Below are 111,338 nucleotides of genomic sequence, written 5' to 3'. Positions count from 1 at the left end.
CGCCCATCAGCTTGTCGGCCCCCACGGCGCCGCGATGGTCCAGGTTTTCCAGGATCTTGAGCGCCTGCTGCACGATGGCGTGGCTCTTCTGCCCCTGGATGTGCGCCACGAACCCCACGCCGCAGGCGTCGTGCTCGTTGCCGGACTGGTACAGGCCGTGTTCTTGGAGGTGCTGGATTTCGGCAGGCGTGGCCATAGGGGTTTCCTTGGAGACTTTCGCGGACCGCGGAGGATAGTGCAGGCTCACACCCACTTCAAGCGAAATAAATAGGGGTCAGACACCGCTTCAAACCCGAAGGAGAAGACCCGGCCCTAAATTGGGGACAGATCAACCCACCGTGGTGCGTGGACGCCCCGGCTGGCCGCGGACCAGGGGCCGCGGGCTGCGCGCCTGCAGCGCCTGCAGGAAGGCCTCGTCGCCGAGGACCCAGCCGTACAGCGCCGAGTCGAGCAGCGCCTGCTCCTTCTGCGCAGGCAAACCGGCCTCCACCCGCTGGGCATAGGCCATCTCCCGCGCGAACGGGGTGTTGCCGAGCTGCCACCACAAGGAATGCGGGCTCACGAGCCGGTCGCTGCGCTGGCCCACGTAGTGACCGTGGCTGGACCACGGCCACTCGGCCGGCGACGGCGCCAGCCCGGCCCGGACCGGCAGGCGATCCAGGAGACTCATGGCGTCCAGGAGATAGGCCTGCGCCTGCAGGGCGGCGCCCCGGTAGCGTCCTTCCCACAGCGCGCCGCTGCGGCCGCTGCGTGCATTGAGGAAGCGCGCATAGCGCCGGCCGACCCCCTGCATGAGCCGGCCCAGCGACTCGGCCGTGCCCGGCGTGGCCAGCAGGTGCATCGCGGTGGGCAGGAGCACGTAGGCATGCACGGCCACGCCGTGCAGCCGCGCTTCTTCCACCAGCGCAGCGTGCATGGCCTCGAAGTCGGGCGCCGCCAGGAAGACGGGCTGGCCGCCGGCCGCACGCTGGATGAGATGGTGCGGATGGCCGGGCAGGGTCAATCGAGGAAGTCTGGCCATGGCGGGCGGGCGGATCAGGTTGCCCGATTGTCGAGGAGCGCGATGTTCTCCGACGCCCGGGTGCGGGCTTGGAGGACAGCGGGCGCATACATCGGGAAACACACTTCCCGAGCTGAGAGCCCTCGAGAGACCACCATGTTCTCCGCCTGGATGATCGCGTTCCTGTTGCTGATGACGGCCATCATCTGGGTGGCCGTTGTCCTGGGCCTACCGCAGCCCGTGCTCGGTCTGGCCGTGTTCGCCCTGGTCGCCGTCGGCATCGGCGCCGCCGTGATCGCCTGGCGCCGCGCCCGTCCCCCCCACCGTTGAGGACGGCGGCGGCAGCCGCGCGAAGCGCAGGGGCGCCAGGGCGTCGAGCCCGAACTCCGACAGCAGCGCCAACAGGCGTGCGGCCGCGCTGCGCTTGCGCTGCCCCGTCCAGCGCGCCTGGATCAGCTCGTTCTTGAGGCTGTGCTCCCAGCCCACCAGCTCGGTGACCGTGACCTGGTAGCCGCAGGCTTCCAGGTACAGGCAGCGCAGCACGTTGGTGAGCTGGCTCCCCATCTCGCGCGTGTGCAACGGATGGCGCCACAGCTCGGCCAGTGGCGTGCGCGACAGGGACAGCGCCTTGGACTGGCGCAAGTGCCCCGCCACCTCCGCCTGGCAGCAAGGCACCAGCACCATGAAGCGTGCGCGTCGCGCCAGGCCGAAGTCGATGGCCTCGTCGGTCGCCGTGTCGCAGGCGTGCAGGGCCGTGACCATGTCCACCTCGGCCGGCATCGCGTCCGATTGCGTGGCCTCGGCCGCGCTCAGGTGAAGGAAGTGCATGCGCTCGAAGCCGAGCCGCCCGGCCAGGGCGCGCGAGCGCTCGACCAGCTCCGCCCGCGTCTCCACGCCCCAGACTTGACCGACACCGCGCGGCTTGAAGATGAGGTCGTAGAGGATGAACCCCAGGTAGGACTTGCCGGCGCCATGGTCCACCAGCACCGGACGCCCCTCGCCCTGCGGTGCGTCGGCCAGCAGCTTCTCGATGAACTGCACGAGGTGGTACACCTGCTTGAGCTTGCGCCGGGAGTCCTGGTTGAGCTTGCCCTCGCGGGTCAGGATGTGCAGCTGCTGGAGCAGCTCCACCGACTGCCCGGGCCGCAGCTCCGTGCTGCTGTCGGCGCGCGTCATGGGGTCCCCGCCAGGACCTGCGCCCAGCCGTCCGGCCCGAGCCGGCGCAGGGTGGCCATATTGGCTTCGTAGATGTCGGCCGCGTCCGGGAAGGCCCGCACGGCGCGCTCGATGCTCGCCTCGCGCAGCAGGTGCAGCGTGGGCCAGGGCGAGCGGTTGGTGCTGTTGGTGATGTCCTCGGGATCGACTCCCGCGAACTGGAAGGCGGGATGGAAGCTCGCGAGCTGGAGGATTCCCGACCAGCCGTTGTTGGCCAAAAGCCGCTCGCCCTGCGCGACCAGGCCGGCGAACTCCACGAAGTCGGCCGGTGCATGCGGCGCGACGAGCAGCGTGGTGTCGCGCTCGGCAGGGTCCCTTGCCAGCAGCTCGGCGGCCTCTCGCACCAGCGCCTCGCACACGCCGCCCCAGTCCTGCGCCGGGGTGAGGGCGAAGTGCACCTGCCCCTTGGCCAGCACCGCCTTGGCGAAGGGACACAGGTTCAGTCCGATCACGGCGCGTTCGAGCCAGAGGCGGGTCGGCTCCAGCGCCAGCGCGGGGTCGGCGATCATGGGCGTCGGGGATGCGGAGGGCGGCAAGGGGCGCGATTCTATGCCGCCGCCGCGAGTCGCCGCCAATGCCGGCCGATGCCGTGTGCCAGCCCCAGGCCCAGCAGGGCGCAGCTTGCGGTCACCAGGCCGCTGAAGTGCCAGCCGCCACTGAGGCTGGCCACCCAGGCGACCAGGGGCGGCCCGGCGAACTGGCCGAAGGCGGACCATTGCTGCATCCAGCCCACGGTGGTCGAGACCGTGTCCACGCCGGGCGCGAAGCGCACCGAGAGGAAGAACAGCGTTCCCGGGACCAGGCCGCCGACGGCCGAGAAGCACAGTACCGCAACGTAGGCCAGGACGGCCGGCAGGGGGCCGCCGGGCAACACCCTGTCGAGCGGCGAGAAGGCCAGCACGCCGCCGACGGCCATGGTGGCGAAGCCGATGCGAAGCAGCTGCTGCGGCGCCCATCCGCGCCGCAGCAGGCGGCCCGAGGCCAGGTTGCCGGTGAGGTTCATGGCCGCGACCACGGCGGTGGCCACGCCGGCGGTGCCCGGCGCCAGCCCGGCCTGCGCATACACCGTGGGCAGGAATCCGATCACGGCCAGCCACTGGCCCGAATAGACGCCGAAGCCCAGCGCGATGAGCCACGGGCCGGGCGAACGCAGCGTGACGGCCAGGCGCGGCACCCAGCCCGAAGCCGTGCGCGGCGCTACGGCGGCCGGCGGATCCGGCGGCACCCTGGCCAGCACGGCGACGGCGACCCCCGTGGACAGGGCCGCCGCGAGCCACCACCAGCTGGGCCAGCCCCAGTGCGCGATCCACGCCGGGCCGACCAACAGCGCGAGGGCCGCGCCGCTGGGCATGGCGGCGCCCCAGAACCCGAGCCGCACCGACAGCCGCTCGGCCGGCACGAGCCGGCGCACCAGCCCCGGCGCGGGCGTGTACACGAGGAGAAATCCGAGCCCTTCGGCCGCGCGCAGGGCGAGCAGCAGCGCTGGCTCGCGCACCAAGCCACCGGCCGCGCTCGCCACGGACACGATGCACAGGCCGGCCAGCAGGGTGCGCCGCAGGCCCAGGCCGTCCGTCGCCAGGCCGATCGCCAGGCCCAGGCTCATGCCGGCCAACTGCACCAGCGAGATCAGGAAGCCGGCCTGCACCAGCGAGATGCCCAGCACCTCGCGCAGCACCGGCAGCGCCGGCGGCAGCTTGCCCACGTGGAAGGCCGCGGCCATGCCCGCCGCGACGACCAGCAGCGACGGATCCAGCCGCGCCTTCATCCGGCCAGCACACGCTGCCCGGTGAGCCGCTCGTGCTCGCGCAGCGCGAAGCGATCGGTCATGCCCGCGATGTAGTCGGCCACCGCCCGCGGCAGGTCGTCGGCACGGGCATAGGCCTCGGGCATCTCGGAGGGCGACTGCACATAGACGCCGAAGAGATCGCGCACCACCCGGCGAGCCCGGCCGGTCATGTCCTGCACCTGCGGATGGCGATAGAGCTGGTGCAGCAGGAACTGCTTGAGCGCGGCGCTGCGCTGCCGCATCGGTTCGCTGAAGCCCACGAGCGTGGCGGCGCGGCGAACGTCCTCGGCGCTTGCGACCCGGGCTTCCTGCAGGGCCTGTGCGGTGGAGTCGATGACGTCGTGCACCTGGGCGCTGAGCATGAGCCGGATGGACTCGTACAGCAGCCGCCGTCCGGCGAGCTGCGGATGCGCGCGCAAGGCGCTCTGCCGGAAGTGCTCGAAGAGGTCCACCGCTTCGAGTTGTTCGAGCGTGAGCAGGCCGGAGCGCACGCCGTCATCGATGTCGTGCGCGTTGTAGGCGATCTCGTCGGCCAGGTTGCACAGCTGCGCCTCCAGGCCGGGCTGGGTGCGGTCCAGGAAGCGCCGCCCCACCCCGCCCGGTTCGCCCGCTTCGAGGCGCTCGGCGTTCGCACGCGAGCAGTGCTTGAGGATGCCCTCACGCGTCTCGAAGCACAGGTTGAGGCCGTCATAGCGCGGGTAACGCTCCTCCAGCTTGTCCACGACGCGCAGGCTCTGCAGGTTGTGCTCGAAGCCGCCATGGTCCGCCATGCACTCGTTCAAGGCGTCCTGGCCGGCATGCCCGAAGGGCGTGTGGCCCAGGTCGTGCGCGAGCGCGATGGCCTCCACCAGGTCCTCGCACAGGCCCAGGGGACGCGCGATGGACCGACCGAGTTGCGCCACTTCGATGGAGTGCGTCAGGCGCGTGCGGAACAGGTCGCCTTCGTGGTTCAGGAAGACCTGCGTCTTGTAGACCAGGCGCCGGAAAGCCGTGGAATGAACGATGCGGTCGCGGTCGCGCTGGAAGGCACTGCGGTGCGGCGTGGCCGGCTCCGGATGGCGGCGGCCGCGCGTGCGCGCCGGGTCACTGGCGTAGGGCGCGAGGGTCATGCCCGAGATCCGCAGGACGATGCGTTCAGGCGCAGCAGCGCTCGATCACGCGCGCGACCAGCGCGTCGGGCGCGGCGCGCAGTTCGGCCCGGCCCGGTGCGGCGACGACGATGAAGCGGATCTCGCCGGCCTCGGACTTCTTGTCCAGGCGCATCAGCTCCAGGTAGCGCGACGCGCCCAGCCGGGGGCCGCGCGTGGGCAGACCGGCACGCTCGATGAGCGCGGTGCAGCGACGCACGAAGGCGGAATCGACCAGGCCGAGTTCCTCCGACAGCGCCAGCGCCATGACCATGCCGCAGCCCACGGCCTCGCCGTGCAGCCAACGGCCGTAGCCCAGGCCCGCCTCGATCGCGTGGCCGAAGGTGTGCCCGAAATTGAGGATGGCACGCAGGCCCGATTCGCGTTCGTCCTGGCCCACCACTTCGGCCTTGATCTCGCAGCTGCGCTTGACCGCATGGGCCAGGGCCCGCGGCTCGCGGGCGCGCAGCGCGTCGATGTTCGTCTCGATCCAGTCGAAGAAGGCCATGTCGTGGATGGGCCCGTACTTGATCACCTCCGCCAACCCGGCGCTCAGCTCGCGCTCGGGCAGGGTGTTCAGGGTCGCGAGGTCGCACACCACCAGCTGCGGCTGGTAGAAGGCGCCGATCATGTTCTTGCCGCGTGGGTGGTTGATGGCGGTCTTGCCGCCCACGGATGAATCCACCTGCGCCAGCAGCGTCGTGGGCACCTGCACGAAGGGCACGCCGCGCATGAAGCAGGCCGCGGCAAAGCCGGTGATGTCGCCCACCACGCCGCCGCCCAGCGCGTACAGCACGGTCTTGCGGTCGCTGCCCTGCTCCAGCAGCACGTCAAAGATGCGCTGCAGGGTCTCCCAGGTCTTGTGCTCCTCGCCATCGGGCAGGGCCAGCGTGTTCACGCGGCCGTGGCGGCGCACGAGCGCCTCGCGCAGCGTCCTGGCATACAGCGGCTCGACGGTGGTGTTGGTCACGATGAGCGCCGAGGAGCCGCGCGGCAGCGGCAGCTCGTCGAGCTGCGCCATCAGGCCCTGGCCGATCAGGATGGGATAGCTGCGCTCGCCCAGGTCGATGCGGACCTGCTCGCGCGGAGGGATGGGGGACATGCGGGCGAGTTTACGTCGCCGCCCTGCCCGCCCTTCAAGCGCCAGGCGTGGCTGGACCGAGCTGGCTCAGGATGGCCTCGACCACGGGCTGCACGCGTTCGCGCCCGGCCTCCACGGTCACCTCGGCCACTTCCTCGTACAGCGGCGCGCGCTGGGCATGCAGGCTGCGCAGCCGCTCCAGGGGATCGGCCACCTGCAAGAGCGGCCGCTTGCGGTCGTGCCGAAGGCGCTGGAACAGGTCCTCGGGCGAGGCCCGGAGATAGACGACCCGGCACTGCCGGCGCAGGACCTCGCGGTTCTGCGGCAGCAGCACGATGCCGCCGCCGGTGGACAGCACGCTGGGCCCCTCCCCCGCGAGCCGCGCCAGGGTGCTGGACTCCACTTCCCGGAAGGCCGCTTCACCTTGCGCCTCGAAGTAGGCCCGGATCGAGCAGCCGAGTTCCTGCTCGATCCGCGTGTCCAGATCGACAAACGGCAAGCCCAGGCGCCGCGCCAGGTGCTTGCCGATGGTGGTCTTGCCGGAGCCGGGGAGGCCGACGAGGGCGAGAGGGGTCAAAGGAAAAGAGAGCGGTTCGGGGCCTTGCGCTCGCTACAGGGCGTCGGTACAAGACGCACTCGTGCCGTACGGGCTGACCACGAATGCCGGCGTGCCGTCACTGGTGACATCGGAAGCTGCGGCGCCAAGCGTATGCGGCATGCTACTGATCGACTCCGTTCCGCCGACAACAGCCCTGGCAGAGATGGAAGTCATCAGCCAAAGTGCGTAGTTCTCACCGTAGCGGAGATAAAAGGTGGCAAAGCCCTGCTCATCGGTCACGACGTTTGCGGGCGCGACGACGATGGGCAGACCGGGCGTCAGCGCACCATCTCCGTTTCTGTCCTCCGCCGGCGTACTTCCAGTCGCGGGGTCCAAGAGACCGTTCCGATTGCGATCCTCGTTGGCACAAGCGGCAGTAATGGTCTGCTGCCAGCCGGCTCCTTTCGACATGCGCCCCTTCATGTAGTCGGTGGGCCAAACTGAAAGCTGGACCTCCTTGTTCTTGACGGCGACGCCGTTCGCATCAGTAACTGCGACCGAAAACTGCCGCTCGTAAGTTGTCGGGTCATAGTTCCCAATTTCGTTTCCAACCCCAATGGCGATGAAAAGCGCCTGTCCGCTCACCGTTAGTTGCGTCGAACCCGATACTGCAGTCCCGACCACAGTCGCAGCGACAGAGACTCCGTTCGAGGCGGTAGTAAGCGCGCCCGGCACAAATTGCGCACTCGCGACACCGTACGCATCAGTGGTGACAACGCCGGGTGAGATGGAACCCGCGCTTGCGTCCGCCAGCGCAGAGAAAGCGACGTTCCGCCCAGCCACAGGGTTGCCGACGGCATCGCGGACCACCGCAATCAGCGTGCTTTGGTTGCCAGTCGACCCCGCGCTGTTCGGCGGGACCGCGCTCGGGTTGGCCTGCAATACCAGGCTCGCTGGAGCAGTCGCGGCGAAGGAAACGGGCAGGGACACCTGGGCACCACCGGCAGCCTGGACGGTGATCAGGCCCGGGCCCGCGGTCGTCGCGCTCAGCGTAGCGGTAGCCAGTCCGGACGCGTCCGTTGAAACGCTGGCGGGGGTGATCGTCCCGCGGGTCGTGTTGAAGGTGACGGTTGTGCCCACCTGGGGAGCCCCGCCAGAAAACAAGCGCACCTGGACCGGCTGGCTGGCGCCGACGGGCACGGTGGCGTTGGTGCTCGGCTGCACGAAGCTGAAATCGACGCTGCTCACCGCCACCGACGCAGTGGCGCTGCTGCCCAGGCCAGCGACCGTGATCGTGTCCGCACCCGTCTTGGTGCCGGTCAGGTTGAACGTCGCCACGCCCTGCGCGTTGGTGGTCGCCGTGCTTGCCGACAGCGCATTTGCCTGCGCGGAAGTCATCGTTACCGGCGCACCGCTCAAGGCCCGACCGGCGGAGTCAGCCGCCTTGACAGTGAACGCCGCCGTCGATCCGACCAGCATGGACGGGCTGCCCGATACCGACAGCGTGGTCCCCACGACGGGAATTTCGATGCTCTTGGTCGCCCCACCGGACTTCAGGGTAACGGTGATGGTGCGATTGCTCGGGTCCACGCCTGGCTGCAGGCGAACGGTCTTGATCGGCTCACCAGCTTCACCCGTGACGGGAACCGGCATCGCACCGACGAGATTGCCGGAAGTTGCCGAGAACTCGACGGGTTGCGAAGGCATCGCGCGGTTGTCCGCGTCCTTTGCAATCACGGTGAACGTCACCGAGGAATCAGGGGCCGAATTCAGCTGCGCGGCGGAGGCATAAACCTCAATGGTTTTCGCCTGGGCTGCGGTGGTCCCACCACCGCCCGTGCTACCGCCCCCTCCAGTGCTGCCACCACCTGAGCTGCCACCGCCTGCGACCGTGCCTGGACTGCCGCCGCCGCCGCCGCACGCGGCCATGGCTCCTATCAGAACCAAAGCGAGCACGCGCCTGATACCCACCACCATTTAGTTTCCCCTCAAAGTGCAGCCGACGTCGGCTGTGAAATTGATTGTTCTTCCTGAGGCACTTACCGCGCAGCCGCCCGGTCCGTGATCATCTTCGGCGTGATGAACACCAGCATCTCCTGCTTGTTGGCGGTGCGCTGGCGGTTGCGGAACAAGTTGCCGACGGCGGGCAGTTCGCCCAGCACCGGCACCCGCGCCTCGTTCTCGGTCTCGGTCAGCTCGAAGATGCCGCCGATCACCACCGTGCCGCCGTTCTCCACCAGCACCTGGGTCTTGATGTGCTTGGTGTTGATGGCGATGCCGGCCGTGGTGGTCTCGCCGCGGCTGTCCTTGTTGATGTCCAGGTCCAGGATGATGTTGCCCTCGGGCGTGATCTGGGGCGTGACCTCCAGCTTCAGCGTGGCGCGGCGGAAGGCGATGGAGGTGGCGCCGCTGGAGGTGGCCTGCTGGTAGGGGAACTCGGTGCCCTGTTCGATCAGCGCCTTGGTCTGGTCGGCCGTGACGATGCGCGGGCTGGACACGAGCTTGCCCTTACCGTCGGCTTCCAGGGCCGACAGCTCCAGGTTCAGGAAGCGGTTGGCCGCCGAGCTGAACAGCGAGATGGCGAAGCTGGAGGGTACGAAGCCGCCGATGCCCACCGCCGGCAGGTTCACGAAGGAGGTGTTCGCCGTGTCGAGGGTGATGGCGCCCTCGCCGGTGGTGGTGGACACGGCGTCGTAGCTGCCGCCGAAAGCGACGCGGTTGCTGCCTGTGATGGAGTAGCCGGGATCACCACCGCGCACGCCGCGCAGGTCGCTGCCGCCCAGGCGCACGCCCAGCGACTTGCCAAAGGTGTCGGCCGCCTCGACGATGCGCGCCTCGATCAGCACCTGGCGCACCGCGATGTCCAGCTTGCCGATGAGGCCCTGCACCTGTTCCAGGCGGGAGGCGATGTCGGTGACGAAGAGCTGGTTGGTGCGCGGCTCGGCGATCACGCTGCCGCGCGTGCTCAGGATGCGGTTGGCCACTGGGCCCGCGGTGAGCTGGGCGGCGATGTCCGCGGCCTTGGTGTAGTTCAGCTGGAAGGCCTGCGTGCGCAGCGGCTCCAGCCCCTGGATCGCTGCCTGGGCTTCCAGGTCGAGCTTCTCCTTGGCGGCAATTTCGTCCTTGGGCGCGATCCACAGCACGTTGCCGCTCTTGCGCATGCCCAGGCCCTTGGCCTGCAGGATGATGTCCAGCGCCTGGTCCCAGGGCACGTCCTTCAGGCGCAGCGTGACCGAGCCGGTGACGGAGTCGGAGGTCACCACGTTGAAGTTGGTGAAGTCCGCGATGACCTGCAGCAGCGAGCGCAGCTCGATGTTCTGGAAATTGAGCGAGAGCTTCTCGCCCGTGTAGCCGGGGCCCTGCGTGACCTTGGTCGGGTCCACGCGCTGCTGGCGCACTTCCACCACGAACTGGTTGTCGCTCTGGTAGGCGCTGTGCTCCCACTGGCCCTTGGGCTCGATCACCATGCGCACGCGGTCACCCGTCTGGGTGGTGGTGACGGTCTGCACGGGCGTGCCGAAATCGGTCACGTCCAGGCGCCGGCGCAGGCCTTCGGGCAGGCTGGACTTGAGGAATTCGACGATGAGGTTCTGCCCCTGCTGGCGGATGTCCACGCCCACCTGGTTGTTCGGCAGGTCCACGACCACGCGCCCGGCGCTGTCGGCGCCGCGCCGGAAATCGACGTCGCGAATGGGTTGCGTGTCGCGGTTGCGGGCTTCGGCGAAGGGCGCCGCGGCAGCCGGCGCCTGGGCCGTGACCACCGGCGTGCCACCCGGGACGCCGTCCAGCGCCACGAGCAGGGACTTGCCCTGCACCTGCGCCTTGTAGGCGGCCGGCGACTTGAGGTTCAGGACCAGCCGGGTGCGATCTCCGGCCTGCACCACGCTCACCGAGCGCACATTGCCCTGGTTGACTTCGACCGAGTTGCGGCCGAGCGCATTGGTGGCGCCCGGCACGTCGAGCGCGATGCGCGCGGGCGACTGGATGCTGAAGCCCTTGGGCACGGCGGCCAGGGGCTGGCTGAAGTCGATGCGGATCACTTCCACGCCGCCCTGGATCGAGCTGCTGACGGATTCGACGGCGGGACCGGCGGCCTGGGCCTGGGCCTGGGTCGGGATCAGCCCCAGCAACAAGGCGCCGGCCACGGCAAGGGACAGCAGCCGAGCTGCCGTGCTTTGTTTCTTCTTCATTGAGCCCTCTCTTGCAACTGCATCGTGGTGACGCGCTCGACCCAGTCCCCCACGGGGTCCTGGACGATCTCGCGCAGCACGACCTCGGACTCGCTGACCTTGGTCACGCGGCCGTAGTTCTGTCCCATGTACTGCCCAGGACGCACCTGGTAGAGGAGGTTGTCCACCTTGATCAGCGCCACGGGCTTGCCTTGCTTGAACAGCGTGCCGACCATGGCCATGTTGTCCAGCGGCACGCTCTCCAGCGGCTCCTTGCGACGCGCCAGTTCGGGCGCGAGCAGGGTCGAGTTGTTGGTGGCCTGGCCCGATTCGCGGCGCAGGGCCTGCGTGAGCTTTTCGCGGCCGAAGGGGTCGGCGGCAGCCGTTTCGCTGTAGCGCTCGGGCGTGTAGGCCTTGGGCGGCGCAATGGGCTCGATCTTGGGCTTAACCTCGGCGCGCTGCTGCTGCATCCACGTGGCGAGCGAGTTGTCGCCGCCGGCGCCGCAACCGGCCACGAGCGCCGCCGCGAGCGACACGAGCACGATGCGACCAAGGCGGCGCGACGCGAGGGGGACCATGTTCAGGCCGGTCACTTGGCGCCTCCGGTGGCTTTGCGCTGCGCGTTGATCTCGTCGGGGTCCAGGTAGCGGAAGGTCTTGGCCGTGGCTTCCATGGACAGGGTGCCGTCGCGCCCGGGCACGATGACCAGGTTGTTCAGCGTGACGATGCGGGAGAGATGCGCGATGTCCGACGTGAAGTCACCGATGTCGTGGTAGCGGCCGGTCACGCGCAGGGCGATGGGCAGTTCGGCGTAGTACTCGCGCACCGAGACCTGGCCCGGGCGGAACAGCTCGAAGTACAGGCTGCGCCCCAGGCCCGCCTGGTTGATGTCGGACAGCAGGGCGTCCATCTCCGCCTTGCCGGGCAGCTGCTTTTCCAACTGCGTGACGTACTGCTGCACCTGCTCGCGCTGCTTGCGCAGGGCCTCGAGGTTGATGGCCTGCGCCAGCTTCTTGCTGTAGTCGGCCTTGAGGCTCGTTTCCTTGGCGACCTCGGCGTCGAGTTCATCGCTGTACGCGTCGATCATCACCAGCCACAGGGCCGCCACGATGCCCACCGTGACCGCCAGGCACAGGCTGAGCCGGGGGACCAGGGGCCAGGAGGCCGGGTCCCGCGTGTTGAGGTTCTGGAACTGGCTGCCGAAGCGCGCCAGCTTGAGTTTCAGGTCGAAGCTTCTCTTGGCTTTGGGCATGGCGATCAGCTCTTGGCGGCCGGGGCGGCGGCCTCGGTGGCGGGCGGCTTGACTTCGCTGGCGCGCAGCACCCGCACCCTGACGTTGAAGTTGGCGACGCGCCGCTGCTCGCGCGGGTTCAGCGCGATGTTCCCGGCGACGATCTCGATCAGCTCGGGACGGGTGAGCCAGGGGCTGCTGTTGCCCAGGTTGCGAAGCAGCTCGGACACGCGTTCGTTCGATTGCGCCACGCCAGTGAGCGTGACGATCTGGTTTTCCTGGCGCACGGCGGTGATGAACACGCCGTCGGGCAGCTGGCGCACCAGCTCGTTGAGCAGGTGCACGGGCATGTTGCGGTCCGCCTGCAGGTTCTCGACGGCTTCCTGGCGCGCGCGCAGGGCGACGATTTCCTTCTGCAGGTTGGCGATGTCCTTGATCTGCCCGTCCAGCCGCCCGATCTCGGCCTGCAACTGCTGGTTGCGCGCCTGCTGCTCCGCGATCTGGTTGGCATACCAGCCGTAGATGCCGGCGGCGACGAGCGCACCGGCAAGGGCCGAGGCGCCGAGCGACACATGGAACAGGTCGCGGCGGCGCTTGCGGGCAGCCTCGCGGTGGGGGAGGAGGTTGATCAGGATCACTGGGCGAACCTCCGCAGGGCGAGCCCGCACGAGGTGAGATAGGACGGGGCCTCGCGGCGCAGCTTCTTCTCGCGGATCGTGTCGCCCAGCACCATGCCTTCGAAGGGATCGGCCAGGCTGCAGGTGAAGGTGGTCTGCGCGGTCACCGCTTCGGCCAGGCCCGGCAGGGCCGCGGAGCCGCCGGCCACGAGCACGTGGTCCACCCGGTTGTGCGGCGTGCTGGTGAAGAAGAACTGGAGCGCCCGAGCGATCTCCTGCCCCAGGCTCTCCACGAAGGGGCGCAGCACGGCCGCCGCATAGTCCTCCGGCAGGTCGCCGGTGCGCTTCTTGATCTCGGCCTCTTCGGGCGAGTAGCCGTACTGGCGGGCGATGAGCTGCGTGAGCTGGGCGCCGCCGAAGGCCTGGTCGCGGTCGTAGATGACGTCGTCATTGCGGATGACCTGCATGCTCGTGGTGAAGGCCCCCACCTCGAACAGCGCCACCATGGAATCAAGGCCGCCTTCGGGCAGGCCCTGGATCAGCCGGCCGGCCGCCATGCGCGAGGCATAGGACTCCACGTCCAGGATCAGCGGCTTGAGCCCGGCCGCCTCGGCCAGGCCCTGGCGGTCCTGCACCTTGTCCTTGCGAGAGGCTGCGATCAGCACCTCCACGTCGCCGGCCGAGGAGTTGCTCGGACCCATGACGCAGAAGTCCAGCGATACTTCGTCCAGCGAGAAGGGGATGTACTGGTTGGCTTCGGCCTCGACCTGCACTTCCAGTTCCTGCTCGGACAGGCCGCCGGGCAGGATGATCTTGCGGGTGATGACGGCCGAGGCGGGCAATGCCATGGCGACATTGCGCGTGCGCGTGCCGCTCTTCTTGACCACCCGGCGCATCGCCTCGGCCACTTCGTCGAACTTTTCGATGTTGCCGTCGGTGATGCAGCCGCGCTCGAGTTGCTCGATGGCGCAGCGCTCCACCACATACCGGCCATCGGCATCACGGCCCAGCTCCACCAGCTTCACGCTGGACGAGCTGATGTCCAGGCCCAGCAGGGGAGGAGTCTGACGGCTAAACAGGGAGCCCAGCGAGATCAAGGAAAGCCTCCAGACGGCTGTAAGTGAGTCGTAACAAACTTAAGATTTCACTTCAGATGCTAGCAGCTACGTCCTTGTCGGCAAAGGATTTTTCTAATTGTTAGAACCGTGTCCGTTGCCAAAAGCCGACGAGCGTGCCTGCGATACTGAGAACCGAATCGGCCCGCCGCCACTCCAAGCCGGTCCAGCTACTCTGCCGTGACTCTACCTCGGGCTGACGGCACCTCGACGATTGCCGGAACTTCCTGCCCTGGAAATTTATGCCTGCTGATACCCCCGACAAGAACAAGCCTCGCCGCCCTGCACAGGGGGGCCGGGCCCATTTGCTCCTGAAAGTGGTCCTCGGCGCGCTCGCCGCGCTGTTGGCCGCAGGCGTCAGCGTCGTGATCATCGTCGCGGTCGCGTTGTCGGTCGCCTATCCGAACCTTCCGGACATCTCCGACCTGGCCGACTACCGGCCCAAGCTGCCCCTGCGCGTGTACACGGCCGACGGCGTGCTGATCGGGGAGTTCGGCGAGGAGCGCCGCAACCTCACGCCGATCGCGGAGGTCCCGGAGGTGATGAAGCAGGCCGTGCTGGCCATCGAGGATGCGCGCTTCTACCAGCACCGGGGCGTGGACTACCGGGGCCTGGCGCGCGCGGCCCTGGCCAACCTCGGCCGCGCCAAGAGCCAGGGCGCCTCGACCATCACCATGCAGGTGGCGCGCAACGTCTATCTCTCCTCCGAGAAGACCTTCACGCGCAAGCTCTACGAGGTGCTGCTGACCTTCAAGCTGGAGCACCAGCTCTCCAAGGACCGCATCCTCGAGATCTACATGAACCAGATCTTCCTGGGCAACCGCGCCTACGGCTTCGCGGCCGCCTCGGAGGCCTACTTCGGCAAGCCCATGAAAGACCTGTCCATCGCCGAGGCGGCGATGCTGGCGGGCCTGCCCAAGGCGCCGTCGGCCTACAACCCCTTCGTCAATCCCAAGCGGGCGCAGCAGCGCCAGCAGTACATCATCGAGCGGATGGAGGAGGTCGGCTTCATCACCGCGCAGCAGGCCGAGGCGGCCCGGCGCGAGCCGCTGAAGCTGCGCACCGCCGCCGAGCCGCTGCGCGTTCACGGCGAGTTCGTGGCCGAAACCGTGCGCCAGCTGGTTCACGCGCAGTACGGCGACGAGACCTACACCCGCGGTCTCAACGTGTTCACGAGCATTCGCGCCGAGGAGCAGGAAGCCGCCTACCGCGCCCTTCGCAAGGGCATCATGGACTACGAGCGGCGGCAGATCTACCGCGGCCCCGAGAAGTTCGTGGAGCTGCCCGCCGATCCGAAGGAACTCGACGAGGCGGTGGACGACGTCCTGGCCGACCACCCGGACAACGGCGACGTGCTGGCCGCCGTGGTGCTGGAGGCGACGCCGCGCAAGGTGGTCGCCGTGCGCCAGAGCGGCGAGCCGATCGAGATCACCGGAGAGGGCCTGCGGCCGGCTCAGGCGGGCCTGTCGGAGAAGGCGCCGCCGAAGACCAAGATCCGGCGCGGCGCGGTGATCCGCATCATGAAGCCCGGCAAGCAGTGGGAGATCACGCAGCTGCCGGAGGTCGAGGGTGCCTTCGTCGCGCTCGACCCGCGCGACGGCGCCGTGCTCGCCATGGTCGGCGGCTTCGACTTCAACAAGAACAAGTTCAACCACGTGACCCAGGCCTGGCGCCAGCCGGGATCGTCCTTCAAGCCCTTCATCTATTCGGCTGCGCTGGAGAAGGGCTTCATGCCCACCACCGTGATCCAGGATGCGCCCCTGTTCTTCGACGCCAGCGTCACGGGCGGCCAGCCCTGGGAACCCAAGAACTACGACGGTCGCTTCGAAGGACCCATGCCCCTGCACACGGCACTGGCCAAGTCGAAGAACATGGTGTCCATCCGCATCCTGCAGGCCGTGGGTCCGCAGAACGCGCAGGACTGGATCACCCGTTTCGGCTTCGATGCCGAGCGGCATCCGGCCTACCTCACCATGGCCCTGGGCGCGGGCGCGGTCACGCCCATGCAGCTCGCCACGGGCTACGCGGTGTTCGCCAACGGGGGCTTTCGCGTCAACCCCTGGCTGATCAGCCGCATCACCGACCAGCGCGGCAAGACGCTGGTTGAGACACAGCCGCCGCTTCCGAACGAGGCCATGCGCGCCATCGACCCGCGCAATGCCTTCGTGATGAACCGCCTGCTGCAGGAGATCGCCCGCTCCGGCACGGCCGCCCGCGCGCAGTCGGTGCTCAAGCGCTCCGACCTCTACGGCAAGACCGGGACCACCAACGATTCGATCGACACCTGGTTCGCGGGCTTCCATCCGCACGTGGTGGCGGTGGTCTGGATGGGCTATGACACGCCGCGTTCGCTGGGCGACCGCGAGACCGGTGGCGGCCTGAGCCTGCCGGTGTGGATCAATTTCATGCAGACCGCGCTGCAGGGCGTGCCGGTGGTGCAACCCCTGGCGCCCGAAGGCGTGGTCAACCTGGGCGGCGAGTGGTACTACCGCGAGTTCGTCCCGGGCACCGGGGTCGGCAGCCTGGGCGTTCCCGCCCTGCCGATGCCCTCCCCCGCCCTGATCGAGGGCGGCGGCGCGGCCTACGGGGGCGGCAGCCGCGGCGAGAGCACGCCGGGCAACCCGCTGCACGACCCGAGCCTGCTCAACTCCGATGGCCGGCCGCCGCCGCCTGCGCCCGGCGAGCAGCGACGCAGCATCCTGGACCTGTTCCGCTAGACCGGCGCGAACACCAGCGGCAGGCCGGCCTGGGCGCTGGCTTGTCGCGTGAGGTGCTCGAAGAACTCGCCCTGGCCCTTGGTGTCCATCCAGCGCTCGCCGTCGAAGCGGTAGTGGAAGCCGCCTGCTCGGGTGGCCATCCAGACCTCGTGCAGGGGCTTCTGCATGTTCACGACGATCTGGCTGCCGTCGCGGAAGGTGACCGTCACCATGCCGCCGACGCGCTGGCTGTCGAGGTCCGCATCGGTCTCGTCGTTCACGCGGTCGCAGCCTGTCTCCACACCGCGCAGCAGCGCCTCCGCCCGGTCCATGTATTCGAGGTCGGTCATTACAATCCGTCGATGTTCGCTTGGTCGAAAACGATTCTAGTCAGGCCCTCGGCCATGGCGCTGCTCGCCTCGGTCGCGGCCCTCGCAGGCTGTGGCCAGAAAGGCCCCCTGTTCCTGCCCAGCGGCGACCAGGCGGTCGGCCGTGCCACCCTGCCCCAGACGCTGCTGCCCGGCCCCATCCGCGAGCCCGCGGCCACCTCGGCCTCACCTGCCAACTCGCCGGGGCTCCAGCGATGACGCCCCTGCCCGGACACCCCCAGCTCGCCTGGCGCGACGACGAGCTGTGGCTCGAGGACGTGCGCCTTGCGGCACTGGCGCAGGCGTACGGCACGCCGCTCTTCGCCTACTCCAAGGCCTCCATGCTCGCCGCCCTGTCCGCCTACCAGCGCGGCCTGGCCGGACGCAAGGCCACCATCTGCTACGCGATGAAGGCGAACTCGTCGCTGGCCGTGCTCCAGGTCTTCGCGCAGGCCGGCTGCGGCTTCGACATCGTCTCGGGCGGCGAACTCGAACGCGTGCTGCGTGCGGGGGCCGATCCGGCCCGCGTCATCTTCTCCGGCGTGGGCAAGACCCGCGCCGAAATGCGCCGCGCGCTGGAGGTCGGCATCGGCTGCTTCAACGTGGAGAGCGAGTCCGAGCTGGACGTGCTCGACGAGGTGGCGCGGGCTTGCGGCCGCGTGGCGCCGGTCAGCATCCGCGTCAATCCGAACGTGGACGCCAAGACGCACCCGTACATCTCCACGGGCCTCAAGGGCAACAAGTTCGGCATCGCCCACGAGCGCGCCCTGCACGCCTACCGCCACGCGGCCGGCCTTCGCGGGCTTTCGGTGGTGGGTATCGACTGCCACATCGGCTCGCAGATCACCGACACCGCGCCCTACCTCGACGCCATGGACCGCGTGCTGGACCTGGTGCAGGCCATCGAGGCGGCGGGCATTCCCTTGAAGCACATCGATTTCGGTGGTGGCCTGGGCATCGACTACCGCGGCGACACGCCCCCGGCGGCCGACGCGCTGTGGGCGCAGCTGCTGGCCCGTCTCGACGCGCGCGGCTACGGCGACCGGCACCTCATGATCGAACCCGGGCGCTCGCTGGTGGGCAATGCGGGCGTGTGCCTGACCGAGGTGCTGTACCTCAAGCCGGGCGAGCAGAAGAACTTCTGCATCGTCGATGCGGCCATGAACGACCTGCCTCGCCCCGCGATGTACCAGGCCTGGCACGGCATCGTGCCGCTGCACCGAGATGCTCAGCGCGTGCCGCAGCGCTACGACGTCGTCGGCCCCGTGTGCGAGAGCGGGGACTGGATCGGCCAGGACCGCGAGTTGGCCGTGCGGCCGGGCGAGCTGCTCGCGGTGCTGTCCGCCGGGGCCTACTGCATGAGCATGGCCAGCAACTACAACAGCCGGGGTCGCGCCGCCGAGGTGCTGGTCGATGGCGCCGAGGCCACGCTGATCCGCGCGCGCGAGAGCATCGAGGACCAGCTGCGCTCGGAGCGCCTCATCGGCTGAAGGCCGGCGGCGGCGCCTTGCGCGCCGCCAGCCGCCGCCATGCGCGCCACCCGAGCAAGGCGCCCAGGATCGCCGCATACAGCGCCACCTCCGCGAAGTCGTTCTTGCCCGCCCGCATCCAGAAGAAGTGCAGGATCGACAGGCCGGCCACAAGGTACACGGCCCGGTGCAGCGCCTGCCAGCGCCGCGCACCCAGGAAGCGGATGGCGGCATTGAACGAGGTCGCTGCCAGCGCCGTGAGCAGCACCAGGCCGCAGAAGCCCACCAGGATGAAGGGCCGCTTCACGATGTCGCGGGCGATCTCCTGCACCTCGAAGCCCATGTCGAAGCCGGCGTAGCTCAGTGCATGCAGCGCGGCATAGAAGAAGGTGAAGAGCCCCAGCATGCGCCGCAGGCGGGCCAGCGCGGGAAGTCCCAGCAGCACCCGCAGCGGGGTCACCGCCAACGTGATGCAGAGAAAGCGCAGTGTCCAGTCCCCGGTCGAGCGAATGAGCGCTTCGGCCGGGTTGGCGCCGAGCCGGTCCAGGAAGGCGGCCGCGAACAGCCAGGCGAAAGGCAGCAGGCACAGCACGAACACCGCCGGCCTGACCGCGCCGGGCGCGAGCCACGACTGCCTGCGCGAGCCCGTACCCATCGCGCCTCAGAACAGCTTCTTGAGGTCCATGCCGGCGTACAGCTGCCCCACCTGGGACTCATAGCCGTTGAACATCAGCGTCTTACGCTTCTTGGCAAAGAGTCCGCCCTCGCCGATGCGCCGCTCGGTCGCCTGCGACCAGCGCGGGTGGTCCACGTCCGGGTTCACGTTGGAGTAGAAGCCGTATTCGCTGGGCGCGGCCTTGTTCCACGCGGTCTTCGGCTCGTTCTCGACGAAGCGGATGCGCACCAGCGACTTGCCGCTCTTGAAGCCGTACTTCCAGGGCACCACCAGGCGAAGCGGCGCGCCGTTCTGCTTGGGCAGCACCTCGCCGTACATGCCGAAGGAAAGCAGCGTGAGCGGGTGCATGGCCTCGTCCATCCGCAGCCCTTCCACGTAGGGCCAGTCCAGCACGCGCGAACTCACGCCCGGCATGGTCTTGCGGTCGGCCTGGGTCACGAACTCCACGTACCTGGCGTTGCCCAGCGGCTCCACCTTGCGAATGAGGGACGACAGGGAGTAGCCGACCCAGGGGATCACCATGGACCAGCCCTCCACGCAGCGAAGCCGGTAGATGCGCTCCTCCTGCGGGGCGAGCTTGAGCAGGTCCTCCAGCGCGTAGCGCGCGGGCCGCTTCACCAGACCTTCGACCTCCACGCTCCAGGGGCTGGTGACCAGCGTGTGGGCGTTGCGCGCCGGGTCGCTCTTGTCGGTGCCGAACTCGTAGAAGTTGTTGTAGGTGCTCGCGTCCTGGTAGTCGGTGATCTTCTCCATGGTGGAGGCACCGTCCACTGCCGAACGTTGTGCGGCGAGCGGGGGCAGCTTGCCCGGCCGCGCCACCTGCGCCAGTGCTTCGCGGCTCGCCCAGCTCGCCAGCGCCGCACCGGCGCCGCCGGCCGCCATCCAGCGAAGCAGTTCGCGGCGCTGCTGGTAGTGGGCGCGGGGCGTGATCTCGCTGGCGACGGGGTGAATGAATCCGTCGCGATGGGTTCTGACCAGCATGGGTTCTCCTGGAGCGGGCCCCATTCTGGCCCGGCTCAGATAACCCCGTCCGCCCGCTCGGGGAAGCCCCTCTCAGAGATTCCCGTAGCTGTGCAGGCCGGACAGGAACATGTTCACGCCCAGGAAGGCGAAGGTCGTCACCGCCAGGCCGACCAGGGCCCACCAGGCGGAGACGGCGCCGCGCAGGCCTTTCATGAGGCGCATGTGCAGCCAGGCCGCATAGTTGAGCCAGACGATCAGCGCCCAGGTCTCCTTGGGGTCCCAGCTCCAGTAGCCGCCCCAGGCCTCGGCCGCCCACAGGGCGCCCAGCACGGTGGCGATGGTGAAGAAGGCGAAGCCGACCGCGATGGCCTTGTACATCACGTCGTCCAGCACCTCGAAGGAGGGCAGGCGCTCGGCGATGCGCCCGCGCAGGGACAGGATGCCACCGACGATCAGGGCCGAGATGCCGAAGTACACGGCCCAGTAGTTGCTCAGCCCGCCCTCAGGGGACTGCCGGAACACGAGAGGCTCGAAGCACAGCACCACACCCAGCAGCCACAGCGGCGCGAGCTTCCACCAGCGCGTCTCGGCGGCCTGCATCTTGACCAGGTAGGCGAATGCCACCATGGCCGCGATCGCGAAGGTGCCATAGCCCACGAAGTTGGCCGGCACGTGCAGCTTCATCCACCAGCTTTTCAGGGCCGGCACCAGCGGCTGGATCTCGTGGGCCTCGCGCACGACCGTGTACCAGAGCAGGAAGCCCACGGCGGCACTGATCACCAGCATCACGAAGGCCCCCAGGGCGCGAGTGTCGTACTGCCGCTCGAAGTACAGGTAGAACAGCGCCGTCATCCAGCAGAACATGATGAACACCTCGTACAGGTTGCTCACCGGGATGTGGCCGATGTCCGGGCCGATCAGGTAGCTTTCGTACCAGCGCACCATGGTGCCGATCAGGGCCATGCCGACGGCCACCCAGGCCAGGCCCGACGCGATGCGCTCCATCGCCTGCGCCTGTCCGCGCGCGAAGATGCCGGTCCAGTAGAAGGCAGTGCTCATGAAGAACAGCATGGACATCCACAGGATGGCCGACTGGCTGGACAGGAAGTACTTGAGCCAGAACACCGTCTCGGAGCGCGCGAGATCGCCCTGGTAGGCGCCGATGGCCAGCAGCGAGAAGGCTGCCACCACCGCCATCAGCGCCTGCAGCGGACGCCAGAACCAGCCGAGCCAGATGGCCGAGGGGATGGAGCCGAGCAGGATGCCTTTCTCGTACACGTCCATGTAGGCGCCATAGCGCTGCAGGGCGAAGAGGCCGCCGGCGGTCACCAGCGCAGCGAACACCCAGTCCAGCCAGTTTCGCCGGGCCAGGAAGCCTTCGTGGAGGGTCAGCGTGGTGGTCGCGGTGTTCATGGTGTCGAATCCAGAAGTTGGGTGCGAAGGTGCGCGAACTCGCGGTCGGTGTCCAGGGTCTTGCGATTGGACGACAGGGCCATGCTGGCCCGGCTGCCCCCGTCCTGCGGAGCCAGCCAGACCCACAGGCGCCGTTCGCGGACGTAGAGCATGGCGAAGATACCGATGATCAGCAAGGCGCAGCCCAGATAGACGATGTTGCGGCCGGGGGCACGCGCGACCTGGAACACGCTGGCCTGCACCTGCGTGAAGTCGGTGAGGCGGAAGGCCATCGGCGCGGGGTAGAGCTGCAGGTCGCTCAGTGACAGCACGGCCTGGTTCATGAAGGCCTGCGTCGTCTCGCCGGGCGAAAGCGGCGCGAGGCCCGCGCGCTCGCGCGAGAGCTGGGCCAGCTCGAAGAGCGATCCGTTGAGGATGCGCACCACCACCTCGCCGGCGCGGGGACGCTCGGCTTCGGGCACGTTGGCCTCCATGAAAGCCGAGATCGCCTGCAGGCCGCCGGTGGCCTGGCCGCCCGGGCTGACCGGCGCCGCGCCGGCAAAGAGGTCGAGCGCGCGGCTTGCCGAAGCGGTGAGCTGCTCCACGAGTTCGGGCCGGGCGGGGTCGGTGGCCTGGGTGGCGAAGCGGCGCACGGCCTCGGCCCGCAGGCGCGGATCACGCAGCGCGTCGCGCAGGCGGAGAAACCCGTCCAGCTCGCCCTTCTCGTCCGCCGGGATGCGCAGGTAGCGGAAGTTCTCGGCGGGCGTGTCGCGCACGCCCATGAGGTACAGCGGAACGCCTTCGCCGAGGTTCACCGGGAGCATGTAGTTGTGGAACTCGCGCGCCTGGCCGGCGGCGTCGCGCAGCTTGTAGGTGACGCTGGGGCCCACGTTGCGAAGCTCGCGCTGGGTGACGGTCTTGTTGCCCGCGCCCAGGCGCGATTCGATGGAGCTGCGCAGGTCCACCGAACGCACGTCGGTGCCGCTGGCCGCCGCATCGCCGGAGAAGTTCTCGACGTTGATCACCCGCAGGCCCGTGTACTCCAGCGTCAGCCGATCGGCATCACCGGACTCGCCGCGCGTGAGCTGCGAGCTGCCGCCGATGACCCCTTCGATCTCGAAGGGCTTGGTATCCGCGTTCATGGGCACCGCGCGCAGCTTCACGGTCGAGCCGCCGTCGTCGAAGCTGGACTGATAGATCTCGATGCCGCGATGCCGCGCCGGGTGGTTGACCTCCACGCGGGCAGGGATGCGCTCGCCGGTCTCGCGGTCGTGGATCACGATCTCGCTGGCGAAGAGCTTGGGCATGCCGGTCGAGTAGTGCTCGACGATGAACTTCTTCAGCTCGATGGAGAAGGGCAGCTCCTGCAGCAGCACGCCGTCGCTCTGGTTCAGGAGGGCCGTGCCGGACTGCGTGCCTTCGGCCACCAGCAGGTTGCCGCGGAAGGTGGGATTGCTGGCGGGCAGGCGGTGCTGCGGGCCCACGTCGGCCAGCATGCCGCCGCCGCGGTAGGGGGCCTTGTCGCCCCACCACATCTGCGCCCGAACGATCAGGTCGCCGTCGAGCAGCCCGCCCAGGCAGACCAGGACGATGGCGCTGTGCGCGGCGATGTAGCCGAGCTTGTTGGCCGCGCCGGCCCGCGCGGCCACCATCCAGCCTGCGCCCTGGCTGCCCTCGCGCCGCTGCAGCTTGACCCGCCAGCCGGCGCGCGCGAGCGCGGAGCCGATGCGATGGGCCGCCGGCTCCGGCGCATCGGGCAGGTCACCCTGCGCACGGTGGTGGAAGGCCTGCAGGCTCTGCTCGCGGATGTTCTCCTTGTGCGCCCGCAGGTCCGCGATGATCTTGGGCGTGTTGCGGGCGATGCACAGCGACGTGCTCAGGACCAGAAAGGCCAGGATCAGCAGAAACCACCAGGCGCTGTAGACGCCCGGCAGCTTCAGTGCATTGAACACACTCGCCCAGAAGGGGCCGAACTGGTTTACGTAATTGACCGCCGGCTCGTTCTGCTTGAGCACGGTGCCGATCACCGAGGCGATGCAGATCACCGTGAGCAGGGCGATCGCAAAGCGCATGGACGACAGCAGCTCGACCGCCGCGCGCAGCGTGTGCGAGCGGGGCCGGGGCCCCGGAGCGGGAATGGATGCGGTCATGGAAGAAGGATGGAGGCCCGGAGCAAAAGAAAAAGGCGGGAGCCGGCCCGCCTGTTTAGGTGTGCTCTTGCGAGCGAGGTTCCCGCAGAGGTGAGAAAGCGCCTCAGCGCAGGCCGGCCACGTAGTCGGAAACGGCGCGGATTTCGCGGTCGGTCATCTTGGCTGCGACCTGGTGCATGATGACGTTGTTCGGGCGCTTGCCGTCGCGGAACCCCATCAGCTGGGACACGGTGTAGTCGGCGTGCTGGCCGGCCAGCCGCGGATACACGGCCGGGATGCCGGCCCCATTGGGGCTGTGGCAGCCGGCGCAGGCGGCGATGCCTCGGTCGGCCAGCCCGCCGCGCCAGATGCGCTCACCCAGGGCCACCGCTTCCTTGTCGCGCGCGAAGCCGTCCTTGGGCTTCTGCGTCGAGAGCCAGTAGGAAATGTTGCGCATCTCCTGGTCGCTCAGCTGCGCCGCGAAGCCCTGCATGATCGGGCTGGGGCGCTTCCCGGTCTTGAAGTCGTAGAGCTGCTTGACGAGGTACTGCGGATGCTGGCCGGCGAGCTTGGGGTTGGCCGGCGCACCGGAGTTGCCGTCGGCGCCGTGGCAGGCGGCGCACACCGCGGTGTAGCGCTGCTCGCCCTGTGCCAGGTCGGGCTTGACCGGCTGCTTGGGCGTGGTCGGCGCGGCGGGCGCATCGGCCGGCCCGGGGGCGACCTGGGGCGATTGCTGTGCCGAGGACATCACGGGCGCCGCAAGCAGGGCCGCCAGCAGCAGGGAAGCGGGCAACTTCATAGGTGGGAGTGGTTCAGAAGGCGCAAAACCGCGAGATTCTACAATGCCGACCTTGGCCTGCCCGGCCGTCGGACACTCCCCCTATGACGCACCAGCCGGGTCCGCCCGCTCCTTCCCCCACGGCCTCCCCCGGAGCCGATGCGGTCACGCCCGCGCAGGCCCTCGGCTGGATGCACACGGCGCGCTTTCTCACCACGGCCCCCAAGCTGGAGTTCCTGCCCGCCCACGAGATGCCGGAGATCGCCTTCGTCGGCCGCTCCAATGCCGGCAAGTCCACCTGCATCAACACCCTCACGCAGCAAAAGCGCCTGGCCTTCGCGTCCAAGACGCCCGGGCGCACGCAGAGCATCAACCTGTTCGCGCTGGGCCGCCAGGGCACGACCGACGCCGTGCTGGCCGACCTGCCCGGCTACGGCTATGCGGCGGTCCCCAAGCAGGACAAGCTGCGCTGGCAGCAGGTGATGGCCAACTACCTCGTGAGCCGCGAGAACCTGCGCGGCGTGGTGCTGCTCACGGACCCCCGCCTGGGGCTCACGGAGCTGGACGAGATCCTGCTCGAAGTGATCCGCCCCCGCGTGGAGCAGGGCCTGAAGTTCCTGGTGCTGCTCACCAAGGCCGACAAGCTCAATCGCTCGGAGGGCGCCAAGGCGCTGTCCATCGCCCGCCTGCAAGCCGGCGGCGGCGACGTGAAGCTGTTCTCGGCGCTGAAGAAGCAGGGCGTGGAGGAGACCGCTTTCCTGCTGTGGCAGTGGGCGCATCCGGCGGCGTCGGCAAGCCCTGCGCCACCGTCGTCGAACGAATGATCGAGACCGGCGAGCTCGCCCTCCCCCACGGCATCACGCTCTCCTGCCGCATGGCCGGGGACCCGGCCGCGCCGGTGCTGGTGTTCCTGCACGGCTTTCCCGAGGCGGCCTTCGTCTGGGACGACATGCTCACGCGCTTGGCGGCCCGGGGTTATCGGTGCATCGCGCCCAACCTGCGCGGCTACGCGTCGTCCTCCTCGCCCGCCGACCGGGAGGCCTACCGGGCGCATCACCTGCTGCAGGACATCGAAGCCCTGCTCGCCGCCCAGGGCGCCCCGGTCGCGGCGCTGGTGGCGCACGACTGGGGCGGCGCCATCGCCTGGGGCGTGGCGGCGCGCCGTCCCGGCTTGATGGAGCGCCTGGTCATCATCAACGCGCCGCATGCCGGCGCCTTCGCCCGCGAGCTGCAGGGCAATCCGCGCCAGCAGGCCGCCAGCGCCTACATGAACTACCTCGCGCGGCCCGATGCCGCGCAGCGGCTGGCCCAGGACGACTTCCGCCGGATCTGGCCCTTCTTCGCCGACGCGCAGGGCCGCGCCGACTGGCTCACCGAGGACGTGAAGGACCGCTTTCGGCAGGTCTGGCGGGAGGGCGGCGCGGGCCTGGTCGGCCCCTGCAGCTACTACGCGGCCTCGCCCCTGCGGCCACCCACGCCGGGCGATCCCGCGGCCGCAGGCCTCACGCTCGCCGACAATGCCCTGCGCGTGAGCGTGCCCACGCTCGTGCTGTGGGGCGAGCAGGACAGCGCCCTGCTCCCCTCGCTGCTGGACGGGCTGGACCGCTGGGTACCCGACCTGCGAATCGAGCGGCACCCCCAGGCCTCGCACTGGGTGGTGCACGAAGACCCGAACTGGGTCGCGCGCCGGATCGAGGCCTTCCTGCGGCCTTAGTCGTACAGGCCGGGCTCGCCCGGCGGGCGCGTCTTGAAGCGCTTGTGCACCCAGAAGTACTGCGCGGGGCACTCGAGCACCTGGGTCTCGATCCAGCGGTTCATGCGCGCGGTGTCGGCCAGTGCGTCATCGCTGGGGAAATCGTCCCAGGGCGGCAGGAAGCGCACGCGGTAGCCCTGGCCTCCCGGGAGCATGGTCGCCACCACCGGCTGCACCTTCATGTCCAGCGCCCGCGCCATGCGCGAGGGCGCCAGCAGCGTGGCGGCCGGCACGCCGAAGAATGGCACGAAGGCGGCGTCGCGCCCGCCGAAATCCATGTCGGGCAGGTTGAAGAAGGCGGCGCCCTCGCGCACCGCGCGCATCAGGGGCCGCGCCGTCTCCGCGCGCGAGAAGATGCGCGCGCGGCCATGCCGCAGGCGCCCACGACGCATGGCCGCATCGAGCACCGGCTGGGTCTGCGCCTGGTAGATGGAGGCGCCCTCACGCTGCACGAAGAGCTGGCAGGCCGCACCCGCCACGTCCAGGCCGACGAAGTGCGGCGCCAACCACATGACCGGGCCGGGGTGCCGGTCGGCGAACCCGACATCGCCCTCCACGTGGATGAGGCGGCGCAGGCGCTGCGGCGAGGCCCACCACAGCAGGCCGCGCTCGAGCACGCTGCGGCTGAACCACTGGAACAGTTCGCGTCCGATGCGCTCGTGCGCCTGCGGCCCGAGCTCGGGCAGGCACAAGGCCAGGTTCCGCAGCGTGATGCGGCGGCGGGACCCGGCCACACGCCACAGCAGCACGCCCACCGCCCGCCCCACCGCGGCCTGCCAGGCCAGCGGCAGCCAGTGGAACAGCCAGAGCCCGGCCAGCGTGAGATAGCCGGCCGCGTTCGACATGCAACGCTTCACCGGGCCGACTCCTGCGAGGCCGCGGGCACGGCCGCCGCAGCCGGCTCGCGCGGCGGCTTGTAGCGGGCGTAACTCCACAGGTACTGCTGCGGGCACTCGCGGATCAGCCGCTCCATCTCCTCGTTCATGCGGGCCACCGCCTCGTCCAGCGCCGCGGGCAGGGGCGTGCGCAGTTCGCGGCAGTGCAGGACGAATCCGCGCCCCCAGGGCAGGCGCTCGCCCCAGACCAGGCGCACTTCGCAGCCGGTCTGCTGCGCCAGGCGCGCCGCCAGCGTCATGGTGTAGGCCGGGCGGCCGAAGAACGGTGCCCAGGTGCCCATGCCTTCGGGCGGCACCTGGTCGGGCAGCAGGCCGACGGCGCGCCCCTGGCGCAGGGCCTTGATCATCTGCCGCACCCCGGCCAGCGTGGTCGGCGCCGGCTCCACGCCCGGCCGGTCGCGCGAGGCCGCCACCAGCGGCGCGAGCCACGGTTTGCGTGCCGGCCGGTACAGCACCGTGAGCGGCCCGTGCGCGGCCGAATGGCGCTCGGCGATAGCGAGCGCGGCGATCTCGAAGCAGCCCAGGTGCGGCGTCAGCAGCAGCAGGCCCCGCCCCGCGGCGTAGGCCTCGTCGAGCAGCTCGCCGCCGTCCCAGCGCACCGGCACCGGTCGGCCCAGCCACAGGCGGGGCAGCTCGCCGACCATGCGCCCGATGTGCGCCACCGCCGGCCGCACCGCGCGAAAGCCATAGCCGGCCTGGGCCGCGTTGTCCAGGAAGCGGCGGCGCCACACGGGCGAGACGAGGAACACGAACCAGCCCAGCGCCGCACCCAAGCCCTGCAGCACGGCCAGCGGAAAGACGGACAGCAGGCGAAAAAACGGGAGCATGGTCTGGGAGCGGAGGCCGGGCGATCCGGCATAGAATGCGCGCGTCGCTGAGTTATTGAACTACTTGCAGGGCGACGTTAAACAACGGCTGCTAAAGCGTTCGCCGAAGCTCCAGCGAAGGCAACGCGCCTTCCGAACCGATGGAGTATCTCAAATGGCGAACGACTTCCTCTTCACTTCCGAATCCGTCTCCGAGGGCCACCCGGACAAGGTGGCCGACCAGATCTCCGATGCCATCCTCGATGCCATCTTCCGCCAGGACCCGCGCAGCCGCGTGGCCGCGGAGACGCTGACCAACACGGGCCTGGTGGTGCTGGCCGGCGAGATCACCACCAACGCGCAGGTGGACTACATCCAGGTCGCGCGCGACACCATCAAGCGCATCGGCTACGACAACACCGAGTACGGCATCGACTACAAGGGCTGCGCCGTGATGGTCTGCTACGACAAGCAGTCCAACGACATCGCCCAGGGCGTGGACCATGCCAGCGACGACCACCTGAACACCGGCGCCGGCGACCAGGGCCTGATGTTCGGCTATGCCTGCGACGAGACGCCGGAGCTCATGCCCGCGCCCATCCACTATGCGCACCGCCTGGTGGAGCGCCAGGCGCAGCTGCGCAAGGACGGGCGCCTGCCCTTCCTGCGGCCCGACGCCAAGAGCCAGGTGACCATGCGCTACGTCAATGGCCGCCCGCACAGCATCGACACCGTGGTGCTGTCCACGCAGCACAGCCCGGAGCAAAGCGAGGGCAACAGGATGAAGGCGTCCTTCGTCGAGGCCGTCGTCGAGGAGATCATCAAGCCCGTGCTGCCCAAGGAGTGGCTCAAGGAGACGCGCTACCTGATCAACCCCACCGGGCGCTTCGTCATCGGCGGGCCGCAGGGTGACTGCGGGCTCACGGGCCGCAAGATCATCGTGGACACCTACGGCGGCGCCTGCCCGCACGGTGGCGGCGCCTTCTCCGGCAAGGACCCGTCCAAGGTCGATCGCTCGGCGGCCTACGCCGCGCGCTACGTGGCCAAGAACGTGGTCGCCGCCGGCCTGGCGCGCCAGTGCCAGGTGCAGGTCGCCTATGCCATCGGCGTGGCCCGGCCCATGAACGTCACGGTCTACACCGAAGGCACGGGCGTGATCCCGGACGAGCGCATCGCCGCCCTGGTCAACGAGCACTTCGACCTGCGGCCCAAGGGCATCATCCAGATGCTGGACCTGCTGCGTCCCATCTACGAGAAGACCGCCGCCTACGGCCACTTCGGTCGCGAGGAGCCCGAGTTCAGCTGGGAGCGCACCGACCGCGCCGAGCTGCTGCGCGCCGCGGCCGGCCTCAAGTAAGCCGCCACGGCGGCTTACTGAACCAGCCGGCGAGGCCTCACTGGATCAGCTCGCGCTGGCGCGCGATCTCCATGCGCTTCATGCCCACGTAGGTCTCGCGGTTCATCTCCCGCAACTGCTGCGGGTAGCGCTCGGTGGCATTGAACCAGGCCTGCACGCGCCGCTCGGCGCGTTGCGCGGGCGGCGCCTGCAGCGAATCGAGGAAGGCGTCGATGGCCAGGTAGTAGCGCATGGCGTTGCGCTCCACGGTGCCGCGCATGCCGCCGATCAGGCGCTGCGGTCCGCCCGGCTCGCCCACGCGGCTGAAGCCGACCTTGTCGGCCCCGGCCGTCGCGAGGTAGGCGTTCATGGCCAGCCGTCCGGTGAAGCCGAAGCCGTAGGAATACCCCAGGCGCAGGAAGGTGCGGCCACCCTCCAGCGGAATCGCCGAGACGTTGATCCGGTAGTCGCGCGTGTCCACCGGCCCTTCGGGCGCGGACAGGCGGCTCTCGAAGTACGCCTCGCTCGCGGCCACGGGGTTCCAATCGAACAGCAGCTTGTACGAGTCCTCCAGCGGCTGGTCGTACTTGCGACCGATGCGGATCAGCAGGCCCGGCCCATTGGCGCTTCGCACCGCATGGCAGTACTTGGTGTTGAAGGGCAGGATCATGATGTCGCACCAGTTGGACGGCTGGCGCAAGGCATCGCGCACGCGCTCGAAGGGATGGTCGAGCACCGCATAGACGGCCCCCTGCAGCCGGTCGTCCACCTCGCGTGACTCGATGTGCAGCGGCTGACCGAAGGGGCTGGCCGCCAGCACGTCGGACAGCTGTGCATGCCGCGCCTGCATCGACGCGGCGTCGGCCCAGGCCGGCAGGGCCCAGGGCAGCGACAGGCACCCGGCCAGCAGCCAGGTGCAAAGCCGCGTTGGACGCCAGGACAGCGCACCCACTTCAGGCCACCTCGGTGTCGTGCGGCGTGTACGCCGAGGCATCGAGCGGATGCAGCACGTCCAGCTGCACCCCGCCCGTGAAGAGCAGGTGGGGGCGCACGGCATAGACAAAGTGGCCGCGCAAGCCCAGGTCCAGGACGAGCTTGAGGCTGGGCTCGTGCATGTCCTCCCAGGTTCGCACCAGGCGGGTTCGCACCAGGTTGTCGTCGCACTGCAGCGAGCGCAGGCGATCGTGGTTGCGCACCAGCGCCGTGGCATCCAGATAGCTCGCCGCCATCTTGTTGCGGGTCTGGAAATTGGGCGTGAGATCGATCAGCAACGTGAGCGCGTTGCCCTCGATCTCCAGCGTGAAGCGGCGCCCGATCAGCGCCTCGCCGGACTCCGCGCCGCCGTAAGTCAGGTGAAGGTGCGCCGTGGTCCGACGAAGGGAGTACCTCATGGCCTCGAAGCTTGCGGTGCCCGCGCAGCGCAGCGTGTAGGACGCGGCTGCATGCACCTGTGCGCCGTGCCGTCCGACGCGGGGCGCCTGCTTGCTGGTCCTTTTCCTACAGGCGGTTTTCGGCTTGGCTGACGGCTGCGTTCGCGGTGCGGTCCATCATCGATCGAGCCGGGTCGGCGCGTTGCGGGTGCGACGCGTGCAAGAACCCATGACTACCCGAAGGAGCATCGAGATGGCTGCAGAAGACAAGGACCTCAATCGCGATCCGCTGAACGACGAACCGGGGTCCCACCCCGTCGGCACGGGCGTGGGCGCCGCAGGTGGCGCGGTGGCCGGCGCGGCCGCGGGCGTGGTGGGCGGCCCGGTGGGCATGGCGGTGGGTGGCGTGGTCGGCGCCGTGATCGGCGGCCTGGCCGGCCGGGCCGCCGCCGAAGCCGTCAACCCCTCGGCCGAAGAGGCTCACTGGCGCGAGCACTACGAGCACGAGCCCTATTACCAGAGCGGCCGCAGCTTCGACGACTACGGGCCCGCCTACCGGCACGGCCTGGAGGGACGCAGCCGCTACCAGGACTGGGACGAGGCCGAGCCTTATCTCGCCTCGGAATGGGAGAGGCGCCGCGGCGGCTCCTCGCTCGACTGGAAGGCGGCCCAGCCGGCCACCCGCGCCGCCTGGGACCGCGTCGATCCGCACTACCGCGGCAACCGATCCGACGGCGACCTGTCCCACTACGGCACCGGCATGGTGTCCAGTGACTCCAGCTATCACACCGGCGGCCCCGGCGTGACCGAGGACGACAAGGCGAGCTTCGAGGGCCGCCACCACCGCGACGAAACCACCCACATGCAATCGACCGGCACGGGCACGACCCTTGTCGGCTCCGCCGCCCCGGACCGCGAGGACCCGCGCCATCGCGGCGACCGGCCCGACGGCGACCTGTCCCACTACGGCACCGGCATGGTGTCCAGCGACTCCAGCTATCACACCGGCGGCCCCGGCGTGACCGAGGACGACAAGGCGAGCTTCGAGGGCCGCCACCACCGCGACGAAACCACCCACATGCAATCGACCGGCACGGGCACGACCAATGTCGGCTCGGGCAGCATGGGCTGGGGCAGCATGGGCGCGACCAGCACCATGACCGGCGGCACCCTCAGCGCCACGAGCGGCATGGACTCCAGCTATTCGTCCGGCACCATGACCGGCCACGACATGGGCACCACTCAGTCCGACACGTCCACCCGCATGGGCTCGCCGGGCGCCGCCGCCGACGTGCGCACCGCCCAGGCCGCCTCCACGGGCCGCGACCCGCACGCGGAGCGCATGCACGACGCGTCGTCGGAGACCGGCGTGCACGGCGCGGCAGGCTCCGTCGGCGGCATGCAGCAGGGCTCGCGCCACGACTCGGGCAGCGCGCAGGACACGATCGAGGTCCTGAAGGACCTGATCGAAACCTGCAAGGACGGCGAGTACGGCTTCCAGCAATGCGCGGACCATGCCAAGCGGGAAGACCTGCGGTCGATGTTCCGCGAGCGCGCGGAAGACTGCCGGCGCGGCGCGACGCAGCTGCAGGACCACATCCGTCGGCTGGGCGGCGAGGTGCCCGACGGCGGCAGCATGCTCGGCTCCGTGCATCGCGGCTGGGTGGCCACCAAAGCGGCCATGACCAGCTACGACGACAAGGCCATGCTGGAGGAGGCCGAGCGCGGTGAGGACAATGCCCTGGCCCGCTACCGCAAGGCCTTGCAGAAGCCCCTGCCCGAGCCGGTGCGTGAACTCGTCCAGCGCCAGTGCGACGGCGTGCAGCGCAACCACGACCAGGTCAAGCGACTGCGCGACCAGCTGCGCGCCCAGAGCTGAGCCAGGCAGGCGGGCCGGCCGCGCCGGCCCGCCGCTGTGAGACCGTGGCCGACGACCGCACCCGCAGCGCGCTCAAGACCTACCGAGACAAGCGCGACTTCGCCCGCACGCCCGAACCCGCCGAAGGTGGGGCGGCGAACGAAGCCGCGCGCGCCTTCGTGATCCAGAAGCACTGGGCGCGGCGGCTGCACTACGACTTCCGCCTGGAGCTGGACGGCACCATGAAAAGCTGGGCCGTTCCCAAAGGTCCCAGCCTGGACCCGGCCGACAAGCGCATGGCGCAGCCGACCGAAGACCACCCCATCGCCTACAACGCCTTCGAAGGGGAGATCCCCGCGGGCAACTACGGGGCGGGCAAGGTCATCATCTGGGACAAGGGCAGCTGGCATCCGCTGCAGGACCCGCGCGAAGGCTACGCCCAGGGCAAGCTCAAGTTCGAGCTGCGCGGGCACAAGCTGCAAGGCGCCTGGACCCTGGTGCGCATGAAGGGCAAGGGCCAGGGCCGCACAGACCCGTGGCTGTTGATCAAGGAGCGGGATGCACGGGCGCGCCCCGCCGCCGAGTACAGCATCGTCGACGAGCGCCCGGAGAGCGTGCAGCACCTGGCGGACCTTCCGACGCCGACACCTGCGCCAGGCGCCTCGCGTCCACGCGCCGGCCGCGATCCCGCGCCCACCGACAGGCCGCCTCCGGGGGCGAAGGCGGCGCCCTTGCCCGCCGCCCTCGCCCCGCAACTGGCGGTGCTGGCCGAGGCGCCGCCGCCGGCGGACGGCCCCTGGCTGTACGAAATCAAGTTCGATGGCTACCGCCTGCTTGCCCGCGCCGAGGGCGGTGCGGTGCGCCTCTTCACCCGCAACGGCAACGACTGGACCCGCCGGCTCGCGCCGCTTCGCGAGTGGCTGGAGGGCATGGCGCTTCCGGACGGCTGGTACGACGGCGAAATCATCATGCCGGGCACGCACGCCCCGGCCGACTTCCAGGCGCTGCAGGGCGCCTTCGACACGCCGCGCATCAAGGACATCGTCTACTACCTCTTCGACCTGCCCTGGTGCGCGGGCCATGACCTTCGCGGTGCCGCGCTGGAGCACCGGCGCGAGGTGCTCCAGCGGATCGTGACGCGCAAGCCGCATCCGCGCGTGCTCTTCTCCGAAGAGTTCGACGCCCCCGCGCAGCAGGTCGTGGCCTCGGCCTGCGAGCTGGGCCTGGAGGGCGTGATCGCCAAGCGGCTCGGTTCGCGCTATGCGAGCCAGCGCTCCAGCGACTGGCTCAAGCTCAAGTGCGGACTGCGCCAGGAGTTCGTCGTCGGCGGCTACACCGAGCCCAAGGGCTCGCGCACGGGCCTGGGTGCGCTGCTGCTTGGCGTCCATGGCGAGGACGGCGCGCTGCGCTATGCGGGCAGCGTGGGGACCGGCTTCGACCAGGAGACGCTCGCGGACCTTCGCGAGCGGCTCGAGGGCCTGGGCACGCGCCAGTCCCCCTTCGCCGCGGACGCGCAGCCCACGGGCAAGCCGCACTGGGTCCGCCCCGAGCTGGTCGCCGAAGTGGCCTTCGCCGAATGGACGCGCGAAGGCCGCGTGCGCCACGCCGTCTTCCACGGCCTGCGCAGCGACAAGCCGCCGCAGGCCATCACGCGCGAGCGGCCGTCCCCGCCCGCGCCAGCCTCGAAGGGCCGCGCGTCCAGGCTCCGGCGCGGACCCGCACCGGCTGAAACGGCCGCGCCCATCGCGCTGCCCGCCACGCTGCGCGTGACCCATCCCGAACGCGTGGTGGACACCTCCACCGGCACCACCAAGCTGGACATGGTCCGCTTCTATGCGCAGGTGGCACCGCACATGCTGCCCCACTTGCTGGACCGACCCGTCGCCCTGGTGCGCGCCCCCGGCGGCATCGACGGCGAGCTCTTCTTCCAGAAGCACACGGAGCGTTATCGCCTGGCCGGCATCGTGGACCTGCCCCGGGACATCGACCCGGATCATCCCGCACTCCTCGCCGTCGCCGAGGCCGAGGGACTGCTGTCGGCCGCGCAGATGAACGTGATCGAGTTCCACACCTGGAACGGCGTGGCCGCGGACATCCACCATCCGGACCGCGTCACCTTCGACATCGACCCGGGCGAAGGCGTCGCCTGGGCGCAGGTGCAGGAGGCCGCGACGCTGGTGCGCGCGGTGCTCGAGGAACTGGCGCTGACCGCCTTCCTCAAGACCAGCGGCGGCAAGGGCCTGCACGTGGTGGTGCCGCTCGCGCCGGAGTTCGGCTGGGACACGGTCAAGGCCTTCTCGCAGGCCGTGGTCGCCCACCTCTCGCGCACCCTGCCCGACCGCTTCGTCGTCAAGAGCGGGCCGCGCAACCGCGTGGGCCGCATCTTCATCGACTACCTGCGCAATGGCTGGGGAGCGACCACGGCCTGCGCCTGGTCGGCCCGCGCCCGGCCCGGGCTCGGGGTCTCGGTGCCGGTGGGGTGGGAGGAACTGGCAGCACTGGAGAGCGGGGCGCACTGGACCGTGGGAACGATCGACGCGCGCCTGTCCGTCGGCAACGAGCCCTGGGCCGACTACGAGCAGCGCCGCGCGGCGCTGCGTCCGGCACTCGACGCCATGGGCGTCCCGCCGGGGTAAGGCGCATCCAATCGCTACGCGGGCAACACCGCTTTGCTGAGCCACCCGTCAGGAACAGGGCGCCTAGACTCGCCCGGCGCCGCAAACTTTCATCCACGGCTTGCGACCCGGCGCAGCTTCACCTACTTCCAGGAGAGTCCCCATGGCCACCCGAAGCACTTCGCGCGAGAGCGCAAGCACCGAAACCGACGCGAGCAGTGCCCAGAACACCGTCACCGACGCCGCCCGCCATCAGCTCGCCTCCTCGGCCGCCACGGCCTCGGCCATGCTGCGCGCGCTGGACACCTACCAGCAGGCGCAGCAACACATGCTGCAGCGCGCCGCCGTGCTGCAGGAACAGATGGCCGAGCGCCTTCGCAACGCCAGCTCGCCGATGGAGGTGATGAGCATCCAGTCGAGCATGGTGGTCTCGGGCATGACCGACCTGGCGCAGTACGCGCAGGAACTGATGCTCGCCTCGCTCAAGGCACAAAACGAGCTGATGCGCCCCGCGCAGGCGCCGCAGGCGGCGGCTTCCGCCACGCCCATGGCCCCGGCCGCGCCCTTCCTCCAGGCTTGGCAGGCGATGTTCACCAGCCCGCTCAACGGCGCGGGCGCCGGCACCGCACCGCACTGAGAAGCCGTGGCCGGGCGCACCGGCCACGCACCCTCTCACTTGTTGGTGTGCTGCTTCTGGTGCTGCGTGTCGCCGCGCTGGCCGCTCGGCCCCGCGGTCTTGATGCTGGCGGGGCTCTCGACCTTGCGCCCGAGCCGCGTCGTCTTGCCGGCATCGGGCTTGTCGTGCGGCACGGCCCGCTTGTCCTTGCGCAGCTTGCGCTCGTCACGCTCCGGCACCACCGCCCCCGAATGGGCGGCGGCGCGGTCGGCCGAGGCGTCGTCTCCGCTGCGCTCCAGCGCGCCCGCGCTGGGCACGCCACGTTTCCTGCGCGAAACGGCAATCATGAAAACTCCCGTCGATCGGTTGATGGTCGCGCCAGTATCCGCACGGCGCGCGCCGCGGCTGTAGGCCATGGTCGCGCCTGCGGGGGGTGCGCTGTCTTGCCAGGGTTTCTACGGATGAGCCGCGGCAAACCTGGCCGATGCGGCGGCGCCTTCAGTCCCCCGCCAGGCACTCGGCGCCCGGCTCGGGCGGCAGGTCGGGCGGCTCGCCACGGGCAACCGGTTCCATGCCTCTACTCCACCGTCACGCTCTTGGCCAGGTTGCGCGGCTTGTCCACGTCGGTGCCCCGCGCCACGGCCGTGTGATAGGCCAGCAGCTGCAGGGGCACCACGTGCAGCAGGGGGCTGAGCGGCCCGTAGTGTTCGGGCATGCGGATGACGTGGATGCCCTCCTGGCTTTCGATGCGCGAGTCGGCATCGGCCAGCACGTAGAGCACGCCGCCCCTCGCGCGCACTTCCTGCATGTTGCTCTTGAGCTTCTCCAGCAGCGCATCGTTGGGCGCGACGGTGACCACCGGCATCTCGCTCGTGACCAGCGCCAGCGGCCCGTGCTTGAGCTCGCCGGCGGCGTAGGCCTCGGCGTGGATGTAGGTGATCTCCTTGAGCTTGAGCGCCCCCTCCAGCGCAATGGGGTAGTGCAGGCCGCGGCCGAGGAACAGGGCGTTCTGCTTGTTGGCGAAGTCCTCGGCCCAGCTGATGATCTGCGGCTCCAGTGCCAGCACCGCGGAGAGCGCCGCCGGCAGGTGGCGCATGGCCTTGAGGTGCGCGGCTTCCTGTGACTCGGTCAGGCGCCCCTTGGCCTGGGCAAGGGCCAGCGTCAGCAGGAACAGGCCCGCGAGCTGCGTGGTCAGCGCCTTGGTCGAGGCCACGCCGATTTCCACGCCGGCGCGGGTGAGGTAGGCCAGCGTGGTTTCACGCACCATGGCCGATGTGGACACGTTGCAGATGGTGAGCGTGTGGCGCATGCCCAGCGACTGCGCGTGCCGCAGCGCGGCGAGCGTGTCGGCGGTCTCGCCCGACTGGGTGATGGTGACCACCAGCGTGTTCGGATTGGGTACCGAGTCGCGGTAGCGGTATTCGCTGGCGATCTCGACCTGCGTGGGAATGCGGGCGATACCTTCAAGCCAGTACTTGGCGGTGCAACCCGCGTAGTAGCTGGTGCCGCAGGCCAGGATCAGCACCGAATCGACCTCCTTGAACACGCGGTGCGCACCCTCGCCCGGCGCATGGTTGCCCGAGGCCTCGAACAGCTCCGGCACCACGGCCTGGATGCCGTCCAGCGTGTCGGCGATGGCGCGCGGCTGCTCGAAGATCTCCTTTTGCATGTAGTGCCGGTAGGGGCCCAGTTCGGCGGCGCCGCTATGCGCCTGCACGGTGCGCACCGGCCGCTGCACCGCGTCGCCGCGCCGGTCCACGAGCCAGTAGCGGCCCAGCTGGATGTCCACCAGGTCGCCCTCTTCCAGGTAGACGATCTGGTCCGTCACGCCGGCCAGCGCCATCGCGTCGCTGGCGAGGAAGTGCTCGCGCCCGTCCTGGCCCACGCCCATGACCAGCGGCGAGCCGGCCCGCGCGCCGATCACGCGGTGCGGCTCGTCCTTGCAGAACACCGCGATCGCGTAGGCACCATGCAGGCGCGTGAGGGCCGACTGCACGGCCTCGAACAGGTCGCCTTCGTAGAGGCTGTCCACCAGGTGCGCGATGACCTCGGTGTCGGTCTGGCTGGAGAAGTGATAGCCCTTGGCCTGCAGGCCGGCGCGCAGCTCGTCGTGGTTCTCGATGATCCCGTTGTGGACCAGCGCGATGCGGCCTGGCCGCTGCCCGGCCTCGTCGCCGCGGCCATGGCTGAAGTGGGGATGCGCGTTGTGCACGGCCGGCGCCCCGTGCGTGGCCCAGCGGGTGTGCGCGATGCCGGTGCCGCCGTCGATCTGCTCGGTCTCCACCTGCTGCAGCAGCTCGGCCACGCGTGCCGTGCTGCGCGCCCGGCGCAGGCCGCCTCCGGCATGGACGGCCACGCCGCAGGAGTCGTAGCCGCGGTATTCCAGCCGCTGCAGGCCCTGGACGAGGATGGGGACGATGTTGCGGTCCGAGACCGCGGCGACGATGCCACACATGGGAAAGCTCCTGAATGGGATGCGACTCTAGGCGCGGCCATGTGAAATATGGATTCTCAGTTGCTGCACGAATGATCTTTTATTTCACTCCGGAGTTCGAATGGAATAAAGTTCCGCCATGACGCCGCAAGACAACGAAGAATTGCTCGACGCCACGGACCTGAAGCTGCTGGAGTTGTTGCAATCCGACGCCAGCCTCAGCAACCTCGAACTGGCCCGCCGGGTCCATGTGTCGCCGCCCACCTGCCTGCGGCGGGTGCGGCGGCTCTGGGAGGGCGGCTGGATCGAGAAACAGGTGGCGCTCATCAACCCGCAGAAGGCCGCGGCCCAGCTCGGCCACGGTCTGGAAGCCATCGTGGAAGTCACGCTGGACCGGCAGGGCGAGGAAGCGCTCGCGGCCTTCGAAGCCCGCGTGGTCGCGGACGATGCGGTGCGGCAGTGCTACCGCGTCTCGCCCGGACCGGACTTCGTGCTGATCGTCGGCGTGCCGGACATGCCGGCGTACCTCGCGCTGCAGCAGCGGCTTCTCACCAGCGACGCCAACGTGCGCAACGTCAAGGCCTTCTTTTCCGTCAAGCGCGGCAAGTTCGCGCCGCGGGTGGATCTGCGGCGGCCCTGAGGCGCGGCCCTACTTGGGCGCCTTCTTCGGCCGCTGCCACCCCGCCAGGTGCGCCTGCCGCCCACGTGCCACGGCCAGCCCGCCAGCCGGCGTGTCCTTGGTGATGGTGGAGCCCGCGCCCACCGTGCCCCCTGCGCCCAGCGTGACCGGCGCCACCAGCACGCAGTTGCTGCCCACGTGCACGTCGTCCTGGATCACGGTTCGGTGCTTGTTGGCACCGTCGTAGTTGGCGGTGATGGAGCCCGCGCCGTAGTTCACGCGCTCGCCGACCTGCGCGTCGCCCAGGTAGGCGAGGTGGTTGGCCTTGGCGCCGCGGCCCAGGGTGCTGTTCTTGACCTCGACGAAGTTGCCGATATGCACCTCGGGGCCCAGGTGCGCGCCCGGGCGCAGGCGGGCGAAGGGCCCGATGCTCGCGCCCTCGCCCACCGAGGCGCCGGCCCGCTCGCCGTCGATGTGCGTAAAGGGCAGCAGCACCGCGCCGGCTTCGATGCGCACGTTGCGCAGCCAGCAATTGGCGCCGATGCGCACCTCGTCACCGAGCACCACCTCGCCTTCGAACACGCAGTTGACGTCGATCTCCACGTCCTGCCCGCAGGCGAGGCGCCCGCGGATGTCGATGCGGGCCGGGTCCGCCAGGCGCACGCCGGCCTCCATGAGGGCCTCGGCCTGGCGCCGCTGCAGTGCGCGCTCCAGCGCAGCGAGCTGCAGCGGGCTGTTCACGCCCTCGACCTGCAGGGGGTCCTGGGTGCGCAGCGCCACCACCGGCTGGCCGTCCTGCACGGCGAGCTGCACCACGTCGGTGAGGTAGTACTCGCCCTGCGCGTTGTCGTTGCGAAGGCGCCCGAGCCAGCCGCGCAGCAGGCGATTGGGGACGGCCATGAAGCCGGTGTACACCTCGGCGATGCGGAGCTGCGCCTCGCTCGCGTCCTTGTGCTCCACGATGGCGCGCACCTGGCTGCCCTCGCGCACGATGCGGCCGTAGCCCGTGGGATCGGCCAGGTCCACCGTGAGCAGGGCCAGCCGCTCGCCGCCACAGGCACGCACCAGCTCGCGCAACGTGTCGGCCTCGATGAGCGGCACGTCGCCATTGAGCACCAGGCACACGCCGTCCTCGCCCAGCTGCGGCAGCGCCTGCTGCACGGCGTGGCCGGTGCCCAGCTGCGGCGACTGCAGCACGGTGCGGCAGTCGGCCACGCCGGCTGCGGCGGCGAACTGCCGCGCGGCCGCATCGACCTCCTCGGCGCCGTGGCCGGTGACCACCACCAGCCGGCGCGGCTGCAACCCGCCGGCGGACTCGACCACCCGATCGAGCAGAGCGCGGCCGGCCAATCGATGCAAGACTTTGGGCCGGCGGCTTTTCATGCGCGTGCCCTTTCCGGCGGCCATGACCACCACGTCGACTGCTGACATTCCCTTACGTCCTTCCTTCATGACCCCTGCGCTCCAACTCGGCCGACGGATTATCGGCGTGCTGTTCGCGTGCCTGTTGCTGGCGGGCTGCAGCGCGCTCAAGCTCGGCTACAACAGCCTGCCGCAGTTGTCCTACCTGTGGCTGGACCGCTACTTGGGCTTCGACGACGAGCAGGCGCCGCAGGTGCGTCAGGCGCTGGAGGAGCTGCACCGCTGGCACCGCGAGGTGGAGTTGCCCCGGGCCGCCGAACTGCTGGCCCGCATGGAAGGCATGGCCGGCGGCGAGCTGAGCGCGCAGCAGGCCTGCACGGTCGCCGAGGCCGTGCGCGACCGCATCGAGGCGCTCGCCGCGCGGGCCGAACCCGCGGTGCTGCGCGTCGCGCTCACGCTCCAGGACGCACAGCTCGAGCGCCTGGCGCAGCGCCAGGCCCGCGCCGCGCAGGAGTTCCGCCGCGAATGGCTGCAGGGCAGCGCCGCCGAGCGCCTGGACCGGCGCGTCGAGCAGTTCGAAGGACACGCCAAGCGGCTGTACGGGCGGCTCGATCCGGCGCAGCGCCGCTTGCTGCGCGAGCGGCTCCAGGCCGCGCGCTTCGACCCGGAGCGCATCCTCGCCGAGCGCCGCCGCCGCCAGGCGGACACCCTCGACACCCTGCGCCGCGTGCGCGCCCAGGCGGACGATCCGGCCGAGGCAAGGCGGATGCTGCAGGGCCTGGTCGAACGCTTCGACACATCGCCCGACGGCGCCTGGCGGCAAGATGCGCGCGCCATGCGAGAGGACAATTGCGCAGTGTTCGCCGCCCTCCACAACACCACCAGCGCCGACCAGCGGCAGCACGCCGTGCAGCGGCTGCGCGACTGGCGCGCCGACCTGCTCGCCTTGTCCGTCAGTCCGTGACCGCCATCCGCCCCGACAACGGCGCACGCCGCCCGTCCGCTGCGACCGCGCGCGTGGGCATCGCACACGAGCCCGGGCCGGCGGCGCCGTCGCGCATGGCCGTGGTGTGGCGGCTCGCCATGGCCACCTCCCTGATGGTGCTGGCCTACGGCATGACCGCGCCGCTGCTGGCGGTGCTGCTGCAGCGGGCCGGCCACAGCACGGCGGTGATCGGTGCCTTCGCCATGTTGCCGCTGCTGATGGTGGCCCTGCTGATCCCCGCCATGCCGCGCCTCCTGGCGCACTGGGGGGTGCTGCGTGTGTACCGCTGGGGCAGCGCCCTGCAGCTGCTGGCGGCGCTGGGCTATGTGGCCGGCTCCGGGCTGTGGACCTGGGCGGCCGCTTCGGTGGCGGGCGGCATCGCGGTGGCCGGGCTGTGGAACGGCACCGAAGCCCTGCTCGCGCGCGAGGCGCCGCCCGAGCAGCGCGGACGGGTGATGGGGCTGTACCAGACCGGCATGGGCGCGGCCTTCGCGCTCGGCCCCTTCGTTCCCGGCCTGGTCGGCGCGCCGCCGCAGGCCCTGCTGCTCGGTGCCGCGGCACTCGTGGCCGCGTGCTGCCTCATCGCCTTCACCATTCCCGACCACCACGTGCAGGAGCCGCCGCCGGGGCAGGCCGGCACCTGGCATGCACTGCGGGCGGTGCCCGCTCTGGCGGCCCTGGCCTTCGTGGGTGGCACTTTCGAGGCCGGCCTGAGTTCCGTCAGTGCGGCCTATGCCGCCTCGGGCGGGCTGGGCCTGGGTGCGGCGGCCAGCGTGGCGGGTGCGATCGGCGTCGGCAGCTTCCTGTGCCAGTACCCCGCGGGCCTGGCCGCCGACCGCTTCGCCCCCCGTGCCGTGTTCGTGACGGCCAGCCTGCTGCTCCTGGGCGCCAGCCTGCTCGTGGCGCTGGCCGATCGCCTACCCTGGGTGCTCTGGGCCGCGGGCGCGGTGTGGGGTGGCGTGGGGGGCGCGCTCTACACGCTGACCATGGTGCAGGTGGCCCACGCCTTCTCGGGCCGCGCCGTGGCGGGCGGCGCCGCCGCGATGATCACCGGCTATACCCTCGGGGGGACGGTGGGCCCGCTGGCCAGCGGCGCCATCCTCGCGGCGGGCGGTGCGCCTGCGCTGTCCGTGCTGCTGTGCGCCGCCGCGACGCTGGGGCTGCTGGCCGCGCGCCGCATGCGCCCTGGTGCCTGAGCACACCACCTTGGCAAGTGGAGACACCTTCCCCCTCTGGGGGAAGGCCGGGATGGGGGCTGCGCAAGAAGTGGTTTGGTCGGCATGCGAGGCCCCCACCCCTGCCCTCCCCCAGCGGGGGAGCGAGTTGCTTCGAGCGCCTCGAGTGGGTTCTAAGCGTGAGCGTGGCCGGCATGCGCCCGGCCATGGTCCTCGCGCTCGCTGCGCTCCAGGTCGCCGACTTCGCGCTCCTTGGACGGCTTGGTGGCCTCGTCCTGCGGCCGGCGGTCGCCCTTGTCCATGCGGCCGCCGTCCTCGCTCTCCGGCCGCCATGGCTCCTCGCCGCGATGCCAGTCATCGCGACGCTGCAACAGACGCGGAATGGATCTCGATGTGCTCATGCCCGTCCCCTTTCGTCGAAGACGGGTCAGGCTAGGACGGCCGCGCAGGGCACGGCATCGGCCGAGGACCGGGACGGCTGTGGTCCAAAGCCTACGGCCGCGCCAGACGGCGCCAGTTGCACCTTCGATGCATCACGCAGGGGCTTAGTCCAGAGCCACCGCGGAACCGGCTTTGCCGGGCCGCTGGTGGCGCCCCCTTGAGGGGGAAGCGCCGAAGGCGCTTCGGGGGTGGGCTCGCTTCAGTCTTGCAGGGACGCCCACATCTCCTTGTCCCGCTCGGCGGTCCAGATGCGGGGGTTCTTGATGCCGCGGGCTTCGTCATAGGCGCGGCTCACGTCGAAGGGCAGGCAGTGCTCGTAGATGAAGACATGGCCGAAGACCGGGTCCATGCTCTTGCGGGTGTGGGCCATGGCCTGCTTCAGGTCCATGTCGGCCGCCGCCGCCTCGCAGGCGCAGCGGTACAGGGTCTCGACCCACTGCTTGGTGTAGTCGAGCGCCCGCTCGACTTCCGAGCGGCCTTTCATGGCCTCGCCGCGGCCGGGGACGATGGCCTCAGCCTTGAGCGCGCGCAGGGCCTCCAGCGTGGCCGGCCACTCTTCCAGGTGCGCGTCGCCCGTGTACACGCCCGCTTCGAACTCCACCAGGTCGCCGGAGTACAGGACCTTCTCCTCCTCGACCCAGGCGATGGTGTCGCCGCGGGTGTGGCCCGGGCCGGGATGCCAGATCTGCACCTTCACGCCCCCCAGGTCCACCACCAGCTTGCCGGGCACCTCGCCCCGGGTGGGGTCGCCGCCACCGATGACCATCGTGGGCCAGGTCAGGCCCGGCACGCTCTCGGCATTGCGGAACAGGCGCGGGAAGCGGTCCATCTCGGACTGCATGTCCTCCTTGCCGCGCTCGACGATCAGCTCCTGCGTGCCCTGGCTGGCGATGATCTCGGTCGCACCCTCGGCGAAGAAGGCGCTGGCGCCCAGCACGCGCACGGCGTGGTAGTGCGTCAGCAGCACGTACTTGATGGGCTTGTCGCTCACCTCGCGGATGCGGGCGATCAGGTCGCGGGCCATGGCCGGGGTGGCCGTGGCGTCGCTGACCATGATGAACTTCTCGCCGATGATGACGCCGGAGTTCGGGTCGCCCTCGGCGGTGTAGGCCCAGCAGTGGGGGCTCAGTTGTTCGAAGGTGATTTTCTTGTCGGCCAGGTCGGCCTGGCTGGCGAAGGCTTTGGACATCGTGTCTCCTCGGAGGCGCCGGCGGCGCGAGATGGACGGGATTTTACCTAAGCGTAATCAGTTACGCATTGTTGAACCGGGCATCGCCCCGTTCATGCCGTGGTCGAGCACCTGCACGACCTGCTCGGCAAAGTCGGCATAGCTCAGCGGCCCACCCGGGCGCAGCCAGGTGAAGGTCCAGTTGATCATGCCGAAGACCATCATGGTGAGGGCCGTCTGGTTGCGCGCGTCGAAGCGCTCCGGATAGGCCCTGCGCAGGAAGCGGGTGAAGGCCGCCACCACGTCGCGCTGGCGGTCCATGATGAGCTGGCGTTGCGCCTCGCCGAGGAACTTGGTGTCGTGCAGCAGCGCGACATGACGCGTGGCGGAGGTCTCGTACTCCTCCAGGAAGCCGCGCACCAGTTCGTGCAGCGCCGCCCGGTCGTCCAGGTCACGCCGCTGCGCGGTCGCTTCGGTCTGGCCGATCAGCGCGAGCAGGCGCTGGGTGTAGCGGTCCAGGAGGTCGAACAGGATCGCCTCCTTGCCCTCGTAGTAGTGGTACAGGCGCGCCTTGGAGGTGCCGCAGGCCGCCGCGATGTCGTTCATGCTCGCGGCGGCATAGCTTCGCTCGGCGAAGCACTGCGCGGCTACGTCCAGGATCTCGTCGCGCTTGAGGTCGTGGAGCTGGGACTTGGGGCGGGCCATGAAGCAGGGGGCGGGAAGGCCGCCGCATTATGGCGGCCGCCCAGCACCTCCCAGCCAAGCCGGGCGAGACCGGCGACCAGGCGGCCGAAGGCCGCGGCCGCGAGGCCCGCCGCCGCGCGCAGTTCCCGCAGCGGCTCCAGCACGGCGGCGGCGGCGGGCTGCGGCGCCGCCTGCGGCAAGGGCTCCCAGTCGAAGAAGACCTCCTGCCCGCGCCAGGCCTCCAGCACCACGTGGCGCCAGGCCCGCACCATGATCTGCTCGCCGGCCTCCAGCACGTGGTCCGCCCGCTCGTCGGGCGCCGCGCCGGCCGGGCCGCCCAAGGTGAGCCAGACCTTGCCTTGACGCACCCGCAGGACGCCGTGCGCGCGCGGGCGCAGGCTCATGGCCTGGCGGGCGGGCAGCTTCCAGGCGCCGGGGCAGGCGCTGGATTGATGCGCGGAAAGGAAACTTGCGGGGTTCATGGCAGGCTCCTGCGGGGAAGTTCGGCCCTGCATGATGGGCGCCCTGGCCTTGGCAGTCCAATGAATAGCAGCTAGGCTATTCATTCGTTCACCGCATCAATCCACGCATGCAGCATTCCCAGACCCACCTGCGCACCCGGCCGATCGCGGCGGGCCACCTGCGCGCCTTCGAAGCGGTGGCGCGGCACCTGAACTTCCGCGCCGCCGCCGAGGAGATGGCCCTGACCCAGTCGGCCGTGAGCCGGCAGATCCAGGCCCTGGAGGACGAGGTGGGCACGAGCCTGTTCCTGCGCCACACGCGGGCGGTGGAGCTGACCAGCGCGGGCGCGCAGCTGCTGCTGGCCGTCTCGCAAAGCCTGCCGCGCATCGACGGCGCGGTGCGCCAGATCCGCCAGAGCGCGGGGCGAAAGAGCGTCTCACTCACCACCTTCGCCTCTTTTGCGTCCATGTGGCTGATCCCCCGGCTGGAGCAGTTCCAGCGCGAGCACCCCGACATCGACATCCGCATCGACGCGAGCGACCTGGCGGTGGACCTCGAGATGGCCGACGTGGACCTGGCCCTGCGCTACGGGCCGCGCGCCACCATGCCGGCGCAGGCGCTGCGCCTCTTCGGCGAGCAGCTCACGCCGGTGGCCAGCCCCTGGCTGCTCAAGAGCGGCCCGCCACTGAAGCAGCCGGGCGACCTGGCGCAGCACGCGCTGATCGAAGCCGGCGATGCGCACCGCACGCACCTGCAGTGGCTCACCTGGCGGCGCTGGTTCGAGGAGCAGCAGCTCGCGCGCCTGCAGCCCAAGCGCTGGCTCTACTTCAACTACGCCTACCAGATGGTGCAGGCCGCGCTGACCGGCCAGGGCGTGGTGCTGGCCCGGCTGCCCATGGTGGCCGAGAGCCTGTCCACCGGCGACCTGGTCGAGCCGCTGCCCGGGCTGCGCATGAATTCGCCCATGGCCTACTGGCTGATCCTGGGCCCGCGCAGCGACCAGCGGCCCGAGATCCGGGCCTTCCGCGACTGGCTGCTCGCCGAATCACGGCTCACGCGCGAAGCCACCGGCGAGGTGCCCGACCCCGACACGGTGGACGACATCGACTGAACGAAGCTGCTGTGCGGCGCGGTACGGCGCCTTCCGAGCGCCCGCGGCGTTCAGGTCAGCGCGCCGCGCGCATCCACGCGCAGGATGCGATCGATCACGCCGCCCTTCAGCCCGCCGGCAACGCCGATCAGGTGCTCGTGCAGGTTGACGGTCGGATCGCAGTGACCCGGCACCAGCCACAGGCACTCGCCCAGCTGGGGCAAGGTGGGGCCGCGCAGGATGCCGTGCTCGTCGCCGCCGTTGAAAAAACCCAAGCCCTCCGGCGCTCCGTGCACGCGCGGCAGGCCCGACTCGATCGCATGGGCCTTGTGGCCCGCGTCGCAGACCGCGTGCGTGGCCGAGACGCTGATGACCTGCGTGCGCACGAAGAGCGCCGGCTCGAAGGCCGGCTGCGCGGGATCGCGCTCGTTGGCGGCGTAGTCGGCGTCCATGAACAGGAACGAGCCCGCCTGCAGCTCGCCCCATTCCCCGCTCGCGGCCTCGCACACCAGGGTCCCGGTGCCCGCGCCGGTGACCAGGGGCACGGCGATGCCCTCGGCGGCCAGCACGGCGCGTGTCGCCTGCACCGCGCCGGCAGCCAGGCCGATGGCCTCGCGCCGCTCGCGCGCCCCCCGCAGGTGCTGCGCCCCGCCGTGGTAGGCCTGCAGGCCGGCGAAGCGCAGCGCCGGGTGGCGGCGGATCTCGTGCACCAGGCCCACGGCAGCGGTGCCCGGCGCGACGCCGCAGCGGTGCTGACCGACATCCAGCTCGACGAACACGTCGATCACCGCCGCGACCCCGGTGTCCGCGCGCGCCGCGTTCATGGCCTCGGCCAGGCGGCGGATGCCCTCGGCGCTGTCCACCGCGATGGCGAGCTGGCCGCCATCGGCCGCGAGCCGATGCGCCAGCAGCGCCACCCGCGCGAGCTTGTGCGGTGCGATCACCTCGTTGCTGATGAAGATGTCGGTGATGCCGCCTGCTGCCATCACCTCGGCTTCGGCCGTCTTCTGCACGCAGACACCGCAGGCCCCGGCCTGCAGTTGCAGCCGGGCGATGGCCACGCTCTTGTGCATCTTGGCGTGGGGACGCCAGCGGATTGCGTGCTTGCGCGCGAATTCGGCCATGCGATTGAGATTGCGCTGCATGGCATCGAGGTCCACCACCGCCGCCGGCGTGTCGATGGCGTCCACGCCCTGCCCCACCAGCTTCTTCAGCTGCTCATAGCTTGTTCTCATCGATCGCGTCGTGTTCCAGGTGCAGGGTATCGGACCAGCCCACCACGCTCAGGCCCCCGGCGGACCAGAGCAGGCGGTTGATGGCGCCGTTCAGGAGCTCCCAGGTGCGGGGCGAATCGACCGCCTGCCCGGTGGCGACGCGGTACAGCGCGTCGAGCACGCCGCCGTGGGCCACCAGCACGATCTGCTCGCCCGCGTGCCGCGCCGCGATGCGGCCGACCGTGGACTGCACCCGCTCGCGCAGCACCAGCAGCGACTCCCCGCCTTCCGGCGGCGACCAGTCGGGCACGCGGCGGCGCCACAACTTCGCGTGCTCCGGCCAGGCGGCCTCGATCTCAGGGAAGGTCTTGCCCTCGAAGAGGCCGAAGTGCCGCTCGCGCAGCCCCGGGTCCGGCATGACGGCCACCCCCGCGGCGCGCCCGATGGCCTCGGCCGTGTGCCAGGCCCGCCGCAGGTCACTCGAATAGACCGCCGCGATGGGCTCCTCCGCCAGGGCACGGCCCACGCGCTGCGCCTGCCAGTGGCCGCGGTCGTTGAGGGCGATGTCGAGCTGGCCCTGGATCCGCGCGTCCACGTTCCATGTGGTCTCGCCGTGCCGCACGGCAATGATGCGCGTCGCTTCCATGGCCGTGCATTCTAGGCAGGCGCGCCGCAGTGCCCCGCTCAGCCCTGCTTGCCGCCGACCTGGATGTCCACGCGCCGCACGCCTGGCGGCGGCGTGGGAAAGCCCTGCAGGGCGGCCGTGAACATTGCCGGGAACACCGACGCGCTGTCGAGCCAGGGGCCGTCGTTTATCGCGCGGGTCTCGTACACCACCTGGTTGGTCTGCAGGTCCCGCAGCAGCACGCGGACCTCGCGGTGGTACCAGATCTGGTCGTTGCGCGGGAAGAACGGCCCGCCGATCCCCAGGCCCAGCGCCAGGCCGCGGTTGTAGCCGGTGCCCAGCCCCACGCCCCAGCCGGGGTGCCAGCCGCCGCCCCAGCCGAGCCAGGGGTCGGCCCAGGGCGAGAGCATGCGCTGCGTGCTGGCATCCAGCTGCACCGCATAGCGCGGCGAGGCATCGTCGCGGCGCAGGCCCGCCTGGAAGAGCGCCTGGTCGGCGAAGGATTCCAGCGCCACCTGCTCGGGCCGGCCCCGCTGCGAGGGCAGCCATTCGAATCGATAGGTCGGGCTCGGTGGCAGTGCCTGCAGGCTGGAGAAGGACTGCACCGCGTTGTCGAGCCGATAGCCCACCGCGCAGCCCGACAGCAGCGCGGACGCCAGCAGCAACACCACGCCGCCCCATCGCATCAGCGAACGTTTCATGAACTTGGCTCCCTGTGAGGCGAGCCGCCCCGACGGAGGCGCTTCAGAGGCGCACGACCTGCAGGCCCGGCAGCCCCGACGCCTCGAAAGCCTCGGCATCGAAGGCCTTGTCGCCGTCCGTGCAGGGCACGCCCGTCGGTTGGAGGCCCTTGAAATCGTAGTGTGCGGTGTCGGCCAGATGGGAAGGCACGACATTTTGTAAAGCAGAGAACATGTTCTCCAGCCGCCCGGGGTGCTTGCGCTCCCAGTCCTGCAGCATGGCCGCCACCTGCTTGCGCTGCAGGTTCTCCTGGCTGCCGCAGAGGGTGCAGGGAATGATGGGGAACTGGCGGTGCGCGGCCCAGCGCACCAGGTCCTTCTCGGCCACGTAGGCCAGCGGCCGGATCACCACGTTGCGCCCGTCGTCGCTCACGAGCTTGGGCGGCATGCCCTTGAGCTTGCCCCCGAAGAACATGTTGAGGAACAGGGTCTGCAGGATGTCGTCGCGGTGGTGACCCAGCGCGATCTTGGTGGCGCCCAGCTCGCCGGCGACGCGGTACAGGATGCCCCGGCGCAGCCGCGAGCACAGGCTGCACATGGTCTTGCCTTCGGGGATCTTGTCCTTGACGATCGAGTACGTGTCCTGGTTCTCGATGTGGAAGGGAATGCCCAGTGCGGACAGGTACTCGGGCAGCACGTGTGCCGGAAAGCCCGGCTGCTTCTGGTCGAGGTTGACCGCCACGACCTCGAAGCTTACCGGCGCGCGCTGCTGGAGCTTCAGCAGGATGTCCAGCATCGCATAGCTGTCCTTGCCGCCGGACAGGCAGCACATCACCCGGTCGCCCTCTTCGACCATGTTGTAGTCCGCGATGGCCTGGCCCATGAGGCGGCACAGGCGCTTTTCCAGCTTGTGCGTCTCGCGCTCGATCCTGGCGTCGCGCGGGGCGGAAGTGGGGGGGTCGATCCAGACGGCGCTCATGGCCGGGATTGTCGCACCGCGGGTTGCGCGGGAATTGATGAGCTGTCCTTTGCGGCACACTACCCTGTTGCTCAGGCACCGCTCACCCAATGACAACGACGCCGAACGACCCGCGCATCTTCCGCCGCCTCCTGACCCGCAACGTCGCCTTTCCTTTGGCCTTGGGCGTGCTGAGCGCCGGCTTGTTCGTCGGCCTCATTCTCTACCTCCTGGCCGCGATCTCGGTCGTCGAACGCACCGACCAGGTCATCACCCGGGCCTATGCCCTGCAGAACCTGGACCTCGACATGGAGTCCGGTTTGCGCGGCTACCTGCTCACCGGCGATGCGCGCTACCTCGAGCCCTACGAACGATCCCTGGCCAGCATGGCCAGCGCGCGCAGCCAACTGCGCGAGATGGTGGCGAGCAACCCGGCGCAGCGCGAGCGGCTCGAGCAGATTGCGGCGCTGCAGGAGCGCTGGAACCGCTTCGCCGTCGAGCAGGTCGAGCTCAAGCGGCGCGACAGCAGCTACAGCGGCGGCGCGCAGATCGACCAGGGTCGTCAGATCAAGCGTGCCATCCGCGACGAGTTCAGCGAATTCGTGGCGCTGGAGCGGCGCCTGCGTCTGGAACGCGTGCAGGAAGCCAATCGGAACGCGATCTGGGCGGTCACCCTGTTCGTGGCGTTCATGCTCGGCGTTGGCGTGCTGCTGGCCTGGCGCGGGCGACGCGACCTGCTTGCGCTCTCGGGCAGCTACGAGCACGCCTTCCAGGAGCAGCAGCGCCAGGCCGAGGTCCTGCAGGCGCAGGCCTGGCTGCGCGAAGGCCAGACCCGCCTGGGCGAGCGGCTCGCGGGCGAGCAGGCGCTATCCGGCGTCGCGCACGGGGCGCTCGAATTCCTCTCGCGCTACCTCGGCATCGCCGTCGGCGTGGTGTACATCCCGCAGGAAGACGGCAGCTTCGTGCGGGCCGGCACCTGGGGCTGGTCGCCGGAGTTCGACTCCGCCTCCGCCCGCGTCCCCGCCGAGCGCACCCTGATCGCCGAATGCGCGGCGCAGCGCCGCCAGCTCACGCTGGAGGCCGTGCCCGCGGACTACCTGCGCGTCAGCTCGGCGTTGGGCCACTCGACCGTGCATTCCGTGCTGATCGCACCCATCGAGCACGAAGGGCGCCTGAGCGCCGTGCTCGAGGTCGGCTTCCTGAGGCCGCTGGCCGAGCGCGACGGTGAGCTGCTGCGCGTGGCCGGCGGCATCGTCGGCGCCTCGATCGAGGCGGCACGAACCCGGCGCCGCCTGCAGGACATGCTGGAGGAGACGCAGCAACTCAACGAGGAACTGCAGGTACAGCAGGAGGAGCTGCGCACCGCCAACGAGGAGCTGGAGGAGCATTCCCGCGCGCTCAAGGAATCGCAGGCCAACCTGGAGAACCAGCAGGCCGAGCTGGAGCAGACCAACCTGCGCCTGTCCGAGCAGACCGAGCAGCTGGCCGACCAGCGCGACGAACTGCGCGAAGCCCAGGACCAGCTTCAGGCCCGCGCCGAGGAGCTGCAGCGCGCGAGCCGCTACAAGTCCGAGTTCCTCGCCAACATGTCGCACGAGCTGCGCACGCCGCTCAACAGCGCCCTGATCCTCTCGCGCCTGCTGGCCGACAACGCGGCGGGCAACCTGAGCGAGGAGCAGGTGCGTTTCGCCGAGTCGATCTACTCCTCGGGCAACGACCTGCTGAACCTGATCAACGACGTGCTCGACATCGCCAAGGTGGAAGCCGGCAAGCTGGAGGTACGGCCCGAAACCGCCCCCGTCGCGGGCCTGCTCTCCGGCCTGCGCGCCATGTTCGAGCCGCTCACGCGGCGCAAGGGGCTGCAGTTCGAGCTGACCCAGGCGCCCGACGCGCCGGCCCAGTTGTGGACCGACCGCCAGCGCATCGAACAGATCCTCAAGAACCTGCTGTCCAACGCCGTGAAGTTCACCGACCAGGGCAGCGTGCGCGTGACCGTGCGCGGCGAGGACGGCCAGGTCGCCTTCGAGGTGCAGGACAGCGGCATCGGCATCGAGCCCTCCCAGCAGGGCCTGATCTTCGAGGCCTTCCGCCAGGCCGACGGCACGGTGGGCCGGCGCTACGGCGGCACCGGCCTGGGGCTGTCCATTTCCCGCGACCTGGCCCACCTGCTGGGCGGCAGCCTGTCGGTCAGCAGCGAGCCCGGCCAGGGCAGCACCTTCGTGCTGCGCCTGCCCCTGCAGTACGAGGGCCCCCGGGAGGACGCGCCCGCCTCGCTGTCCGCCGCGGCGCCCGCGCCCTTCGCGACGGTGCCGACGCCGCCCGCGCCAAAGGCGCCCCCGGCGACGGCGATCCATGCCGCACCGGCCTTCCCGGACGACCGCGAGCAGCCCGCCGACACGCGCCGCACCGTGCTGGTGGTGGAGGACGACGAGAAGTTCGCGCACATCCTCTACGACCTCGCCCACGAGCTGGGCTACCGCTGCCTGGTCGCCCACCACGCCGAGCAGGGCCTGCAGCTGGCGGCGCAGCACCAGCCCCAGGCGGTGCTGCTGGACATGCGACTGCCCGACGGCAGCGGCCTGTCGGTGCTGCAGGCACTCAAGGACGATCCGCGCACGCGCCACATCCCCGTGCACGTGCTCTCGGTCGAGGACCGCGCCGAGACGGCCTTGCAGATGGGCGCCGTCGGCTACGCGCTCAAGCCCGCCACGCGCGAGCAGCTGCACGAGGTGTTCGATCGGCTGGAGGCCAAGCTGAGCCAGAAGCTCAAGCGCGTGCTGCTGGTGGAGGACGACCAGCGCCAGCGCGAAAGCGTGGCGCGCCTCATCGGCGAAAAAGGCGTGGAGATCACGGCCGTGGCGCAGGGCAGCGAAGCGCTGCAGGCGCTGTCCGAGGCGGTGTTCGACTGCATGATCATCGACCTCAAGCTGCCCGACATGAGCGGCCAGCAGCTGCTCGAACGCATGGCCAGCGGCGAGAGCCGCTCCTTCCCGCCGGTGATCGTCTACACCGGCCGCAACCTCGACCGGCAGGAGGAAGCGCAGCTGATGCGCTACTCGCGCTCCATCATCATCAAGGGCGCGCGCTCGCCGGAGCGGCTGCTCGATGAGGTCACGCTCTTCCTGCACCAGGTGGAAGCCGACCTGTCCAGCGAGCGCCAGAAGATGCTGCGCACCGCCCGCAACCGCGACAAGGCTTTCGAGGGGCGGCGCCTGCTGGTGGTGGACGACGACGTGCGCAACATCTTCGCCCTGTCCAGTGCGCTGGAGCAGAAAGGCGCGCAGGTGGACGTGGCGCGCAATGGCGTCGAAGCGCTGCAGCAACTGAACCGCGGCGAAAGCTACGACCTGGTGCTGATGGACATCATGATGCCGGAGATGGACGGCTACACCGCCATGCGCGAGATCCGCCGCAGCCCGCGCTGGCAGAAGCTGCCCATCATCGCCATCACGGCCAAGGCCATGCGCGACGACCAGGACAAGTGCCTGGCCGCCGGTGCCAGCGACTACCTGGCCAAGCCGATCGAACTGGAGCGCCTGTTCTCGCTCATACGGGTCTGGATGCCCAAGCTATGACCTCTCGCGCAGCGTCGCACGACCGTCCGGAGCACGCGTGCCCAGCCTGACTGACATCGAGGTGCGCCTGCTGGTGGACGCCATCTACCTGCGCTGGGGCCATGACTTCCGCGACTACTCGCTGGCCTCGCTGCACCGGCGTGTCCAGCATGCCCGCGAACAGATGGGCTTGCCGACCATCTCGGCCCTGCAGGACCGCGTGCTGCACGACGCGGACGCCTTCGCGCAGGTGCTGCAGTACCTCACCGTGCCGGTCAGCGAGATGTTCCGCGACCCTCCCTACTTCCTGGCGCTGCGGGGGCAGGTGGCGCCGGTGCTGCGCACCTATCCCTCCATCAAGGTCTGGGTGGCCGGCTGCAGCACCGGGGAGGAAGCGTATTCGCTGGCCATCCTGCTGCGCGAGGAAGGCCTGCTGGACCGCGCCATGGTGTATGCCACCGACATCAACCAGTCCTCGCTGGAGCGCGCCCGCAAGGGCATCTACCCGCTCGAGAGCATGCAGCTGTTCACCCAGAACTACCAGCGCGCCGGCGGCACGCAGAGCTTCTCGCGCTACTACACGGCCGGCTACGGCGGCGCCGTGTTCGACCGCCAGTTGCGCGAGAGCATCACCTTCGCCGACCACAGCCTGGCCACCGACAGCGTATTCGCCGAGACGCACCTGGTCTCCTGCCGCAACGTGCTGATCTACTTCAACCGCAAGCTCCAGGACCGTGCGATCGGCCTCTTCCACGAGTCGCTGGCGCACCGCGGCTTCCTCGGCCTGGGCTCCAAGGAGACGCTGGACTTCTCGGCCTGGGCCGGCCACTTCGAGCCGGTCGCCAGGCGCGAACGCCTCTTCCGCAAGCTGCCGGGAGCCGCACCATGAGCCGCGACAGCCGTAGCGACATCGCCGCCGCGCTGGCTCGGCGCCGCCTCGGCTGCGTGGCCATCGGCGCCTCGGCCGGCGGCATCGACGCGCTCTTCACGGTACTGGAGGACCTGCCCGCCAGCGGGCCCGTCCCCCTGGTCTGCGTGCTGCACCTGCCAACCGGGCACGACAGCAAGCTGGCCGAGATCTTCGGCGCGCGGCTGCGCCTGCGGGTGACCGAGGCCCGTCCGGGCGAAAGGCTGGCTGCCGGCACGCTCTACTTCGCCCCGGCCGACTATCACCTCCTGGTCGAACCGGACCGCAGCTTCTCCCTCAGCTGCGAGGCGCCCATCAACTACTCGCGCCCGGCCATCGACGCGCTCTTCGACTCCTGCGCCGAGGCCTTTGGTCCCGCCCTGCTGGCCCTGCTGCTCACGGGCGCCAACGACGACGGCGCCCGCGGGCTGGCCCGGGTGCGCGCGGCCGGCGGCCTGGCCGTGGTCCAGGACCCCGCCGAGGCCCAGCACCCGGCCATGCCGCAGGCCGCCCTGGACCGCGCCGGCGCCGATCTGGTGCTGCCCCTGTCCCGCATCCGTGAACTCCTTGCTACCCTCATGCGCTCATGACGACTTCCGCATCGCCCGTGAAGATCCTGCTGGTCGATGACCTGGAAGGCAACCTGGTCGCCCTGCAGGCGCTGCTGCGCGCGGACGGCCGCGAGATCCACCTGGCGCGCTCGGGCGACGAGGCGCTGTCGCTCATGCTGGAACACGAGTTCGCGCTCGCGCTGGTGGATGTGCAGATGCCGGGCATGAACGGCTTCGAGCTGGCCGAGCTGATGCGGGGCACCGAGCGCACGCGCCAGATCCCCATCGTCTTCGTCACCGCGGCCGGCCGCGAGCTGAACTACGCCTTCCGCGGCTACGAAAGCGGCGCGGTGGACTTCCTGTACAAGCCGCTGGACGCCCACATGGTGCGCAGCAAGGTGGCCGTGTTCGTGGACCTGTTCCGCCAGCGCCAGGCCCTGGTGCAGGCCCATGCCGAGCTGCAGCGCGCCGTGCGCATGCGCGACGACTTCATGTCCATGGTCTCGCACGAGATGCGCAACCCGCTCAACACGCTGTACCTCCAGGTCCAGCTGCGCAAGCGCCTCATCGACGGCGGCAAGCCACCCGACGTGCCCGCGCTGCGCACCATGACGGAGAACGACGAGCGGCAGATCCACAGCATGATCCGACTGCTCGACGACATCCTGGACGTCTCGCGCATCCGCACTGGCCGACTGGCGATCACACCCGAGAAGATGGACCTGGCCGGGCTGGTCCTCCGCTCGGTCGAAGCCATGGGCGAGCAGGCCCGCAGTGCCGGCACGGAGCTGGCCGTACAGGCGCCGCCGGAGCTTCCCATGGTGGGCGATGAGCTCCGGCTGGGGCAGGTGGTCACCAACCTGCTGACCAATGCCCTGCGCTACGGAGGTGGGCGCCCGGTGCACGTGAGCCTGCGCGCCCAGGACGGCCGCAGCCTCGTCAGCGTCAAGGACCAGGGGCCGGGCATCGCGCCGGCCGACCAGGAGCGCATCTTCGGCCAGTTCGAGCGCAGCGCCTCGGCGGGCTCGGTGCAGGGGCTCGGCCTGGGGCTGTACATCAGCCAGCAGATCGTGCAGGCGCACGGCGGCTGCATTTCCGTGCGCAGCGAGCCGGGACAGGGCGCGGAATTTCTGGTCAGCCTGCCGCTCCACGCAGCAACACAGGCCAGCGAATGACGCTCCCCGAGCCGCCCGATTGCACCCGCTGTGCGGATTCGGCGGCCCGGCTGGCGCAGGCCGAAGCGGCGGTTCGCGCCCGCGACGAGTTCCTGGCCGTGGCGGCCCACGAACTGCGCTCGCCCTTGAATGCGCTGGGCCTGCAGCTGGCCGTCCTGGAACGCGAGCTCCAGCGACTGGGCGATGCGCGGCTGATCGCGCAGGTCGGGCGCGCCCGGCGCAACGTGGACCGCTACGTGCGCCGCGCCGGCGCGCTGCTGGACGTGAGCCGGCTCGCCTCCGGCGAGCTGGAGCCGGTGCGGGCGCCAGTGCGCCAGCGTGAGGTGGTCGAGGCGGTGGTCGAAACCTACGCCGACGAGGCGGCCTTCCACGGCGCCCTTCTGGAATACGAGCTGCAGGGCGATCATGTCGGTCTCTGGGATGAGCGCATGGTCGAGGAGATACTCTCCAACCTGGTCAGCAACGCACTTCGCTATGGCGCGGGCTCGCCGGTGCGGGTGCGCGCGGGCGGGCAGGACGGCGGCACAGCCTGGTTCAGCGTGGCCGACGGCGGACCGGGCATCGACCCGGCACAGCGGGCGCGAATTTTCGAGAAGTTCGAGCGGGTGGTGCCACACTCGCGCGATCGCGGCGGTTTCGGCCTGGGGCTGTGGATCACGGCCGGCATGGTCCGCGCGCACCAGGGCGAGATCGAGGTGCGCACCCCGCAGGCGGGCGGAACGGAATTCGTTGTCCGGCTGCCCCTGCATCCCGAACAGGCGTCGCCAGAGGAGAGGCGGACTTGAACATCATGAGCACAGGACATCTGGCCCCGCTGCAGCGCGTCTCGAGCGGCATCGGCGGGCTCGACGAGATCACCGGCGGCGGCTTCCTGGAAGCGGGCGTCTACATCCTGCAGGGCGTGCCCGGGGCCGGCAAGACCATCCTGGCCAACCACATCGCCTACCGGCACGCCGCCGCGGGCGGCCACGTGGTGTACGTCACCCTGCTGGCCGAATCCCACGCACGGCTGCTGCAGCACATGCAGTCCTTCGAGTTCTTCGACGGCGCGGCGATTCCCGAACGGGTCTATTACGTCAGCGCCTTCAACGCGTTGCGCACCGAGGGCCTGGCGGGTGTGGTGCGGCTGCTGCACAGCGAGATGCGCGCGCGCCACGCGACCCTGCTGGTGCTGGACGGCCTGCTGCTGGCGGCCAGCGCGGCCGAGTCCGAGCAGTCGCTCAAGATCTTCGTCTCGGACGTGCAGGCCTACGCCACCCTGAGCGGCTGCACCGTCCTCATGCTCACGAGCGACGATGCCGACCGGCATGTCTCGGCCGAACAGACCATGGTCGACGGCATCCTGCTGCTGCGCGACCGGGCCGTCGGCCCGGTGCGCCAGCGCAACATCGAGGTCGTGAAGTTCCGCGGCAGCCGGACCCTGCGCGGCAACCACACCTTCCAGATCGGCCCGCAGGGCATCGTCATCTACCCCCGCCTGGAGGCGGCCAAACGCCAGTCGCCGGGTGCGGCCATCGTTCCCGTGGGTGTGTCCACCGGCGTCGCCGGGATCGACCGCATGCTGGACATCGGCGGCTTCCCCCAAGGGTGCGTGGCAGTCCTGGCTGGACCGTCGGGCAGCGGAAAGACCACGCTGGCCCTGCACTTCGCGGCGTGCTCCAGCGAGCGGGAGCGCGGGCTCTGGTTCAGCTTCTATGAGTCGCCCGAGCTGCTGCGCAGCATGGCCCAGCGCCTGAACCTGCGCGGTGCGCCGGCCCTGCACACGCCGGCCGTGCATTTCCTCTGGAACGCCCTGGGCGAGAGCTCGCTGGACGAGCTGGCCACCCGCCTGCTCGAAGGCGTGGCGGCGAAAGGCGCCAAGCGCGTGGTGGTGGACGGACTCGGCGCCTTCCTCACCGCGCCCGGTTTCGCCGAGCGCGGCGCGGCTTTCCTCGCCAGCCTCATGAACGAGCTGCGCCGCCTCGGCGCCACCACCGTGCTGACCATGGAGGAGCAGGAGCAGGCCTCGATGGTCCTGCCCGTGCAGATCACCACCTTGTCCGCGGTGGCGGACACCGTGCTGCGCCTGCGCCTGACCGAAGACCAGCAGGTGCGCCGCCACATGTGGGTCGGCAAGAGCCGCCTGGTGCGCTGCGACCTGCGCGTGCGCGAGCTGGCCCTGGGTGCGCAGGGCGTGGACGTGGTCGAGGCGCCGAGCCTGGCTTCCTAGCCGCTGCAAGGTAGTTCGGTGAGCAGCAAGCGCGTTCTCCTGGTCGATGACGAAATCTCCAACACCGAGGTGCTGGGGCTCGTGCTCGCACAGGAAGGCTACGAGGTGACGCTCTGCGGGGACGGCCGGCAGGCCCTGGCCGGGCTGTCGGCCGGCATGCCGGACCTGCTGATCACGGACTTCATGATGCCCCTGCTCAATGGCGCCGAGCTGGTCCAGGCCCTGCGCGAGTTGCCGGGAGGGCGCGACGTGCCCGTGGTCCTCATGAGCGGCGCCCCTGAATCGGCGCTGCGGACCTACGGCATCCATTACGAAGTCTTCCTGCGCAAGCCCTTCAGCCTGAGCGAGCTGCTGGACACCGTGCATCGCCTCCTGGACGGCCCGCGCCTGCAGCCGGCCGGCACGCGCTGAGGGCGCTCGCCGCAGGCGGCACAATCACCGGTTTGCCCCTCGCGCGGGCCGCGCAGCCCCGGGGGCCTTCAACAGCAGTACCGATGCGCCTTTTCTCCTATCGCGACCGCCCGGTCCACCTGGGCCCCTATCCCCTGGAGCGTCTCGCCCGCCAGCGCCCGCCCGCCCGGCTCGATGCTGTCGCCTCCATGCAGCCCCTGGCCTTCGACGCGGCCGATGCCGAGTCGCTGGTGCACGCGATCGCGCCCTACATGGCCATGTTCGACCTGGTCCGCGACGGCAGCCGCAATCCGCTGGCGGCCGAAGTCCCCGCCGACCCGCAGGAGCGCGCCCGCCACCTGAAGGCCGCCGGCTACTACTTCGACGCCTCCATGGTGGCCACCTGCGCGCTGCCGCACGAGGCGCTGCTCGCCACGCCGCTGCGCAATCCCCGCGTGATCGCCCTGGGCGAGGAACTGGAACGCAGCCAGCCCAAGAGCTTCGCCGCCGGCATGGACATGATCCTTTCCGACGTGATCGAGTCCGCCCGCACGCGCCACGGCCCCATCGACCACCACACGCACGCCGTGGTGCTGCTGGTCGAATACCCGCGCGATCCGCGCGCCGGCGAGCCCGGCTGCGACTGGCTCGCCGGCACGCAGGCCCACCGCGCGGCAGTGCTCGCCGCGCAGACCGCCGTGCTGCTGTCCACCTACCTGCGCATGCTCGGCTTCGAGGCGCGGGCCCACACCGCCACCTGCAGCGAACTGGACCTGAACCGCCTGGCGGTGGCCTCGGGCCTGGCTCTGCCCGACGGCAGCAACCCCTACGTCGGCCAGCGCTACGGCCTGGCCGCCGTGAGCACCACCTTCGCCATGGCGGCCGACGAGCCGCTGTCCACCGACCAGAACCGCTGGGCCAGCCATGGGCCGGCCTGGTGGCTGGGCCAGGGCACGCTCAAGAACGCCTTCAACCGCGAGGCCTACGCCACGCGCGACTTCAAGGACGGCGCCTATCCCTTCGAGACCCTCAAGCGCCGCGACGAACCCACCACCTTCATCGACCACGAGCGCGTGCCGCGCTTTCCCAAACGCGCGGACTTCTTCGCCCGCGCCCTCTTCGGCGACCTGGGCAAGCCGGTGCAGGACGGCGCGCGCAACGCGCACTACGTGATGAAGAGCCCCATCGGGGCCTGCGCGCGCCGTGCGCTGGGCGCCCTGCTGCTGCTGCAGTTCGGCGAGGCGCGCGGGCCGGTCTCGCCCAGCACGCAGGATGCGAAACGCAACGCCGAGAACCTCAAGGCCGCGGCCAACTACCTGGGCGTCGATGCCGTGGGCCTGTGCGGCGTGCCCGAATGGGCCTGGTACTCGCACGACGCGGGCGGCAACCCGCTGCCGGCCTATCACGCCAATGCGGTGAACCTGCTGATCGACCAGGGCCACGAGACCATGGAAGGCGCCAGCGGCGACGACTGGATCTCGGTGGCCCAGAGCATGCGCGCCTACCTGCGCTTCTCGCTCCTGGGCGGCATCCTGGCCGAGCAGATCCGCCGCCTGGGCTATTCGGCGCGGGTGCACTCGGTGCTGGACGGCGACGTGCTGCAGCCGCCGCTGCTGCTGCTCTCGGGCCTGGGCGAGGTCAGCCGCATCGGTGAGGTGATCCTCAACCCCTTCCTTGGCCCGCGCCTGAAAAGCGGCACGGTCACCACCGACATGCCGATGGCCTATGACAAGCCCATCGACTTCGGACTGCAACGCTTCTGCGAGGGCTGCAACAAGTGCGCCCGCGAGTGCCCGTCCGGCGCCATCACCGCCGGTCCGAAGCTCATGTACAACGGCTACGAGATCTGGAAGAGCGACGCCGAGAAATGCGCGCGCTACCGCATCACCAATGCCGCCGGCGGCATGTGCGGCCGCTGCATGAAGACCTGCCCCTGGAACCTGGAAGGCCTGCTGGCCGACGGCCTGTGGCGCCAGGTGGCGATGAAGGCGCCCTCGCTCGCCCCCGCGCTCGCGCGCCTGGACGACGCGCTGGACCGCGGCACCATCAACCCGGTCAAGACCTGGTGGTGGGACATCGAGCTGGACAAGAAGACCGGCCGCTACGTGCAGGCCGCGCAGACCAACCGCCGCGGCCTGCAGAAGGACCTGGACCTGCGCTACGAGGACCAGACCCTGGCCGTCTATCCGGCCGACCGCATGCCGCCGCCCTACCCCGTCGTGTTCCCCGTGGACCGCGAGGAGGGCATCGCGCGCTACCGCAGCCTGCTCACGCCCGAGCAGTACCAGGCCCGCGTCGCGGCCGGTGACACCGCGCAGCTCGCTCCCCCGTTCAAGATGCCCGAGGGCGAGGCGCCGGTCTTCCCGGTGGTGCTGAAACGCCGCGAGGAAATGGCCGAGGGCCTGGCGCGCTACGAATTCGCCTCGGCGGATGGCGGCGAACTGCCCGCCTTCGAAGCCGGCGCGCACGTGGACGTGGTGATCGCCCCGGAATTCCAGCGCGCCTACAGCCTCGCCGGGGACCCGGCCGACCGCAGCCGCTACGTGCTGGGCGTGCTGCGCGAGCCGCCCGAGACCGGCGGGCGCGGCGGCTCGGCGCTCATGCACCGGGCCTTTCGCGAGGGGCGGCGCGTGTTCGTCTCGCGCCCGGCCAACCACTTCCCGCTGCACGAGGACGCCACGCTGTCGCTGCTCTTCGCCGGCGGCATCGGCGTGACGCCCATGCTGGCCATGGCGCACCGCCTGCACGCCCTGGGCAAGCCCTTCGTCTTCCACTACAGCGCCGCGAGCCGCAAGAGCGCCGGCTTCCTGAAGGACCTGGCCGAAGCGCCCTGGCGCGAGCGCGTGCACTACCACTTCAAGGACGAGGGCCAGCGCGCCCAGCTTGCGGCGCTGATCCCCGACTACCCCGAGGGCGCACACCTCTACACCTGCGGCGCGGTGCGCTACATGGATGGCGTCTTCGAAGCCGCCGCCGCGCACGGCTGGCCCGAGGAGGCGCTGCACCGCGAGTACTTCAGCGTGCCCGAGGCGGACGCCTGGGTGAACCTGCCCTTCACGCTGCGCCTCGCGCGCTCGCAGCGCGAGCTGCAGGTGCCCGCGGACAGGAGCGCGACCGACGTGCTGGCCGACTGCGGCATCCGCATCGACGTCAAGTGCAGCGACGGCCTGTGCGGCGTCTGCGCCACCGCCTACGATGCGCCCGCTTCCGGTGAAGTGGAGCACCGCGACTTCGTGCTCAGTCGCAAGGAGCGCGAACACAAGGTGGTGCTGTGCTGCTCGCGGCCGAAGGCGGCCGGCGGCAGGCTCGTCGTGGACCTATAGGACGCCGAGCGGCCGGGCGGTGGCGCTCACCACTGCCCGGTCTCGACGCGGATCGCGACCTCGCAGTCGTCGAAGATCTCCAGCTTGGCGATGCGCACGCGCACGCCGATCACGCCCGGCAGCTGCATCAGCCGGTGCGCCACCTTGCCGATCAGGCTCTCCAGCAGGTTGACGTGCTCGGCGGTGCACTCGTCGATGATGATGGTGCGCACCTTGCGGTAGTCCAGCACGTGCAGGATATCGTCGTCGTGCGGCAGCAGGGGCTGGGTTCCCAGGTTCAGTTCGGCATCGACGGCGATGGGCTGCGGCGCGTTCTTCTCGTGGTCGAGGATGCCCAGGTTGGCGTCGAAGCGCAGCCCGGTGAGCGTGAGGATCTGGGTGCCGGCCTTGGTCATGGCGCCTTCACATCAGCGAGAAGTCGCGCTCGAACTTCATGAGGTGCTGGCCGCCGTCGACCAGCAGCGTGGTGCCGGTGATGGACTTGTTCTCCAGCGCGAAGCGCACCGCCGACACCACGTCGGCCGCGGTGGACGAGCGGCCCAGCGGCGAGAGGCGGTGCAGCTGCTGGAACTTCTCGTCGGAGAGCATGTGGCTCGTCAGCGTGAGTCCGGGCGCCACGCCCACCACGCGCAGCCGGGGCGCCAGCGCCATGGCCAGTACGGAGGTGGCCGCTTCCAGGGCGGCCTTGGAGAGCGTGTAGCTCAGGAAGTCGGGATTGAGGTTCCAGAGTTTCTGGTCCAGCAGGTTGACCACCACGCCCTCGCCGCCACGCTGCTGCAGGTGCGCGTGCAGCGCCTGCGCCAGCACCACCGGTGCGCCGGTGTTGGTCGCCATGTGCGCCTGCAGGCCGGCGTAGCCGAAGGAGGCGACCTCGTCATGCTCGAAGAGCGAGGCGCTGTTGACGACGGCATCGAGCCGGCCGAAGCGCTGGACCACCTGCGGCACCAGTGCGCGCGCCGCGGCTTCGTCGGCGAGGTCGGCCGGGAAGGCCTCGAACACCGCCTCGGCCCGCCCCTGTGCCGCGCAGTCCGACACCGTGCGCCGGGCCTCCTCGGCCGAGGCGCGGTAATGCACCGCCACCTGCCAGCCCGCCGCCGCCAGGCCCAGCGCCATCTCGCGCCCGAGGCGGCGGGCGCCGCCGGTGACGAGGACCACGGGCAGGCTGGAAGCGGTCATTGCGGGGGAGAATGCGGCGGTGACTTCCGACAACAAGACAAGCAGTGTAACGAGCGCCCTGGAGAAGCTGCTGCGCGCGGCCATCGACCGGGCCGGCGGGTGGCTGCCCTTCGACCGCTTCATGGCCCAGGCGCTGTATGCGCCGCGACTGGGCTACTACGCCAATGCCTCCCGCAAGTTCGGCCGCATGCCGGCCTCGGGCAGCGACTTCGTGACCGCGCCGGAGATGAGCCCGCTGTTCGGCCAGGCGCTGGCCGTGGCCGTGGCCGACGCCCTCGACGCAACGGGCTGTGACGAGGTGTGGGAGTTCGGCGCCGGCTCGGGCGCGCTGGCCGGGCAGGTGCTGCAGGCGCTGGGCCCGCGCGTGCGGCGCTACCACATCGTCGAGGTGTCCACCAGCCTGCGCGAGCGCCAGCGCGAGGCGCTCGCCGCCTTCGGCGACCGGGTGGCATGGGCGCTGGAGCTGCCCGAGCGCATGACCGGCGTCGTGCTGGGCAACGAGGTGCTGGACGCCATGCCCGTGAAGCTGCTGGCGCGCCTGGACGGCGCATGGCACGAGCGCGGCGTGCAGTGGAAGGGCGAGCGCTTCGCCTGGGCGGAGCGGCCCACCGAGCTGCGCCCCTCGCTGGATGTCGGCGGCACGCACGACTACCTGACCGAGATCCATCCGCACGCCGAGGCCTTCGTGCGCACGCTGGCCGACCGGCTGGAGCGCGGCGCGGCCTTCTTCATCGACTATGGCTTCCCGGAAGCCGAGTACTACCACCCGCAGCGCCACATGGGCACGCTGATGTGCCACCGCGCCCACCTCGCGGACACCGACCCGCTCGCGGATGTCGGCCACAAGGACATCACGGCGCACGTCAACTTCACCGCGCTGGCGCTGGCCGCGCAGGCGCAGGGCCTGGCCACCCTGGGCTACACCAGCCAGGGACGCTTCCTCATCAACTGCGGCATCGCCGAGCGCATGGCGCAGGCGCCACTGGCCGCCCGCGCCGACGCGCAGCGCCTGGTGGCGGAACACGAGATGGGCGAACTCTTCAAGGTCATCGCCTTCCACCGCGGACCCTTCTGGGATGCAATCGGTTTCAGGGCCGGCGACCGGACCCCTACACTCTGACCGATGATTCGCTGGGTCATCGTCATCTTCCTCGCCCTGATGCTGATCAGCTGGTTCACGCCGCTGCTGCAGCGCCTGGGCATGGGCCGCCTGCCGGGCGATTTCCGCTTCCGGCTGTTCGGCCGCGAGTGGTTCATCCCCCTCACCACCACGGTCATCCTCAGCATGGTGGCCGCGGCCATCAGCCGGATGCTCTGACATGCGCGCCTGCATCGACATCGGCGGGACCAAGGTCTCCGTGAGCCTGAACGACGCCGCGCGGCCCCTGGAGCTGCTGGCGACCCGCCACGAGCCCACCGCGCACAGCGGCCCGCCCGAGGCCGTGGCGCTGCAGTGCATCCGCATGGTGGATGAAGCCTGCGCCGAACTGCGCGTGGACCCCGCCGTGGTGCAGGCGGTCGGCGTCGCCGCGCCCGGCCCCTTCGTCATGCGCGGCGACTGCATCGAACTGGCCACGCCCAACATCTGCGGCGGCCTGCCCGGCTCGGGCCGCCAGCTGCCCAACGACTGGCGCACCGCGCCCATCGAGGCGCCGCTGCGCCGGCGCTTCACCCGCGTGCGGGTCGAGAACGACGCCGTCGCCGCCCTGGAAGCCGAGCGCCTCTGGGGCGCGCTGCAGGGCGTGGAGCACTGCGCCTACGTCACCTGGAGCACGGGCGTGGGCTGCGGCCTGTGCGTCGGCGGCAAGGTGCTGCGGGGCAAGAACGGCAATGCCGGCCACCTGGGCCATGCCTTCGTCTCGGACAACGACCAGGTCGTCTGCGGCTGCGGCAACGTGGGCGACCTGGAGGCGCTGGTGGGCGGCAATTCCCTGGAGCGCCGCCTGGGCGAGCCGGCCGCCGCCTTGTTCGCCCGCGCAGCACAGGGCGACGCGAAGGCCCTGGCGATGGTGGACGAGCTGTGCCGCGTGATGGGCCGCGCCCTCTACGACATCACGGCCATCCTGGACCTGCAGCGCATCAGCCTCGGCGGCCCGGTGTTCCTGATGAACCAGGCGCTGCTGCTGCCGCGCCTGTCCACCGAGCTGCACAGCCACCTGCCCTCCATGACCGAAGGCTGCGAACTGGTGCCCGCGGGCCTGGGCCGGCGCACGGGGGATTTCGGGGCGCTCGCCCTGGTCGGCTGATCGGCCGGGTCCTCAGAGCGCGGCAGCTTGCACTGCCGCGATGCGGGCGCGCTGCACCCATTCGCCGATGGCCGGCCCGCGGGCTCCGGCCGCTTCGGCCTGCGCGGCCAGCGTGCGGGTGTCCACCGACTGCGCGGCGGCGAGGGCACGCGACAGGCGTTCGCGCGCAGGATAGGGCCGCTCCTCGAAACCCAGGCGGCCGCGGGCATCGCATTCGCAGGCGAGCAGCACCTCGTCGAAGCGCTCGGGCTTGCGGAAGGCGTCGCAGCGCGCGAGAAGGCGCACCAGCGCCGCGGCACCGAACTCCTCGCTGCGGTGGATGTTGCCGTGTTCGCGCGCCACCACCTCGGCCAGCTCGCGGCAGTCGGTCGGAACGCGCAGGCGCGAGGCCACCTCGCGCAACAACTTCACGCTGCGCTCCTCGTGCCCCAGGTGACGCGGCAGCACCTCGGCCGGCGTGGTGCCCTTGCCCAGGTCGTGCACCAGGCAGGCGAAGCGCACGGCCAGCGGCGCCGCCAGGCGCGCGCTCATGTCCAGCACCAGCAGCAGGTGCGCGCCGGTGTCCACCTCCGGGTGGTACTCGGCGCGCTGCGGCACGCCCCAGAGGCGGTCCACCTCCGGCAGCAGGCGCGCCAGCGCACCGCACTCGCGCAGCACCTCCAGCATGCGCGAGGGCCGCTCCTCCATGAGCCCGCGCGCGAGCTCCTGCCACACGCGCTCGGGCACCAGGGCATCGACCTCGCCTTCGGCCACCATGCCGCGCATCAGCGACAACGTCTCCGGCGCGATGGAGAAGTCGTGGAAGCGCGCGGCGAAGCGGGCCAGGCGCAGGATGCGCACCGGGTCCTCGCGGAAGGCCTCGGTCACGTGACGCAGCACGCGCGCCTGCAGGTCGCGCTGGCCGCCGAAGGGATCGACGATGCGTCCGTCGTCGCCGCGCGCCATGGCGTTGACGGTCAAGTCGCGCCGCGCGAGGTCCTCCTCCAGGGTGACGCCCGGGTCGGCATGGAAGCTGAAGCCGTGGTAACCGCGCGCCGTCTTGCGCTCGGTACGTGCCAGCGCATGCTCCTCGCGCGTGTGCGGATGCAGGAAGACCGGGAAGTCCTTGCCCACCGGCAGGAAGCCGGCCTGGATCATCTCCTCGGGCGTGGCGCCGACCACGACCCAGTCGCGGTCGTTCACCGGCAGCCCCAGAAGCGCATCGCGCACGGCGCCGCCGACTTCGTAGATCTGCATGCGGGGGAGTGTAGCGAGGGGGGGCTAGCCCCTCCCCGTCCGATACGGCTCGTCGAAGGCCACGAAATCCTGCTCGCCCAGGGCCTCGTCGATCCAGGCGCGCACGGCAGGCAGCGCGCGCACGCGCGCCATGTAGGCCTCCGCCACCTCGGACACCGGCAGCGCGTAGGTGGTGATGCGCATGCACACCGGGGCGAAGAAGGCATCGGCGATGGAGAAGCGGCCGAACAGCATGCCCTCGGCGTGCGGGTGCTGGGCGAGCAGCTCGGTCCAGATGGCGACGATGCGCGCGATGTCCGCGCGCACCTGCGCCTGCTCGCGCCAGACCTGCGCGCCCGCTTCCGGCAGCAGGGCTTCGATGTTCATGGGGCAGTGATGGCGCAGGGCCGAGAAGCCCGAATGCATCTCGGCGCAGACGCTGCGCGCCCGGGCGCGGGCCCGCCCGTCCTGCGGCCACAGCTGCCTGGCCGGGAAGCGCTCGGCGACGTACTCGGCGATGGCCAGCGAGTCCCACACGGCGAAGTCCTCGTCGACCAGCACGGGGACGGTCTGGGCGGGGCTCACCTGCGCCAGCGCGGTCTTGAAGCGGGAGCCTTCGCCGAAGGAGTCGAAGCGCAGCATGACCTCCTCGAACTCGATGCCGGCCTGGCGCAGCAGCACGCCTGCGCGCATGGACCAGGACGAGTAGTTCTTGTTGCCGATGTAGAGCCTGAGCATGGGTGTCCCTCTCGTTGAACCGAGGGTCCATGCTAGGGCTCCACGGGGCGGCATTGATGCTGTCCGCTACGCCGATTGATGTCTGGCACGACACCGTGCGCTGGTCAGCGCCGGCCCACAAGGCCTCACGCCCGGGGTGCTGCACGAGTCGCTGGCCGTGCCGCCCACCACCCTGTCCTTCAACCTGAAGGGGTACGAAGGGGCATGCAGCGGGGCTGAGCGCCCGAGTCAGTCGCCGCGCTCCCCCGGGCTGCCGCCGCCCAGCCAGCGTTGCACGGGGCCTTCCAGGCGAAGAACGACGAGCGCCAGCAAGGCGCCGACGACGGCCAGGAGCTCATGGCCCAGGCCGGCGGTCAGGCCAATGGCGGTGGTCATCCACAAGCCCGCCGAGGTGGTGAGCCCCCGCACCTGCTCCGAGCTTTCGGACTTGAGGATCGCACCGGCACACAGGAAGCCGATGCCGGCGGCCACCCCCTGGATCACGCGCGACAGGGGCTCGGGATCGAAGTTGGAGCGCACGGCCATCAACACGAAGAGCGCCGCGCCCATGGACACCAGGATGTGCGTGCGCAGCCCCGCCGCCTTGTGCGCCCGCTCGCGCTCGAAGCCGAGCAGGGCCCCCAGCACGGCCGCCACGCCCAGGCGCACCAGCACGCGGGTGAGGTCCTCGATCTCGCGCAGGTCCGAGAACTCGGCGGCAATCGTGTCGAGGACGCGGCCCCAGGTGTCCATGCCGGTTCAGGGAAGGTCCGCGTTGGGCTGCGCCTGCGCTGGCTCGCGCGGGCCGACCTCTCCCAGCCGTGTCTTGATGGACTGCGGCTGGCCACTGAGGATCGCGGCGTACAGGGTGGTGTTGGCCAGCACCTTCTTGACGTAGTCGCGCGTCTCGTGGAAGGGAACGTTCTCGGCCCAGGCGGCCGCCTCCATCACCGGGCCGTTGCGCCAGGCACGGGGGCGGTTGGGACCGGCGTTGTAGGCCGCCGCGGCCAGCGGCAAGGAGCCGCTGAAATCGTCCAGCACCAGCTTCAGGTAGCCGGTGCCGATGGCGATGTTGGTGTCCCGCTCGTTGATCTGCTCGGGCCTGAAGCCGTTCATGCCCAGCTTGCGCGCGGTCCAGCGGGCGGTGGCCGGCATGACCTGCATCAGGCCCGACGCCCCCACGTGCGACTGGGCATTCATGATGAAGCGGCTTTCCTGGCGGATGAGGCCGTACACGTAGGCCGGGTCCAGGCCGATCTCGCCGGCGCGCTTGACCACGGCGTCGCGGAAGGGCATGGGAAAGCGCTGCGCCGCGTCGAAGACGCCGTCGGTGCGCTCGCTGGTGTTGATGCAGCGGTCCCAGACCTCGCGCTCGCAGGCGAGCTGCGCGGCCGCCAGCAAGGCGCGGTCGTCCATGCCGCCGGGCGTGTGCAGGGCCACGGTGTAGTTCCATTCGCGCACGCCTTCCGAGCGCAGGCCCAGCGCGATGGCCGCCAGCCCGCGCTGCAGCCCCGGATTGCGGCGCGCGGCCTCGCGTTCCGCATCCGTGAGCGGCGCGGGCGCCGCGGGCGGCGTGATGCCCATGCCCAGTTCCTCCATCGCGAGCTGCTCGTAGAAGCCGCGCGGCGAGGCGATGGACTGCAGCAGCAGGCGGCCCGCCGCCTGGTCCTCGTCGCGCCGGCCGGCCATCAGGGCCCGGGCGCGCCAGTAGATCCAGGTGCTGTCACGCTGCAGGCGCGGGTTCATGGCGTCGATGGCCTCCTGCACCTGCTTCCACTGCGGACCGCGCGCTGCGCGCAGGGCGGCGCGCACCTTCCAGGCGAGCATGTCGTCGGTGAGGTGCGCATCGCGCCCGACCTTGGCGTAATAGCCCAGCGCGTCGGAGGACAGGCGCTGCGCGGCCTCCTTGCCGAACTGGCCCCACAGCCAGTCGCGCTCCTCCGCGGTCAGCATGGGCTCCCACTTGGCGTCCAGGGCGCGGGCCGCGGCATCGACGTCGGTGTTGGCCTGCCGGATCAGGGCCAGGACCACCAGCTCCTTGTTCTTGCGCGTGACGGCGACGACCTTGCCGCCCAGGAAGCGCGCCGGGTTGGCATGGAGCTGCCGCAGCAGTCCCACGGAATCGGGCGCGACGATCTCCAGGGCCGCGGCGGCCGCCTGCAGGCGGTTGGCGTCCACGGCCAGCCGCGCCTTCTGCCAGGCGTCCAGGGGCGTGATGCGGGGACCGTCACGCCGGCTTTCGCTGAAGAGGTCGCGTGCGGCGGTGGTGCAGGCATCGTCGGCGTCGCGCTGCGCGTGCCAGCGACGGCGCACCTCGTCCACCAGCTCCGGCGTGGCGCCCTGGCGAAGCTGCTGCACCAGCAGGGCGTAGCAGCGCACCTGGCCGTCGTCGTTCATGCGAAAGCGAGGGAGCTCGTCGGCGAAGGTGGACCAGTCGCGCCGCTGTCCGAGCAGCAGCAGCCAGTCGTTGCGCAGGCGGTCTTCCTGGTAGGTGCCGGCCCAGCGGGCGAGGAAGTCGCGGATCTCCTGCGGCTGCGCCGTGTCCAGGCGGGCGCGCAGCTCCCAGTAGGCGGCCCAGGGTTCGAGCACGTGGCCGCGGGCCTGCGGCAGCAGTTCGACGAGGCGGCTTGCGCGGTTCTGGCGGAAGGCCTGCTGCATCTCCAGGAGGACCTCGTCGCCGGCCGGGGCGGCGGGGCGCGCCTGGGCCTGCACCGAACAGGCGAAAGCGGCCGTGATCAGTGTCAGAATCGTTCGAAACTTCATCAGGGGATTATGGGCATGTCGGATGAAAAAATGGCCTTGCGACAGCGGCTGTTGCAGGCCCGCCTGGACCTCCCCGACCGCCTCGTGCGGGCCGACCTCCTGCAGCGTGTCATGCGCTTCTGGCTGGTCGGACGGCCCGACACGGTGATCGGGGCCTACTGGCCGATCAAGGGCGAGTTCGATCCCCTGCCGGCGCTGCATCGCTGGAAGGAAGACGGCGAGCTGCTGGACGAACCGCAACGCCGGCGCATCGGGCTGCCGGTGGTGGACAAGGTTCACAAGACGCTGAAGTTCCATGCCTGGTTCCCGGGTTGTCCGATGGAGGAGGATGCCTACGGCATTCCCAAGCCGCGCGACACGGAGGTGATCGTTCCCACCCTGCTGTTCGTGCCCTGCGTCGGCTATGGGCCCGGAGGCTACCGCCTGGGCTACGGCGGCGGCTTCTACGACCGCACCCTCGCCGCGCTGGAGCCGCGACCTTTCACGGTGGGGCTGGGTTTTACCAACGCCTTCGTGCCGGATTTCGAGCCCGAGCCGCACGACGTGCCGCTGGACGCCATCCTGAACGACAACGGGGTGGTCTGGCCGGTCAAGGCCTAGCGCCTCCCGGGGCCACCGCCTCGTCGCGCGCGATGCGCCCGTCCACCAGCTCGATCAGCCGGTCGCAGCGCGCCGCCAGGCGCATGTCGTGGCTGACCACGAGGAAGGCCGTGCCGCGCTCGGCGTGGATGCGCCGAAGCAGCGCAAAGACCTCGTCGGAGCTGGCCGTGTCCAGGTTGCCGGTCGGTTCGTCGGCCAGCACCAGCGCGGGTTGCAGCACGAGCGCACGGGCGATGGCCACGCGCTGCTGCATGCCGCCCGAGAGCTGGCCGGGCCGCTTGCCCATGGCCGCGGCCAGGCCCACGGCCGCGAGCAGTTCGCGGGCCCGCTCGCGCACCGCAGCGCTGACGCGCCCCTCGGCCGCGAGCGCCGGCAGCGTGACGTTCTCCAGCGCGTCGAAGGCGGGCAGCAAATGGTGGAACTGGAAAACGAAGCCCAGCGCGCGCCGCCGCTGCAGGGTGAGTTCGTCGTCGTTCATCCGGCCGACCTCCTCGCCCTGCAGGCGATAGCTGCCGGAGGTCATGCGCTCCAGCAGGCCCAGGATGTTCAGCAGCGTGCTCTTGCCGGAACCGGACGGTCCCACCAGCGCCGCGAACTCACCGCGACGAAGCTGCAGCGACACGCCGTGCAGCACCTCGGTCTCGCTGGGCAATCCGATGTTGTAGCGCTTTGCCGCCTGCGACAGCTGCACCAGCGACACGGCGTCGTCGTTCACAGGCGGATCGCCTGGGCCGGGTCCATGCGGGCCGCACGGCGGGCCGGAACGATGGCCGCGAGAACGCCGCAGGCCAGCGCGATGAGCGCGACTTCCAGCGCCGTCGCCGGCTGCAGCTGGATGGCGAAGAGCGGCCCACCGTCGGCGCCGCGCACGAAGCGGCCGAAGGCCCAGATCATGGCCACGGCCAGGCCGAGGCCGACGACCGAGCCGGCCGCCCCGACCACCGCGCCCTGGACCAGGAAGAGGCGCAGCACCTGCGTGCGGGTGGCCCCCATGGCCCGCAGGATGCCGACCTCGCGCCGCTTCTGAACGACCGAGACCACCAGCACGCTGGCGATGCCCAGCACCACCACGACGAGCACCACGGCCCGGATCAGGAGCGTGCTGATGGACTGCGCATTGAGCGCCGAGACCAGCTGCGCATTGCTTTCCTGCCAGCTCTCGATGCGCAGCGGATAGCGCAGGCGCAGGTCGCGCGCGAGTTCGTCGGCCGACCACACGTCGTGCAGCGCGAGGTCCAGCCCCGTCGCGCCACCCGGCAGGCCGAGCAGGCTCTGCGCCGCGCGCAGCGGCACGATCACGGTGCGGCGGTTGAGGTCGCGCACGCCCAGGTCCACCAGGGCGGTGACCCGCAGGGATTCGGTGGTGCCACCGGTCTGCACGGCCAAGCGGTCGCCCACGCGCACGCCCAGGTCCTCGGCCAGCTCGGTGCCGATGATGGCCTCGCCCGGCGCCAGGCTCGCGCGACCGGCCACGACCTTGCTGCGCAAGCCGACGATGCGGTCGTAGCGGTCCAGCTCCACGCCGCTGATCGCCACCGCCTGGCTGGCCTCGCTGCGCAACGCAAGGCCGCTGCCGGCCACCAGCGGCGAGACGGCCTTGACCGCCGGGTCCGCCTCCAGCACCGGCAGCAGCGCCTGCCAGTTGGGAACGGAGCGCAGGCGCTGCGCACGCGGCTGCACCTGCGGCAGGGCGAGCACGCCGTCGGCGGCGGGCGCGGGCGTGGCGACCACCTCACGGGCGGCCCGGATCGTCAGGTGCGCCTGCGCGCCCAGCGTCTTGGAGAGGGTGTTCCCCTGCAGCCCGGTGACCAGGGCGGCGATGTACGCCACCACCGCCACGCCCGCGGCCACCCCGACCACGATCAGCACGGTCTGCATCCGCCCTTCGCGCAGGAAGCGCAGGGCCACCTTCAACTCGAACCCGATGCCCGCCGCCATGGCCTGGTCCTCAGCGCCCGAAGGCTTCGCTCACGGGATTGCCCGCACTCGCCTGTCCGCCATCGGGCACGTGACCCGGCGTCCACGGCGTGGGCCGAGGCTGCACGCGCGCGCCGGGCCCGGGCGGGTCGGCCCCCATCAGCACCTGGTCGCCGGACGCCAGCCCCGCCTGCACCTCGACGGCGTCCAGCGTGCGAAGGCCCAGGCGCACGGCGCGCTCGGCCACGCGTCCGTCGTCCACCAGCAGCACGGACGCCTCGCCGCGCAGGGCCGCCAGCGGTATCGCGAGGGCCTGCTCGCGCCGGCCGGTCTCCACCTGCACGGAGACGGTCATGTCCTCGCGCAGGAACCCGGGCGCGGACTCGGGCAGCGACAGCCGGACTTCGACCGCACCGCGCTGCGGATCGATGGCCGGCGCGATGCGCGCGACACGCGCTTCGAACGGCCGGTCAGGGAACGCGTCGGCCGCGACGATGGCCGGTTGCCCGGGCTCGAGCTGCTCCAGGAAGCGCTCGTCCACCGCGGCCACCAGCTCGCGCGGGCTGCGCAGCGCGAGCCGCAGCAGGGCCCGGCCCGGTTGCACGATCTGCCCGGGCTCGACCAGGCGCGCCAGCACGCGGGCCTCGGCAGGGGCCTGCACCCGGCTCTGCGCAAGCCGTGCCTGCGCGGCCTCGGTCGCGGCGCGGGCCGCCGCGAGCTGCGCCGAGGCCTGCTCGACGTCGGTACCCCGATCCGCCGTCGCCCGGGCCTGCGCCAGCGCCGCCTCACGCTGGGCGGCGGCCACCTCCAGGGCCCGCCGCGCGTCGTCCAGGCGGGCGGCCGACACGAAGCCCTGGGCGACCAGCTGCTCGTTGCGCGCCAGTTCGGCGCGTGCGTTGCGCCACTGCGCCTCGGCCTGGGCCACCGCCGCACCGGCGGCCTGCCGGCCGGTGCTGCGCAGGCCGGCCAGGCGCGCCTGGGCCTGCCGCTCGGCCGCCTGGGCCTGCTGCAGGGCGGCGCGAAGCTCCTGGTCCTCCAGTTCGACCAGCACGTCGCCGGCGTCCACCGTATCGCCCTCGCGCACCCGCACCCGCACGACCCGCCCCGTGACGGTCGCGCCGACTTCCACCCGGGAGTCGGTGGCCACGCGCGCGGAAAAACGCAGGGTGCGCACGAGGGGCGCCGCCTCGATGCGCACCACCGGCACCTCGGGCGGCCTCCAGGCGCGCCAGGCCGCCGCGCCGGCGGCCAGCGCCAGCAGCAGCGCCGCCACGGTCCACAGGATGGCTCGGCGCGACGCGGCCATGGCGGCGCCCGCTCAGGCGTTGTCGCCGAACAGGCCACCCGCCGCGGCCGGCGGGCTCACGCCCAGGTGGCGCCAGGCGGCCAGGGTGGCGACCCGCCCGCGCGGCGTGCGCTGCAGGTAGCCCTGCTGGATCAGGTAGGGCTCGATCACGTCCTCGATCGTGCCGGGTTCCTCGCCGATGCTGGCGGCGATGTTGTCCAGGCCCACCGGGCCGCCGTCGAAGCGGTGCACCACCGCCTCGAGCAGCTTGCGGTCCATGAGGTCGAAGCCCTGCGGGTCCACGTCCAGCATGGCCAGGGCCTTCTGCGCGATGTCCGGCGTGATGCGCCCGCTGCCCTTGACCTCGGCGTAGTCGCGCACCCGGCGCAGCAGGCGGTTGGCGATGCGCGGCGTGCCGCGCGAGCGGCGGGCGATCTCGGCGCCGCCGCCCTCGTCCATGGGCACGCCCAGCAGGCCCGCGCTGCGCCCGACGATGCGGGCGAGCTCCTCGGGCGTGTAGAACTCCAGGCGCGCGACGATGCCGAAGCGGTCGCGCAGCGGGTTGGTGAGCATGCCCGCCCGCGTGGTGGCCCCCACCAGGGTGAAGGGCTGCAGGTCCAGCTTGATGGAGCGGGCCGCGGGGCCCTCGCCGATCATGATGTCGATCTGGTAGTCCTCCAGCGCGGGGTAGAGGATCTCCTCCACCACCGGCGAGAGGCGATGGATCTCGTCGATGAAGAGAACGTCGTTGCGCTCCAGGTTGGTCAGCAGCGCGGCGAGGTCCTTGGGTTTTTCCAGGACCGGCCCGGAGGTCTGGCGCAGGTTCACGCCCAGCTCGTGGGCGATGATGTGCGACAGCGTGGTCTTGCCCAGCCCGGGCGGGCCGAACAGCAGCACGTGGTCCAGCGCATCGCCGCGCTTGGCGGCCGCGCCGATGAAGATCTCCAGCTGCTCGCGCGTGCGCGCCTGCCCGACGTACTCCTGCAGCAGCTTGGGCCGCAGGGCGCGTTCGATGGCTTCCTCGGCCGGCGAGGCCGGCGCGGCGGAGACCATGCGACGCGCGGGTGCGGGTGCGAAGTCGTCGGTCTGGATGCTCATGTCAACGTGCGCCCGGCACGTCCCCAAGGTACTGGTGCAGGGCGCTGCGATAGGGGATGTCGAAGCGGCCATAGTAATCCGGCTCATCCGGACGCAGGCAACTGGCCAGGCCGGCGTACAGGTGCGCCGTCACGTAGGCATTGCTGCCCAGCGGCGTGAAGATGGCCGATCCGCTGCTGCCGCGCTGCGTGGTGCCGCGGCTCCAGCGCACCGAGGCGAAGTTGTCGCCGGCCTGGCCGCAACCCACGCTGCCGCTGCTGTTCTCCGTGCAGTTGGCGTAGCCGAGGATGGAGCCCAGGCTGAACTTGAGGAGGTCGCCCACCGGGTGGTGCAGGCCGATCACCGAGGTGCCCGCCGCCGGCGCCGCCAGCAGCGAGCCCGCGAAGAGCACCCCCGCCGGCGGGTTGCGCTCCAGGCGCAGGAAGGCGGTGTCCGTGGCCGCCGCTTCGTACAGCAGCGTGGCGCCGCCGCCCAGGCGCACGGACTGCGGCCCGAGCACGCCGCTGTTGCAAGTGCTGGAGCGGTAGAACCAGTAGGTGACCACCGTGGCCGCCGAGCTCTGGTCCGAGATGCAGTGGCGCGCGCTCAGGAACCAGGGCGTGCCGCTGGCGGCGACGTCGGCCATCAGCGTGCCCGTGCAGAGGAAGGCACTGCCCTCGCTCACGAACTCCACCCGCGCGACCGCGCGGCTTTCGTCGAGGTAGCTCGCTTCGCAGCTCGCGTCGATGTTGCAGGTGCTCGATTCGCCGATCTTCAGGAAGCTGTCCTCGCCGCGCGTGAGGTCCACCCACAGGTGCGACAGGCGCGGCACCGCCACCTTCACCTGGGCGGGGTCGGCGCCGGGCGGTAGGGCGATCTCCAGCACCACGTCCTGTCCGCCCACCGAGGGGAACCAGTAGGTGCGTGCATCGGCGTCGGTGTCGGGGTTGCGGGCCAGCAGGGCGTGGATCTGCTCCCCCGTGGCCTCGGACAGGTCCTGCCCGGCGGGACTCATCACGCGGACCACGGCCTGCGGCGGCAAGCGGTCCACGAGCAGCCCCAGGCGCACGGAGGCGGCGCCCTCGGAACGGAAACTGGTGGCCGCGGCCAGCTCGCCCTTGGGCGTGCGCTGCCAGCGCAGCAGGCGCGCGGTCGCGGCGGCGTCGGCGGCGGCAGCCACGGGGCGGGCCTGGCCCACCTGGCGGGCAGTCGCGGCCGAAGCGTTCGCGTTGTGCGACTTGGCGGCGGCGGCGCTGCCGGCGTCCAGGGGCGGCAGCGTGACGGCGCTGGGGCTCACCTGCGGTCCACTGGCAGTCCTGGAAGCATCCGCCTTGAAACTCAGGAGCTGGACGCTCTCATAAGGCTCGATGCGGGGCGGATTGCCGGCCGTGCCACCGCCGCTCGTCCCCGTACCGCCGCTTCCGTTGGTCGGGGTGGGTTCGCCGCCGCCACCGCCGCCGCCGCAAGCGACCAGCAGGGCCGCCAGCAGGACCGGCACCATGCCGGCGCGGCCGGCCCCAAGAAGGCTCTTCATCGTCATTCTCTCTGCGCTCTTCAATTCTGATGGCGCATTGTGGCGTGCAAGGCGCGGCCATGGGCCGACGCAGCTCCTTCGCACTACCGGGCGAGGGCCTTCAGCGCGGTCTTGATACCTTCGCTCACACTCAGGCCCGGCGGCAAGGCCTTGAGCGCGGCGCCGGCTTCCTTGTCGCTGTAGCCCAGGGCCAGCAGGGCCTGCAGGATGTCCGCCTGTTCAGCGCTGCCCGAACCGGCGGGGCTGGGCCCCAGATCGGCGCCGATCTTGCCCTTGAGCTCCAGCAGCAGGCGCTCGGCGGTCTTCTTGCCGATGCCTGGCACCTTGGTCAGCCGGCCCGTGTCCTGGGCCGTGACCGCCTGGGCGATGTCCGCGACGCTCATCCCCGAAAGGACCGAGAGGGCCGTGCGCGGTCCGACGCCGGAAATACGAATGAGTTGCCGGAAGGCCTCGCGCTCGCCGGGGCTGCCGAAACCATAGAGCACCTGCGCATCCTCGCGCACCACGAAGTGGGTCAGCAGCGACACCTTCTCGCCCAGTCCGGGCAGGTTGTAGAAGGTGCTCATGGGGACATCCACTTCATAGCCGACGCCCTGGCAGTCCAGCAGGATCTGCGGCGGGTTCTTGTCGGCCAGGGTTCCGGTCAATCTGCCTATCATGCTCGTCCTCTTGCGGGATTATCAGCTTGATCCTCCGACACACCTTCTCTCCCCCGAACAACACCCGCCTGGCCAATCTCTGCGGGCCCGCCGACGAACACCTGCGCAGCATCGAGGCCGGCCTGCAGGTCGCCATCGCGCACCGCCACGAGCAGTTCAAGGTCGAAGGCCCCAAGCCCAAGGCGCAGCGCGCGCTGGAGGTGCTGCAGGCGCTCTACGAGATCGCCGCGCGCCCGATCGCGCCCGAGATCGTGCAGCTGACCATGGCCGGCGAACAGAGCCTGGCCGAGGACGAAAACGGCGCCCTGGTGCTGCAGACGCGGCGCAGCGACCTGAAGGCCCGCACGCCCAACCAGGGCGTGTACCTGGACAACATCGCGCGGCACGACATCACCTTCGGCATCGGACCGGCCGGCACCGGCAAGACCTACCTGGCCGTGGCCTGCGCGGTGGACGCGCTGGAGCGCAGCAGCGTGCAGCGCATCGTGCTGACCCGCCCGGCGGTGGAAGCCGGCGAGAAACTGGGCTTCCTGCCCGGCGACCTCTCGCAGAAGGTGGACCCGTACCTGCGGCCGCTCTACGACGCGCTCTACGACCTCATGGGCTTCGACCGCGTCACCAAGGCCTTCGAGCGCAGTGCGCTGGAGATCGCTCCGCTCGCCTTCATGCGCGGGCGAACGCTCAACAACGCCTTCGTCATCCTGGACGAGGCGCAGAACACCACCCCCGAGCAGATGAAGATGTTCCTCACGCGCATCGGCTTCGGCAGCAAGGCGGTGGTGACGGGCGACATCAGCCAGATCGACCTGCCGCGCGGCCAGCTCTCGGGCCTGGTGGAGGCCGAGCACATCCTCAAGCGGGTCAAGGGCATCGCCCACACCCGCTTCACCAGCGCCGACGTGGTGCGGCACCCGCTGGTTGCACGCATCGTCGATGCCTACGACGCGGCGCGCCGCAAGGGCGCCGCCGCGGCATGAGCGTTGCGCTGTCGCTGTCCCTCCAGTTCGCCGCCTTCGACGGCGTGGACCGGCACCGCCAGGTGCTGCGGCGCGCGCGCGTGGCGCGCTGGATCTCGCACGCGCTGCAAGGCCCGGGCGAGCTGACCGTGCGGGTGGTGGGCGAGACCGAGGGCCAGGCCCTGAACCGGCAGTTCCGCGGCCGCGACTACGCCACCAACGTGCTCACCTTCGACTACGCGCGTGAACCCGTCGTGGCCTGCGACCTGGTGCTGTGCGGCCCGGTGGTCGAACGCGAGGCGCGCGAGCAGCGCAAGGCGCTGGAGGCGCACTACGCCCACCTGCTGGTGCACGGCACGCTGCACGCGCAGGGCTGGGACCACGAACGCAGCGAACGCGAGGCCTTCGAGATGGAGGCGCTGGAGGTCCTGCTGCTGGGATCGCTGGGTTATCCGGACCCGTACTAGCACTAGTAATTGAGCATATTGCGCCGCACCCGCACCAGGTGCTCGGTGGCCACGCTGCGGGCCAGGTCGAGGTCCCGGGCCTGCAGGGCGCGCACCAGCTGGCGGTGCTCGCCCTGGTAGTGCGCGCGGCGTTCGGGCGTGACGCTGCGGCGCTTGAGCGCGCCCCACTCCGTCTGCGAGCGCACCTGGTTCATGAGGCGAAAGACGCTGGCCACGAAGCTGTTGTGCGCCGCCTGGGCGATCACCTCGTGCAGCCTGCCGTCCCAGTGCTCGAACTCCTCCAGCGTGCCGGCCGCCTCGGCGCGCGCGCAGCATTCCTCCATCTGCCGGAAGTCGGCCGGGGTGGCGTTGCCCACCACCATCTCCAGGATGGCCGGCTCCAGGGCGAGCCGCGCTTCCATCAGTTCGGCCGGACTGGTGTGGCGCAGCGGGTCGTCGCTGGCCATGCTCGCCAGCAGGCCGGGCGCCTGCTCGGTCACGTAGGTGCCGCTGCCCACGGTCTGGCTGATCAGGCCCATGTCACGCAGCTCCTGCAGCACCTTGCGCACCGAACCGCGGCTGAGGCCGAACTGCTCGCTCAGCGCGCGCTCGGTCGGCAGGCGGTCGGCGCTGCGCCACTGGCCGCCGTGCATGCCGGTCAGGAGGAAATCACGCAGGGTGGTGGCGGCGTTCACGCAGACGAGCTCCAGAAATATTGACCAAATCGTACCAATCACGCCAGTTCGCACGGGCTCGTACATACCCTGATCCGTTGCCATCGACCTGCGGAGTAGCATGAGGCGATTGGTTCACCGTAAGCCCAAAAAGAACCAATCCACCCATGCAGGAGACAAGTTCATGAAGCTCGCCAGACATCCGCTCAAGCTGGTCCTCGCGGCCGCCTTTTCGGTCACCGCCGCCGGCGCATTCGCGCAGGCCGACTACCCCAGCCGCTCGGTCAAGATCGTCGTGCCCTTTGCCGCCGGCGGCCCGGCCGACAACTACGCGCGCTTCATCGGCCAGCGCCTGTCGAGCGAGCTCAAGCAGCCCTTCGTGGTCGAGAACAAGCCTGGCGCCGGCGCGGTGATCGGCACCGAGGCGGTGGCCAAGTCGCCGGCGGACGGCTACACGCTGCTCATGATGTCCAACACCCACACGGTGAACGAGACGCTGCTGCCGAACAAGCCCTTCAAGCTGATGGACGACTTCGTCGGCATCGCGCCGGTGAACTACTCGGACCTGATGCTGGTCGTGCATCCCTCCGTCAAGGCCAAGACGCTCCCTGAGCTGATCGCGCTGGCCAAGGCGCAGCCCGGCAAGCTGAACTATGCGTCGTCCGGCACCGGCACGCCCTACCACATGGCCGGCGAGCTGTTCAAGCACATGGCCGGCGTCAACCTCACGCACGTGCCCTACAAGGGCAGCTCCGGCGCGCGCACCGACGTCGTGGGCGGCCAGGTGGACATGATGTTCGACGCGGTCACGACCATGGCGCCCATGGCCAAGGAGGGCAAGGTGCGCGGCCTCGCCACCACGGGCCTGACCCGCTCCAGCCCCGATATGCCCACCGTGGCCGAGACGGTGCCGAAGTACGAAGCCACCATCTGGCTGGGCCTGATGGCGCCCAAGGGCACGCCGCCCGAGGTGGTGAACAAGCTCAATGCCGCGGTGCGCCGCATCGTGGCCGACCCGGAGGTGAAGTCCGCCTGGGCCAAGCAGGGCGCGGTGCCCATGTCCATGAGCGTGCCGGAATTCACCAAGCACCTGAACGAGGACATCGCCAAGTGGGCGGAGATCGTCAAGGTCTCCGGCGCGAAGCCGGAGTGACACGCCTTGGCGGGGACGATCGCATTCACGGTGAATGGCGAGGCCTGTGCGGTCGCGGGCGACCCGGATGACGCGCTGCTGGGGACGCTGCGCGACACGCTGGGCCTGAAGTCCACCCGCCTGGGCTGCGGCCTGGGCCAGTGCGGCGCCTGCACCGTGCTGCTGGACGACCGCGCCGTCACTGCTTGTGACACGCCGCTTTCGGCGGTGGAGGGCAAGCAGGTCACCACGCTCGAAGGCCTCGGCAGCCGCGACGCGCCCCATCCGCTGCAGACTGCGTTCATCGACGAGCAGGCGCTGCAATGCGGCTGGTGCACCAGCGGCATGCTGATGCGGGCGGCCGAGCTGCTGCGCCGCGAGCCGCATCCCGACGAAGCGGCCGTCCGGCAGGCGCTGGAGCGCAACCTGTGTCGCTGCGGTGTGCACAACCGCATCGTCCGCGCCGTGCTGAAGGCCAGCGCATGACCGCGACGGCCGTGCCCGAGGCGCTGCGCCAGCACCCCCTGGTCGGCCAGTGGCTGCGCATGGGACCGGATGGCCGCGTGCAGGCCAGCTCCGGCAAGGTGGACCTGGGCCAGGGCATCTCGCACGCACTGCGGCTGATCGTGGCCGAGGAGCTGGCGCTGGAGCCGGACCGGATCGAGATGGTCCGGCCCACCACGGCGACGAGCCCCGACGAGGCGGTCACCTCGGGCAGCCTGTCGGTGCAGCACTCGGGCGCCGCCTTGCGCCTGGCGGCCGCGCACCTGCGCGAAGCCTGCCGCCGGCATGCGGCCCTGCGCGCGGGCGTGGACGACAAGGACGTGCACCTGTCGGCCGGCGCATTCGTCGCCGGGCCGCATCGGCTCGCCTACGCGGAGCTCGTGGACGAGGCCCTGCTGCAGGAGCCGGTCGATGCCGCGCAGGCCGGCGGGCCGAGCACCAGGCCGTCGCGCTGGAGCGACCGACCGCGCCCGGACGTGGCACAGAAAGTGTTCGGCGAGTTCCGTTTCCTGCACGACCTGGAGCTGCCCGGCATGCTGCGCGGGCGGATCTTCCGGCCCGCCACCCTGCAGGCGCGCATGGACGAGGACGCCTGGGCGACGCTGCAGCCACAGCTCGCGGCGATCCCCGGCGTGCTGCAGGTGGTGCGGGACGGCCTGCTGGTGGGCGTGCTTGCCGCGCGCACCAACGCGCTCGACCGCTGCTCGGCGCGTGTCGCGAAAGCGCCGCCCTGGCACGAGCATGCCGAGGTGCCGCAAGCGCGCGAGCTCGAACACTGGCTGAAGTCGCAGCCCCTGGACAGCGTGACGCTGCTGGAGCGCGAGCCGGTCGAGCCCGGTGCCGACGCGCCGGGCGCACGCGTCTTCAGGACGGCGATCACACGCGGCTGGCTGCAGCACGCCTCCATCGGCCTGTGCTGCGCCATCGCCCGGTGGGAGGGCGAGGCGCTGCAGGTGTGGACGCATTCGCAGGGCATCTTCAACCTGCGCCGCGACCTGGCGCTGGCCTTCGGCATGGCGCCCGACGCCATCACGGTCTGCCACGCCGAGGCGGCGGGCTGCTACGGGCACAACGGCGCCGACGACGTGGCCTTCGACGCCGCCTGGCTGGCCCGCCACGCCGAGGGCCGGCCGGTGCGCCTGGAGTGGACCCGCGAGCAGGAGATGAGCCGCGCGCCGATGGGACCGGCAATGACGGTGGAGGTCGAGGCGGTGGTCGGCGCGGACGGTCGGCTGGCGGCCTGGACGCAATCGGTCTGGAGCCAGGGCCATGGCACCCGCCCCGGCCGCGGCGCCACGCCCGCGCTGCTCGGCGCCTGGCAGACGGCGCAGCCCTTCCCGGTCACGATGGCGGTCAATGCCGCTCCGGCCGCGGGCGGCGGCGCCGATCGCAACGCGGCGCCGCCGTATGCCGTGCCGCGCGCACGGGTCCTGAGCCACCGCGTGCTGTCGATGCCGCTGCGCGTGTCGGCCCTGCGCTCGCTGGGCGCGCACGTGAACGTGGCCGCGGCCGAAGCGTTGCTGGAGGACATCGCCGCCGCCCTCGGCCGCGACCCGCTGCAATACCGGCTGGACCACCTGGAGGACGAGCGTGCGCGAGCCGTGCTGCGCGAACTCGCGCGCCTGTGCGGCTGGGGCCTGCCGCAGCCGGAGGCGGACCGGGAAGGCTTCGGCCGCGGCATCGGTTTCGCCCGCTACAAGAACAGCGGCGCCTGGTGCGCCGTGGCCGCCGACCTGGTGGTCGAGGAGCGCGTGAAGCTTCGCAAGCTGTGGATCGCAGCCGACCTGGGCCGCCTCGTCCACCCCGACGGTGTGCGCAACCAGCTCGAAGGCGGCGCGCTGCAGGCCGCGAGCTGGACGCTGTGCGAAGCCGCGCAGGTCTCGGCCGAGGGCATCCGCTCGGCCGACTGGGAGTCCTACCCGATCCTGGGCTTCGGCGAGGCGCCGCCGGTCGAGGTGTCGCTGCTGGACCGGCCCGAGATGCCCTCGCTGGGAGCCGGCGAGTGCAGTTGCGGCCCGGCGGCCGCGGCCATCGGCAACGCCATCCACGACGCCCTGGGCCTGCGGCTGCGCCGCATGCCCTATACGGCCGACGCGCTGCTGGAGGCGGCGCAGGCGGCATGATTGTTTTTCCAACCCCACCAGCAGATGACAGAGGCAGGTAAGGCCATGAGCCAGGTCAAGGTACTGAGCGGCGGCGCGGCGGCGGCCGTGGTGCGCGGCGTGCAGGCGCAGTTCGAACAACAGGCCGGCGCGGGCGTGGACGCCACCTTCAGCGCCGTTGGCCAGATGCGCGACCGCCTGTTGGCCGGGGCGCCCTGCGACCTCGTCATCCTCACGCGCCCGCTGGTCGCGCAGCTGGTCGCGTCGGGCCACGTGCGTGCCGGCTCCGAGCGCTCGCTCGGCCTGGTGCGCACCGGCATCGCCGTGCAGGCCGGCAGCCCCCACCCCGACATCGGCGGGCGCGAGGCGCTGGCGGCGGCGTTCCGCGCCGCCAGCGAGATCTACCACCCCGACCCCCAGCTGGCGACCGCCGGCATCCACTTCATGAGCGTGCTCACGGCGCTCGGCCTGGCCGAGCCCCTGGCCGCGCGGCTGCGTCCCTTCCCCAACGGCGCGACGGCCATGGGTGAGATGGCGCGGTCCCCGCGCAAGGACGTCATCGGCTGCACCCAGGAGACCGAGATCAACTACACACCCGGCGTGGAACTGGTCGGCTCCTTGCCGGCCGAGTTCGAGCTGGCCACCGACTATGTGCTGGCGGTGTGCACCCACGCGGCGCAACCCGCGCTCGCGCAGCGGCTGGCCGAGCTCGTGGCCGGGCCGCCTTCCGAGGCCATCCGCCGCCAGGGCGGATTCATCTTCTAGACCCGCAGCGGAATCGTCACCGGCCCGTCGTTGACCAGGGCCACCTGCATGTCCGCGCCGAACTCCCCGGTGGCCACCACCGGGTGCGCGGCGCGGGCACGTTCGACCAGATGGTCGTAGAGGCGCCGGCCGAGCTCGGGCGGCGCCGCATTGGTGAAGCTCGGGCGGTTGCCGCCGGAGGTGTCGGCGGCCAGCGTGAACTGGCTCACCAGCAGCAGGCCGCCGCCGATGTCCTGCACGCTGCGGTTCATCCTGCCCGCCGCATCGCCGAAGATGCGCAGCTTCAGCAGCTTGGCCAGCAGGCGCTCGGCGTGCGCGGGCTCGTCCGCGGGCTCGGCGCAGACCAGCACCAGCAGGCCGGGACCGATCTCGCCCACCGTGCGCCCGGCGACCCGCACGCGCGCCTCGCTCACCCGCTGTATGAGCGCGAGCATCAGCCGGCCTGCGCTTCGTCGTCGCGCGCCTCGGTCACGGGGGCATGCGCCTCCACGTCCGTGGGCAGCAGCTGGATGGTGGCGCGCAGCCCGGGGACGGCGAGCAGCAGCTCGCGCTCCACCGCATTGCGCAGCTCCGCCGCCCGGCGCAGCGTCCAGTGGCCCGGCACGTGCATGTGCAGATCGATGAAGCGGGCCTGGCCCGCCGTGCGCGTGGCCAAGTGGTCGAAGCGCACGCCGGGTTCGTGGAAGCGCTGGAGGGTCCGCTCGATGTCGGCCAGCACCCCGGGCTCCAGCGCCTGGTCCATCAGGCCCTGCGAGGAGCGGTGCACCAGCGAGTAGCCCTCGCGCAGGATGTTGAGCGCCACGGCGATGGCCACCACCGGGTCCAGCCACAGCCAGCCCGTGGCCCAGACCGCCGCCACGCCGGCGATCACGCCGACCGAGGTCCAGACGTCCGTGACCAGGTGCCGGCCGTTGGCCTCCAGCGCGATCGAACGCCGTTCGCGACCCACCCGCAGCAGCAGCCAGGCCAGCACGCCATTGAACACCGAGCTGAGCACCGACAGGGCCAGGCCCCAATCCAGGCGCTGCAGCGGCTGCGGCGACAGCAGGCGCTGGCCCGCGGCCCAGAAGATCGCGGCCGCGGCCACGATGATCAGCAGGCCCTCGAAGCCCGAGGAGAAGTACTCGGCCTTGTGGTGGCCGAAGGGGTGGTCCGCGTCGGGCGGGCGGCGGGCGACCGTGACCATGGCCAGCGCGAACATGGCGCCGCCGAGGTTGACGAAGGACTCCAGGGCGTCCGACAGCAGCCCGACCGAGCCGGTGAGCCACCAGGCCAGGCCCTTGAGCGCGATCGTCAGCAGCGCCACGCCGACCGAGGCGAGCATGAGCCGCTGCGGAGTCAGGCGCGAAACCAGGGGCTCGGACATCGGCGCGCGGGCGCAGCGCCGGTCAGCTGAGCGTGACGCGCGCGAACTTGCGCTTGCCCACCTGCACGACGTAGGTGCCGGCCGCGAGCTTCAGGCCCTTGTCGCTCACCGCCGATTGGTCCACGCGCACGCCGCCGCCATCGATCAGTCGGTTGGCTTCCGAGGTGGACGGCGCGAGCCCCGCCTGCTTGAGCAGGGCGCCGATGCCCAGCGGCGCGCCGGCCAGGGCCAGCTCCGGCATCTCCTCGGGCAGGCCGCCGCGGCTGCGATTGACGAAGTCCTGCTCCGCGGCGTCGGCGGCCGCCGCGCCGTGGAAACGGCTGGTGAGCTCACGGGCCAGCGCCACTTTCGCGTCGCGGGGGTTGCGGCCCCCCTCCACCTCGGCGCGCAGGGCCGCGATCTCGGCCTCGCTGCGGAAGCTCAGCAGCGTGTACCAGCGCCACATGAGGGTGTCCGAGATGGACATGACCTTGGCGAATAGGGTGTTGGCCGGCTCGGTGACGCCGATGTAGTTGCCCTTGCTCTTGGACATCTTCTCGACACCGTCCAGGCCTTCGAGCAGCGGCATGGTCAGGATGCACTGCGGCTCCTGGCCCCACTCCTGCTGCAGGTGGCGGCCCATGAGCAGGTTGAACTTCTGGTCCGTGCCGCCGAGCTCCAGGTCGCTGCGCAGCGCAACCGAGTCGTAACCCTGCATGAGCGGGTAAAGAAACTCGTGTACCGAAATGCTGCGGCCTTCGGTGAAGCGCTTGTGGAAGTCGTCGCGCTCCATCATGCGGGCGACCGTGTACTTGGCCGCGAGCTGGATCATCCCGCGCGCGCCCAGCGGGTCGGACCACTCGCTGTTGTAGCGGATCTCCGTACGCGCCGGATCGAGCACCAGGCTGGCCTGCCGGTAGTAGGTGTCGGCGTTGGCCTGAATCTGCTCGGAGGTGAGCGGCGGGCGGGTGCTGTTGCGGCCGGAGGGGTCGCCGATCATCGAGGTGAAGTCGCCGATCAGGAAAATGACCGTGTGCCCCAGGTCCTGCAGCTGGCGCATCTTGTTCAGGACCACGGTGTGGCCGATATGGATGTCCGGCGCCGTGGGGTCCAGTCCCAGCTTGATGCGAAGCGGCGTCCCGGTGGCTTCGCTGCGGGCGAGTTTCTTCAGCCACTCGTCCTGCGGCAACAGCTCCTCGCAGCCGCGCAAGCTCACGGCCATGGCGTCCCGGACCCGGTCGCTCACCGTGAAGCGTTCTGTTACAACGGCTTGATTCATAAGGCTTTTTCTGAATAGCTCGACAGCACGTGTGGCTATACTCTCGCGAGTTTTCGAGGTCGGCCGATTCTAGTAGGGGTGCTTTGGCGCTCTTGCAGGGCCATCTCGGGCAAGCCGCACGGGCTTCTTCGAACAATCACAAGGCACCGCAGTTAGGACCCGACTTTGGAACGCAATCGACTTCTTGCCGCCGGCGAGCGTTTCGCGTCCGGCGGCGCGCAGCTCCTGCAACGGCATCCCCGGCACCTCACGGCCCTGTTGGCCGCCCTCCTCCTTGGCGGCGGTGGCGGTGCCTTTGCGGTCGCCTCCTTCGGTCCGGACCCGGCGGACCTGCCCGTGCGGCAGGTGCGCGAGCAGGTCGAACCCCTGCCGATCGAGGCGCAGCTCGAAGCCCTGGACGTGCACGCGCTGCGGCTGTTCCGCTCGGACGTGCTGCGGCCCACCGACACCGTCGAGTCGCTTCTGTCCCGCCTGGGCCTGCACGACCCGGCCGCCGCCGCCTACCTGCGCCAGGACGCGGCCTTCCGCACCCAGATCCTCGGCCGCCCGGGCCGGCTGGTCACCGCGGAGGCCAACGACCAGCATGCGCTGGAAAAGCTCATCGCCCGCTGGCCCAGCGAGGAAGCCGGCGAGTTTCGCCGCCTGATCATCGAGCGCGCCGGCGACGGGCGCCTCTCCACCCGCGTCGAGACCGGCCAGCTGACCGCTTCCACCCGCCTGGGCAGCGGCACCATCCGGTCCTCCCTCTTCGCGGCGGTGGACGAGGCCCGCATCCCCGACGAGATCGCCGTGCAGGTGGCCGACATCCTGGGCGGCCGCGTCGACTTCCACCGCGGCCTGCGCAAGGGCGACTGGTTCAACGTGGTCTACGAAGTGCTCGTGGCCGACGGCGAGCCCATGCGCACCGGCCGCGTGCTCTCGGTGGAGTTCATCAACAACGGCAAGAGCCACACGGCGATGTGGTTCCAGCAGCCCGGCCGCAAGGGCGCCTACTTCGACCTGGACGGCAGTGCGCTGCAAAGCGCCTACCTGGCCTCGCCCATGGAGTTCTCCCGCGTCACCAGCGGCTTCTCCATGCGCTTCCACCCCGTCCTGAAGCAATGGCGCGCCCACCTGGGCACCGACTACGGCGCACCCACCGGCACGCCGGTGCGCTCCGTGGGCGACGGCACGGTGGAATTCGCCGGCTGGCAGAACGGCTTCGGCAACGTGGTCACCATCCGCCACAACGCGAGCGACGTCACCCTCTACGCGCACCTGAGCCGCATTGCCGTGCGCAAGGGCCAGTCGGTGAGCCAGGGCCAGAACGTCGGCGCCGTCGGCGCCACGGGCTGGGCCACCGGCCCGCACCTGCACTTCGAGTTCCGCAAGAACGGCGAGCACCAGGACCCGCAGGTGGTCGCCCGCAAGGCCGAAGGCGCCAAGCTCGCGGCCGATGCGTTGCCCGCGTTCCGCAGCGCCTCCGTGGCCATGCGCCTGAAGCTCGACGCGGCCGCCAGCGCAGCCCAGGTCGCCAGCATCGAATAGAAACGCGCCGCTCGCGCCCTGCATGTCCAGCCTGTACATCGGCCTCATGTCCGGCACGTCGCTGGACGGAGTCGACGGCGTGCTGGTCGATTTCTCCGGCCAGGCGCCGAGCGTGCTCGGGCACGCCGGTCGGGACATGCCGCCGGCGCTGCGTGCCGAGCTGCTGGCGCTGAACACCTCCGGCCCCGACGAACTGCATCGCGCGGCGCTGGCCGGCAATGCCCTCATGCGCCTCTATGCCGATGTCGTGGGCGAACTGCTGGATCGCAGCGCAACGCCGGCCGCCGCCGTGCGCGCCCTCGGTGCGCACGGGCAGACCGTGCGCCACCGGCCCCAGGCCTTCGATGGCACCGGCTACACGCTGCAGCTGTGCCAGCCCGCGCTGCTGGCCGAGCTCACGGGTATCGCCGTGGTGGCCGACTTCCGCAGCCGCGACCTCGCGGCCGGCGGCCAGGGAGCCCCGCTCGCGCCCTTCTTCCACCGGGCCTGGCTGGGACAGGACGGCGTGCCCCGCGGCATCCTGAACATCGGGGGCATCTCCAACCTCACCGTGCTGCGCCCGGACGCACCCCCCCTGGGCTTCGACTGCGGCCCCGGCAATGCGCTCATGGACGCCTGGTGCCAGCAGCACCGCGGCCAGCCTTTCGACGACCAGGGCCGCTGGGCCGCCTCGGGACAGGTGCGGCCCGAGCTGCTCGCGCGCTGGCTCGCCGAACCGTACTTCGCGCTGCCGCCGCCCAAGAGCACCGGCCGCGATCTCTTTCATGCCGGGTGGCTGCAGGCGCACCTGGACGCCAGCGGACCGCTGCCGGCAGCGGACGTGCAGGCCACGCTGGCCGAACTCACGGCCAGCGCCTGTGCGCGCGACGTGCAGGCGCATGCACCCAAGCTGCGGGAACTGGTGGTGTGCGGCGGCGGCGCCCTGAACCGGCACCTCATGGCGCGTCTGGCGGCGCTGCTGCCACGGGTGGCGGTGGTCTCCAGCGATGCGCGCGGCCTGCCGCCGCTGCAGGTGGAGGCCACGGCTTTCGCCTGGCTCGCGCGGCAGGCGATCCAGGGCGAAAAGCTGCCCCTGGAAAGCATCACGGGCGCCCGAGGCGCCCGTGTGCTGGGAGCGATCTACCCGGCTTAGACCGAGAAGCTGGAGCCGCAGCCGCAGGTGGTGGTGGCGTTCGGGTTCTTGATCACGAACTGCGCACCCTGCAGGTCTTCCTTGTAGTCGATCTCGGCGCCCAGGAGGTACTGGTAGCTCATGGCATCGATCAGCAGCGACACGCCGTTCTTGCTCATCACGGTGTCGTCATCGTTCTGGATCTCGTCGAAGGTGAAGCCATACTGGAAGCCCGAGCAGCCGCCGCCCTGGACGAACACGCGAAGCTTCAGGTCGGGATTGCCTTCCTCGGCGATCAGGTCCGCCACCTTTGCTGCGGCGCTGTCGGTGAACAGCAGCGGCGCCGGCATGCCGGTGTCGGGCTGGGTGGTTTCGGCAACTGCGCTCATCAGGTCTCTCTCATTCTCAGGAAATACGAATGCGGGATGTTAGGCCAGGGCCGGCCCGCCGGGCGGCTCAGGCGTTGCTTGCCGCCAGTTTGAGTAAGGGCTTTTCCTCGGCCGGGGGGTCGTGGCGCAACAGGCCGACGATGACCGCCCCCTGGTGGATCTCCATGGCGCCGTAGCTCACGTCGCCCTCCACGCGGGCCCGGGGCTGCAGTTCCAGCAGTTCGGCCGCGCGGACCGGGCCGCGCACCGTGCCGTTGATGATGACGTGGTCGGCCACGACCTCGCCCTCGACGGTGGCGGTCTCGGAGATGACCACCAGGCTCGGCTGCTCGGGAACGGCGTGGATATTGCCCACCACCTGGCCATCGATGCGCATGCCTTCCGTGAAGCGCAGCTGCCCCTCGATGCGGCAGCCCTGGGCGAGCAGGCCCTTGATGGGCGGTTGCGCTTTCTTGCCGAACATGCGGATCTCCTGAAGCTGAGCGGGAAGGCGTTGTATCACGGCCGAGCCAGCCGTGGGGGTCGGAAAAGAGCGCAGTGCGGCGTCCGAAAGGAGGACAGGCATGAAAAAGGCCGCCTGGGGCGACAGCCCCGGCGGCCTTCGGACCGAGCAGGCAGCGATCAGCGCTTGCTGAACTGCTTGCGACGGCGTGCGGAGTGCAGGCCGACCTTCTTGCGCTCGACCTCGCGCGCGTCGCGGGTGACGAAGCCGGCCGCGGACAGGGCGGGCTTGAGCGAGGCGTCGTAGTCGATCAGGGCACGCGTGATGCCGTGGCGGGTCGCGCCGGCCTGGCCGGACTCGCCGCCGCCGTGCACGTTGACCTGGATGTCGAAGGCCTCGACGTTGTCGGTCAGCACCAGCGGCTGGCGGGCGATCATGATCGAGGTCTGGCGGCCGAAGAACTCCTGGATGTCCTTGCCGTTGACCGTGATCTTGCCGCTGCCCTTTTTCAGGAAGACACGGGCCACGCTGCTCTTGCGGCGGCCGGTGCCGTTGTTCCATTCACCAATCATCTCGGCTCCTTAGATTTCCAGCGTCTTGGGCTGCTGCGCGGTGTGCGGATGCTCGGCCCCGCCGTAGACCTTGAGCTTCTTGACCATGGCGTAACCCAGGGGGCCCTTGGGCAGCATGCCCTTGACGGCCTTTTCCAGGGCGCGGCCGGGGTGCTTGGCCTGCAGGTCGCGGAAGTTGGTCTCGTAGATGCCGCCCGGGAAACCGGAGTGACGGTAGTACTTCTTGTTCAAGTCCTTCGTGCCGGTGACACGGAGCTTGGAAGCGTTGATGACGACGATGTAGTCGCCGGTGTCGACGTGAGGCGTGTAGATGGCCTTGTGCTTGCCGCGCAAACGGAGGGCTGCTTCGCTGGCAACCCGTCCGAGCACCTTGTCGGTGGCGTCAATCACAAACCACTCGTGCGTCACGTCAGCGGGTTTCGCGCTGAACGTTTTGGTCATGAGTTTCCCCAGTGGGGTGAGGTGGTTTGGCGGGCTCTTTTCCACGGTCGGTGTCTTTCTGTCGAAGACCTCTTAGGTGGGGTTTGGTTATCTGCCGCGGAGCCCATGGTGCGCTGCAGAGCCCGCGATTATACGAAGACGCGGGTCTCGCGCTCAAGCCGGGGGTTTACCATGCCCGCATGTTCAGTTACCGACACGCCTTCCACGCCGGCAACCATGCCGATGTGCTCAAGCACCTGGTGCTGATCGCCACCGTCAAGCACCTGACCCAGAAGCCCGCCGCGCTGATGGTGGTGGACACGCACGCCGGCGCGGGCCTGTACCGGCTGGACGACGACTATGCCCGCACCTCCGGCGAGGCGGCCGAGGGCATCCTCAAGCTCGTCGCGGCCGAGGCCGTGCACGCGGTGCCGGCGATTGCCGACTACCTGGCCGCCGTGCGGCAGGTCAACCGCGGCGCCGCGCTTCGCCTCTACCCCGGCTCGCCCTTCGTGATCCAGCAGCACTTGCGCGAGGACGCGCGCGACCGGCTCAAGCTCTTCGAGATGCACCCGACCGACGCGCAAGCCCTGGCCGCGCACGTGGCGCAGCTGGAGGCCGGACGCATGGTGAGCATCGCGCGCCAGGACGGCTTCGAGTCGCTCAAGTCCCTGTTGCCGCCGCCCTCGCGGCGCGGCCTGGTTTTGATCGACCCCAGCTACGAGATCAAGAGCGACTACGCCAAGGTCGTCGCCTGCCTGCAGGACAGCCTCAAGCGCTTCGCGACCGGCACCTATGCCGTCTGGTACCCCATCATTCCCCGGCCCGAGGCCCACGAGCTGCCGCGCCGCCTGAAGACCCTGGCCAACCAGGCGCACAAGCCCTGGCTGCATGCCACGCTGTCCATCGGCCAGCGCGAGGAACCCGTGCAGCCGCTGGAGCCGGGGCAGGCGCCCCGCCGCCCGGGCCTGAGCGCCAGCGGCATGTTCATCGTCAACCCGCCGCACACGCTCAAGGCCACGCTGGCGGAGGCCCTGCCGCAGCTCCTGGCGGTGCTGGGGCGGGGACGGGGCAAAGGGCAGACGCTGGAAACCGGCGGCTGAGTCGCGTCCCCCGGACGGGGCAACAGTTTCCCGACCGACCGGTCGGGAAACTGTCTATACTTCGCCCCATGTACACCCAAGCCCTCGATCTGCCCGACCCGCAGGCCGCCCGGCCCACGCCCCCTGTCGCTGCCGTCGGGGACGCCGAGCGGCTGACCCGTTTCGACGCCTGCATCGACGCCGATGGCCGTATCGAGCCGCGCGACTGGATGCCCGAGGCCTACCGCAAGACGCTGCTGCGCCAGATCAGCCAGCACGCCCACAGCGAGGTCGTGGGCATGCTGCCGGAAGGCAACTGGATCTCGCGCGCGCCCTCCCTCAAACGCAAGGCCATCCTGCTGGCCAAGGTGCAGGACGAAGGCGGCCACGGCCTGTACCTGTACAGCGCCGCCGAGACCCTGGGCACCAGCCGCGACCAGATGGTGGAAGCTCTGCACGCCGGCAAGGCCAAGTACAGCTCGATCTTCAATTACCCCACCCTCACCTGGGCGGACGTGGGCGTGATCGGCTGGCTGGTGGACGGCGCGGCGATCATGAACCAGGTGCCCATCTGCCGCTGCTCCTACGGCCCGTACGCACGCGCCATGATCCGCATCTGCAAGGAGGAGAGCTTCCACCAGCGCCAGGGCTTCGAGAGCCTGATGACGCTCATGGCCGGCACGCCCGCGCAGCGCGAGATGGTGCAGGACGCGGTGAACCGCTGGTGGTGGCCGGTGCTGGCCATGTTCGGGCCGCCCGACGCCGACAGCCCCAACAGCGCGCAGGGCATGCGCTGGGGCATCAAGCGCATCAGCAACGACGACCTGCGCCAGAAGTTCATCGACGCCACCGTGCCCCAGGCCAAGGTGCTGGGCGTGACGCTGCCCGACCCCGACCTGAAGTGGAACGAGGCGCGCGGCCACCACGACTACGGCGCCATCGACTGGGACGATTTCTGGAACGTGGTCAGCGGCAATGGTCCCTGCAACAAGGAGCGCCTGGCCACGCGCGTGAAGGCGCACGAGGACGGCGCCTGGGTGCGCGAGGCCGCCCTGGCCCATGCCCGCAAGCAGCAGCAGCGAACCCTGAAGGAGGCCGCATGAACCCCGCCAAGAACGAATGGCCCCTGTGGGAGGTGTTCGTGCGCTCCCGCCAGGGCCTGGAGCACAAGCACTGCGGCAGCCTGCACGCGGCCGACGCCCGGCAGGCCATCCAGATGGCGCGCGATGTCTACACCCGCCGGCAGGAGGGCGTGAGCATCTGGGTGGTGCCCTCGGCCCAGATCACCGCCAGCGATCCGGACCACAAGGACGAGTTCTTCGAGCCGGCCGCCGACAAGATCTACCGGCACCCGAGCTTCTACGCCATTCCCGACGACGTGGGCCACATGTGATGACCGCCGTCGCGACGCACGCCCCGCTGCCCTTGCTCCTGCAGCTGGCCGACAGCGCCCTGGTGCTGGGCCAGCGCAACGCCGAGTGGTGCGGCCACGGCCCGGTGCTGGAGGAAGACATCGCCCTGGCCAACATCAGCCTCGACCTGATCGGCCAGGCGCGCCTGCTGTACCAGCACGCTGCCGCCGTGCAGGGCGAGGGCGCGACCGAGGACGCGCTGGCCTACTTCCGCGATCCAAACCAGTTCCGCAACTACACGCTGCTGGAGCTGCCGCACCACGGGCCGCTCGCGCCCGGCGCGGCAGCCGACCGCGACTACGCCTTCACCATCGCGCGCAATTTCCTCTACGGGCAGTTCATGGCGCTGTACTGGGAGGCGCTGTGCACGTCGGCCGACCCGCAACTCGCGGCAATCGCCGCGAAGTCGGCCAAGGAGGTGCGCTACCACCTGCGCCATGCCAGCGACTGGCTGGTCAAGCTGGGCGACGGCACGGCGCTGTCGCAGGCGCGCATGCAGCGGGCGCTGGACGCGTTGATGCCCTACACGCAGGAGTTCTGGACCGTCACGGACGCCGAAGCCGAGGCCGCGGCAGACGCCACCGGCGTCGACCCGCGCAGCCTGCGTGCGGCCTGGGACGAGGCCGTCGATGCCTGGCTGCGCGAAGCCACGCTCACCCGCCCGTCCGACGCCGGGCACCTCACGCGTGGCAAGGAAGGCCGGCACTCCGAGCACCTGTCCTACCTGCTGGCCGAGATGCAGGGCCTGGCGCGCCAGCACCCGGGAGCGACGTGGTGAGCCAGGCCCTCGAGGCGGCACGCGCGGCGCTGCGGGAGGTGACCGACCCCGAGATCCCGGTGGTGACCATCGAGGAGCTGGGCATCCTGCGCGAGCTGCGCGAGGACGCGGGCGGCGTGGAAGTGGTGATCACGCCCACCTACAGCGGCTGCCCCGCCATGGACCAGATCGAGGACGACGTGCGCGCCGCGCTGGCCCGCGCGGGCCTGCAGGGCCGGGTGAGCACGCGCCTCGCGCCAGCCTGGACGACCGACTGGATCACGCCGGCCGCGCGCGAGAAGCTGCGGGCCTACGGCATCGCGCCGCCCAGCCACTGCGCGGAAGGCGCAAAGCCTCTGCGTTTCATGCCCCCGCGTGCCCAGGTCGCGGTGGCCTGCCCGCGCTGCGGCTCCACGAACACCACCGAGATCTCCCGCTTCGGCTCCACCGCCTGCAAGTCGCTGCACCGCTGCCTGGACTGCCTGGAGCCCTTCGACCACTTCAAGCCCTACTAGCCCGGACCAGAACCATGGCCCTGCACTTCCATCCGCTCACGGTCCGCCGCATCACGCCCGATGCCGCGGGCGCCGCCGCGATCACGCTGGAGGTGCCGCCCGCGTTGCGGGACGCCTTCGCCTTCCGTCCGGGCCAGTACCTCACCTTCCGCACCCGCGTGCGCGGCGAGGAACTGCGGCGCAGCTACTCCATCTGCAGCCCGCGCCGGCGCTACGCGCGAGAGGGCGAGCTGGACATCGGCATCAAGCCCGTGGAGGGCGGCGTGTTCTCCAACTGGGCGCTGTCGCAGCTGGAGGCGGGCGACACGCTGGACGTGATGCCGCCGCAGGGCGGCTTCACGCCAACCCACGGCGCCCGCCACCGCGTGGGCTTCGCGGCGGGCTCGGGCATCACGCCCATCCTGTCCATCATCGCCAGCACGCTGGAGGAAGAGCCCGATTCGCGCTTCACCCTGGTCTATGGCAACCAGCGTGCCGGCACCATCCTCTTCAACGAAGCGCTGGCCGACCTGAAGGACCGCTACCCTGAGCGGCTCACGCTGGTGCACCTGCTCTCGCGCCAGCCGCAGGAGGTGCCGCTGCTGCACGGCCGGCTCGACGGCGCCAAGGTGGCCGAGCTGCTGCGCACGCTGGTGCCGGTGGAGAGCATCGACGAGGCCTTCGTCTGCGGTCCCGAGGGCATGATCGTGGCGACCGAGCAGGCGCTGAGGGAAGCAGGCCTGCCGCCCGAGCGCCTCCACGTGGAGCGCTTCACCGCTGGCCAGCCCGTGCCGCCGACACGCCCGCGGCCCGTCCCCCGGGCCACCGAAGCGAAGCAGGGCACGCCGCTGGACGTGGTGCTGGACGGCAAGACCTGGCACCTCACCCTCGCGCCCGGCGAGCGCATCCTCGACGCAGGCCTCGCGGCCGGCCTGGACCTGCCCTACTCCTGCCAGGCCGGCGTGTGCTGCACCTGCCGCGCGCGCGTGCTGGAAGGTTCCACGCAGATGGAGCGCAACTTCACGCTGGAGGACCGGGAGATCGAGCAGGGCTTCGTGCTCACCTGCCAGGCCACGGCCACCGACGGGCGCGTGGTCGTGAGCTACGACGAGCGCTGAGGCCGGCGCGTCACTCCTCGCCCGGCTGCCCGGCCAGGCGGATCTCCACCGGCTTGAGGCCGCGCCCGACCAGGCCCAGGGACTGCGCGGCCGCGCGGCTCAGGTCGATGATGCGCTGGGGCCCGAAGGGCCCGCGGTCGTTGATGCGCACGGTGACCGTGCGGCCGTTCACCAGGCTGGTCACCTGCACGAGGGTGCCGAAGGGCAGCCAGGGATGCGCCGCGGTGAAGGCGTGCATGTCGTAGAGCTCACCGCTGGCCGTGCGCTTGCCGTGGAAGGCGCCTCCGTACCAGGACGCGATGCCGCGGCCGGCCTGGCGCAGGCGCTCGGACAGGGTCGCGGGTACGGCCTGCGCCTTCGGCGCGGCCAGCACTTTTGGCGCGGCCTGCACTTTCGGCGCGGCCTGCTCTGTGGGCGCGGCCTGCTCCTTCGCGGCCGCGGCCGCATCCACGCCGGCCGCCGCCTCGCGAGGCTCCTGCCCCTCGTCCGCCTGCGCCAGGCCCAGGGCCAGCAGCAAGGCGAGCGCGCCGGCGAGCCGCCGCATCAGCGCCCCAGCGCCTGGCACAGGGCCAGCGTGGCCTGCGCCTGGTTCATGGTGTAGAAGTGCAGCCCCGGCGCGCCGCCGCGGGCGAGCTGCTCGCACAGGCGCGAGACCACTTCCAGGCCGAAGGCCTTGATGGAGGCCGTGTCGTCGCCGAAGGCCTGCAGGCGCAGCCGGATCCAGCGCGGGATCTCGGCGCCGCAGCTGTCCGAAAAGCGCATCAGCTGGCTGGAGCTGGTGATGGGCATGATGCCCGGCACCACCGGCACCGCCACGCCCAGGCGGTCCAGCTCGTCGCGGAAGCGGAAGTAGGCGTCGGCATTGAAGAAGTACTGCGTGATGCCCGAGTCGGCCCCCGCCTCCACCTTGGCCACGAAGGCCTGCAGGTCGGCCTGCGGCGAGCGCGCCTGCGGATGGAACTCCGGGTAGGCGGCCACCTCGATGTGGAACTGGCGGCTGGTCTGCGCGCGGATGAAGGCCACCAGGTCGCTCGCGTAGCGGAACTCGCCGCCCAGGCCGTAGCCGCTGGGCAGGTCGCCGCGCAGCGCCACGATGCGATCGACCCCGGCCGCGGCATAGGCGGCCAGGCGCTCGCGGATGCTCTCGCGCGTCTGGCCGATGCAGGACAGGTGCGGCGCGGCCGGCACGCCCTCGGCCATGATCTCGGTCACGGCCGACAGCGTGCCCTCCTGCGTGGAGCCGCCGGCGCCGAAGGTGACCGAGCAGAACTGCGGACGCGTGGCATAGAGCTGCTGGCGCGCGGCGCGCAGCTTGGCGGCACCTTCCGGTGTCTTGGGGGGAAAGAACTCCAGGCTGATGGGAAGCACAGCCTTCTCCTCAGGATGCCCTGCGGGCATGGATGAAAAACTCGCGGTTGCCGTCGCCGCCGAGGATAGCGCTGTCGTGCCAGCCTGCAACGTCGAGGCCCGCGGCCCGGCAGGCCTCGCGCAAGCGTTGCTCTACCTCCAGGAAGCGCTGCGGCTCCCGCACGATGCCGCCCTTGCCCAGCTGCCCGGGCTGCAGCTCGAACTGCGGCTTGACCAGCATCAGCAGCTCGCCCGCCTCGGCCAGCCAGGGCACCAGGGCCGGCAGCACCAGCGTGAGCGAGATGAAGGACAGATCGCCCACGATCAGCTCGAAGGCCTGCGCCTCGTCGCCCAGGACCGCGGCGTCGAGCTGGCGCGCATTCACGCGCTCGATCGCCACCACGCGAGGGTCGCTTCGCAGCCGCTCGTGCAACTGCCCGTGGCCGACGTCGATGCCCACCACGCGCGCGGCGCCCTGCTGCAGCAGGCAGTCGGTGAAACCGCCGGTGGACTGGCCGATGTCGAGGCAGCGCCGTCCGTGCGGGTCGACGCCGCTCGCGCGCAAGGCGCCTTCGAGCTTGAGCCCGCCGCGCGAAACGTAGCGCGATTCGGCATCGTCCAGCAGCTCCAGCACCGCGTCGCCCGGCAGCTCGTCGCCGTTCTTGGCAACGGTGCGCCAGTCGCCGCGCGAACGCCAGCGCACGCCCGCGGCAATCAGCCGCTGCGCCTGCGAGCGCGAGGCGGCCAGGCCGCGTTCGACGAGGAGTTGGTCGGCGCGCATGTGCGGCTGGCCCCTTCCCCCTCTGGGGGAAGGCTGGGATGGGGGCGCGTGCGAAGCAGCCTGGCCGGCGCACGGAGCCCCCACCCCAGCCCTCCCCCAAAGGGGGAGGGAGCATTCACCTCAATAACGGTAGCTGTCCGGCTTGTACGGACCCTGCTTCGGCACACCCAGGTAACCCGCCTGGGAGTCCGACAGCTCGGTGAGCTTCGCCCCCAGCTTCTTCAGCTGCAGGCGCGCCACCTTCTCGTCCAGGTGCTTGGGCAGGACGTACACCTTGCCCAGGTCGTAGCTGTCCGCGTGGGCGAAGAGCTCGATCTGCGCGATGGTCTGGTTGGCGAAGCTGGAGGACATGACGTAGCTCGGGTGGCCCGTGCCGCAGCCCAGGTTCACCAGGCGGCCCTTGGCCAGCAGGATGATGCGCTTGCCGTCCGGGAAGATCACGTGGTCCACCTGCGGCTTGATCTCCTCCCACTCGTACTTCTCGATGGACGCGACGTCGATCTCGTTGTCGAAGTGGCCGATGTTGCAGACGATGGCCTGGTCCTTCATGCGGGCCATGTGGTCGTGGGTGATGACGTCCTTGTTGCCGGTGGCGGTCACGAAGATGTCGGCCTGGTCCGCGGCATCGTCCATGGTGACCACGCGGTAGCCTTCCATGGCGGCCTGCAGCGCGCAGATGGGATCGACCTCGGTCACCCAGACCTGGGCCGACAGCGCGCGCAGCGCCTGGGCGCTGCCCTTGCCCACGTCACCGTAGCCGCAGACCACGGCCACCTTGCCGGCGATCATGACGTCGGTGGCGCGCTTGATGCCGTCCACCAGCGACTCGCGGCAGCCGTAGAGGTTGTCGAACTTGCTCTTGGTGACCGAGTCGTTGACGTTGATGGCGCGGAACATCAGCTCGCCGCGCGCGGCCATCTGCTTGAGGCGGTTCACGCCGGTGGTGGTCTCCTCGGTCACGCCGATGATCTCGGCGCTCTTGCGGCTGTACCAGCTGCCGTCCTCGGCCAGCTTCCTGCGGATGGAGGCGAAGAGGATGCGCTCCTCCTCGCTGTGGCCGTCACCGGCCACGACGGACGGATCGGACTCGGCGCGCTTGCCCAGGTGCATGAGCAGCGTGGCGTCGCCGCCGTCGTCCAGGATCATGTTGGGGCCTTCGCCGGCCGTGCCCTTGGCGCCGAACTCGAAGATGCGGTGGGTGTAGTCCCAGTAGTCCTCCAGCGACTCGCCCTTGATGGCGAAGACGGGCGTGCCGCTCGCGGCGATGGCCGCGGCCGCATGGTCCTGGGTGGAGAAGATGTTGCAGGAGGCCCAGCGCACCGTTGCGCCCAGGGCCTGCAGGGTCTCGATCAGCACCGCCGTCTGGATGGTCATGTGCAGCGAGCCGGTGATGCGCGCACCCTTGAGCGGCTGGCTCTTGGCGAACTCCTCGCGGATGGCCATCAGGCCGGGCATCTCGGTTTCGGCGATGCGGATTTCCTTGCGGCCCCAGTCGGCGAGCTGCAGGTCGGCGATGGCGCAGTCATCGGTGGAAACGGGCTTCAAAACGGCGTTCATGGAGGCTCCAGAAAGCAATGGGTGTGAAGACACCACGGCGTGCCGGACGGAGGACGGGAAAGATGAGTCTCACCGCACGGGAACCAGTGGGTGAGCGTCGTTGCGGATGGGTTTCCGAGCCTCGCACGGTGGACGTGCTGCAACGCTCCTCGGATAGGGCGCGATTATAGGCAAGGCCCCCACGGCGCCAAGCGCGTGCGGTACAACCCGGCGATGCCCCACGCCCCTGCCTTCGACAGTCCCATCGAGCCCATGCTGGCCAAGGTCGCCGCCGAGCTGCCCGTGGCCGAGGGGCTGATGTACGAACCCAAGTGGGATGGCTTTCGCGCCATCGTCCTGCGCGGCACCGACGCGCTCGTCATCCAGAGCCGCGACCTGAAGCCCCTGAACCGCTACTTTCCCGAGCTGGAGAAGGCGCTGATGGAGGCCCTGCCCAAGGGCTGCATCCTCGATGGCGAGATCGTGGTGGCAGGCCCGCAGGGGCTGGACTTCGACGCCCTGCAGCAGCGCATCCACCCCGCGGCCTCGCGCATCGCGCGGCTGGCCAAGGAGACGCCCGCCGCCTTCGTGGCCTTCGACCTGCTGGCGGCCGGCGGCCGCCGCATCCTGGAAGTGCCCCAGCGCGAGCGGCGCGTGCGCCTGGAGCGGCTGCTGGGCCACGCGAAGCCGCCGCTCTACCTCACGCCCAGCACCACCGACCCGGCCGTCGCCGCCGAATGGCTGCAGCGCTTCGAAGGCGCGGGCCTGGACGGCGTGATGGCCAAGCCGGCCGAGGCGCCCTACCAGCCGAACAAGCGCACGATGTTCAAGGTCAAGCACGCGCGCACGGCCGACTGCGTGGTGGCCGGCCTGCGCTGGTACAAGGACACGCCCGGTGTGGTCGGCTCGCTGCTGCTGGGGCTGTACGACGAGGGCGGGGCGCTGCAGCACGTGGGCATCACCTCGTCCTTCACCATGGACACGCGTCGCAGCCTGGCCGAGGAGCTGGCGCCCCTGCGCGAGAACGCCCTGGACGGGCACCCCTGGAAGGACTGGGCGGACGCCTCCGCGGGCCACGCCGACCGCATGCCCGGGGCGAAAAGCCGCTGGAGCGGCGGCAAGGACCTGAGCTGGGAGCCGCTCAAGCCCGAGCGGGTGTGCGAGGTGAAGTACGACCACCTGCAGGGGCGGCGCTTCCGGCATGCGACCACCTTCCTGCGCTGGCGGGTGGACAAGGCGCCGGCGGACTGCCGCTACGACCAGCTGGAGGCCACGGCGCCCTTCGAACTGGGGAAGGTGTTCGGGGGGTAATTGGCGGGCGTGGCCCCCACCCCCAACCCTCCCCCAGAGGGGGAGGGGGCGCTCATACCCTCCCCCTCTGGGGGAGGGCTGGGTGGGGGCCCGCGCGCCCATCCCTCACGAGGGCGAAGTCTTCCTCCTCCTCGCCGATGGCGGCGCCCGGGGCGGCTCGCCTTCCTGCTTGCGGTAGTGCGGCGGCCAGGGTGCATCGCCTTGGCCCCCAGCCGCCTGCTTCGCCGAGAGCTCGAGCAGCGGCTCCAACGAACAAGCCCGCTCGTCGATAGCCGCATGCAAGTCCCCCAGCGTCGCAAAGCGCGCCGGCATGGTCCGCACCGTGAAATCGGCCGGATCGCATTCGCGCAGCTCCTCCCAGCCCACCGGCGCCGACACCCGCGCATCGGGCCGGGGCCGCACCGAGTAGGCCGAGGCGACCGTGCGGTCCTTGGCGTTCTGGTTGTAGTCGATGAACACGCCGTGCCGCTCCTCCTTCCACCACGCGCTGGTGGCGAGCTTGGGCACCCGCCGCTCCACCTCGCGCGCCAGCGCCAGCGCCGCGCGCCGCACCTCGTCGAAGCCCCAGCGCCGCTCGATGCGGGCGATCACATGCACGCCGCGCGAACCGGAGGTCTTGGGAAAGCCCGTGAGCCGCAGCTCGTCCAGCACCTCGCGCACCACCGCCGCCACCTCCACGATCTGCGGCCACGCGACGCCGGGCGTGGGGTCCAGGTCGATGCGCAGCTCGTCGGGATGGTCCAGGTCGTCCATCCGCACCGGGTGCGGATGCAGCTCGATGCAGTTGAGGTTGGCCATCCAGGCCAGCGTGGCCGCATTGCAGGGCACCACTTCTTCGGCGGTGCGGCCGGACGGGAAGCTCAGCGTGGTGACGCAGACCCAGTCCGGCCGGTTCGCCGGCGCGCGCTTCTGGAAGAAGGACTCGCCGCCGATGCCCTCGGGGTAGCGCTTCATCACGCAGGGCCGCTGGCCGGCGCCGCGCAGTGCGCCTTCGGCCACGGCCAGGTAGTAGTTCACCAGGTCCAGCTTGGTCACGCCGGCTTCGGGGAACAGGCGCTTGTCGGGGCTGGAGATGCGGACCTCGTGCTCACCGGCTCGGAGAACGACGGCGGAGGCAGCGGAGGGCATGCGCCGAGGCTATGCCTCCCGGCGCCACCCGGGGGACGACGGCAACCAGATGCATCACGCCGCCGTCGGCGGCACAGGAAGCGAGGGCTGTTCCCAGCCGCGACCCGCCGCCCCCTGCCTTGGCACAATACGCCCCTTGCCGACCCGTCCCGTGGCGCTCCCTCGCCCGCGCTCGGCCGCCCTCCCGGAGCCCTTCCCTTGTCGTCCTCGCCCTTCGCCGCCGAAACCCGGCGCCGCCGCACCTTTGCCATCATTTCCCACCCCGACGCGGGCAAGACCACGCTGACGGAGAAACTGCTGCTGTTCTCCGGCGCGATCCAGATCGCCGGCAGCGTGAAGGCGCGCAAGGCCTCGCGCCACGCCACCTCCGACTGGATGGAGATCGAGAAGCAGCGCGGCATCTCGGTGGCCTCGTCCGTGATGCAGATGCTGTACCGCGACCACGTGATCAACCTGCTGGACACGCCCGGCCACAAGGACTTCTCGGAAGACACCTACCGCGTGCTCACCGCCGTCGATTCGGCGCTGATGGTGATCGACGCGGCCAACGGTGTTGAGGCGCAGACGCGCCGCCTGATCGAGGTCTGCCGCCAGCGCAACACGCCCATCATCACCTTTGTCAACAAGATGGACCGCGAGGTGCGCGAGCCGCTGGACATCCTGGACGAGGTGGAGCGCGAGCTGGGCATGCCCTGCGTGCCCATGACCTGGCCGGTGGGCAAGGGCAAGCTCTTCGGCGGCATCATGAACCTGCGCCGCGGCGCCATGACGGTGTTCGAATCGGGCAGCGAGCGCCGGCCGCAGGACTTCGAGACCATTCCCCTGACCGACACCCAGGCCCTGCGCGAGCGCTTCGGCGACGAGTACGTGGCCGCCGCCGAAAGCATGGAGCTGGCCGCCGGTGCCTCCCCCGAATGGGACCACCAGGCCTTCCTGGACGCGAAGCAGACGCCCGTGTTCTTCGGCTCGGGCGTGAACAACTTCGGCGTGATGGAGGTGCTGGACGCGCTGGTGGACCTCGCCCCCGCGCCGCAGCCGCGCAAGAGCTCGCTCATCGTCAACCGCCAGCCGGTGGAAAAGGTCATTCAGCCCGCCGACCCGGCGTTTTCCGGCGTGGTGTTCAAGGTCCAGGCCAACATGGACGCCAACCACCGCGACCGCATCGCCTTCGTGCGCATGGCCTCGGGCAAGTACACCCCGGGCATGAAGCTCAAGGTGCAGCGCACGTCCAAGGAGCTGCGGCCGACCTCGGTGGTCACCTTCCTCTCGCAGCGGCGCGAGGCCGTGGACGAGGCCTATGCCGGCGACATCATCGGCTTCACCACCCACGGCGGCGTGCAGCTGGGCGACACCATCACCGACGGCGCGAACCTGCAGTTCACCGGCCTGCCCTTCTTCGCGCCCGAGCTGTTCATGACCGTGCTGCTGAAGAACCCGCTGCGCACCAAGCAGCTGCAGCAGGGCCTGGCCCAGCTCGGCGAGGAAGGCGCGATCCAGGTCTTCCGCCCGCAGGCGGGCGGCGCCATGCTGCTGGGCGCCGTGGGTCAGCTGCAGTTCGAGGTGGTGCAGCACCGCCTCCTGACCGAGTACGACGCCGACATTCGCCTGGAAGGCTGCCAGTACACCGGCGCGCGCTGGATCACCGCCGACACACCCGCCGAACTGCGCGCCTTCACCGACGCCTACCCCCAGCGAATGGCGCTGGACGCCGCCGATGCGCTGGCCTTCCTGTGCACCTCGCCCTATGACGTTCGGCTGGCGCAGGAACGATTCCCCAAAATTCACTTTCACCTGTTGCGCGAACACGCCGGTTTGTCGCTGCAGGGCTGATCGGCGGATCAGCTTCTAGCTCATCCGTAAATAATCAGGAGCTCATCAGGAGCTCCGTGTGTTCTTCGCCGTTTCGTCCCTGCGCCATCGCGCGGCACCCGTTCTGGGCGCCTGCGCCCTCGCCCTGCTGGCCGCCTGTGGTGGGGGAGGCTGGGATGAGACGGTCGCCAGCGAGGCCGTCACCGTCACGACCAGCGCCTCGCTCGCCCCCTCGGCCAGTCTGGCCGAGGTCTGCACCACCGAGGGGGAGCAGGCCTTCGTGCGCAGCTACCTGGACGAGCGCTACCTCTGGTGGGACCGCATTCCGGCGGTCGATCGCAGCGCGCATGCCGACGCGGCCTCCTACTTCCGAGCCCTGTTGCTGCGCAGCCCCGATGCCGCCGGCCGGGTGGCAGACCGCTTCAGCACCGTGCTGGCCGCCAGCGATGCCGACGCCATGCTCATGGCCAGCGCCGACCCGGCGGCGGCCGTGCTCGCCACCGGCGGCTACGCCCTCCCGCTGGTCTCCACCGTGGATAGCGCCGGCGGCCGGCGCGTGGGCTATCTCCTCTTCAACAAGCACGGCCGCGGCGCGCAGGACGCCCTGATCGATGCGGTCACCGCCCTGCGCGACGCGCGCATCCAGGACCTGGTGCTGGACCTGCGGCACAACGCCGGCGGCTACCTGCACATCGCCCAGGCCCTGGCCTCCATGGTGGCGGGGCCGGCCCAGCAGGGTCAGGTGTTCGAATCCTTGCGCTACAACGACAAGCGCGCCGCCGACGGAGCCGGCAGGACGCTGAAGTTCGAGGACACGGTGCAGGTCGGCGAGTCGCGCTACGGCAAGGGACACCCGCTGCCGCAGCTGGGCCTGCCACGCCTGTACGTGCTGGCCACCGGCATGACCTGTTCGGCCAGCGAGTCCATCGTCAACGGCCTGCGCGGCGTGGGCATCGAGGTCGTCATCGTGGGCGAGACCACCTGCGGCAAGCCCTATGGCTTCCACCGCAAGAACAACTGCGGCAAGGCCTACTTCGCCATCGAGTTCCAGGGCGTCAATGCCGCAGGATTCGGCGACTACGCCGGCGGCTTCGCCCCTCGATGCCCAGTCACGCCCGACCCGGCGGCCGCCCTGGGCGATGCGCGCGAGCCGCTGCTGGCGGCGGCGCTGCACCACATCGACAGCGGCCGCTGCCCGGCGGCGGCCAAGTCTTCGCCGGCGGCGACGGTGCGCATGGCACCGGACGCGCTCGGCCTGCAGGGAAGGCTGCTCGACGACGCGCCACAATGAGCGGCTTTGCGCCCCGCTCCATGCTGCCCCTCTCGCTCTGGCCCCGCGCCGACCGCGCCGGCATCGCCGGCCTCCTGACCGACATCGACGACACCCTCACCACCGAGGGCGCGGCCAGCCCCGAGGCCCTGGGCGCGATGGCCGACCTGCGCCGCGCGGGCCTGCACGTGGTCGCCATCACCGGGCGGCCGGTCGGCTGGAGCGAACCCTTCGCCCTGGCCTGGCCGCTGGACGCCATCGTGGCGGAGAACGGCGCCGTGGCCCTGGTGCGCGGCCCGGACGGCGCCTTGCGCAAGCACTACCAGCAGGACGAGGCCACCCGCGCGCGCAACTTCGCGCGCATGCAGCGGGTCTGCGCGCGCATCGAGGCCGAGGTGCCGGGGTCGCTGCGCGCCCGCGACAGCGCCGGCCGCGAGACCGACATCGCCATCGACCACAGCGAATTCACCCACCTGCCCGAGGCGCGCATCCGCGAGGTGGTGGCGATCATGCGCAGCGAAGGCATGACCGCCACGGTGAGCTCCATCCACGTCAACGGCTGGTACGGAAGCCACGACAAGCTCGCGGGCGCGCGCTGGATCGTGCCGCTCCTCTACGGGCGCGCGCTGGACGCCGAGATCGGCCACTGGGTGTACGTGGGCGACTCGACCAACGACGAATGCATGTTCGAGCGCTTCACCCACAGCGTGGGCGTGGCCAACATCCGCCGCTTCGAGGCGCAGCTGAAGCACCCGCCGCGCTACGTGGCCCAGGGCGAACGCGGGGCGGGCTTCGCGGAAGTGGCGGCCGCGGTGCTGGCGGCTCGCGGGAGCTGAAGTCCCCCACGGTGCCGCGGGCCCTCAGGAAGACGCCGTCCGCTGCCCGAATCGCTCGCGGCAGGCCCGCGCGAACGCCTCGAAGCTGCGCGCATAGAAGGGCGTGATGGCGTGGCGCCACTCCGGGTGCCACTGCACGCCGACGGCGAAGGCACGGCTGTCTTCGTGGCGCACGCCTTCGACCAGGCCGTCGGGCGCGAAGGCCTCGGCCACCAGTCCGGTGCCCAGGCGCTCGATGCCCTGGCCATGGAGTGAATTGACCATGGCGCGGGTGCCGCCGGCCCACTCGGCGAAGGCGCTGCCGGGGGTGAGCCGGACTTCGTGGCGCAGCGCGAACTGCACGTCCAGCGGCTCGTCCTCGGGCTCGCGGTGGTCCAGCATGCCGGGCTGCGCATGCACCCGCTGGTACAGGCTGCCACCCAGCGCCACGTTCATCTCCTGCAGGCCGCGGCAGACGCCGAAGAGCGGCACACCGGCGGCGAGCGCGGCGCGCACCAGGCGCATGGTGAGCGCGTCGCGACGCGGATCGAGCAGGTCGGTGGGAAGTGCGGCGGCGCCGTAGTGCGTCGCCTCCACGTTGGAGGGAGAGCCGGTGAGCAGGACTCCGTCCACCAGGGGCAGCAGCGCATCGACGTCACCCGCCGCCGCCAGCGGAAAGAGCACGGGCTGCAGGCCCAGCTCGGCGACCGCCTCGGCATAGCGGTCCGCCAGGACGGTGTAGCCGCCCGGGTCGGACAGTTCGAGGTGGCGGTGGCAGGCGGGCAGCCAGACCAGGGGCTTGCGCATCGCCCGATCATGCCGCGCCCACGGCGCGCCAGGGGGCGCCGTGGGAACGGGAGGCTGCTCAGTTGGGCTTGGCCAGGCCCAGCTTGTCCACCAGCGCCTTTTCGGTGGCGAAGGTGTCCTGCGCGAACTTGGTGTACTGCGACGGGCTCATGTACATGGGCGACATGTCGTAGCGCGCCAGGGCCTGCACGTAGCTGGGGTCCTCCATGGCCTTCTTGAAGGCGTCGTGCAGCTTCTGCACGACCTCCGGCGGCGTGCCGCGCGGTGCGCCGATGCCGAAGGGCGAGTTCTGCACCATGTCCAGGCCCAGCTCCTTGAGCGTGGGCGCGTCCGGGAATTTCTCCAGGCGCTTGTCGCCCCAGGTGTTGATGACCCGCAGCTTGCCCGCCTGCACCAGGGGCGCGAAGCCGGTGGAGTCGGCCGCGGCCATGATGTGGCCGCCACCGATGGCCTGCATCAGGTCCGCGCTCCCCTTGTAGGGAATGTGGTTGAGCTGCAGTCCCAGCTTCTGGGCGATGAGCTCCATGGTCAGGTGCGGGCTGGTCAGGTTGCCGGTGGAGCCATAGCTCAGCTTGCCCGGGTTGGCCTTGGCGTACTCGACGAAGTCCTTCCAGTTCTTGATGGGGCTGTCGGCCGGCACCACCAGGCCGAAGGCATAGCCGGTGACGTTGATGATGTAGCTGATGTCCTTGACCGGGTCCCAGTTGATCTTGGTCGTGTAGGGCAGGCGGAACACGCCCAGCGGGATCTGGGCCAGGGTGTAGCCGTCGGGCTGGCTGGTCTGCAGCTGCGTGGCCGGCAGGGTGCCGCCCGCGCCGGGCTTGTTCTCGATCACCACCGGCTGCCCCAGGATCTTGGAGGCGTTCTCGGCCAGCTGGCGCATGGTGATGTCGGTCGGGCCGCCCGCCGGGAAGGCGATGAGCAGGCGGATGGGCTTGCTGGGGAAGCTGCCGGCCTGCTGGGCCAGGCTGGGCAGGGCCTGCGCGGCGACGGCGGCGGCAGCGAAGTGGACGAGATGGCGGCGGCGCATGAGGTCTCCTTGTTGGAATGCGTTGGGCAAGGGCGCCATTGGACGGGGTCTTTTCGCCTCGTTCAATGGGGAACACCCTGCGCCTGTCGCCTACGAGTCTGCGGCGGTGGCTCAGGCGCGTGCGAGCACGGGCGCGAGCGCTTGCCCCGTGTGCGTCCCCGCCGCGACCACCGCCTCCGGCGGCGCCGCCGCGACCACGCGGCCGCCGGCCTGGCCGCCCTCCGGCCCCAGGTCGACGATCCAGTCGGCCTCGGCGATGACGTCCAGGTCGTGCTCGATCACGACCACGCTGTGGCCACCGTCCACCAGCCGGTGCAGCACGCGGATGAGCCGCTCCACGTCGGCCATGTGCAGGCCCACGGTGGGCTCGTCCAGCACGTAGAGCGTGTGCGGCGGCTTCTGGCCGCGGCGGGTGATGTCGTCGCGCACCTTGGCCAGCTCGGTGACCAGCTTGATGCGCTGCGCCTCGCCGCCCGAGAGCGTGGGCGAGGGCTGGCCCAGGGTCAGGTAGCCCAGGCCCACGTCCACGAGCAGCTGCAGCGGATGGCTGATGACCGGCATGGACGCGAAGAAGTCCACCGCCTCGTCCACCTCCATGCGCAGCACGTCGCCGATGCTCTTGCCGCGCCAGGTGACGGCGAGGGTCTCGGGATTGAAGCGCGCGCCATGGCACGATTCGCAGGGCACCTTCACGTCGGGCAGGAAGCTCATGCCGATGGTGCGCACGCCCTGTCCTTCGCAGCTGGGGCAGCGCCCCTCGCCGGTGTTGAAGGAAAAGCGGCCCGGGCCATAGCCGCGCGCCTTGGCTTCCAGCGTGTCGGCGAAGAGCTTGCGGATGGTGTCCCAGAAGCCGATGTAGGTGGCCGGGCAGGAGCGCGGCGTCTTGCCGATGGGGGTCTGGTCCACCTCCAGCACGCGGTCGATGGAGGCGTAGCCGCCGAGCGCGAGACAGCCGCTCCAGGCCGGGTGCTCGCCACGCGCGTCGGCCTCGCGGCCGGCCTTGGTGCTGCGCTGCTGCACGGCGAGCTGCACGTTGTGCAGCAGCACGTCGCGGGCGAGCGTGGACTTGCCGGAGCCCGAGACGCCGGTGATGGCGACCAGGCGCCTGAGCGGCACGTCCACGTCGACCTGCTGGAGGTTGTGGAGGTGGGCGCCGCGCAGGCGCAGTTCGCCGGCGTGGCCCCCACCCCCGCCCTCCCCCAGGGGGGGAGGGCGCAAGTCACCGTCGCTGGCGGGGTTTTCACCCCCTCCCCCTCTGGGGGAGGGTTGGGGTGGGGGTTGCACCGCGCGCCGAGCCTTCAGCGGGTGCTTCATCGCATGCAGCAGGTAGCGGCCGGTGAGCGAGGCCTCGTCGCCGGTGACCGCGTCCACGCTGCCCTGCGCCACCACGCGGCCGCCCCGCACACCGGCGCCGGGGCCGATGTCGATGATGTGGTCGGCGCGGCGGATGGTGTCCTCGTCGTGCTCCACCACCACCAGCGTGTTGCCCTTGTCGCCCAGCTTGTGCAGGGCGTTCAGCAGGATCTGGTTGTCGCGCGCGTGCAGGCCGATGGTGGGCTCGTCCAGCACGTAGCACACGCCCTGCAGGTTGGAGCCGAGCTGCGCGGCCAGGCGGATGCGCTGGGCCTCGCCGCCCGAGAGCGTGGGCGCGCCGCGGTCCAGCGTGAGGTAGCCCAGGCCCACTTCCTCCAGGAACTCCAGGCGGCTGCGGATCTCCGGGATCAGGTCGCGCGCGATACCCTGCTCGCGCTCGCTGAGGGTGCCTTCCACCTGCAGCGACTCGACCCAGCGGCGCACCTCGCTGACCGACAGCGCCGCGATGTCGGCGATGCCCACGCCGTTGAAGCGCACCGCGCGGGCCTGCGCGTTCAGGCGCGTGCCGCGGCAGGCGGGGCAGGCTTCCTCGGCGAGGTCTTCCACCTCGGGCTCGGCGAAGGTCTGCTCGCGCCCCTTGCTGTCGTCGGCCTGCACGGTGTCGTCGAAGGCCTTGCGCTGCTCGCGCGTGAGCTTCACGCCGGTGCCCACGCATTCCGGGCACCAGCCATGCTTGCTGTTGTAGGAGAACAGGCGCGGGTCCAGCTCGGCATACGAGGTGCTGCACACCGGGCAGGCGCGGCGGGTGGAAAAGACCTCCACCTCGCCGATGTGCGCATGCCGCCCCTCCAGCGACTGCATGGCTTCGCGCAGACCGTCCAGCGGCGCCAGCAGGTGCAGCACGCCCTTGCCGTGCTCCAGCGCGATGGCCAGGTGCTCGCGCAGCAGGGCCTCGTTGGCGGGGCTCACGTCCACATCGCACACCGGCAGCTCGATGGTGTGTTCCTTGAAGCGGTCCAGGCGCGGAAAGCCGCGCGTGGGCAGGAAGTTGCCATCCACCCGCAGGTGGGTGTAGCGGCGCGCCAGCGCCCATTCTGCGATCTCGGTGTAGACGCCCTTGCGGTTCACCACCAGCGGCGCGAGCAGGCCCACGTGCCGGCCCCGATGCCGCCGCATGATCTGCGCGGCGATGCTGTCGGCGTTCTGCGGCCGCACCTCGGCGCCGTCCTTCACGCAGTGCTGCACGCCCAGCTTGACGTACAGCAGGCGCAGGAAGTGCCAGACCTCGGTGGTGGTGCCGACGGTGGACTTGCGTCCGCCGCGCGAGAGACGCTGCTCGATGGCCACCGTGGGCGGGATGCCGTAGACCGCATCGACCTCGGGCCGGCCCGCCGGCTGCACGATGCTGCGGGCATAGGCATTGAGCGATTCGAGGTAGCGCCGCTGGCCTTCGTTGAACAGGATGTCGAATGCCAGCGTGGACTTGCCCGAACCCGAGACGCCGGTGATGACGCTGAAGCGGTTGTGGGGGATGTCCACGCTGAGGGACTTCAAGTTGTGCTCGCGGGCGTTGACGATCTGGATGGCCCCGGCGCTTGTCGGAGCGGGAGTATCCATTCGGGCTGAGCCTGTCGAAGCCTCGTGTTGATCGCTGCCCTTCGACAGGCTCAGGGCGAACGGCAGCAGGGGGGCCGTTCCGCGTCCCAGTTCCGTTCGGGCTGAGCCTGTCGAAGCCCCTCGCGGCTCCCGCACCCCCAGCGTGCCGTCGTACTCCCGCAGCGCCTTGGCCGTGTGGGAACACGGATGCTTCTTCATCTCCTCCGGCGGCCCCTGCGCCACCAGCAGCCCGCCGCCCTGGCCGCCTTCCGGCCCGAGGTCGATCAGCCAGTCGGCGGCGCGGATCACATCGAGGTTGTGCTCGATCACGATGAGCGAATGCCCCGCCTCCAGCAGCTTGCGCAGCGCCCGCATCAGCTTGGCGATGTCGTCGAAGTGCAGGCCCGTGGTGGGCTCGTCGAACAGGAACAGCACGCCCTTGGTCGCGAGCTTCTGCGTGCTGCGGCGGCCCGCGGCCTCGGCCAGGAAGCCGGCGAGCTTCAGGCGCTGGGCCTCGCCGCCGGACAGCGTGGGCACGGGCTGGCCGAGCTTCACGTAGTCCAGGCCCACGTCCACGATGGGCTGCAGCGCGCGGATCACGTCGCGGTCGGCGGCGAACAGGCGCGCGGCCTCGCTCACGGTGAGATCCAGCACGTCGGCCACGTTCAGCACGCGCGGGTGCACCGCACCCAGGCCCTGGCGCTCGATGGTCACCTCCAGGATCTCGGGCCGGTAGCGGCGGCCGTCGCAGTCGGGGCAGCGCAGGTACACGTCCGAGAGGAACTGCATCTCCACGTGCTCGAAACCCGAGCCGCCGCAGGTGGGACAGCGGCCGTCGCCGCTGTTGAAGCTGAACTTGGCCGCCGTGTAGCCGCGCTGCTTCGCCAGCGGCGAGGCCGCGAAGATCTCGCGGATGCTGTCCCAGGCGCCCACGTAGCTCACCGGGTTGGAGCGCGCGGTCTTGCCGATGGGCGACTGGTCCACGTACACCACGTCGGCCAGGTGGTCGGCGCCCAGGAGGCGCGCATGACGGCCGGGCGTTTCGGTGGACTTGCCGAACTGGCGCAGCAGCGCCGGCGCGAGGATGTCCTGCACCAGCGTGGACTTGCCCGAGCCGGACACGCCGGTGACGCAGACCAGGCGCTGCAGCGGAAACTCCACGGTGATGTCCTGCAGGTTGTGCTCGCCCGCGCCTTCCAGGATCAGCCGCGGCGTCGCTTCGGTCACCGCGCGCTTGAGCCCCATGCCCACCTGCCGGCGCCCGCCCAGGTA

The 111,338-nt window shown here is 70.5% G+C and carries 106 protein-coding genes and 1 riboswitch (2 of these 107 running past the window's edge); of the genes, 43 read left to right on the top strand and 63 right to left on the bottom strand.

Annotation, left to right across the window (positions count from 1 at the left end; translation table 11 throughout):
- The 14 genes from EZ242_RS10710 to EZ242_RS10645 all read right to left on the bottom strand — a co-directional run.
- Nucleotides 1-196: the start of a glutamate synthase-related protein gene (locus EZ242_RS10710; RefSeq protein WP_135285155.1), read on the bottom strand. 4,532 nt of this gene lie to the left of the window's left edge; 196 of the gene's 4,728 nt are visible here — the first part of the coding sequence; the start codon lies at nt 194-196; its stop codon lies off the left edge, out of view.
- Between the two features lie 132 nt (nt 197-328).
- On the bottom strand, nt 329-1,021 hold the full coding sequence (locus EZ242_RS10705; RefSeq protein WP_135285154.1) for a transposase: 693 nt from the start codon (nt 1,019-1,021) through the stop codon (nt 329-331).
- A 207-nt stretch (nt 1,022-1,228) separates the two neighbouring features.
- Nucleotides 1,229-2,176: a class I SAM-dependent methyltransferase gene (locus EZ242_RS10700; protein ID WP_135285153.1), complete on the bottom strand. Its 948-nt coding sequence runs from the start codon at nt 2,174-2,176 to the stop codon at nt 1,229-1,231.
- Entirely contained in the window at nt 2,173-2,724 is a 552-nt protein-coding gene (locus EZ242_RS10695; RefSeq protein WP_135285152.1) for a DUF1415 domain-containing protein, read from the bottom strand. Before EZ242_RS10695 ends, EZ242_RS10700 begins: the two co-directional genes overlap by 4 nt.
- A 38-nt stretch (nt 2,725-2,762) precedes the next feature.
- Entirely contained in the window at nt 2,763-3,980 is a 1,218-nt protein-coding gene (locus tag EZ242_RS10690) for an MFS transporter (protein WP_135285151.1), read from the bottom strand.
- Nucleotides 3,977-5,110: a deoxyguanosinetriphosphate triphosphohydrolase gene (locus EZ242_RS10685; RefSeq protein ID WP_135285150.1), complete on the bottom strand. Its 1,134-nt coding sequence runs from the start codon at nt 5,108-5,110 to the stop codon at nt 3,977-3,979. The genes EZ242_RS10690 and EZ242_RS10685 overlap by 4 nt, the downstream gene beginning before the upstream one ends.
- A 25-nt stretch (nt 5,111-5,135) precedes the next feature.
- Nucleotides 5,136-6,230 (bottom strand): 3-dehydroquinate synthase, encoded by a 1,095-nt coding sequence (gene aroB / locus EZ242_RS10680; RefSeq protein ID WP_135285149.1) that lies wholly within the window; start codon nt 6,228-6,230, stop codon nt 5,136-5,138.
- Between the two features lie 34 nt (nt 6,231-6,264).
- Complete coding sequence (locus EZ242_RS10675; RefSeq protein WP_135285148.1) at nt 6,265-6,786, bottom strand: shikimate kinase; 522 nt, start codon at nt 6,784-6,786, stop codon at nt 6,265-6,267.
- 33 nt (nt 6,787-6,819) lie between these two features.
- Nucleotides 6,820-8,724, bottom strand: a complete 1,905-nt coding sequence (locus EZ242_RS21990; RefSeq protein WP_205960632.1) for an Ig-like domain-containing protein — start codon at nt 8,722-8,724, stop codon at nt 6,820-6,822.
- Between the two features lie 62 nt (nt 8,725-8,786).
- Nucleotides 8,787-10,937 carry a type IV pilus secretin PilQ gene (locus tag EZ242_RS10665; RefSeq protein ID WP_135285147.1) on the bottom strand — a complete coding sequence of 717 codons (2,151 nt, stop codon included), beginning with the start codon at nt 10,935-10,937 and terminating at the stop codon, nt 8,787-8,789.
- The gene (locus EZ242_RS10660) at nt 10,934-11,494 is read right to left on the bottom strand and encodes a pilus assembly protein PilP (protein ID WP_135285563.1); all 561 of its coding nucleotides are present in this window, start codon (nt 11,492-11,494) and stop codon (nt 10,934-10,936) included. Before EZ242_RS10660 ends, EZ242_RS10665 begins: the two co-directional genes overlap by 4 nt.
- A gap of 11 nt (nt 11,495-11,505) precedes the next feature.
- Nucleotides 11,506-12,168 carry a type IV pilus inner membrane component PilO gene (locus EZ242_RS10655; RefSeq protein WP_135285146.1) on the bottom strand — a complete coding sequence of 221 codons (663 nt, stop codon included), beginning with the start codon at nt 12,166-12,168 and terminating at the stop codon, nt 11,506-11,508.
- 5 nt (nt 12,169-12,173) lie between these two features.
- Nucleotides 12,174-12,785: a PilN domain-containing protein gene (locus tag EZ242_RS10650; RefSeq protein WP_135285145.1), complete on the bottom strand. Its 612-nt coding sequence runs from the start codon at nt 12,783-12,785 to the stop codon at nt 12,174-12,176.
- Nucleotides 12,782-13,861 (bottom strand): pilus assembly protein PilM, encoded by a 1,080-nt coding sequence (locus EZ242_RS10645; RefSeq protein WP_135285144.1) that lies wholly within the window; start codon nt 13,859-13,861, stop codon nt 12,782-12,784. Before EZ242_RS10645 ends, EZ242_RS10650 begins: the two co-directional genes overlap by 4 nt.
- A 260-nt stretch (nt 13,862-14,121) precedes the next feature.
- Here EZ242_RS10645 and EZ242_RS10640 point away from each other — a divergent pair, with 260 nt between their 5' ends.
- Nucleotides 14,122-16,596: a penicillin-binding protein 1A gene (locus EZ242_RS10640; protein ID WP_135285143.1), complete on the top strand. Its 2,475-nt coding sequence runs from the start codon at nt 14,122-14,124 to the stop codon at nt 16,594-16,596.
- Here EZ242_RS10640 and cyaY read toward each other — a convergent pair.
- On the bottom strand, nt 16,593-16,925 hold the full coding sequence (cyaY, locus tag EZ242_RS10635) for an iron donor protein CyaY (protein ID WP_135285142.1): 333 nt from the start codon (nt 16,923-16,925) through the stop codon (nt 16,593-16,595). The two genes, EZ242_RS10640 and cyaY, sit on opposite strands and share 4 nt — an antisense overlap.
- A 12-nt stretch (nt 16,926-16,937) precedes the next feature.
- On the opposite strand from cyaY, the gene lptM reads away from it, so the two are divergent.
- Both lptM and lysA read left to right on the top strand, forming a co-directional pair.
- Nucleotides 16,938-17,162, top strand: coding sequence for an LPS translocon maturation chaperone LptM (lptM, locus tag EZ242_RS10630; RefSeq protein WP_135285141.1), 225 nt, complete (start codon nt 16,938-16,940; stop codon nt 17,160-17,162).
- On the top strand, nt 17,159-18,433 hold the full coding sequence (gene lysA / locus EZ242_RS10625) for a diaminopimelate decarboxylase (protein WP_135285140.1): 1,275 nt from the start codon (nt 17,159-17,161) through the stop codon (nt 18,431-18,433). Before lptM ends, lysA begins: the two co-directional genes overlap by 4 nt.
- Here the strand turns inward: lysA and EZ242_RS10620 are convergent.
- From EZ242_RS10620 to EZ242_RS10600, 5 genes are all read right to left on the bottom strand, one after another.
- Nucleotides 18,423-19,067: a protein-methionine-sulfoxide reductase heme-binding subunit MsrQ gene (locus tag EZ242_RS10620; RefSeq protein ID WP_135285139.1), complete on the bottom strand. Its 645-nt coding sequence runs from the start codon at nt 19,065-19,067 to the stop codon at nt 18,423-18,425. The genes lysA and EZ242_RS10620 overlap by 11 nt on opposite strands.
- A 6-nt stretch (nt 19,068-19,073) precedes the next feature.
- A complete protein-coding gene (msrP, locus tag EZ242_RS10615; protein ID WP_135285138.1) occupies nt 19,074-20,069 on the bottom strand; it encodes a protein-methionine-sulfoxide reductase catalytic subunit MsrP in 996 nt (331 codons plus the stop codon).
- Nucleotides 20,070-20,141: 72 nt separating this feature from the next.
- Nucleotides 20,142-21,464 carry a c-type cytochrome biogenesis protein CcsB gene (gene ccsB / locus EZ242_RS10610; protein ID WP_135285137.1) on the bottom strand — a complete coding sequence of 441 codons (1,323 nt, stop codon included), beginning with the start codon at nt 21,462-21,464 and terminating at the stop codon, nt 20,142-20,144.
- Nucleotides 21,461-23,593 (bottom strand): cytochrome c biogenesis protein ResB, encoded by a 2,133-nt coding sequence (locus tag EZ242_RS10605; protein ID WP_135285136.1) that lies wholly within the window; start codon nt 23,591-23,593, stop codon nt 21,461-21,463. The genes ccsB and EZ242_RS10605 overlap by 4 nt, the downstream gene beginning before the upstream one ends.
- A 103-nt stretch (nt 23,594-23,696) precedes the next feature.
- Nucleotides 23,697-24,371, bottom strand: coding sequence for a c-type cytochrome (locus EZ242_RS10600; RefSeq protein ID WP_135285135.1), 675 nt, complete (start codon nt 24,369-24,371; stop codon nt 23,697-23,699).
- Nucleotides 24,372-24,454: 83 nt separating this feature from the next.
- On the opposite strand from EZ242_RS10600, the gene yihA reads away from it, so the two are divergent.
- The gene (gene yihA / locus EZ242_RS10595) at nt 24,455-25,174 is read left to right on the top strand and encodes a ribosome biogenesis GTP-binding protein YihA/YsxC (protein WP_135285134.1); all 720 of its coding nucleotides are present in this window, start codon (nt 24,455-24,457) and stop codon (nt 25,172-25,174) included.
- On the top strand, nt 25,171-26,064 hold the full coding sequence (locus EZ242_RS10590) for an alpha/beta fold hydrolase (RefSeq protein WP_135285133.1): 894 nt from the start codon (nt 25,171-25,173) through the stop codon (nt 26,062-26,064). The genes yihA and EZ242_RS10590 overlap by 4 nt, the downstream gene beginning before the upstream one ends.
- Here the strand turns inward: EZ242_RS10590 and EZ242_RS10585 are convergent.
- Together EZ242_RS10585 and EZ242_RS10580 are read right to left on the bottom strand one after the other, a co-directional pair.
- Nucleotides 26,061-26,948 carry an LpxL/LpxP family acyltransferase gene (locus tag EZ242_RS10585; RefSeq protein ID WP_135285132.1) on the bottom strand — a complete coding sequence of 296 codons (888 nt, stop codon included), beginning with the start codon at nt 26,946-26,948 and terminating at the stop codon, nt 26,061-26,063. The two genes, EZ242_RS10590 and EZ242_RS10585, sit on opposite strands and share 4 nt — an antisense overlap.
- Nucleotides 26,949-26,956: 8 nt before the next feature.
- Entirely contained in the window at nt 26,957-27,826 is an 870-nt protein-coding gene (locus EZ242_RS10580) for a lysophospholipid acyltransferase family protein (RefSeq protein ID WP_135285131.1), read from the bottom strand.
- Between the two features lie 154 nt (nt 27,827-27,980).
- On the opposite strand from EZ242_RS10580, the gene metK reads away from it, so the two are divergent.
- A complete protein-coding gene (gene metK / locus EZ242_RS10575; RefSeq protein ID WP_135285130.1) occupies nt 27,981-29,162 on the top strand; it encodes a methionine adenosyltransferase in 1,182 nt (393 codons plus the stop codon).
- 37 nt (nt 29,163-29,199) lie between these two features.
- On the opposite strand, the gene EZ242_RS10570 is transcribed toward metK, so the two are convergent.
- Both EZ242_RS10570 and EZ242_RS10565 read right to left on the bottom strand, forming a co-directional pair.
- Nucleotides 29,200-30,093: a hypothetical protein gene (locus EZ242_RS10570; RefSeq protein WP_240787051.1), complete on the bottom strand. Its 894-nt coding sequence runs from the start codon at nt 30,091-30,093 to the stop codon at nt 29,200-29,202.
- Nucleotide 30,094: 1 nt separating this feature from the next.
- Entirely contained in the window at nt 30,095-30,532 is a 438-nt protein-coding gene (locus EZ242_RS10565) for a hypothetical protein (protein WP_135285129.1), read from the bottom strand.
- Between the two features lie 232 nt (nt 30,533-30,764).
- On the opposite strand from EZ242_RS10565, the gene EZ242_RS22395 reads away from it, so the two are divergent.
- The 3 genes from EZ242_RS22395 to EZ242_RS10550 all read left to right on the top strand — a co-directional run bounded on the left by EZ242_RS22395 (nt 30,765) and on the right by EZ242_RS10550 (nt 35,621).
- Nucleotides 30,765-32,390, top strand: a complete 1,626-nt coding sequence (locus tag EZ242_RS22395; protein ID WP_240787050.1) for a ferritin-like domain-containing protein — start codon at nt 30,765-30,767, stop codon at nt 32,388-32,390.
- Between the two features lie 44 nt (nt 32,391-32,434).
- Nucleotides 32,435-35,005 carry a DNA ligase D gene (gene ligD, locus EZ242_RS10555; RefSeq protein ID WP_135285128.1) on the top strand — a complete coding sequence of 857 codons (2,571 nt, stop codon included), beginning with the start codon at nt 32,435-32,437 and terminating at the stop codon, nt 35,003-35,005.
- 142 nt (nt 35,006-35,147) lie between these two features.
- Complete coding sequence (locus EZ242_RS10550; RefSeq protein WP_135285127.1) at nt 35,148-35,621, top strand: phasin family protein; 474 nt, start codon at nt 35,148-35,150, stop codon at nt 35,619-35,621.
- A gap of 35 nt (nt 35,622-35,656) precedes the next feature.
- Here the strand turns inward: EZ242_RS10550 and EZ242_RS10545 are convergent, their stop codons facing one another.
- Nucleotides 35,657-35,917, bottom strand: coding sequence for a hypothetical protein (locus tag EZ242_RS10545; RefSeq protein ID WP_167784709.1), 261 nt, complete (start codon nt 35,915-35,917; stop codon nt 35,657-35,659).
- Nucleotides 35,918-36,177: 260 nt separating this feature from the next.
- Nucleotides 36,178-38,055 carry a glutamine--fructose-6-phosphate transaminase (isomerizing) gene (glmS, locus tag EZ242_RS10540; RefSeq protein ID WP_135285125.1) on the bottom strand — a complete coding sequence of 626 codons (1,878 nt, stop codon included), beginning with the start codon at nt 38,053-38,055 and terminating at the stop codon, nt 36,178-36,180.
- 118 nt (nt 38,056-38,173) lie between these two features.
- On the opposite strand from glmS, the gene EZ242_RS10535 reads away from it, so the two are divergent.
- Complete coding sequence (locus EZ242_RS10535; RefSeq protein WP_135285124.1) at nt 38,174-38,674, top strand: Lrp/AsnC family transcriptional regulator; 501 nt, start codon at nt 38,174-38,176, stop codon at nt 38,672-38,674.
- A 9-nt stretch (nt 38,675-38,683) separates the two neighbouring features.
- Here the strand turns inward: EZ242_RS10535 and glmU are convergent, their stop codons facing one another.
- The gene (gene glmU, locus EZ242_RS10530) at nt 38,684-40,084 is read right to left on the bottom strand and encodes a bifunctional UDP-N-acetylglucosamine diphosphorylase/glucosamine-1-phosphate N-acetyltransferase GlmU (RefSeq protein WP_135285123.1); all 1,401 of its coding nucleotides are present in this window, start codon (nt 40,082-40,084) and stop codon (nt 38,684-38,686) included.
- 19 nt (nt 40,085-40,103) lie between these two features.
- Here glmU and EZ242_RS10525 point away from each other — a divergent pair, with 19 nt between their 5' ends.
- Both EZ242_RS10525 and EZ242_RS10520 read left to right on the top strand, forming a co-directional pair.
- A complete protein-coding gene (locus EZ242_RS10525) occupies nt 40,104-40,979 on the top strand; it encodes a DUF6279 family lipoprotein (RefSeq protein ID WP_135285122.1) in 876 nt (291 codons plus the stop codon).
- The gene (locus tag EZ242_RS10520; RefSeq protein WP_135285121.1) at nt 40,976-42,196 is read left to right on the top strand and encodes an MFS transporter; all 1,221 of its coding nucleotides are present in this window, start codon (nt 40,976-40,978) and stop codon (nt 42,194-42,196) included. Before EZ242_RS10525 ends, EZ242_RS10520 begins: the two co-directional genes overlap by 4 nt.
- A 152-nt stretch (nt 42,197-42,348) precedes the next feature.
- Here the strand turns inward: EZ242_RS10520 and EZ242_RS10515 are convergent, their stop codons facing one another.
- The 4 genes from EZ242_RS10515 to EZ242_RS10500 form a co-directional block, all read right to left on the bottom strand.
- Entirely contained in the window at nt 42,349-42,576 is a 228-nt protein-coding gene (locus EZ242_RS10515) for a hypothetical protein (protein WP_135285120.1), read from the bottom strand.
- 239 nt (nt 42,577-42,815) lie between these two features.
- Nucleotides 42,816-43,805 carry an MBL fold metallo-hydrolase gene (locus tag EZ242_RS10510; RefSeq protein ID WP_135285119.1) on the bottom strand — a complete coding sequence of 330 codons (990 nt, stop codon included), beginning with the start codon at nt 43,803-43,805 and terminating at the stop codon, nt 42,816-42,818.
- A 57-nt stretch (nt 43,806-43,862) separates the two neighbouring features.
- Complete coding sequence (locus EZ242_RS10505) at nt 43,863-44,489, bottom strand: TetR/AcrR family transcriptional regulator (RefSeq protein WP_135285118.1); 627 nt, start codon at nt 44,487-44,489, stop codon at nt 43,863-43,865.
- The gene (locus EZ242_RS10500; RefSeq protein WP_167784708.1) at nt 44,432-44,950 is read right to left on the bottom strand and encodes a DUF2917 domain-containing protein; all 519 of its coding nucleotides are present in this window, start codon (nt 44,948-44,950) and stop codon (nt 44,432-44,434) included. Before EZ242_RS10500 ends, EZ242_RS10505 begins: the two co-directional genes overlap by 58 nt.
- Nucleotides 44,951-45,057: 107 nt before the next feature.
- On the opposite strand from EZ242_RS10500, the gene EZ242_RS10495 reads away from it, so the two are divergent.
- Nucleotides 45,058-46,041, top strand: coding sequence for a LysR substrate-binding domain-containing protein (locus EZ242_RS10495; RefSeq protein ID WP_135285116.1), 984 nt, complete (start codon nt 45,058-45,060; stop codon nt 46,039-46,041).
- Nucleotides 46,042-46,091: 50 nt separating this feature from the next.
- Here the strand turns inward: EZ242_RS10495 and EZ242_RS10490 are convergent, their stop codons facing one another.
- Genes EZ242_RS10490 through ttcA form a run of 4 tightly spaced genes read right to left on the bottom strand, consistent with a single transcriptional unit; the run spans nt 46,092 to nt 49,518 of the window.
- The gene (locus EZ242_RS10490) at nt 46,092-47,255 is read right to left on the bottom strand and encodes a DSD1 family PLP-dependent enzyme (protein WP_135285115.1); all 1,164 of its coding nucleotides are present in this window, start codon (nt 47,253-47,255) and stop codon (nt 46,092-46,094) included.
- Nucleotides 47,239-47,880, bottom strand: coding sequence for a histidine phosphatase family protein (locus tag EZ242_RS10485; RefSeq protein WP_135285114.1), 642 nt, complete (start codon nt 47,878-47,880; stop codon nt 47,239-47,241). Before EZ242_RS10485 ends, EZ242_RS10490 begins: the two co-directional genes overlap by 17 nt.
- A gap of 38 nt (nt 47,881-47,918) precedes the next feature.
- Entirely contained in the window at nt 47,919-48,560 is a 642-nt protein-coding gene (locus EZ242_RS10480; protein ID WP_240787049.1) for a DUF4136 domain-containing protein, read from the bottom strand.
- A gap of 43 nt (nt 48,561-48,603) precedes the next feature.
- The gene (ttcA, locus tag EZ242_RS10475) at nt 48,604-49,518 is read right to left on the bottom strand and encodes a tRNA 2-thiocytidine(32) synthetase TtcA (protein WP_135285113.1); all 915 of its coding nucleotides are present in this window, start codon (nt 49,516-49,518) and stop codon (nt 48,604-48,606) included.
- An 89-nt stretch (nt 49,519-49,607) separates the two neighbouring features.
- Between ttcA and EZ242_RS10470 the strand changes: the two genes are divergently transcribed.
- The 8 genes from EZ242_RS10470 (at nt 49,608) to EZ242_RS10435 (ending at nt 61,606) form a co-directional block, all read left to right on the top strand.
- A complete protein-coding gene (locus EZ242_RS10470; protein ID WP_135285112.1) occupies nt 49,608-53,072 on the top strand; it encodes a response regulator in 3,465 nt (1,154 codons plus the stop codon).
- Between the two features lie 37 nt (nt 53,073-53,109).
- Entirely contained in the window at nt 53,110-53,940 is an 831-nt protein-coding gene (locus EZ242_RS10465) for a CheR family methyltransferase (protein WP_135285111.1), read from the top strand.
- Nucleotides 53,937-54,548 carry a chemotaxis protein CheB gene (locus tag EZ242_RS10460; RefSeq protein WP_135285110.1) on the top strand — a complete coding sequence of 204 codons (612 nt, stop codon included), beginning with the start codon at nt 53,937-53,939 and terminating at the stop codon, nt 54,546-54,548. The genes EZ242_RS10465 and EZ242_RS10460 overlap by 4 nt, the downstream gene beginning before the upstream one ends.
- Nucleotides 54,545-55,684: a hybrid sensor histidine kinase/response regulator gene (locus EZ242_RS10455; RefSeq protein ID WP_135285109.1), complete on the top strand. Its 1,140-nt coding sequence runs from the start codon at nt 54,545-54,547 to the stop codon at nt 55,682-55,684. Before EZ242_RS10460 ends, EZ242_RS10455 begins: the two co-directional genes overlap by 4 nt.
- Nucleotides 55,681-56,469, top strand: coding sequence for a sensor histidine kinase (locus tag EZ242_RS10450; RefSeq protein WP_135285108.1), 789 nt, complete (start codon nt 55,681-55,683; stop codon nt 56,467-56,469). The genes EZ242_RS10455 and EZ242_RS10450 overlap by 4 nt, the downstream gene beginning before the upstream one ends.
- 5 nt (nt 56,470-56,474) lie before the next feature.
- Nucleotides 56,475-57,893 carry an RAD55 family ATPase gene (locus tag EZ242_RS10445; RefSeq protein ID WP_135285107.1) on the top strand — a complete coding sequence of 473 codons (1,419 nt, stop codon included), beginning with the start codon at nt 56,475-56,477 and terminating at the stop codon, nt 57,891-57,893.
- Between the two features lie 18 nt (nt 57,894-57,911).
- On the top strand, nt 57,912-58,304 hold the full coding sequence (locus EZ242_RS10440; protein WP_167784707.1) for a response regulator: 393 nt from the start codon (nt 57,912-57,914) through the stop codon (nt 58,302-58,304).
- An 83-nt stretch (nt 58,305-58,387) separates the two neighbouring features.
- Complete coding sequence (locus EZ242_RS10435; protein ID WP_135285105.1) at nt 58,388-61,606, top strand: 4Fe-4S dicluster domain-containing protein; 3,219 nt, start codon at nt 58,388-58,390, stop codon at nt 61,604-61,606.
- A gap of 26 nt (nt 61,607-61,632) precedes the next feature.
- Here EZ242_RS10435 and EZ242_RS10430 read toward each other — a convergent pair whose 3' ends face one another.
- Both EZ242_RS10430 and EZ242_RS10425 read right to left on the bottom strand, forming a co-directional pair.
- Nucleotides 61,633-62,001: a dihydroneopterin aldolase gene (locus EZ242_RS10430; RefSeq protein WP_135285104.1), complete on the bottom strand. Its 369-nt coding sequence runs from the start codon at nt 61,999-62,001 to the stop codon at nt 61,633-61,635.
- Nucleotides 62,002-62,008: 7 nt separating this feature from the next.
- The gene (locus EZ242_RS10425; protein ID WP_135285103.1) at nt 62,009-62,782 is read right to left on the bottom strand and encodes an SDR family oxidoreductase; all 774 of its coding nucleotides are present in this window, start codon (nt 62,780-62,782) and stop codon (nt 62,009-62,011) included.
- 19 nt (nt 62,783-62,801) lie between these two features.
- On the opposite strand from EZ242_RS10425, the gene EZ242_RS10420 reads away from it, so the two are divergent.
- From EZ242_RS10420 to EZ242_RS10410, 3 genes are read left to right on the top strand one after another with little or no spacing between them, the layout of a single operon-like run.
- Nucleotides 62,802-63,902 (top strand): class I SAM-dependent methyltransferase, encoded by a 1,101-nt coding sequence (locus tag EZ242_RS10420; protein WP_240787048.1) that lies wholly within the window; start codon nt 62,802-62,804, stop codon nt 63,900-63,902.
- Nucleotides 63,903-63,905: 3 nt separating this feature from the next.
- Nucleotides 63,906-64,100, top strand: a complete 195-nt coding sequence (locus tag EZ242_RS10415; RefSeq protein ID WP_135285102.1) for a DUF2905 domain-containing protein — start codon at nt 63,906-63,908, stop codon at nt 64,098-64,100.
- Nucleotide 64,101: 1 nt separating this feature from the next.
- Nucleotides 64,102-65,028: an ROK family protein gene (locus EZ242_RS10410; RefSeq protein WP_135285101.1), complete on the top strand. Its 927-nt coding sequence runs from the start codon at nt 64,102-64,104 to the stop codon at nt 65,026-65,028.
- Between the two features lie 12 nt (nt 65,029-65,040).
- On the opposite strand, the gene EZ242_RS10405 is transcribed toward EZ242_RS10410, so the two are convergent.
- The 4 genes from EZ242_RS10405 to EZ242_RS10385 form a co-directional block, all read right to left on the bottom strand.
- Nucleotides 65,041-66,264 (bottom strand): multifunctional CCA addition/repair protein, encoded by a 1,224-nt coding sequence (locus EZ242_RS10405; RefSeq protein ID WP_135285100.1) that lies wholly within the window; start codon nt 66,262-66,264, stop codon nt 65,041-65,043.
- Between the two features lie 24 nt (nt 66,265-66,288).
- A complete protein-coding gene (locus EZ242_RS10400; protein ID WP_135285099.1) occupies nt 66,289-66,981 on the bottom strand; it encodes a glutathione S-transferase family protein in 693 nt (230 codons plus the stop codon).
- A gap of 228 nt (nt 66,982-67,209) precedes the next feature.
- The gene (locus EZ242_RS10390; protein WP_135285098.1) at nt 67,210-67,713 is read right to left on the bottom strand and encodes an MgtC/SapB family protein; all 504 of its coding nucleotides are present in this window, start codon (nt 67,711-67,713) and stop codon (nt 67,210-67,212) included.
- Nucleotides 67,714-67,719: 6 nt separating this feature from the next.
- Nucleotides 67,720-69,723, bottom strand: coding sequence for a lytic transglycosylase domain-containing protein (locus tag EZ242_RS10385; protein ID WP_135285097.1), 2,004 nt, complete (start codon nt 69,721-69,723; stop codon nt 67,720-67,722).
- 9 nt (nt 69,724-69,732) lie between these two features.
- Here EZ242_RS10385 and EZ242_RS10380 point away from each other — a divergent pair, with 9 nt between their 5' ends.
- Nucleotides 69,733-70,323 (top strand): 5-formyltetrahydrofolate cyclo-ligase, encoded by a 591-nt coding sequence (locus EZ242_RS10380; RefSeq protein WP_205960631.1) that lies wholly within the window; start codon nt 69,733-69,735, stop codon nt 70,321-70,323.
- On the opposite strand, the gene EZ242_RS10375 is transcribed toward EZ242_RS10380, so the two are convergent.
- The 6 genes from EZ242_RS10375 to ruvA form a co-directional block, all read right to left on the bottom strand.
- A complete protein-coding gene (locus EZ242_RS10375; RefSeq protein ID WP_240787047.1) occupies nt 70,313-71,038 on the bottom strand; it encodes an ABC transporter ATP-binding protein in 726 nt (241 codons plus the stop codon). The genes EZ242_RS10380 and EZ242_RS10375 overlap by 11 nt on opposite strands.
- Nucleotides 71,035-72,261, bottom strand: a complete 1,227-nt coding sequence (locus EZ242_RS10370) for an ABC transporter permease (RefSeq protein WP_135285095.1) — start codon at nt 72,259-72,261, stop codon at nt 71,035-71,037. The genes EZ242_RS10375 and EZ242_RS10370 overlap by 4 nt, the downstream gene beginning before the upstream one ends.
- Before the next feature lie 10 nt (nt 72,262-72,271).
- Nucleotides 72,272-73,546 carry an efflux RND transporter periplasmic adaptor subunit gene (locus tag EZ242_RS10365; protein WP_135285094.1) on the bottom strand — a complete coding sequence of 425 codons (1,275 nt, stop codon included), beginning with the start codon at nt 73,544-73,546 and terminating at the stop codon, nt 72,272-72,274.
- A gap of 12 nt (nt 73,547-73,558) precedes the next feature.
- Nucleotides 73,559-74,623, bottom strand: a complete 1,065-nt coding sequence (gene ruvB, locus EZ242_RS10360) for a Holliday junction branch migration DNA helicase RuvB (protein ID WP_135285093.1) — start codon at nt 74,621-74,623, stop codon at nt 73,559-73,561.
- 1 nt (nt 74,624) lies between these two features.
- Nucleotides 74,625-76,136 carry a trypsin-like serine peptidase gene (locus tag EZ242_RS10355; protein WP_135285092.1) on the bottom strand — a complete coding sequence of 504 codons (1,512 nt, stop codon included), beginning with the start codon at nt 76,134-76,136 and terminating at the stop codon, nt 74,625-74,627.
- 83 nt (nt 76,137-76,219) lie between these two features.
- Nucleotides 76,220-76,795: a Holliday junction branch migration protein RuvA gene (gene ruvA, locus EZ242_RS10350; protein ID WP_135285091.1), complete on the bottom strand. Its 576-nt coding sequence runs from the start codon at nt 76,793-76,795 to the stop codon at nt 76,220-76,222.
- Nucleotides 76,796-76,821: 26 nt separating this feature from the next.
- Between ruvA and EZ242_RS10345 the strand changes: the two genes are divergently transcribed.
- Both EZ242_RS10345 and ybeY read left to right on the top strand, forming a co-directional pair.
- Nucleotides 76,822-77,772 (top strand): PhoH family protein, encoded by a 951-nt coding sequence (locus tag EZ242_RS10345; RefSeq protein ID WP_135285090.1) that lies wholly within the window; start codon nt 76,822-76,824, stop codon nt 77,770-77,772.
- Complete coding sequence (gene ybeY / locus EZ242_RS10340; RefSeq protein ID WP_135285089.1) at nt 77,769-78,218, top strand: rRNA maturation RNase YbeY; 450 nt, start codon at nt 77,769-77,771, stop codon at nt 78,216-78,218. The genes EZ242_RS10345 and ybeY overlap by 4 nt, the downstream gene beginning before the upstream one ends.
- A 2-nt stretch (nt 78,219-78,220) precedes the next feature.
- Here ybeY and EZ242_RS10335 read toward each other — a convergent pair whose 3' ends face one another.
- On the bottom strand, nt 78,221-78,892 hold the full coding sequence (locus EZ242_RS10335) for a FadR/GntR family transcriptional regulator (RefSeq protein WP_240787046.1): 672 nt from the start codon (nt 78,890-78,892) through the stop codon (nt 78,221-78,223).
- Between the two features lie 163 nt (nt 78,893-79,055).
- Between EZ242_RS10335 and EZ242_RS10330 the strand changes: the two genes are divergently transcribed.
- The 4 genes from EZ242_RS10330 to EZ242_RS10315 are packed head-to-tail and all read left to right on the top strand — an operon-like array spanning nt 79,056 to nt 83,374.
- Nucleotides 79,056-80,024: a Bug family tripartite tricarboxylate transporter substrate binding protein gene (locus EZ242_RS10330; RefSeq protein WP_135285088.1), complete on the top strand. Its 969-nt coding sequence runs from the start codon at nt 79,056-79,058 to the stop codon at nt 80,022-80,024.
- Nucleotides 80,025-80,030: 6 nt separating this feature from the next.
- Nucleotides 80,031-80,489, top strand: a complete 459-nt coding sequence (locus EZ242_RS10325; protein WP_135285087.1) for a (2Fe-2S)-binding protein — start codon at nt 80,031-80,033, stop codon at nt 80,487-80,489.
- Nucleotides 80,486-82,630 (top strand): xanthine dehydrogenase family protein molybdopterin-binding subunit, encoded by a 2,145-nt coding sequence (locus EZ242_RS10320; RefSeq protein ID WP_135285086.1) that lies wholly within the window; start codon nt 80,486-80,488, stop codon nt 82,628-82,630. The genes EZ242_RS10325 and EZ242_RS10320 overlap by 4 nt, the downstream gene beginning before the upstream one ends.
- Nucleotides 82,631-82,675: 45 nt before the next feature.
- A complete protein-coding gene (locus EZ242_RS10315; RefSeq protein ID WP_135285085.1) occupies nt 82,676-83,374 on the top strand; it encodes a molybdate ABC transporter substrate-binding protein in 699 nt (232 codons plus the stop codon).
- Here EZ242_RS10315 and dtd read toward each other — a convergent pair.
- From dtd to tyrS, 3 genes are read right to left on the bottom strand one after another with little or no spacing between them, the layout of a single operon-like run.
- Nucleotides 83,371-83,808 carry a D-aminoacyl-tRNA deacylase gene (gene dtd / locus EZ242_RS10310; protein ID WP_135285084.1) on the bottom strand — a complete coding sequence of 146 codons (438 nt, stop codon included), beginning with the start codon at nt 83,806-83,808 and terminating at the stop codon, nt 83,371-83,373. The two genes, EZ242_RS10315 and dtd, sit on opposite strands and share 4 nt — an antisense overlap.
- A complete protein-coding gene (locus EZ242_RS10305) occupies nt 83,808-84,740 on the bottom strand; it encodes a cation diffusion facilitator family transporter (RefSeq protein ID WP_135285083.1) in 933 nt (310 codons plus the stop codon). The genes dtd and EZ242_RS10305 overlap by 1 nt, the downstream gene beginning before the upstream one ends.
- A 22-nt stretch (nt 84,741-84,762) precedes the next feature.
- Nucleotides 84,763-85,998, bottom strand: coding sequence for a tyrosine--tRNA ligase (tyrS, locus tag EZ242_RS10300; RefSeq protein ID WP_135285082.1), 1,236 nt, complete (start codon nt 85,996-85,998; stop codon nt 84,763-84,765).
- Nucleotides 85,999-86,163: 165 nt separating this feature from the next.
- Here tyrS and EZ242_RS10295 point away from each other — a divergent pair, with 165 nt between their 5' ends.
- Together EZ242_RS10295 and EZ242_RS10290 are read left to right on the top strand one after the other, a co-directional pair.
- Nucleotides 86,164-87,525, top strand: a complete 1,362-nt coding sequence (locus tag EZ242_RS10295; RefSeq protein WP_135285081.1) for a M23 family metallopeptidase — start codon at nt 86,164-86,166, stop codon at nt 87,523-87,525.
- 22 nt (nt 87,526-87,547) lie between these two features.
- Entirely contained in the window at nt 87,548-88,657 is a 1,110-nt protein-coding gene (locus EZ242_RS10290) for an anhydro-N-acetylmuramic acid kinase (protein WP_135285080.1), read from the top strand.
- On the opposite strand, the gene erpA is transcribed toward EZ242_RS10290, so the two are convergent.
- The 4 genes from erpA to rplM form a co-directional block, all read right to left on the bottom strand.
- Nucleotides 88,654-89,025, bottom strand: coding sequence for an iron-sulfur cluster insertion protein ErpA (gene erpA / locus EZ242_RS10285; RefSeq protein WP_135285079.1), 372 nt, complete (start codon nt 89,023-89,025; stop codon nt 88,654-88,656). The two genes, EZ242_RS10290 and erpA, sit on opposite strands and share 4 nt — an antisense overlap.
- Nucleotides 89,026-89,092: 67 nt before the next feature.
- Entirely contained in the window at nt 89,093-89,488 is a 396-nt protein-coding gene (locus EZ242_RS10280) for a bactofilin family protein (RefSeq protein ID WP_135285078.1), read from the bottom strand.
- 158 nt (nt 89,489-89,646) lie between these two features.
- Complete coding sequence (gene rpsI / locus EZ242_RS10275; RefSeq protein WP_135285077.1) at nt 89,647-90,039, bottom strand: 30S ribosomal protein S9; 393 nt, start codon at nt 90,037-90,039, stop codon at nt 89,647-89,649.
- 9 nt (nt 90,040-90,048) lie between these two features.
- Nucleotides 90,049-90,480 carry a 50S ribosomal protein L13 gene (gene rplM / locus EZ242_RS10270; protein WP_135285076.1) on the bottom strand — a complete coding sequence of 144 codons (432 nt, stop codon included), beginning with the start codon at nt 90,478-90,480 and terminating at the stop codon, nt 90,049-90,051.
- Between the two features lie 179 nt (nt 90,481-90,659).
- On the opposite strand from rplM, the gene EZ242_RS10265 reads away from it, so the two are divergent.
- From EZ242_RS10265 to EZ242_RS10240, 6 genes are all read left to right on the top strand, one after another.
- Complete coding sequence (locus tag EZ242_RS10265; protein ID WP_135285075.1) at nt 90,660-91,562, top strand: 23S rRNA (adenine(2030)-N(6))-methyltransferase RlmJ; 903 nt, start codon at nt 90,660-90,662, stop codon at nt 91,560-91,562.
- 68 nt (nt 91,563-91,630) lie between these two features.
- Nucleotides 91,631-92,644, top strand: a complete 1,014-nt coding sequence (gene paaA / locus EZ242_RS10260; RefSeq protein ID WP_135285074.1) for a 1,2-phenylacetyl-CoA epoxidase subunit PaaA — start codon at nt 91,631-91,633, stop codon at nt 92,642-92,644.
- A complete protein-coding gene (gene paaB, locus EZ242_RS10255; RefSeq protein WP_135285073.1) occupies nt 92,641-92,934 on the top strand; it encodes a 1,2-phenylacetyl-CoA epoxidase subunit PaaB in 294 nt (97 codons plus the stop codon). The genes paaA and paaB overlap by 4 nt, the downstream gene beginning before the upstream one ends.
- Nucleotides 92,934-93,731, top strand: a complete 798-nt coding sequence (paaC, locus tag EZ242_RS10250) for a 1,2-phenylacetyl-CoA epoxidase subunit PaaC (protein ID WP_135285072.1) — start codon at nt 92,934-92,936, stop codon at nt 93,729-93,731. The genes paaB and paaC overlap by 1 nt, the downstream gene beginning before the upstream one ends.
- Complete coding sequence (gene paaD / locus EZ242_RS10245; RefSeq protein WP_240787045.1) at nt 93,725-94,225, top strand: 1,2-phenylacetyl-CoA epoxidase subunit PaaD; 501 nt, start codon at nt 93,725-93,727, stop codon at nt 94,223-94,225. Before paaC ends, paaD begins: the two co-directional genes overlap by 7 nt.
- Nucleotides 94,226-94,239: 14 nt before the next feature.
- Nucleotides 94,240-95,322, top strand: coding sequence for a 2Fe-2S iron-sulfur cluster-binding protein (locus tag EZ242_RS10240; RefSeq protein WP_135285070.1), 1,083 nt, complete (start codon nt 94,240-94,242; stop codon nt 95,320-95,322).
- Between the two features lie 10 nt (nt 95,323-95,332).
- On the opposite strand, the gene EZ242_RS10235 is transcribed toward EZ242_RS10240, so the two are convergent.
- The 4 genes from EZ242_RS10235 to ahcY form a co-directional block, all read right to left on the bottom strand.
- Entirely contained in the window at nt 95,333-95,866 is a 534-nt protein-coding gene (locus EZ242_RS10235) for a septal ring lytic transglycosylase RlpA family protein (protein WP_135285069.1), read from the bottom strand.
- Entirely contained in the window at nt 95,866-96,720 is an 855-nt protein-coding gene (gene metF / locus EZ242_RS10230) for a methylenetetrahydrofolate reductase [NAD(P)H] (RefSeq protein ID WP_135285068.1), read from the bottom strand. Before metF ends, EZ242_RS10235 begins: the two co-directional genes overlap by 1 nt.
- Nucleotides 96,701-97,450: a TlyA family RNA methyltransferase gene (locus EZ242_RS10225; protein WP_135285067.1), complete on the bottom strand. Its 750-nt coding sequence runs from the start codon at nt 97,448-97,450 to the stop codon at nt 96,701-96,703. Before EZ242_RS10225 ends, metF begins: the two co-directional genes overlap by 20 nt.
- A 120-nt stretch (nt 97,451-97,570) precedes the next feature.
- Entirely contained in the window at nt 97,571-99,007 is a 1,437-nt protein-coding gene (ahcY, locus tag EZ242_RS10220; protein WP_135285066.1) for an adenosylhomocysteinase, read from the bottom strand.
- Nucleotides 99,008-99,092: 85 nt separating this feature from the next.
- Nucleotides 99,093-99,164: riboswitch (S-adenosyl-L-homocysteine riboswitch) on the bottom strand.
- Between the two features lie 56 nt (nt 99,165-99,220).
- Between ahcY and EZ242_RS10215 the strand changes: the two genes are divergently transcribed.
- On the top strand, nt 99,221-100,297 hold the full coding sequence (locus EZ242_RS10215) for an ATP-dependent DNA ligase (protein WP_135285065.1): 1,077 nt from the start codon (nt 99,221-99,223) through the stop codon (nt 100,295-100,297).
- A 105-nt stretch (nt 100,298-100,402) separates the two neighbouring features.
- Here EZ242_RS10215 and ligD (EZ242_RS10210) read toward each other — a convergent pair whose 3' ends face one another.
- Nucleotides 100,403-101,425 (bottom strand): non-homologous end-joining DNA ligase, encoded by a 1,023-nt coding sequence (gene ligD / locus EZ242_RS10210; protein WP_135285064.1) that lies wholly within the window; start codon nt 101,423-101,425, stop codon nt 100,403-100,405.
- A gap of 198 nt (nt 101,426-101,623) precedes the next feature.
- On the opposite strand from ligD (EZ242_RS10210), the gene EZ242_RS10205 reads away from it, so the two are divergent.
- Genes EZ242_RS10205 through EZ242_RS10195 form a run of 3 tightly spaced genes read left to right on the top strand, consistent with a single transcriptional unit; the run spans nt 101,624 to nt 105,340 of the window.
- Nucleotides 101,624-103,255: a peptide chain release factor 3 gene (locus tag EZ242_RS10205; protein ID WP_135285063.1), complete on the top strand. Its 1,632-nt coding sequence runs from the start codon at nt 101,624-101,626 to the stop codon at nt 103,253-103,255.
- 58 nt (nt 103,256-103,313) lie between these two features.
- Nucleotides 103,314-104,525 carry a S41 family peptidase gene (locus EZ242_RS10200; RefSeq protein WP_135285062.1) on the top strand — a complete coding sequence of 404 codons (1,212 nt, stop codon included), beginning with the start codon at nt 103,314-103,316 and terminating at the stop codon, nt 104,523-104,525.
- 20 nt (nt 104,526-104,545) lie between these two features.
- Complete coding sequence (locus EZ242_RS10195; protein ID WP_135285556.1) at nt 104,546-105,340, top strand: HAD-IIB family hydrolase; 795 nt, start codon at nt 104,546-104,548, stop codon at nt 105,338-105,340.
- A gap of 24 nt (nt 105,341-105,364) precedes the next feature.
- Here the strand turns inward: EZ242_RS10195 and EZ242_RS10190 are convergent, their stop codons facing one another.
- The 3 genes from EZ242_RS10190 to uvrA all read right to left on the bottom strand — a co-directional run.
- On the bottom strand, nt 105,365-106,126 hold the full coding sequence (locus EZ242_RS10190; RefSeq protein WP_135285061.1) for a gamma-glutamyl-gamma-aminobutyrate hydrolase family protein: 762 nt from the start codon (nt 106,124-106,126) through the stop codon (nt 105,365-105,367).
- Between the two features lie 58 nt (nt 106,127-106,184).
- The gene (locus EZ242_RS10185; RefSeq protein WP_135285060.1) at nt 106,185-107,156 is read right to left on the bottom strand and encodes a tripartite tricarboxylate transporter substrate binding protein; all 972 of its coding nucleotides are present in this window, start codon (nt 107,154-107,156) and stop codon (nt 106,185-106,187) included.
- Between the two features lie 111 nt (nt 107,157-107,267).
- Nucleotides 107,268-111,338, bottom strand: the 3' portion of a protein-coding gene (gene uvrA / locus EZ242_RS10180; protein ID WP_135285059.1) for an excinuclease ABC subunit UvrA. The gene runs 1,830 nt beyond the window's last position; the window shows 4,071 of its 5,901 coding nt (coding positions 1,831-5,901); the start codon falls outside the window, past its right edge; its stop codon occupies nt 107,268-107,270.

The sequence above is a fragment of the Ramlibacter rhizophilus genome, assembly GCF_004681965.1.
Classification (GTDB): domain Bacteria; phylum Pseudomonadota; class Gammaproteobacteria; order Burkholderiales; family Burkholderiaceae_C; genus Ramlibacter; species Ramlibacter rhizophilus.
Note: the sequence above shows the minus strand (reverse complement) of the source record. Positions and strands in the feature narration are given on the sequence as shown.

Bases quoted from the DNA above. Each gene is read 5' to 3' on its own strand.
- EZ242_RS22395 (WP_240787050.1), top strand. From the start codon at position 30,765: ATGGCTGCAGAAGACAAGGACCTCAATCGCGATCCGCTGAACGACGAA.
- EZ242_RS10490 (WP_135285115.1), bottom strand. From the start codon at position 47,255: ATGAGAACAAGCTATGAGCAGCTGAAGAAGCTGGTGGGGCAGGGCGTG.
- EZ242_RS10320 (WP_135285086.1), top strand. From the start codon at position 80,486: ATGACCGCGACGGCCGTGCCCGAGGCGCTGCGCCAGCACCCCCTGGTC.
- EZ242_RS10460 (WP_135285110.1), top strand. From the start codon at position 53,937: ATGAGCCGCGACAGCCGTAGCGACATCGCCGCCGCGCTGGCTCGGCGC.
- EZ242_RS10505 (WP_135285118.1), bottom strand. From the start codon at position 44,489: ATGGCCCGCCCCAAGTCCCAGCTCCACGACCTCAAGCGCGACGAGATC.
- EZ242_RS10480 (WP_240787049.1), bottom strand. From the start codon at position 48,560: ATGAAACGTTCGCTGATGCGATGGGGCGGCGTGGTGTTGCTGCTGGCG.
- EZ242_RS10620 (WP_135285139.1), bottom strand. From the start codon at position 19,067: ATGGGTACGGGCTCGCGCAGGCAGTCGTGGCTCGCGCCCGGCGCGGTC.
- erpA (WP_135285079.1), bottom strand. From the start codon at position 89,025: ATGAGCGCAGTTGCCGAAACCACCCAGCCCGACACCGGCATGCCGGCG.
- ybeY (WP_135285089.1), top strand. From the start codon at position 77,769: ATGAGCGTTGCGCTGTCGCTGTCCCTCCAGTTCGCCGCCTTCGACGGC.
- EZ242_RS10700 (WP_135285153.1), bottom strand. From the start codon at position 2,176: ATGACGCGCGCCGACAGCAGCACGGAGCTGCGGCCCGGGCAGTCGGTG.
- lysA (WP_135285140.1), top strand. From the start codon at position 17,159: ATGACGCCCCTGCCCGGACACCCCCAGCTCGCCTGGCGCGACGACGAG.
- EZ242_RS10370 (WP_135285095.1), bottom strand. From the start codon at position 72,261: ATGGCGGCGGGCATCGGGTTCGAGTTGAAGGTGGCCCTGCGCTTCCTG.
- EZ242_RS10580 (WP_135285131.1), bottom strand. From the start codon at position 27,826: ATGCTCCCGTTTTTTCGCCTGCTGTCCGTCTTTCCGCTGGCCGTGCTG.
- EZ242_RS10450 (WP_135285108.1), top strand. From the start codon at position 55,681: ATGACGCTCCCCGAGCCGCCCGATTGCACCCGCTGTGCGGATTCGGCG.
- EZ242_RS10690 (WP_135285151.1), bottom strand. From the start codon at position 3,980: ATGAAGGCGCGGCTGGATCCGTCGCTGCTGGTCGTCGCGGCGGGCATG.
- EZ242_RS10510 (WP_135285119.1), bottom strand. From the start codon at position 43,805: ATGTCCAAAGCCTTCGCCAGCCAGGCCGACCTGGCCGACAAGAAAATC.
- EZ242_RS10185 (WP_135285060.1), bottom strand. From the start codon at position 107,156: ATGCGCCGCCGCCATCTCGTCCACTTCGCTGCCGCCGCCGTCGCCGCG.
- paaC (WP_135285072.1), top strand. From the start codon at position 92,934: ATGACCGCCGTCGCGACGCACGCCCCGCTGCCCTTGCTCCTGCAGCTG.
- EZ242_RS21990 (WP_205960632.1), bottom strand. From the start codon at position 8,724: ATGGTGGTGGGTATCAGGCGCGTGCTCGCTTTGGTTCTGATAGGAGCC.
- metF (WP_135285068.1), bottom strand. From the start codon at position 96,720: ATGCCCGCAGGGCATCCTGAGGAGAAGGCTGTGCTTCCCATCAGCCTG.
- yihA (WP_135285134.1), top strand. From the start codon at position 24,455: ATGACGCACCAGCCGGGTCCGCCCGCTCCTTCCCCCACGGCCTCCCCC.
- lptM (WP_135285141.1), top strand. From the start codon at position 16,938: ATGTTCGCTTGGTCGAAAACGATTCTAGTCAGGCCCTCGGCCATGGCG.
- EZ242_RS10390 (WP_135285098.1), bottom strand. From the start codon at position 67,713: ATGGACACCTGGGGCCGCGTCCTCGACACGATTGCCGCCGAGTTCTCG.
- paaB (WP_135285073.1), top strand. From the start codon at position 92,641: ATGAACCCCGCCAAGAACGAATGGCCCCTGTGGGAGGTGTTCGTGCGC.
- EZ242_RS10240 (WP_135285070.1), top strand. From the start codon at position 94,240: ATGGCCCTGCACTTCCATCCGCTCACGGTCCGCCGCATCACGCCCGAT.
- rpsI (WP_135285077.1), bottom strand. From the start codon at position 90,039: ATGATTGGTGAATGGAACAACGGCACCGGCCGCCGCAAGAGCAGCGTG.
- glmU (WP_135285123.1), bottom strand. From the start codon at position 40,084: ATGTCAGCAGTCGACGTGGTGGTCATGGCCGCCGGAAAGGGCACGCGC.
- EZ242_RS10470 (WP_135285112.1), top strand. From the start codon at position 49,608: ATGACAACGACGCCGAACGACCCGCGCATCTTCCGCCGCCTCCTGACC.
- EZ242_RS10485 (WP_135285114.1), bottom strand. From the start codon at position 47,880: ATGGAAGCGACGCGCATCATTGCCGTGCGGCACGGCGAGACCACATGG.
- EZ242_RS10225 (WP_135285067.1), bottom strand. From the start codon at position 97,450: ATGCGCGCCGACCAACTCCTCGTCGAACGCGGCCTGGCCGCCTCGCGC.
- EZ242_RS10410 (WP_135285101.1), top strand. From the start codon at position 64,102: ATGCGCGCCTGCATCGACATCGGCGGGACCAAGGTCTCCGTGAGCCTG.
- EZ242_RS10605 (WP_135285136.1), bottom strand. From the start codon at position 23,593: ATGACCGCATCCATTCCCGCTCCGGGGCCCCGGCCCCGCTCGCACACG.
- EZ242_RS10235 (WP_135285069.1), bottom strand. From the start codon at position 95,866: ATGCGGCGGCTCGCCGGCGCGCTCGCCTTGCTGCTGGCCCTGGGCCTG.
- EZ242_RS10445 (WP_135285107.1), top strand. From the start codon at position 56,475: ATGAGCACAGGACATCTGGCCCCGCTGCAGCGCGTCTCGAGCGGCATC.
- ahcY (WP_135285066.1), bottom strand. From the start codon at position 99,007: ATGAACGCCGTTTTGAAGCCCGTTTCCACCGATGACTGCGCCATCGCC.
- EZ242_RS10565 (WP_135285129.1), bottom strand. From the start codon at position 30,532: ATGAGGTACTCCCTTCGTCGGACCACGGCGCACCTTCACCTGACTTAC.
- paaA (WP_135285074.1), top strand. From the start codon at position 91,631: ATGTACACCCAAGCCCTCGATCTGCCCGACCCGCAGGCCGCCCGGCCC.
- ttcA (WP_135285113.1), bottom strand. From the start codon at position 49,518: ATGAGCGCCGTCTGGATCGACCCCCCCACTTCCGCCCCGCGCGACGCC.
- EZ242_RS10660 (WP_135285563.1), bottom strand. From the start codon at position 11,494: ATGGTCCCCCTCGCGTCGCGCCGCCTTGGTCGCATCGTGCTCGTGTCG.
- EZ242_RS10600 (WP_135285135.1), bottom strand. From the start codon at position 24,371: ATGAAGTTGCCCGCTTCCCTGCTGCTGGCGGCCCTGCTTGCGGCGCCC.
- msrP (WP_135285138.1), bottom strand. From the start codon at position 20,069: ATGCTGGTCAGAACCCATCGCGACGGATTCATTCACCCCGTCGCCAGC.
- EZ242_RS10590 (WP_135285133.1), top strand. From the start codon at position 25,171: ATGATCGAGACCGGCGAGCTCGCCCTCCCCCACGGCATCACGCTCTCC.
- EZ242_RS10665 (WP_135285147.1), bottom strand. From the start codon at position 10,937: ATGAAGAAGAAACAAAGCACGGCAGCTCGGCTGCTGTCCCTTGCCGTG.
- EZ242_RS10685 (WP_135285150.1), bottom strand. From the start codon at position 5,110: ATGACCCTCGCGCCCTACGCCAGTGACCCGGCGCGCACGCGCGGCCGC.
- EZ242_RS10430 (WP_135285104.1), bottom strand. From the start codon at position 62,001: ATGACCAAGGCCGGCACCCAGATCCTCACGCTCACCGGGCTGCGCTTC.
- EZ242_RS10640 (WP_135285143.1), top strand. From the start codon at position 14,122: ATGCCTGCTGATACCCCCGACAAGAACAAGCCTCGCCGCCCTGCACAG.
- EZ242_RS10380 (WP_205960631.1), top strand. From the start codon at position 69,733: ATGGGCATGTCGGATGAAAAAATGGCCTTGCGACAGCGGCTGTTGCAG.
- EZ242_RS10425 (WP_135285103.1), bottom strand. From the start codon at position 62,782: ATGACCGCTTCCAGCCTGCCCGTGGTCCTCGTCACCGGCGGCGCCCGC.
- ligD (WP_135285064.1), bottom strand. From the start codon at position 101,425: ATGCCCTCCGCTGCCTCCGCCGTCGTTCTCCGAGCCGGTGAGCACGAG.
- EZ242_RS10355 (WP_135285092.1), bottom strand. From the start codon at position 76,136: ATGAAGAGCCTTCTTGGGGCCGGCCGCGCCGGCATGGTGCCGGTCCTG.
- EZ242_RS10215 (WP_135285065.1), top strand. From the start codon at position 99,221: ATGCCCCACGCCCCTGCCTTCGACAGTCCCATCGAGCCCATGCTGGCC.
- aroB (WP_135285149.1), bottom strand. From the start codon at position 6,230: ATGTCCCCCATCCCTCCGCGCGAGCAGGTCCGCATCGACCTGGGCGAG.
- EZ242_RS10550 (WP_135285127.1), top strand. From the start codon at position 35,148: ATGGCCACCCGAAGCACTTCGCGCGAGAGCGCAAGCACCGAAACCGAC.
- EZ242_RS10705 (WP_135285154.1), bottom strand. From the start codon at position 1,021: ATGGCCAGACTTCCTCGATTGACCCTGCCCGGCCATCCGCACCATCTC.
- EZ242_RS10195 (WP_135285556.1), top strand. From the start codon at position 104,546: ATGCTGCCCCTCTCGCTCTGGCCCCGCGCCGACCGCGCCGGCATCGCC.
- EZ242_RS10365 (WP_135285094.1), bottom strand. From the start codon at position 73,546: ATGGCCGCGTCGCGCCGAGCCATCCTGTGGACCGTGGCGGCGCTGCTG.
- EZ242_RS10455 (WP_135285109.1), top strand. From the start codon at position 54,545: ATGACGACTTCCGCATCGCCCGTGAAGATCCTGCTGGTCGATGACCTG.
- EZ242_RS10305 (WP_135285083.1), bottom strand. From the start codon at position 84,740: ATGTCCGAGCCCCTGGTTTCGCGCCTGACTCCGCAGCGGCTCATGCTC.
- EZ242_RS10190 (WP_135285061.1), bottom strand. From the start codon at position 106,126: ATGCGCAAGCCCCTGGTCTGGCTGCCCGCCTGCCACCGCCACCTCGAA.
- EZ242_RS10405 (WP_135285100.1), bottom strand. From the start codon at position 66,264: ATGCAGATCTACGAAGTCGGCGGCGCCGTGCGCGATGCGCTTCTGGGG.
- EZ242_RS10525 (WP_135285122.1), top strand. From the start codon at position 40,104: ATGACCCCTGCGCTCCAACTCGGCCGACGGATTATCGGCGTGCTGTTC.
- EZ242_RS10515 (WP_135285120.1), bottom strand. From the start codon at position 42,576: ATGAGCACATCGAGATCCATTCCGCGTCTGTTGCAGCGTCGCGATGAC.
- cyaY (WP_135285142.1), bottom strand. From the start codon at position 16,925: ATGACCGACCTCGAATACATGGACCGGGCGGAGGCGCTGCTGCGCGGT.
- EZ242_RS10265 (WP_135285075.1), top strand. From the start codon at position 90,660: ATGTTCAGTTACCGACACGCCTTCCACGCCGGCAACCATGCCGATGTG.
- EZ242_RS10495 (WP_135285116.1), top strand. From the start codon at position 45,058: ATGCAGCATTCCCAGACCCACCTGCGCACCCGGCCGATCGCGGCGGGC.
- EZ242_RS10695 (WP_135285152.1), bottom strand. From the start codon at position 2,724: ATGATCGCCGACCCCGCGCTGGCGCTGGAGCCGACCCGCCTCTGGCTC.
- EZ242_RS10435 (WP_135285105.1), top strand. From the start codon at position 58,388: ATGCGCCTTTTCTCCTATCGCGACCGCCCGGTCCACCTGGGCCCCTAT.
- EZ242_RS10315 (WP_135285085.1), top strand. From the start codon at position 82,676: ATGAGCCAGGTCAAGGTACTGAGCGGCGGCGCGGCGGCGGCCGTGGTG.
- rplM (WP_135285076.1), bottom strand. From the start codon at position 90,480: ATGACCAAAACGTTCAGCGCGAAACCCGCTGACGTGACGCACGAGTGG.
- metK (WP_135285130.1), top strand. From the start codon at position 27,981: ATGGCGAACGACTTCCTCTTCACTTCCGAATCCGTCTCCGAGGGCCAC.
- EZ242_RS10400 (WP_135285099.1), bottom strand. From the start codon at position 66,981: ATGCTCAGGCTCTACATCGGCAACAAGAACTACTCGTCCTGGTCCATG.
- ruvB (WP_135285093.1), bottom strand. From the start codon at position 74,623: ATGAGCATCCAGACCGACGACTTCGCACCCGCACCCGCGCGTCGCATG.
- tyrS (WP_135285082.1), bottom strand. From the start codon at position 85,998: ATGAATCAAGCCGTTGTAACAGAACGCTTCACGGTGAGCGACCGGGTC.
- EZ242_RS10585 (WP_135285132.1), bottom strand. From the start codon at position 26,948: ATGTCGAACGCGGCCGGCTATCTCACGCTGGCCGGGCTCTGGCTGTTC.
- ccsB (WP_135285137.1), bottom strand. From the start codon at position 21,464: ATGAACACCGCGACCACCACGCTGACCCTCCACGAAGGCTTCCTGGCC.
- glmS (WP_135285125.1), bottom strand. From the start codon at position 38,055: ATGTGTGGCATCGTCGCCGCGGTCTCGGACCGCAACATCGTCCCCATC.
- ruvA (WP_135285091.1), bottom strand. From the start codon at position 76,795: ATGATAGGCAGATTGACCGGAACCCTGGCCGACAAGAACCCGCCGCAG.
- EZ242_RS10280 (WP_135285078.1), bottom strand. From the start codon at position 89,488: ATGTTCGGCAAGAAAGCGCAACCGCCCATCAAGGGCCTGCTCGCCCAG.
- EZ242_RS10655 (WP_135285146.1), bottom strand. From the start codon at position 12,168: ATGCCCAAAGCCAAGAGAAGCTTCGACCTGAAACTCAAGCTGGCGCGC.
- dtd (WP_135285084.1), bottom strand. From the start codon at position 83,808: ATGCTCGCGCTCATACAGCGGGTGAGCGAGGCGCGCGTGCGGGTCGCC.
- EZ242_RS10290 (WP_135285080.1), top strand. From the start codon at position 87,548: ATGTCCAGCCTGTACATCGGCCTCATGTCCGGCACGTCGCTGGACGGA.
- EZ242_RS10500 (WP_167784708.1), bottom strand. From the start codon at position 44,950: ATGAACCCCGCAAGTTTCCTTTCCGCGCATCAATCCAGCGCCTGCCCC.
- EZ242_RS10385 (WP_135285097.1), bottom strand. From the start codon at position 69,723: ATGAAGTTTCGAACGATTCTGACACTGATCACGGCCGCTTTCGCCTGT.
- EZ242_RS10535 (WP_135285124.1), top strand. From the start codon at position 38,174: ATGACGCCGCAAGACAACGAAGAATTGCTCGACGCCACGGACCTGAAG.
- EZ242_RS10330 (WP_135285088.1), top strand. From the start codon at position 79,056: ATGAAGCTCGCCAGACATCCGCTCAAGCTGGTCCTCGCGGCCGCCTTT.
- EZ242_RS10415 (WP_135285102.1), top strand. From the start codon at position 63,906: ATGATTCGCTGGGTCATCGTCATCTTCCTCGCCCTGATGCTGATCAGC.